The sequence below is a fragment of the Paraburkholderia sp. SIMBA_053 genome (genome assembly GCF_046534895.1).
Classification (GTDB): domain Bacteria; phylum Pseudomonadota; class Gammaproteobacteria; order Burkholderiales; family Burkholderiaceae; genus Paraburkholderia; species Paraburkholderia caledonica.
In genome coordinates this window covers 56,179-146,065 of sequence record NZ_JAWRXU010000015.1, presented here as the reverse complement: position 1 = coordinate 146,065, position 89,887 = coordinate 56,179, and the positions used below count along the sequence as shown (strand labels likewise).

The window sequence follows — 89,887 nt, the reverse complement described above, 5'->3', positions numbered from 1 at the left end:
AGGCAGTTGAACATGTGGGTCAATTTTCGATGCAAATTTCTATCGGAAATGGGTCAGTTTTATGCGCGTATCAACAGCCCTTCCCCGCTTCGTGGGCAAGACTACCGGAACAGCTGACAGCGCTGTCGCCAAAATGGCCGCGGCAATGGCTCCAAGTAACGATGACCTCAGGAATCGGGAAGCACTACGATTTCTGACGCACTCGCAGAGCGCCTGCCGATAGCTAAGCTAAGCCACGCGCAAGCTGGCAAATGGCCAAGCTCCCACCGGCGCTGGATTGCGTCGCCATCCGGGTTCAATCGGTGTCGCCCGCCGTGCGTGATTGCCGCTGCATCTGGTTCGCGGACTCACTGCCGAATGGACCTGCGGTGTGTACAAGTCCGAATCGTACCCGCTTCAACCCGAGTGTCGGTAGTTGCCGTGGCCTACCGAATGCGAAATGAGGACGTTATCGGGCCCGTCATTCATTCAGCCCGCGTTCACCGCTGATTCGCCCAGAAAGGCGGCGCGCTGGCGTGGCGAGGGGGCGTCAAACGTTTCGAGCCTGTCACGACCACGAAGCTCACTTCCGTCAGAATAGAACAGCCGCGTGAAGGTGAGCCGCCCCCCGAAGCCATCGCCCGCTGAATCGCCGTACGCATTTTTTTCGCCCGCAACGGTCCAGATAGCGACCAGACCTTCACGTTCGAGCAGTCTGAGGAAGGCGTCCCGGTCGACCAGTGCAGCGCTCTCGCCCGCCGTCGAGACGGACGGATCCATGAAGCGGGTGACCCCCTGAGCATCCTGATACACGATCGAGCGACCATCGGTGAGATGCAGGCCTAACCCATCCATCAACCACCGTGCCGGCAGACGCAGGTTGATGTGATCGCTGACCGAGCCATCGTAACCGTCTGCCTCGGCGCTGTACTCCGTCGTCGTTGGCCGGATAGCGAGTCTGTTCCCGCGTCGCACAGTTGGGTCGACAGGGCGCCAGTCGAGGATCCAGTCATCCTGCCCATCGTCGAGCGATCGCCACGGAAACTCACCGAGATGAACGCGGTAACCCCCTCCCGCGGCGGCAGGCACGTCGTGCGGGCCTGCCATCTGACCTGTCGACATCAACTCCAGCGCCGTGTCGCGGTCTGCCCTTCGCACGACCACGCTTGCTACACGGCGCCACGCCTCGCAGTGCATGCCCTGCGTCGGCGTGCGCCAGGTCTTAAATCCTGTGAGCACCAGCCAGTGACGATCGTCGTCTTCGGACCTGACAGCGATGTTCTCAACTCCATCAAGGATATCCTCGGACGAGTGCAGCCACGTTATCGCCTCGGCGGGCGTACGGGCAGCAAGTTCGGGGGCGCCGCCGATCCAGAACGGCTTCGCCGGAACGTCCTCCCAGTCATCTGCAGCAACATGATCGACCAGCAGCGAGGGGTCGAGGTTGCGCAACCGAAGCGGGTCGGTGTCGCGATCCGGGAGACGTTCGAGATTGTCGCTCATTCGCGCGACCAGTTCATAAAGCGCCAGCCACTGATACTTCTTGCCGATTCGCTCGAGGGAGTGCTCGTTGCGATCGCCACGGACCTGCCGGTCGAACGCGCCATGCAGTTCCTCGGACCAGCCAAGGTCATGTGCCCGCTTCACGACCCAGCGCCGGGCCCACGCAAGATTAAACCCGGTAGGACCCTGTTGGCGTGCATAGCTCTGATACATGCCTTCGGCTCGCCAGTGCTCGGCCCGCTCCCGCCATTCTTCGAAGATATCCGAGCCGACGGCCGCCCTGAAGACCGCCTTCGCCGCCCTGATCCGGTCGCGAGCCTCGCCCGTCACGACAGTGTTGCGGGGATTCTCGCTGGCGATGGTTGCAACGAGCCGGTCATGCGCCGCAATCATGTCCAAGGTCGCCGTGACCTTGAACTCCTCAAGCCAGGCGTTCCGCAGGTCCAGCGCGTTCGGCAGTAGCGAGGTGCCAACGGGTGCCGGACTCCAGTCCTGCACCGCGTAGTCGAGCACGTAGCGCCCAAAATCACCGTCCTGGCACGAGTTAACGATCTCGTCCGGATACCTTGCGTTGTCACCGTACTGGCGCGTGTAGCCTTCGATGGTTTCGTCGGGGACATGCTCGATCGGCCAGGAGCTGAGAAAGGGTTCCTCGAGATTTTCGCGATCGATTGTGCTGCCCAGCACGCCCCGATGCATGGCATATGCAATCAGTCCGAGGGCATGGTCGCGCAGTAGCGAATTTGCCGGGGGCGTGCGGTTGGCAAAAAGATCACGATAGAGGGTCGTGGCGACAGCCGACAGATCGTAATCCTCCCACACGCCCTGCATGGCCGCCCCGTAGAGCGCGGCAGTCAGACGCTCGGTCAGATATCCGTCGTCAACACCTTTGAACCCGGTCCACAGGCTGACCGCGAGCCGGGGACGACCCGCAAGCAGTGCGACAAGCGCCTTCGTCGCTCTATCGCGAAGGGGACGGAAGCTCGTTGTGAAAAACCAGGTGAGCTGTATGGCCGCCAGCTCGGCGCGCGCAGGCGTAACGCGTGTCTGGTCGGCGTTCCACGCCCAGTCGACGAGAGTCGTTGCACGGTTCGAATCAGCCAGATGGACCGACCAGTGGGCATCCCGCTCTGGCATCGCATGCCGCCGGAGTTCGCTGTCGAGCACACGCACGTTGAACGGATGCTCCGGCTCAGTCGACAGTGCAATGAGCGTGTCGAAACGCAGGCGTTCGTCGCCCATTTCATCCACGAGCTGCCAGGTCCTTTCACGGAAAGCCGTCGGCCGGCGGGCGAGGAGGCTGTGAACGAATGCTCCCTCCAACCATGACCGTGGCGGTACGCCGGCCAGATCCGGAAGCTCCAGCTCCAGCTGCTCGGGCAGCTGGATGGCGAGCGCCTCCAGAAGACCCGGCACGATCCGGGAATGCGGATCAGCCAGCGCCTGGTGCAGCGGCGACCCGGGAGCGCACACGGCACCAGCTCCCGCGGAAGCCATGCTGCGATTCAGGAGGCTGGCGGCAATCGCATGATCACCCATCCGCTCGAACGTGAAACGCACAACCTCCCTGGATTCGACGCGGGAAAATGAGTCCTGCTCCACTGCGAGAAGCCCTTCGTTTTCCAGCTGGAACAGGATGTCACTCGCGATCTCATTGCCATCGTAGATTGAGCGCACGAGCTCGTCAGCGCGCTCGAAACCAACCTCCCCACGCCCTGTCCTGGACATCTCCGTCGTCAATGCCTCGATCGCTTTCGAAACCAGGTTTCGGCGTGGCGCAACCTTCGTTGTCACTTCAATACGTCGTGTGACGGTCGACGTAAAGAGCCGGAACGCTTCGGAGATCCCGCTCAGGCTGTCCGTCATCAATACTTCGCCTTCGGCCTTCAGGGCATCGCAGGCCAGACGGAGGAAAAGCGGGTTGTGCAGTTCATCGAGCTGACGGGGAGCCTCCGGTACGCTGATGCCGCGCCGGCGCAGATAACGCATCACATCGTCGTCGTCGAAGCCCTCATGTTCAATGCGCGGCAGCTTCGATGCATCCAGTGAGTCCGGGATAACGACATCCAGATACGTTGTCCGACACGACAGCACTACCGTTATGAAGGGAAACTGCCTGAGGTCGTTCAACAGACCCGCGAGACGCTCCGGCCAGATCAACTGCCCATTCTTCTCATTGAGTGCGTCGATTACGACAAGCGCGCGAACATCCGCCGCTTCTCCGGCGGCATTGAGTGCACCGAGGAACTGCCTGACCTGGAGACGGCGCGGCAGATCGAGGTCCCGCAGGATCTCCCCCCACGGCTCGGCATCCGGCAGCTTGCCGCCGAGCACCATCATGGCCGGTCGACCGGTCTCGATCTGGTGTGCACAGGCGTCAGCTAGCAGGTGTGACTTGCCGCTTCCGGCGTCACCGGACACGAGAAGCGCCCGCGTGTCGAGATGGTGCCAATGATCCGCGCGGACATTGCGAGCGCAGGCACGCAACGCGTTCATCAGATTGGAAACGGCGATCAGCTCCGGGCTACGCTCACGACCTTGCCGCTGGTCCCGGAGTTCGCCATCCCACACGGTAGCCAGGCCGGCAGCGGCATCGATCCTGCCGCGCAGTTCCAGCAGCGGAAATGGATCCGGCTGCTCATCGGCGAGTGAGTCCAGTTCGGTCGCAACGCCCAGCGCGGCCGTGCATGCGGCGTTGTTCGCGCTGTCCGGCATCTGTTGCAGGCTATGCCTTGTTCGCGCAGCGAGCGGTTTCAGCGCTTCGAAGATTACCGGGTCGCGCACCGTCGCGAGAATCGACTGCCGTACCGGGATGTCAATGTGGGTTTGCGGACTGTAGCGATCCCCCAGGCTATCGGCTGTCCGGTCAAAGGCTTTCCGGAACCAGTCGGCGGTCAACAGCTCCTGGTCGAACCAGAAGGCTATCCGTCCCGCCGATCTCGGATTGCTGTCCGTCAGCCTCTGTTTGATCTCGTGCGCGTCCCAGCGATCGATCGCGAGCGTCCTGCCGGCCGCGGCGGCCTCGCCGATCCGCTGCTCACGCCACTTCGTCCATTTTGCGAATGCCGTCGTCACGTCAGCGCGGCGCGAATCCGCCAGATCGAACGGGAAGCACGCGATGAACCGGTGCATGGCAGGATGCTTTACAAGTGCTTTCGTCAGTGATCCGTCGAGCGAGCTGAGCAGACTGTCAATCTCCCAGTAGAACTTCACCTGCCATCCGGTTTCTGAGCCGTCGGCGTGCGTGGCAAAGCACTCGATGCCGCCGTCTCCTCCCCGTCCCTTCTTGTCGAAGCGGATGCGATCCGTCAGCGGTTCATCGCCCGCCAGCTGGCAGCATAGCTCCTCGAATGCGTCGGCCTGGCTGGTTCGATGAACGCGGATTTCCTTGAAGTCAATATCGGGAAGCGGCATGGGCAAAAATCAGTCAGGAGCAGTGAAGGCGAAAGCAGAGCCGTTTCCCGGATTCGCGCGATGGCGCTCGCAGTGGCAGGGCTTTGCGCCTGCCCTCCGCTGTCTCCAGGAAAAGTCCATATATAAAAAAAGCAGCCTGCTCGGTCGGCGAAGGGCCGCTCCGAAGTGCGGGCCGCAGCGTACACGCACAGAAGCGCGTAGCCCACACCGTTTGCGCGATGGCCCGTTCTTGGCTCGGCTGCTTTATGTCAGCCGGAGATTGTACGCGGCGGATACGCGAATTTCGACAGGCGACGCGACGGACAGTGACTTCATGCTGTCCCCCCCGTGCCGTTGCGACCGAACGCGCCCAGTCAGTATCGTTGACGCTGCGCCCGCTTCCCTGTGCTGAGCGAACGTTCACTGACGCGCAACGCCTGCGTCGGCAAACAGGGACTGCGGCCGTTGCCCGGGCGTACGCCAACTCCGCGTCCACTGCACCACGTGACAGGGCCAGCGTGCGCGAAGTCCTCATGCGGGCTCGCGCTGGCGATTGCGTCCCTTTCCTGGCGCGTCACGCTGCACCGGCGTCTGGGAGTTCAGCCGGTGCGCACGCTTCAGTATCGTCGCAAAGTAGTTCTTCCCTGCTCCGCCCGCGCCGGCGTTTTCGAGGAAGCTGGCGTCGCCGAAAAACACCAGGTGATGCCTGGCGCGCGAACAGGCGACGTTCAGACGCTTGCGGTCCAGCAGGAATTGCAAGGCGCCCTGTGTCCGCACCGTCGAATAGCAAACGAGATCCGCTTCGCCACCCTGGAACGCGTCGACGGTGTCAACCTTGATCGCGAGGCGTTCCAACACGTCAATCTGTTCCGGATGAGTCGTGCAGTAGGCATTCAGCCTGTCCCGAACCAGCTTCTTTTGCGCTGCATACGGGGTAATGACGGCGACCTCAGTGTGTGGTGCCGCGGACTCAGCCACACTCGCCAGGAAGTGCACTATGGCGTCCGCTTCGGCAAGGTTGCAGAGGCTCCTGCTTTTCGCGGGCCGCGTCTGGCGCCCTTTCACATTCACCCAGTTCAGGCTTTGCGACATGAGCGCCGAGCGTTCCCAACCGTCTGCGGCCACGCCATTGAACAGGGTGCGGGTCTTTTTACGCGTGTAAAAGAGCTCCCCCACCAGATCGCCGATCTCAGGCGCCATGCGGTACTGTTCCCTCAGGATCGCCTTGGACCCGGCAGGCAACTGTTCGAAAAGCAGTTCGAAAAAGCTTGTCTCGAGGAATGCCTCGCGCAGAAACGGCAACACGTCACGAGCCGAATCCTCGCGCAACAGCGGTGAGACGCACGGTGGCAACTGGTAGTGATCACCGATCAGGATCGCCTTGCGACAGCGAAGCATCGGAATCAGAAGTTCCGGCACGGTCGCGCGGCCCGCCTCATCGATGATGGCCACATCGAACACGAGATGATCCACGCCGCCCTTTGGGGTGGACAGGCCTACGCACGTCGCGCCCACCAGATTCTTGTCGGCGAGCAATAGCGTGCTGAGTTCTTCGAGCGTCGGCCTGTCGAGGAGATTGTCCGGCGTGTTCATCACGTAGTCGATCACGGTCGACCACTGGCACGCGATGTCGTGCCTGTCGCTGGCAGTCTCCATCACCTTCCTGCGGGCATCCTGCGACAACCGTTCCACGAACTGCGCGTATCGTTCGTCGAACTGGTAACGCGACAGGCTGGCGCTTACCTTGTCGGGGTTGCCAATGCGAATGACCTGCACCGCTGTCTGCGCGAGGTCCGGAAAGCGCTGGATGAAGCGTTCGAGGGCATTGTCCACGGCGGTGTTCTGCTGCGAAACCAGCAACACCCGGCAATTCGGGTTCGCCGCAAAAAGTTGATACAGCATCTCCACGATGGCCGTCGTCTTGCCCGTACCGGGTGGCCCCTGGATCAGTGCAAGGTGCTTTGCCTTTAGCGCCATGCTGACGGTTTCCCGCTGCGACGGCGAGAGCTTTCCTTGCCAGTGGATATCGCGCCCCGTCCAGAACGGGTCATCCACGGGCAGATACGATTGTGGGGAAAGCAGGATATCTTTCAGCGCTGGCTGCACCAGGCGATCATGAATGAAATCGTCGAGCGCACGCTGCTGGCGCTTGAGCGCCGTTGCCGGCAACTGCACGCGAAAACGGTAGCGCCCCTCAGACTCCTGCCATTCGCGCGGGAACTGTCCGCGTATCGCAAGCGCTCCCTCGTCGGTCAGTTCGTATTCGAGCGATGTCCTATGGCGCTCCGGTACCGCCGGAATATAGGAAAGGCGCTCACTGTCCCATCGCTCGATGCGCAGGCAATGCTCCCGGTGAAGCATGCTGTCCCTGTCGACCTGACGCAGGTAATCGAGGGCCGATGCATCACACGTTTCTTCTCGCATCTGTGCTGCACTGACTTGAAGCGAGGAGAGCCGGTCGTCGATCGCACTGGGCGTCGTGTCGAAGGTCACGGCACGTACGCTTTCGGCTTCTCGCTGATAATCCAGCACGCTCTGCCACCGGCGCATGAAGATGGACTGCGCACGTCGCAAGGCGTCTTGCCCGTCATTCGCGGCGATCTGCGTCGCATATTGCCGGAACGCGTCGATGGCAGGTTGCCAGTGCAGCGCGCGGATATCAATCGCGTCGGTGACAAGCGTGAGGGAAAAAGGAAGCTGGTGACCGACCTGCATGTGTTCCGTCTGGATCACCTCTTCGACCTGCACTCCCGCATCGTGCTCGCCGATTTTTGTGACGAGACGCACATGTGACTTCCCAAGCACGTACTGGTTGTTTTCCGGATCGCAAACCAGCAGGTTCCACTGCGCGAGGGGACTGAAAAACTGACTGTCGGATATAGCGTCGAGCAGTTTCTCCGGCACACGGACAAAAAGCGGATGCTGGTAGGACGCGCCCAGTTCGGGCGGCGGCAGTTGAGATGCACCGATCCAGCGCCGCTTCGATTCCGGTAGGAGCGGGTTGCTGTCCAGCGTGATATTGAATGCATCGGGATAGACGAATAGCGTCTGTCCCTGAAGCGGAAGGATATGTTTGTGCGTGAGTTTCGTGACGGGCACCGAGATTTTCACAAACTCGTCGAATGCGGTGCCCGACACCGCCATGCGATTCGCATGTGTGACGGTCATCGCGACCGGCTCGCCCGGAATGATGTGCTCATAATAAAGGGCACCACGCGCAACACATCCGTAGAATGCTCCTTCCTGATGTTTGTGTGCACCGGTGATCATCACGGGAATCTCGTCGCCGAATGGAACAGCGAGCGCGAGTTGCCTGCTCTCATGACGTCCAAAGAGGAGCCGGTGCCCGAACCGGGGCAGCGGCTTTCTGATTTCATCAAGGCTAACGATCACCAGCTTGCCGCGGTAAAGCCACTCATCCGGCAGCAATGGCTCGGTCGGCCGTAGCTTGAGCACGGCTGCCCCATCGGTCACACGTGCGATCTGAGCTTCCGCATGGTCGAGATATGCGGCGTACGCGTCCAGCCTGAGCTTTGCATCCTCGATGCGGCAAAACGCGTATTGCAACGCCAGGCGCCGGAATGGACTCGTAGTGTCCGCGCCAATCTCGGTACGCACCACCTCGTACAGACTGTCCAAGCCTTCGCGGATCGGCGCGATCTTGCCGCGGTTATCACTGAGGGCCTGCAGCAGTTTCTTGCGCCAGTGACCGGCCTTCTCCGTCGTCCACCGTTTGAGGTCCGCCTGCTTCGTCCTGCAGGCCTCTTCATACTCCTGGTAGATGGCTTCCGCTTCTTCCCGCAGCGTCTCGCTGCGCTCGGCCTCCTCCTCGGACATCGAGTTGAAGATCCACTTGGCAACCTTCGCCGCGACGAAGACGGCGACTCCGATGAGCGGCCACATGGGTCAGCGATCGTCCGCGTCAGTATGGCTGGTGAAAACGCGTGAATCCAGTAGCGCGCGACACTGCTCAGCCGTGATTTCCCCTCGTTCGAGCATATCCAGAAGCCGCGACCGCTCGCTCTCGTTCTTCATGGCAAGATCGTGGCGACTGTCGATCCTGCGCAGGTCGCGGATGTGCCCATCCTCGTCCCGCTTCCGTTCGTTCTCCAGTTTCTGTTTTTTCTCCGCGAAGTCAATTCCATGCTTTAGCACGTCGGCCTTGATTTCGAGGCGTTTGGTCTCGGCTTCGATCCGTGCCCGTTCGGTGCGCTGGCTTTCCGCACCGTAGTCCGCGATGCTCTTGAACATGCCCGCGGCCGAATCGACGGCCTGAATGACGTGCGTAGGCTCAACCTTGGACAGAAGACCGCCTGATTTTTTGACCGTGGGCGTGCGCCGGGTGTTGATGGGGGGTTTTACAGACTTGACCATGTCGTCCTCTCAGGGATAGGTACTGCTTATTTGATGTTCTCGTTCAGACAGGCGAGGCTCGATCCGACCAACGTATCGAGGATCGACTGTAGATTGTCCAGTTCCTGCGTGTAGCCACGCAGACGTGCCTCGCAAACCATGCGATGAACGCGGAAAACAAGTTCGACCTTGCGCTTGATCGCTTCAAGGATCTGCGCGCGTTCCCGGGCATGTCTTTCCAGACTTCTCGCAAGCGCCTCCTCACGGTGCTCCTGGTCGAGGCGGATCGTCTCGTGGTCAAGTTCGATCATGCGCAGATAGCCGTTCGCTGTCTCGCGCAACTCTTCATTGGCTATCTCAAGCTGCCTGTTCAGTTCTTGCTGTGTGAGATACCGCATGTAGCTGTGGCAGGCGTCGAACACAGCGATAGCGGCGTCGATCCATACCGCAACCGGGTCCAGACCTCGTAGGCCGCTGACACCGCCTTTCGCAAGGATCATCCCGTAGCGAAGCACGCGTGGGTCGTCGAACACCTCGTCGCCCATCTGCCTGAAGATCTCAACTGTTCTCATTATTCTGCGGTATCCAGACGTTATCCAACGTGGCGAGCGCGGAATAGACGGCCGTCCACGGAAATGCGCGCCTGCGCCACCGCGGCGTGAACACGTGCATGCGATTGAGCATGTCGATTCCCTTCGAGCCGGGTGGTCGTTGCGCCGCAAACAGTGCGCTCACCGCTACGTCCTCGTGCAGCGTTTCGTCGGGGAAGACGAGCGTGTAGCCGGTGCCATCGCCGGCGGGCGGCTGTGCCTGCATGACGGACTCGTCAAGGAAGTCGTAGTAGAGCACGCACTCATCGGGGACGATGGGCGCGAGGGTTGAGGGCAAACCATCGGGAACTGCGTATCGCGTGCGCAACTCCATGACCGCATTGTCCAGTTCCAGTGCGGGCTGGGAGCACTGCGCTTCGGTCCCGGTAGACAGCGTGAGTTCCACGCCGCGCAGCGCGGCGTCCGGTCCGTGCATGCCGTCGACGGCATCGCTGGCCGCACCGCTTGCATGTTCCGTAAAGGCATCGCTGCAGTGTGTCAGTTCCATCTCCCACTCGCGCCACCAACCTTCGTCCGGTTGCTGGGCAAGTTCCGCGAACGACGGAAAGAGAAATGGCAGCCACGCGCACTGAAAATCGTAGTGCTTCATGCGTGCGAGCTGACGCTCGAGATCGACCCGGCGACCCCTTGGCGCACGGCCGTCCTGCTGGCGGCGACCTTCTACAACGAGCTCATCCCGGGGAATCGTTGTGACAGACGGGTGGTTGCCATGCAACAGTGCCGGTGCCTGGTCGTGCTGCGTGTCCATCCAGAGTCGCGCCTTCTGCTCGTGAAGTGTCGCGAGCATATGTGCGTACTGGCTACCGGAACGCGTCAGCCCAGAATCATCGAGAATCCGCAGCCCGCGAAGACGTTCAAGCACGGGTTCGAGTTGCGCGCGACCGAGAGACGTGATGGCCGGCAGATCCGCAGGGTTCGTGTCGCTTCGACTCTGGCAAAGGATAACGAAATGCGAAATTCGCCCGAGTTGTGCGAGCAGTTTGTGCCGGATCTTTAGCTCGTAGCACTGCAATGGGAGCCAGACGCCGAACTGTATGTTGGTTGAAGCACTACCATGCTTCGACCCTGTAGAGTCTTCTGCGGTCATGTTGAGGCGGCGTCGACATTCTGCTGACTGCGGAGCAGCACTGCCGTCGTCCCGGCGAGCGCGCGACCCGATGTGCGTCCAGTCGGCCGTGTGCGAAGTTTCCTGTTATGGGTTGCGGCGAGTCGGCGCCGGGAAGGCGAGCCGGTCGCCTGCCATGACCGCAATCCGTTCTTCAACGAGGGCAGCGGCAACATACGACGCGAGCTGGCGGCCGGGCCGGTTCTCGATCAACCATGCGCCGATCGAACCGGCCGGCGGATTGTCGCGGGACGCACCGACGGCGACAGGTCCAGCCTGAGCACGGAAATGCCCGATCAGCCGTTCAAGCAGTTCGGGAGCGACGAACTCGTGCGTTCCATCGGCTCCTATCCAGAAGTGAAAGCCCGCCGCCAGTGAGCCTTCATACTGGAAGGGAGCGCGGTTACTCAACGTATGAATGGTAAGCGGCATATTGTTGATCTGTCTTGGGCCCGGATCCAATTGCGGGTGAAACTCTTCCTGCATGCAAGCGAATTATCGGCATTATTCAGCGGATCTTGAATTCGACAAACGCCGCCGTGCACGGCGTTCATTCGGCAGACGAGGCGACACCGGGCATGACAGCCCGCCCGGCTAACCTTGGCATTACGACGCGGCGTCGGGAAATCATGTAGCCTCTTCGCCTTTCGACGATCCGTCAACGCCGTCGGCGTCCCCCTCGCCATCAGCGCGGCGTGGGCCAAGCGAAATTCGCCAGCGCCCGACGGAAGCCGCTGCGTCTTCCTCGCTCAGGTTCTGCTCGAGGCAGGATAAAAGGTCCTCCTGTCGCGGCTGCGCAAACACCAGGCGGTACAGCGCGAGGCTGCGTTTGAGCTGCCGGTAGCGGGACTCGTCCCGGCTGAGCGGTAGCGCCATCACCGTTCGCTCGATATATGCGCCGTCATCATCTTCGTAGATCCAGTAGGGAATCAGATCGTTAGTGCCGGGCGCGCGTTCCTGGACGGCGAGATCGAACAGGGTGTTCCAGAGATCGCCGCGTGCGTGCCGCAATGCTGCCGGTCCATGCTTGCGAGCGACGTTCTTGCGAACCGCATAGCCCTTGTAGCGATGCACACGCCCTTCACGCTGCTCCATATCAACGGGATTGGAGGGCAGGTTCCAGTGCACAACGGAATGACACCAGTTGTGGAAATCGAGCCCTTCCTGACCGACAGACGTCGACGCCAGCACGAACGGCCAGAACGGCGAATTGAACGCTGCCTGCACGACCTTCCTGCGCGCAAGCGCGCCGTCTTCCCCCTGCTGGTTACCGAAGCGCAATGCAAAGTGGGTGCGGATTCGCGTTTCAAATGGCTTGATGCCCAGCAGGTCGTTCTTGAACTCCACTTCATCAGGCTGCAACGGTGCGCTCCGCAGGGACATGGCTTCATACATGGCTTCGGCGAGCATCTCACATCCAGCCTCCGCAGTGCGATCAGCGAGCCCGCTCGACTCGAAGAGTATGTGCGCGTATTCGTCAAGCAGTGCCTGCAGATTGCCATCGGCGGCATATTGCAACACGCTCTGCCAGTACGAATCCTCGTCCTCGACAGTCTTGAGCATGGCGACCGCGCGCGACGAGTTGAACTGGCTGCGCAGACCTTCCGCGATGCGCGCCGCCGCGTCCAGCATGTCCTCGGGCGCCATGTCGTGCGGCCATACGCGCAGTAGGGTCCGAAGTGCGCAGGTAGCCGGTGCGCAGAGCGCGACGCTTGCAAGAACAGTCACAAGATCATCGGGCACGCGACCCATGTCTTCGGATTTGCCGTCCCATGCGTCGAGCCACAGTCTGACGTGCGCATCGAATGCACTTTCAGTATCGACCTCTTCATTGCCACGCACCCTGCGCGCCTCAGCCCAGCGAAGCGCGCACCATTCGCGTGCCCCTGGATGAAGGCCTGCCTCAAGGCGGGCGAGCACGAGCCAGTACCAGCGCCTGTCGAACGGGCCTTCCTTGACGCGCCGATCGATGAGCGGCTCGATCGCAGGTCCGATGATGGCCATTGCCCGCTCGCGCAGCTCCGCATAAGCTGGCGTTACGTCCACGTCCACGTCCACGTCCACGGCGGCGCGCAGCGCAAGGGGATCGACCATTCGCGCCAATGCTTGCGAAGGAAATGCGAGAAGGAGCGCGGACATGCCGGACGGTCCACTCCCGCGTCTGATCGAGAAGCGCAACTGCTGCGCAAAACGATCGGGCATGTTTGCGTATGTCACGGTGCGCTTCGAGTTCCGGGTCAGCCGTCGCTCGGCTTCGTAGGACAGCAGCGCGGCGAGCGCGTCGGGCACGACGTTCCAGGCTGAGAACACGAGTTGTTTGCTGACGGGACCGACATCGGCGTACTCGCCTCCCGCCTGCCAGTAGTTCAGCGACGGTGGCATCCAGAGCAACTTCCAGAGGCCGTCCGCATCGATGCGCCCGATCAGTGCTCGAAGCCGCGCATTGCCGGGATCTATCTCACGGTAGCTGTCGAGATCATTCTGACTCAGAAGTGCCAGTCCACGCTGCGCAAACGCTGCATGAATGGGAGAAGACGTGCGTGCAACCTGCTCACGCACCGTCTCCTTGAGTTTGTAGCCATGCATGAAATTGAGCAGATACGGGCTAGATTTCCAGTACTCGATCGTCTCCGGCTCCTTGATGGCCTGCGCAATCGACTCCAGCGAGCGGAAATCAGCCAGATCGCGCGGACGCAGAGACGGTACAAGCAGGCTTTCGCGAACCATCGAGTCCGCGCGCCGTGTGGCCTCGACGCGCTCCGTACGGCACATGACATGCCGCAGCGTGTGCTCGATCCGCTCCTTGACTGGTTCAAGTGCCGCAAAATCCCCGATTCCCCGCGCGCCAAGCAGGCCCGTGCGCATGGCGCTGATGTCGGCTTTCAGCGCATCGACTTTCGCCTGCTCGCCCGGATAGAGAAATTTGAGCGTATGCAGGAAGTCGTCGTAATGATCTTCGCTCTCCTCGTTGCGGGCGTACATCTTGTACGGCGTCGCGGATAGCAGCAGCACGCGCGTGCGCGCTTCGTAGTTGAACAACTGATGCGCGAGCTCAGCGGCGGGATTCTCGGTCTCCGCGGGATCGTCGAACAGATCATTGAAGCGCTGGAATTCATCGAGAACCACCAGCGCGGGCCTGAGCGCGACGAGACACGTCCGCGCGAGCAGCGTACGCAGCTCGCCAGTGAGGGCCGCCCGGCGCTCCCTGTCCTCATCGCTCACCGTTCTGCGTCCGTCATGGTGGATATCTGCGATGTCGCGCAGTTCGCGGTAAAGCGCCCGATCGCTCCTGATCGCCCGCCGGTAGGCCTTTGCGATGCCCTGGTCATACTCAAGCGGTTCTCTTGCCTCGACTTCCCAATCGTCGCCAGCCGTCGCTTTCAGCGCGCGGCACAGGCCACGCTCGGACACACCGGGCAGGTCACGCAGCATCTGATAGATCAGATGGCGCTCCTCCTTGCGCCCGGTGCGACGACCTGCTCCGTTGTTCGACGGCAGCGCAGTGCCGGGCGTGAAGCCGATGACGTTCACCGCATTCCGCTCGAGATTCCGGGTGTACAGAGGCAGCAGCGTTAGCCGGTTGGCCTTCGACATCGCTGACTGACCCGGCAACAGCAGGCGCCTGATGTTCTGTGTCGCGATTTCGGCGTTCGAGCAGACGTAGACAATGTCGATGCGCTCATCCGTCCGAGCGTAGCGATCGATGATCTTCGCGAGCACACCTTTCGCAATCATCGTCTTGCCCAAGCCCACCTCGTCCGCGACAAGAAAGCGCGTGGCTGGCTTAGCGTCGTCGAACATGCGCCTGAATACGTATTCGACGGTGTCCCGCTGGAAATCCTTGAGTCCTCTCAGGACCATGCTGGCAGCAACGTTGCGCGTCATCATGCTTCCCCTTCTGCCAGCGCTGACTCGAAGACCGACCACAGTTCCATCAGGTCAGCCGTGAGGATGGGCTCGCTCCCGCGCTCATTGGAGTCGGGACGTCGCAGGCGTTCCACGAGATCTCGGATCTGCACGAGGCGTTCGGGGTCACGCGCATAGGCACGGGCAAGCATCTCGAAGAGCGGCACATCGTCGAATAGGGGCCGCCGTTCATCGCCAGGCGACACGCCGTCGCCCTGCCCGTTGCCATCATCACCCTCCCAGTCGCCGAGCAGTAGCATGAGATAACGGACCAGTCCGTCACGATTGCGGATCGCCGCGCGAAGGATTTCCAGGTCCCGCTCCTCCGGCCCGCCGAAGAGTGGCAGCTTCAGGGCGAAACTCAACGCGGCCTCGCCCCGCGCGAGCGAGAACCCTGTGAAGGACGTGATCTGCTGGGGAGGGAATTCGCCAAGCGAAACACTTTGTTGCAGTGGATCTTGGGTGACATTCACCGGTCCCGGACGAACCGGGACGGCGCGCGCTTCGTCTGATGACACGAGCCATGCGCGCGCCGCTGCGCCGTTCCAGCTAACGCCGTCTAGGCCGCGAAGAACAACATGCCAGCCCTGCTCCGCTTCTTCGCAATACAGTGCCAGTGGTGCGCGAGCGAGCTCGTCGCGCAGATGTTCCAGTGCGCGTTCGTCTTTCATTGCCTGTTCGTCAACAGGCACAGAGCGGACATAGTGCTCAAGCAACGGTCCGATCCCGTCGCCGCCGATCCAGTCGGACGGTCCACCCACCTTGCTTGTGCGGCCGATCAGTTCGACTACAAACTCGACATTGCGGCCGCCCACGAGCGCGGCGTCCGTCGCGTTGGCTGATCCCACAAACAGATGTGTGTCCCACGCCCGTCTGCCGACATAAACCTTTGCATGCAAGCCACGTTGACGGTGCACGGCATCGTCTTCCGTGTCACCACTTGTCGCATGGTCGCTCAACACGCGCACGTCCGAAAAACGCCCGTGCGAAGCGCACCGGTCGAGCTCCTCAGCACGTGAAACCAGAAAGAGTGACTCTCTGGCACGCGACGAGAGTGCGTCAAGTGCGTCGGCCGAGACAAACGGCGAGATCACGCCGAGCTGGTCCCACTGCATGCCGCTCGCGGGCTCAGGGAACCATTGTGTCGCCTTTGCGCCGATGCCGAGCGGATGAAAGCGCACTTCACTGAACCTGCCAGGCGCCGTCCACTGGGTATGCCGGGCATCGGCGGCGAGCCGGTCGATCTGTTCGCGCCGTCCGACGCTCATCGTTTCTTTTGCCGTGCGGCTCAGCCATTCGATGAAAGCCGCCAGCGGCCGGCTGGTGCCGACGGGCTTTTTGCCCCGTTCGCCCTCCAGCCACAGCGAGAGATCCCAGGAACGGTCGTCGGTGATATTCCGGGTGAGGACGAGCAGGCGCAGGAGCGTAGGTGCTTTTCCGCCCGGCTCGTCCGGCACGAAGCGCAGCAGCCACACCTTCGGGTGGAAGACGCCTTCATGCGGTGCCTGTGTTTCATGGACCATGTCCTCGAGCAGTCCCAGCAGCGCATTCGATTTGCGCGGAACCTGCAGACGTCCGCGCTGGCACACGACTGTCAACCGGTCGCCCATGCGTCTGAGCGCATCCAGTACCGGCAACGGATCATGCCGGTCAGGCGACGTATCCTCGGCATCGCGGCGCGCGAGATGTAGCGGTAAGGTCAACAACGTGATCAGGTCGAGCGAATAGGTCGTCGCGACGCCGCATTCATAGCGATAGCGATCCGGCGGCGTAAGCGCATCGGTGAGCAGGCTGCGTTGTTCTGGGTTGATCATGCGGCACTCCAGCCAGCGTGCCATTCGCGAAGGAAATCACGCGCCACTGGCCATCGATAACTGAGCGGTACGAGCCCCGCCTTGCCGCTCCATTGAGCGCGCGCGGCCATGTTCCCGAAGCGCGAGCGATTGCCCCCGCTCTTGATGCTCGACTCTCGGGCCCGGATGAGCTGGCGGCAATCGGTCGATTCGGCCACCCGCTTGTGTTCGCGCAGGGCGAGGTCGAGCCAGTTGTGAACGAAATCCTGCGTGGGTCGGGTGATAGTGTGACCCTTGCCTACTACGCGAGCCCAGAATGAATTGAGATCCCAGCCGGCGCAAAGGGGTAACTCCTCCGCGGCCCATGCCGCAAGCTCCGGCGCACGTTCATCAATGATGTTCTCGCGCCGCGGCGCGAGCCTGGCAAGCTCCAGGTTGTAGAGAAGCGCCGCGCCGCGGATGAGAACGCTCAGGCGATGCGCGTCGTCGATCAGCGACCGGATCGTCTGGGGAAACCGCTCCCTGTCCGGATGCATCCAGATCTGCTCTGCGTCCGATACTGCCGCGCCTTTGGCGAGCTCATGCGCAAGCCGGGTGAGGAGCGAATCCCGATGCTTCAGCGTCCAGCGGTCGAGCAGGAATGCAGCTTCGTCGCGTGTGAGCTGCAGGCTCGCCGCGACCGGAAAGCATTCAGGGCGCAATGCGACGAGCTTTTCGTCCCATGGACGGCCGGCCTGATCTCCATCGTAGCTTTCGCCGTCGTCGCGCCTGCGCAGAGTGCGCCGTTGCGCGTATCGGCGGTCTGCAAGACCGAAGTACTGCTGCAGCGAAACACGCGAGCGCCGCATCCCCCAGCTCCCCAATGCCGCCCAGTAGACGGAACTCGGAAGGCGTTTGAGGTCTCCGCGCGCTTCCCGGCCGATAATACCAGGCTCGTTCGGGGGCGCATGAGCAATCAGCTGCTCCAGCAGCCGGAGCTCCGCCGCGCGAGCGGCACCGGGAAACGCTGATGATGACGTGTTCCGCGACTCAAGCTGATCGAGTAGCCAGGGCACGAAGAACACATAGCGCAGCCGCGTCTGGATCGTTGATGTGCCGGGAAACAGCTGGTCCGCGATGGAATCGCGAATGCCACCAATGCCCAGTTCGTCCCGCGCATCGGGTTCGTTGAAGAGCGAGAGTATCTGCAGGCTACGCTGTGCCGCGGATGCGTCGTGATCAAGCCATGAAAGTTGGGATGCCATGGATCGTTGTCGTTGTATTTCTTGCTGTCGAGAAGTGCGGGGACCTGACTTTCATACTTCGGGTGCGAGAAGCCGCGGAATCCTGCGCCGCATTGACAAGGATTAGACCGACCACGGGTTCCAATTGAGTGCCGCAATGCGGGGTGTCATGTCCCTTCGTTGCATACCGGTGAGTTCGCCCGCTGACGAAGTTTGCAGAGTTGCCTCCTGGCCGGACAGCGACTGCCCCCGGTGGGAGATCGCTGAAGGCTGCTACGGCCCCTGCGGTCACGTCAATACCGGAAGCAAGCGACTCGGTGGTGGGCGTGGATTTCCAGATGCCCAGGACAGGCCTGCACGTCCGGTAACACAGGCAGATCGACATGGAAACAATCCGGTTCGAAGTCAACCACTTCGTGCGAGCCTATGGTTGCGCCGGTGCGCTCGCTGGCCCAGCACTTACCCAAGGTGCCTGTTCTCCGGATCTAAGCACGATCCCGGCGTAAGGTGAACTGGCATCAAGGTCGAAGCGAAATGCGTTCTTCTTATCGGTCAATCTGGGAATGGCGCCATGCCAGAATAATGTTGCCTTCTTGCCTGCCAGTGTCGGGAGGTAGTCGGGCAGTATTTTCTTTTTGCTTGACACCAGCAGCAGGGGAACTTTCTTCGCTTCGTGGAGGAATCGCTTTCTGCTTTCTATAAGAAAGCTATAGTCCGCCTCCCTGACGGTTGACGCGCCGAAAATGATCCGCTCGCGCGGATTCAGCGAATCGATGTCATCGGAAGCACTGCCAAGAAACGTAAACGCGGTCTCATATGTCAGTTGCTGGTTCCCGATAGTCAATGGCTGTAACGCACGTTCTCCGGGCGTGAATTGTGACCACGCATCTATGACCTCTTCCAGCGTTCCGGGATAGTACGCTGGGAGCGTACGCACCGTCACTGCCAGTTGCAGCAGTTCCGCCTTCGTTGGTTCTCGGGTCTTCTTTCGCAGGGTTGGTCCTGCACCGAGAAGGTTTGGAACAGGTTTGCGAGGTTCATCCGCAGGTCTCGGGCGAGGCTCTCCGGGGTTTATTGACGGCTCGGTAGAGCGCGCCTCGTTGGGGCAGCCAGCGACGTGCCGTTCAGGAGCGTAAAAGTACGTGTTTTTCAGCTTCTTGGGATGCACCTTGACGAGACAAGCTTCGTTTGGGCAATAGCAGGAAAGATCAAACGCTGCCTTTGCCTTGTACGCGTAGTCCGCACTCACCTTCGATTCCACTTGCCAGCATAGAGCTTCCGTCATTAGCTCATCGCGCATACGATCTCCTGACCTGGATGTTTTGCTGTTGGTAGCGCCACAGCACCCCAGAAAAAACCCTTCATGTTCACAATTCCCTGATCGACTGCCCACTCCGTCCATTGGCCCGGTGTCCCGCCTCGGTGAGAAACCGTACGCACCCCGGCTCGCGTCAATCTGGCTATGCCTGGCTGAGCCAAATTGCTGATGGAAACACCTTCAACGCTCCTAAACGATGTTCCCGCGATATTCAGAGAGTGGGCAGATATCGGTCTAGGATAACGTGGGTAAGCTGCTCGCCGCGTAACGACAGTGCGTCAAGATCTTCCTTCGCCATCGCAGCGAAATTGGTCGGATAGTCCTTGACCTTCTCACGCGGCACGAGGTCCGGCGGCGCGTAAGGCAACTGTTCGTCCATCTGCCCCAGGTACACCATACCGAAGCCTTTCAACAGTCCATGGCGTGCATATTGATGCAGGCGGTTATAGGTCGCATCCTGTACCTTGCGATGGACCGTCTCGAAAGACAGTTTGACGCGACTGACCCACCAGAATGGACTGGCTTCACCACCCACCTGCCCTGCTCCCGCATTCAAACTGATGATATGCGTCGCCTTGAAGCTGTTCACACTGATGCCTGCGTTTCTGCCCGGTTCGAGAACGGTCACGCCGAGGTTTTCGAACACGCCGCCGTCAGTGAGCACCACCTTTTGCACCGACTGCCGGTTACCGCGGACAAACGCGAATTTCTGGATCAACGGCGGTAGCAGCAATGGAAACGCCGCCGACGCTGCGACAGCACGGGCAACGGGAATTTCGTTGTTTGCAAGGCGGCCATATCGCCAGCCTCCTGACGCTTGCGAACCGAAGCGAAATGCCGTGCCTGTGCGCAGATCGCAGGCGTTGATAATGACCTCCACGCCCTTCCACCTGACGTCAGCGATCACGGTGTCACCGAAGATCGTGCGTGCCAGTGCGTGTTCGAATGCGGTCGTCAGGCTGCCCCAGATCGGTAGCAGACCGGATAGCCGGGCAAGACTGGTCTCGAGTGGTCTCGTAGGTAATCGCGTGACGGCACGTATGAGGGAAAGCACTGCACCCGTTGCGCCAAGCATGAGGGCGGGTATCGCTGTAAGCAGAATGGTCGCGAAAATCCTGGGTGTCTCGCGGCTGAAGAAAACCGACCTTGCAATCGACCCGTTGAAACCCCTGCGCAGGATGTCAACCATCCGCCGGTCAAAGTCAGCGAACTCCGCGCCCCAGTATGCCAGGCAGGCGCCGATCACGCTTCCGCCTGAGACAGTGGAAACCACTCTGACCTTCTCCAGCAGCCCGCGGTCGTGGAGCGCACGCAGGCATCCGAGATGAAAGGCCATCGCGCGGGATCCACCTCCCGACAGCGCAAGCGTCAGAAATGTCCTGGGGGACTCGCGGGCTGTGTCAGTCATCGCGGTCGAATACGTTGCCTGCTATCAACGGCGCTTTGGCTGACCCGCCGACAATCAGCATCAGAAACTGATGAGCCTGAAAATCGGTACCTTCGAACAGCCGCACCATCGCGCTCCGGTCTGTATGGCTTGGATCGGGTTGCGAGCCTGGATGCGTATGCCACATGCCAATGAACGCCACCGAGCCTCTCGATCTCGAGGTCTGTTCCGCATTCATCTCGGCTACGCCGCGGGTGCCGCAGATAAACCCGGCTGGACTTGCCTGACTATCGGGTGGCGGGCCACTTACGGCAGTGATCCACACAATCTTCAGAAACCGGTCGAGCTCCCCGAACAGGATTCCGCCTGTCTCCGGCGTTGGGCCCCACATCCTTTCCGACTTGCGCATCCATCCGAGCATCGCCGATTTAGCCGCAGGGGCAAGCCGGATCTGATAACCATGACGTGGATCGACAAGCACATCATCGGATGGCCACGAATACTCTGCTTCATGCGGTTCGTCGGCACGGATGCGCGGGGCTTGCGATATCTGCATGCCGAACCCAAGGGCGTGTTCCTCCGTACCGCCGGCAAGCCAGTCGGCTGCCACGTTCAGCATGCGGCCGGTCAGGATCGCGATATCCGCTGCAGAACCAACAAAGGTAGGATCAGAGCAACCTGGTTCTGGCTGAAACAGGCGCGAAGTACGGGCGTCTGTCGGCCAGAATTCGTCGAGCAACGTGCGCGCACCCTGGGCATTTGCAAACTCCAGCTTCATACGTCTGTCGAGGTCGAGTGCGACGCCTGGTCCGTTGCTCCGGGCCAAGGTCATAAGGCCTGTTTGCGCCCGATGGCCTACGGCCATTGAGATGATCGGCGGATGACTACCCGGCCGGTCTCGCAGGCACAGTTCCAGCGCAGTTGCAACGCGGATCGATGCGGTTGCATTGATGACGACATCCGCCTCGAACAGTGTCTGCGCGCTTTCGGGATTCCCAAGGACATGAATGATATTTGTCCGCTGCGGATCAGTAACGATCGCCGGGTTGATGAGGCGGACGTTTGCGCGTGTTGCGTACGCCTTGTTGACGCCCACCTGGTGTCGATTAAAGATCTGCCGCGCGAGCACGCCTGGCTTAACGACGGATTTGTCGTACAGCGTGAGCTTTCCCACACCGGCTCGCGCGAGAAATGTCGCGATCGTACTGCCGAGTGCGCCGCACCCCAGTATGGCGACGTGGCGGCCGCGCCAGTATGCCGCTGGCGTGCCAGCATCCCTTGGCACCACGATCTCCGGGCGGTCTTCGAGTACCGAACACCAGTCAATGGATGCGTTCTCGGCCCAGCCATCGAACAGGCGCTCGTCAACTGGATCGTCGTTGGTTCTGGCGAGCACGGCCTTACGCAACTCGATGGCATCGTCTGCCTTGATGCGCCAGGCCGCAAGATGCTGACGCCGCTCTTCGCCGACAATGCCCCGCATGGCCGCACCTAGGACGAATACCAGCGGCTTGTTTTCCGGATTGTGCAATGCGCCGATTGTCAGCAGCAGCCGGATGACGTCGAGCGGAATCCCCCTCGCCTGAAGTACGGTCCTCAGGGCCGCGAAGGTTTCGGGATACTCAAACGGCATGTCCGACGGCAGAAGGATGGCGGGTGCCATGCTCCCTTGGGACGTTGGCGATCTGTAGTCCAGCCACTCGCCGAGTTCAACACAAAAATCGTTCTCGCGGACAATGCAGGCATATCCGGCCCAGAAAGGTGCAGCCGCAACCGGAGTGTTGACAGTCGGCACCACGACCAGCGCCCGACCGTCATGATAGGCGACGGGCGGATGGAGTGGCAGACCCACGGGGTCAAGCTGGTTTAGGGCTGCTGCGCGTAACCATTCGTGCATACGCTGGACGAAGCCGAGCATTCCATCGGCCGGCTGCCATTCAGTTTCAGGCGACTGGTAAAGGCAGATCGTACGTCCCCACTGGACATGCGGGAAGCCGCCGTAATCGGAATGCGCGAACCAGAGTGCCGGAATATCGAGAGGGAATGTCACCGGCACAAAGATCAGCAACCGTTCTCGCGGCCGGAATGGAATCCCCCCTTCCGCCTTGGTATAGGCGCTGCATGCGACGGAAACCGAGATCCTCAGGTCGGCGCCGGTCGAACCCGGCTCCGTGACGTTGACGATCTCAAGCGCGTCATTGGACTGCTCAGCGATCTGCACCAGCTGCTCGAGTGCCCAGCGTTGTCCTTCAGACCTCATTGCTTGCCAAACCCGACCTTCGCGGCGGGTGGTGCATTCGTTCCACGAACAGCAGCAACGGCCTTGGCAAGATCGTCCTTCGCCTGCTCTGACAGCGTGAAGTCGCCGTCCACCAGCCGGATGCCCGCATCGGTGACGGTGAAGATGATTGGTCGGAGCTTCTTCGGCGTGCTGTACTCATCGGTGCACAGAAAGTTACCCGGCGCATCGACGATTTCCAGGTAGCGATTCTTTGCCTTCGCATGGGGCGGGTTATCGCCCGGCATGTTCCTGCCGGGTATGGTTGGCGAAGACGCCACAATATACGCGCCGTTGCGCTTGCCTGACTTCAGGTCGTCCAGGATATCCTGTTGCACCGCTTCGTCGTTATCGAACATCACTTTCCTGGAGCAATGATGCGGCGCAAGCAGCACATCCCACGACAGCCGACTAGCGTTATTGTGCTTCCGGGTCTCATCGAACACGCGGCGCAGCGTCGGATGCGCGAGATCGCCGAAAAACAAGCCAGCCATCGATCGCGTGGCGTTGCCAATCAGAATCTGTAGCGCAAGGCTCGTTTCGTTTCGCTCCTCGGCCGAGTCGTCCTTGAACGGCGCATGAATAAATGCGTTGAAGCGGCTTGCGACGTTGATACCGTCCAGCAGGGTGACAGGATTGCCCGGTATCGTGAGAAAAGCTCTCGGCAAACCTTGATATTTCTGTTCCTTCAGCAGATCGTCGTAGCCGAACACCCGAACGCGGTTGCCCGGACCAGGATCGCCCTGCGCCGCGATGGTCTCTTCGCGCCGCCGCCCGGCTTCTTTCCTGAAAGCCTGCGCGTCCGCACACAAATCCTTATGGTATTCGCGGAAGATCCGCGGTGTGTGCCACAACTCCCCGATCGTGACGTGCTTCAGCAGGTTCGCAAATCCGCGGCAATGATCTTCATCCGGATGCGTGAGAACAAAGCAGGACAGATAGGGTTTGCCATTGCGCTTGGGCAGCTTGGCGATCAGCTCGTCGACGACAGGAATCCTGCCGTTGTCGATTTCGTCGGCCAGTGCGCAATCATTGAGATCGATCTGCACGACTTCGGTATCGCTGATTACGACGGTGGTGGCGTCACCACAGCCGACCGGCCAGAATATGAACGACGGTCCATCGAGCTCTGCAAACATATGAGTCTCTGTCCTTCAAAGGTGATGTGCACCGTCAGCGAAGGACGGCAACTTTTACCTAAACCTGACGCTCAATGATATTATAAAAAACTACTAAATGTAGAATATAAATTTCTCTGAATACCAGATATTGTGTGGCAACGCAGGGCCTGTTGGGCGAAGGCTGGAGGAAAACGTTTGCGTTGTGCAAAATCGGCAAGAAAGCGGTCAGTTTGACTGAATGGCTGAGACGCCCCGCTGGCGGTCTAGAGGCGACTCGCCGATGTGGGGCGATATAAGATGGCGCAGGTCGTCTTCAGAGGAAGATAAACGCCGTTGTCTGGACCTATGCGATGCGCATGTTTTTTTCTGGATGAAGCTGAGGTCGGTGTCTGCATTGCCCTGATGTGAAGCGGTACTGCGGCGCAGCCAACGTTTCGATGCACGTTGGAGCGTTTCAGCTCCGACCATGTCGCCCGCCTCCAGCTGATCAGCGCCGCGTCGAAACACTTCCGTCATCATCAAGTAGAGCACCGCCGGCGTGAGATGTCCGCGCCCGTCACTATCGACGCTCGTTACCGCAGCGCCGTCTCGTTGCCCCGCAGCATCGGCGCCAACCCATGAAAGAACCGGTGCCGCGCAAACCTGGCCATCAGCGCCGCGTTTCCGGCACGTCCCCTTCCCCGCTACTCTTCTCCACTAGGTGCAGCCACGCGGTCGCCCGGCGCGCGACTCTTGGCGGTAGGTACTGTTGATGCCGAACGACGCGCAATCTGCTCATGCCGGGCAGACCGAAGGGATGCCCGTTTGTTGATCGCAGTCAGCGTCTCGCTTGCCAATTATTTCCCTCCCATCGCCCGGCAATGTCACCGCTCGCGATGTGCCGCGGATCGGGCCGTCGGGTCCAATTCGCTGCGTCTACCTCCCGACTACCGCCCGTCGTCTTCCCGCACGGCGCCGCTCCCTGACCAAGCTCCACGAAGCTTGGAACCTGGCAATATCTGGAGTTCGCCTATTAACGCAGGGGTTAGGGAGCGGAATCGGCCGTGGTTCTGGTGTCAAGAAATTGAAGAAAGCTCGTGAGTTCGTCGTTGAAGCGCTCGGATGCCTCCATCGGCAGCATGTGCGAGGCGCCATCAATCACTACCATCGCGGCTCCAGCGATATCCCGCGCAAGGAGAGTGCTCGCATCCGGTGGTGTATTGCGGTCTTCGTCGCCAACGAGGAGCAAGGTGGGACATCGGATGCTGCTGAGGCGTTCTGATGCATCGAAACTGGCAATTTCTCGCCAGGCAGCTGCGTAGACTTCCGGCTCCATGGCGAGGATCGTTCTGGTGAGCCGTTCGAGAAGATCTGGTCGTCGATTAGCGGTACGCTCTGCGAGCGAGAGCGGCAGCGACGGGATCGCCGCGCTCATACCTTGAGCGCTTACCGCGGAACCGTGACTGCGCATGTACTCCCTGGCTTCCTCCGAAAAGCTGGCAGCCGTCGCTGCCAGCGTCAGGCTTCGAACGTGGTCCGGATAGGAAATGGCTAGCTCTTGCGCAACCATCCCGCCAAAGGAGTGGCCGACGACGTGCACTGGTCGGGAACCAAGTTCGTCAATCACCATCGCCACATCGCGCGCAAGATCAACGATGCTGCCGTTGTGTCGTATACGAGCGGAGCGCCCATGGCCTGGGAGGTCCAGCGCAACGATGTGATGGTGCGCCGTCAGCGCTTCAATTTGACGATCCCAATAGGTGAGGTCGAGTCCTACCGCATGTATAAGGACGACCATGCTGCCCTCAGTCGGGCCGCCCTTCACGATGTTCAGCTTTGAGGAAGCCATGAGTGCTCCTGATGAGGTCACAGACGTACGACCGTGAGACTGAAGGCGCCGGCGTTCACCGAGGCGTGCTCGATCGCGCGATCGATGTCCTCGATCGCAAATTCGGCCGATGCGAACTGTTCGAGTTGTAGAAGACCGCTGCGCACAAGTGCGATGCAGTCAGGGATGACCTCGCGCGAATACATCCATTGGCCGGAGACGGTGATGAGGTTTCGCATGATCCAGGGATAGGGTAATGCGAGTTCCTCACCCCCGAGCATCCCGACGCCGCCCATCAGTACCGCACGGCCATAGGGGCGTACCGCCATGAGCGCCCTACGAGCTACCGAGGCGGGCGCCGAAGGTGGCAGAAAGTCGAGTACAGCGTCGATCCGTTGCGGACTAGCCTGGTGCATAGTCGCGGCGTCCGTCTCCGCGTTGCCAGTGAGATGGACTGGGCATAGGCGCTTTCCGAAACGGCGTACGAGGTCAGAGAGGACTTCGCCATTGCGGCCGGCGGCAAGGACACGCCCCGCGCCCATCGCCAAGGCGATGGCGACGGCAGCGCTGCCAAAGTTGCCGGTTGCGCCGCTTACGAGCAGCGTCTCGCCAGCTTGCAGTTCCATGCGACGCAGTCCGCCATAGGCGATCAAAAGCGTCGCCAGCGCGCACCATCGGCCGGCATCCCGCTCCTCAATATCACCGATCGGAATGGCGTTCTCAGTCGGAACCCGCATCTGGCTAGCGAAAGGGCCATTGCCGAAATAGCTCTGCAATTTAAGGCCTCCTTCGCCGCGAGCACTCCATCCTTGCAAGGTGATGTCGGGCGTCCGGGCATCATCTCGCGAACGAACGGTAGGATCACAGAACACCCAATCGCCGATTGCGAGCCTGGTGGCATCGGGGCCGACCGCTCGCACACGGCCGATCGCGCCGCAACCGGGAATGGTGGGCAGCTTGAGTGAGTAGCGTCGCTGGCCACTGAAAACCTCGTCTGTGTAGGACAGGACAGGCGCGGCCGCGACGTCGACGATGACTTCGCCCGTTCCAAGGACCGGGTCATTGACTTCGCTTATCTGGAGCGGGCTTCCAAATTCCTTAAGTATCACTGCCTTCATATCGCCTCCCTTGGTTGCGTCAGAGCAGAATACGCAGCCTCGACAATCGTCTCCAGAGCCGGCAGTATACTAGTATGAGACTAGGCTACCTTGGAGCAAGGCAGTGACTGCGACTAACATCGCGCTTGGCAATTTTCTGCGGGCACGGCGTGAGAGGCTGGACGCGGGTGTGAGTGGAACGGCAGGACGGCGCCGCCGCACCCCCGGGCTGCGTCGTGAGGAAGTCGCCGAAGCGGCGGGAATCAGCACCGAGTGGTATATCAAGCTCGAACAGGGTCGCACGGTCGGGCCGTCGCCCGCCACGATCGATGCCCTCGCAAGGGCGCTCAGACTGAACGCAGTTGAGCATGCTCACCTACGCCGTCTCGCGGATGCGAAAAGTCAGCCTCCGTTCTTTCGCGAGAAGTTGCCTTCCACCGTAAAAAATTTTGTCGAAAGCCTGCCGCATCCCGCATACATCACAGGTCGTCGTTGGGACATCCTGGCGTGGAACGATGCAGCGGCTCGACTCTTCGCGTTTGGCGAGATGCTTTCGGAGGATAGGAACCTGCTGGTCTACATGCTCACCGACCACCGAGCGCGGCGCGTATTCGGAGAACGCTGGCAAAATGAAGCGCAGCGGATCGTTGCTTTGTTCCGGCCGACATACGACCTTTGGGCATACGACCGCGCCTTCGTTGAATTGCTTGAACGCGTGCAGAAAGGGTGCGATGAATTTGGGCACTGGTGGAAAGCCCACGCTGTTCGATCGGCCTCATCGGGAACCAAGCGACTTCATCATCCGATCGATGGTCCTACCTGTTTCGAATATGCGACTTTCCAGGCCAATGACGACCAGGGACTCAAATTGGCGGTTTATCTTCCAGTCGCTAACAGTTCGTCGTAAAGAACGCACATCGACTGCTGCGCAACGACGCAGCTTGATGCCGCACCAGTCAGATAGGCAACTCGCCCATCTTGACGGCACTTCAGCGCCCGTTCTTTACCCTTTCGGTTCGCAGCACGGGCCGAGTCGCAACTGGCGCGCAGAACGTGGAAAAGGTTCGCGAACATCTTCAAGCATCGTAATCGTTATGTCAGATTACGTTGAGACGAACCAGGCGGACGTTCGGCTAACCATCACGCCCCAGCCGAACACGATCGACAACTAACTCAACGAGAACAAACGGCTGCCGCTCCGCCCCACCCTCCGCTCGCTCGACAATTTCTGCGTCGTAGTCTCCGGTCCATAGGCCAATCACGTCATCCACGAGCCAACTGCCGATGCCCTTGCCAAGACCGGCCGCTTTAGCGGGTGCAATCTGGCTGGCCGAATCGCCGCGCTCCACCAGGTCGAGTATCAGGCGCGCGGGAATCACCGGTATCGTGACTCCTTCGCAGGTCGGGCCGAGAAGTAACAGGAAGCTCGCCAATGTCTGATCCGCGAGGTCCTCAAGCTGGACGGTCTTCAGCGGGTAGTAGTCGGCGGCATGGCCGCGACCTCGGTACAGTCTTTTCGCCTGTATGAGGGATGCCCTGCGTGCGAAGCGAACCCCGTTTTCTCGGGCGTCAATAAGCAGGCAGATGTCGGTTGAGAAGGTTTTCGTACGGATTCCGGGACCACCTTCCTCACGCTTGCCCACAATTCGGTAATCAAGACGCAAACTCAGGTGCTCGTTGGCCCCGGCCTCCGTTGCAAGCAATGCCAGGCGTCCGGAGATAGCGGAAAACGCGGAACGCAACCTCTCGAACAGAAGCATTACGTGAGTTTCTTCGCCGCTGTCAAGCGACTTGCCGATCGCCGACGCTGCCCCCGACGCCGCTTCATCCAGTGTCATCCTGATGAGCCGCTCAGTCCGCACGTCGCCAATCCATGTTTTGGGCGATTCGACCGGCTCCGCCGAGATTGACGCACGCAGTCTCTCGTTCTGTCGAGCTGTCTGGAGCTCCATCGCATCTGGTTCCACCCGCATCATGTCGATTATGGCTCGCGCGCGCCGACGCACAAGTAGATCCGGATGTTCCAGATATCGTCGAAGCGGCTCTTCTCCTTCCGCCTCGTAGAGTTCCAGGACAGCGAACAATACCGCACGGTCGCGCCATTTCTCGCCGTACCAGAGCAACGCTTCAGCCGCCGCATTACGAAGCTCGGTGTCATCTCCGATAACCGACTTCAACTCTCGCCGCCAAGAGGCCCGGGTCTCTGGTGACAGCTCTTCGAGCGTGTACTCCGAATCGTCTGCAAGGATGCCAAACTCCTTCAGCAAGGCTGCGGTACCCGTCACGCGCTTTGAGAAGGAAACAGGCAACCTTGTTGCGATCTTTTCGCCGGCTGTGTCATTCCACAACAGATACTCAAGCTGCCCCCAGACGGTGTTTGTGGCCCACCCATCAATCAGCGCGGAGTATTCACCACGCCAATCAAACGGTCCGCGCTTCGAGGAACTTGACTTCTGAGCCATTGCCGCCGCCCGCACCCTCTGCGCAGCGGTACAGTCCCCTTCCAGCAGGCGCAAACGCGCGATCGCCGTAGCAGGCGAGAGAGCAGATCCCCTCATCGCTTCAACCAACCGGTCAAGCAAGGTAGCATCGCTGCGAAGTCGGTCCCAGCGGAACATGAATTCCCGAAACTTGTCATCCGCAGAATACCCATGCTCAGCGAATAATCTGAGCGACTTTTCGCGCAATGACTCGACGAATGTGTCCCAGTTCTCGTCCGCCCGCAACCGCAACATCGCGCGTATGCTTTCACAAGCGTCGTCGTCATCCACGTATTCTGTCAAGGCGTCCAGATACGCAAGGAAAGGCCCGTCTATCGGCAATGTCTCTGCCCCCTCCACGATCGCTAACGCAGCCGCGCGATCATTTAGCGGTGGGCCGTCTCCGTAAATGTTAAAACCCTTTCTCAGGACAGAAATACGCTCAATTGCGCGAATGGCTTCTTGAGCAGACGGGTAATTTTCGGGAGGCATCTCATTGGAGCTTCGATTCATTGTTGCATCGCTCTCACCTGACCAATCTTTGTTTGGAAACTCCACAATTCCCCCATTTCAGCGACAGCCCCGATATACGGAGGTTAATAGGCAGGTTGCGCACGCATCGCAGTCGGTTTCCTTGCCGCAACGCAGGCGAGCCCGAAGCGCTTTCCCGCTCCGACGGCGCTGAATCCGGTCCGATGCAACAGATTGTGTTTACCAGTGGGCATGCGGATCTCCGCTGAACTCCTCTCTCGCCACTTCTACCACCCGCTGCGGATCGTGCCCAAACACTTCAGCCGGAGCTTCGCCCAAGAGCAACGGATGCGGTGAATAGAGCCAGAAGGCACGTCGCCAGCCATTGCGGTCCTCCTCATTTCGCGGCAAAGCCTTCAACAGATCTGCAAGCGCCGGGTGTAACACGCCGTTGTCGTCGAACTGAAAGTCCGGGTGCCGGTAGGTCCGCTCCGCAGCTACCCAAACGCCAAGTAGCGCTGCGTTCGCGCGCAGGCGGGCCGCATATTGATGAGGGTTGCTCCGCGAGGCGGCACCGACGATTTCCGCCACGCGTTTGCCATCTGGCCAGTTCTTCGCAAGAAGTTCGTTGCGAAGCGCAATGGCCTCCTGATGAGCCTCGTCTCTGGCGAGCCGCGGTGTATGCGCTCGCCCTGTGTCATCAGGGGCGGCCGTGTTCCCGTCACGAATCGCATCCAGCAGCTTCAGGACGTCGCACTGAGGGCCCTCGATCAAGATCCACAATGAACGCACGATATCTGCTTTCCAATGCGATTCGAACTCGTGCCATGTATCCACATTCATGGGCTCGAGGTGATCCAGATGGCTCATGTCGGTCTTGAAGAAAAGCGGGTGTACGCCGCGGGTCTTTCCCGTCCGGGCCCGTCCTTGCACCAGCTGGCTCCGCAACGCCGAGTCAGATCTGGCAACCCAGTTCACCAGCGCCAGGATGAGCATTGCCGTCGAAAAAGTGAGCGAGGGCTGACCAGGCACACGCTGCGCGAAGACGCGCAATCGCGCAGTGCGACACGGTTCCGGGGTCACCACTTCCTGCACGTTCACATGTCCCATGACGACGACCGGGCGGCCCGCCTTCCGGGCGACCTCGACGTATTCGATCGACGACATGCTGACCTCCTTGACGGGGCGGTGCCCACGGCGACGCCCGCGTTGGGGAGTCACAAGATCGCCCAGTGTAGCCAACGATATGCTGGTTATAAAGGTTAGGCTGGTTATGCTGAACGACGCCCCGTCCTCCCGCGCGCCTTGCCCCTCGGCCATGCGATGGCGCGACGGTCTGGCCATGGGATACATCTTCGTCATTCAATCCATTTCAAGGTCTCGCCGCCCTTCTCTTCAAAGTGAAGCGGGCGCTTTGTTCTCCGTTTCACGTCTGCCGAAAGGTTTGCGACCTGGCCATCCCTGATCAGACGCGCAAGCGACGCCTGAAGATCGGACTCGAACCAGTCCGTCTCCTCGAGGATATCCGCGAAACCTGACATATTGATCGTCCGGGGCCCCGCGTTCAGGTACGTTCTCCAGAATCTGACAACGTCCAGCGCGCCGGCATGGCCCGCAGACGGGTCAAAATATCCCTCGGCGCCAAAGAGATCTCCCGTCCCTGACAGCTTCCGTTTCCGCACTTCGCGTTTCTCCGCGCGCACCTGATGCTGGACCTTGTCGACCTGTTCCGAGATGCGCTTGAACTCGATGATTCCCTTCGCATGCGACGTCAGATAGACGAGCTGATACTTGGTACGGTCTTTCTCCGGGTCCATGACGCGTACATGGGCCGCGCGCGGCGGATAGGCACGATTGGAACACGGAACACACGCTTTCAGATTCTGGCGGTAAGCGCGGACGATGCGCTGTTCCCGCTCTGTAGGGGCCAGTCCCGCCAGGTCAAGCTGTTCGCCAATAAGTGCCGCCATCTCGTCCTTCCAGTCAGCCATCGACATCGTGCGGTTCACGAAGTCGTACATGAGATTGATCAGGAACTCCGAGCGCGGGCGCTCAAGCATAGGACGCAGGATCGGCACGCTAACTTCGCTCCAGCCCTTGGGATCAATGAAAAAAAATCCGAATGCGCGCGACCCGAGCCATGTGAGAATCTGCGTTCTCAGCGCCACGAAATCACCTTGCAGGCACGCGGACTCGATTCCGACCGGCGTACTTTTTGCCAGATACGCTTCTAATCGGGCGTAGGCCCGAGGGTTCTCTTCGATATAGAGCGCCCGCATGCGCACTGGCACGTTGAGCTGTTCCAGCTTCTTTCGACAAGTGTCAAGCGTGCGCAGCGAGATTGCGATCGAGGTCGATTCCATTGCCTCACTATCGTCGCCCCAAGGTCCGGCAAAGCAGTCGACGTAGCATAGTTCCATCACCTCCTGCTGGCGAGAGCCCATGCCCATGATAAGCATCAGCTTTTCGAGGTATTCCCGGAGAAGATGATGTTTGACGAGCGCCTGCTCCCTGCCCAGATAGGAAGTCGGAATAAGCGAGTTTTCCATGATGCTTCTTCTGCCTTGCAGATGCTGTTTGCGCCGGGGCGCCTCGTGATCCTGATCAAGCAAAGGTGAACGACTTCTGCGATGGCAACCGGATGATGTGATTGGGCTTCAGGCTCGTTCGCACGCTGCGAATAGCGCCGACGTCGTCGACCACCTGTATCTCTTTTGCGCGCACCAGTTCGAGCACCGATGCTTCGACCATTCTCATGGTCGCGGGCGTTGAGTTAATGTGTGAAAGGAAAAACTCCCCGAAAGGAATGCCATCGGGCTGCGCCGCCAACTTTCTGGGGATCTGTTCAAGCATGGCGTCGGTACTCGCGGCCCGCGCGACATCATCGAACTGGAACGTTGCTTGCGGGCTGCTCTCACGATTAATGACGGCGGCATAGCCAGTGCGCAACATGTCGAGCCCGGGTGGCCCGTAGTGCCCGAAGTGATTGTGGTGCTGCCAGTGAGCCTGCGCCATGACATCGCGGGCTTTCCAGTGCTTGGATAGATGCAACAGCCAGAAATCGCCGTGTCCCCGCTCGGGCCGGATGAAGAACGGCGTAAAGAAATCCGCGCCAGAACTGCCGGTGATCGTTGAATAAAGACTGGACTGGATGTGATGACGCCATCCTGGACCTCGCGTACCGCGGTCGAGGTCGGCAGCGGTGACGGCGCCTGTAAAGCCGGTCCTGCGCTCGAAGGCACTGAGCGTCCCGGGCGACAGGTAGTTGATCAGCGCGTCGACGTTGAACGTCAGGATGACTTCGGCGCTCGGCAGCGTGCGGAAAATCAGCGCCAGGGCACTCCGTGGCACGGCCTTATATCCGTACTGGTCTAGTACGAAAATGGCGCGCCCCGCTTCTTGGCGAGCGCTCGGTCGCCCTCTGGACAATTTGGGGTGCCAGTTTGGCGAAGGTTCCACAATGCAATTGCACCGAGCCGGAGTGAAGAGCATGACCATAGCCCTGCGCTTCGAGTTCCTCCCTCAGATAAGCGATCGCGTTGGCTGACTCATCGATGCAGACCAGTTCAACGTCAAAGTGAATCTCCTTGCGACGTTGCTGAAGATCCATCACCTTGGCTTGTGCCTCGCGCATAGCGTTCAGGATCACAAGAGGTGAGCCAGGCACGCGTTGCCCGGCACCGTTGATGTAACACCCGCCCCCGCAGAATCCGTCGACGATTGTCAACTTGATCCGATCCTGTGCCGGCGAGGAAACGAGCGTCAGGAAATAGTCGACCAGATAAGACCGCAACAGCGAATGTTTGACTTCGCTATGCCGCTTGATTAACGGCGGCGGTCCCCCGGGAACCCAGTCGTAGTGGTTCGAAATCATGTGAGGTCGTCCGCGACCGGCCTCGTATCGCGGCGTATCTTTTTATCAGGCAGACAATTTGCCTCAATTACCTCAGTAAAATCAAGCAGGAAAGTTGGCGACTGGCCTTAAAAACAACGGAGCTCTTACGCCAGACGCTCCGAGACTGCCGTGGGCATTTCATCCCAGGTGCGTCCATCGAGTAGTCTGCCATTGGCCGCCTTCGCCCGTTTCTTGCCATCCGCCCCCCAGCCGCCCCATTGCTTGAAGAAAAACGCCACCTTCTGCTCTTCGCATTGCCTCTGGATTGACAATGCCCATTCGGTTTTCATGGGCCGAGCTTTTGGGCCCGACTCGCCACCGACGATGACCCAGTGAATATCGGAAAGGTCAAGTTCGCCGACGTCCTGCAGAAGGGGTTCGACGGACAGAAACCTGATCGTCGCATCGATCGTGCGGAGATGGTCGATCCGCGGAACGCCGTACTTGCGGTCTTCGACTGATACACCAAGCCATGCATTGGCCGGCACGACGCGCTTCCTGAAGTAGCGGGCCATCCGCGGAGCGCGCTTCGTGAGAATCTGGTAAGTGTGATGCGGGGTGCGCGCTATAACATCAAACACCTGTTCAATATAGGCATCAGGCACCCTGTCATGAAACAGATCCGACATCGAATTCACGAAGTAGGTTGTCGGCCGCTTCCTCTTGAGTGGATCTTCAAGCCGCGTTGGTAGCAGTGTGAGCGAAAAACCATTCTCATAGCCCGGCGTGCCCATTGCCTTCAGACGACGAGCCATGCCTTCCGCATAGCAATGCTTGCATCCCGGAGATATTTTGGTGCATCCAACGGTAGGGTTCCAGGTCTGCTCTGTCCACTCGATGCTGCTGACGGTTGTCATGGTCCTTTCCTTTTCGAACTCGCTCGAATGCCGCTGGCTTTCATCTGGTAGCGACGGATGATGCCTGTCACTATGCCCAGCAGGCTCAGTTCACTTTGAGGAACGATGGTCTTGTAGTGTTTGTTATGAGGCACGAGAACGGGCTGCCCCCGGCGATAGCCCAGTTCCTTTAACGTAAAGCCCCCGTCGACCAGCGCAACCACAAAATCACCAGCTGTCGCGTTGCTGCCTTTACGCACTATTGCGATGTCGCCGTCGAGGATGCCTGCATCGATCATCGAGTCGCCGCGGATTGTAACAAGGAGCGTCTCTGCTGGCCGCTCTATCAGCAACTCCTGAATGTCCTGAAACTCCAACGCATCTGAAACACCGCCGGTTTCGGCAGGACCAGCGGGGAGTCGATCGCTTACCCAGGGGACCTGGAAAAATCCGGGGCCTGGAACCAATCGTCCGCCTGGCCCCGCTTCCAGAAACCCGGCGGCGGTGAGCCGTTCGGCCGCCTTGAACGCCGCGTTCTTCGTCTTGAACCCCAGCATCCTCCCAAGCTCCGCGTAAGACGGCAACGACCGGTACATCCCGAAATACTCGCGGATTTGCTCCAGATAGATGTGGTCTTTATTCGGCCGCCCCATGGCGCTATATTAGTGTACGTTCGTCCACTTTGGAAGTGACTTCTGAGTAGCCGTTCAGTAGCCTGCGTGACGCAATTCGAACGCCAGCGCCTCGTCGCCGACTCATCTCAATCATGTTCGCGCGATCGGTTTCGCATCGCTTCAGGTGCCCGTCGTGCTGGCGCGTACCGCCGTTGCAATGCTGTCGTCGATCCTGCGCGACGTGCGTCGGACCAGTTGCGCACCAAAATTGCGTTCCAGAGAAGCAATCTGCTTGCTGACGGCCGGCTGCCCGATGCCGATTTCGGGCGCCGCGGCAGCGAAAGTTCCCCGTTCGACGATGCGAATAAAGACCTTGAGTGCGTCGAGCCGATCCATCTTCCCCAATCTCCGAAAGCTTCAACGATGGAATAGTTATGTTCCGCCATGCCTGGTTCCGGCGTGTAGCCCGAAACAATATCATCCACCCGCGGCGGCCTCGCCCTTGCCACGCTCGGCGATCGAAACGTGGTTCGTTGAACGACCTGTACGGCAGTCGCTTCTTCCCTTTGACCGATCTCGCGTTGACCGGTCCGTCGTATCTCACCGGAAACACACAAACACACAGGATCCCGTTCCCAGGCGTTCTTTGCTCGCCAATGCGGCCGTTGCTTACCGGGGCTCCATCGCACAAACAAACTGTTGCTTGACGACGCGCGCCGATGCAGTCGCTGCAGTGCAACGGGGAGGGACGGTCTAGTTCGAGATCTACAAGGAACTGCATGACGTGTTTCAGCGAGCAACCCACGACCTCGCAAGCGGCCGGCATGCGCTGGACAGAGCCGCGGGATTCCTGGCCCGCTGCTGGACTGTCGATTAGGCCGCGCCGTGCTCACCCGAAACGGTAGCGATGTCCGTTGCAACGATTCAGGCTTGCCTGATTCCGTTCCCTCTGCGTCGACATACTGTCAACCGTTCCGGCATTTATCGCCACGTACGCTTGCCGTAAATTCGCTGTAGCCAACTCAACTGGAGAACAGCAATGAAAATTACCGTAGTGGGATACGGCAACGTAGGCGCGGCGATGGTCAAGCAACTGGCGGCGGCGGGCCATGAAGTGGAAGTGACAGGCCGCAAGCTTGAAAGCGTGCAGAAGGTTGCCACGCAATTCGGCGCGAAGAGCGCGTCGTTGTCCGCGGCTGCAAAAGATGCGGAAATCGTCGTGCTTGCGGTGCCATACGGCAATGCCGGCGCCGCGCTGGCCGAACTCGGTTCGCTCGAAGGCAAAGTGCTCGTCGATGTGACCAATCCGCTCACCGACGACTATATGGGCCTGACTATCGGCCACACCACGTCCGCCGGGGAAGAAATCTCCAAGCTCAGCCGCGCTACCGTCGTCAAGGCGTTCAACACGCTGTTTGCGCAGGTGCTCGAGGGCGGTGCGGCGTTCCCGTCGCAAGCGGCATCGGTTTTTGTCGCCGGCAACGACAACGACGCGAAGCAGAAAGTCGCAAAGATGGCTGAATCGATGGGCTTCGCGAGCATCGATGCGGGCGGCCTGCACAACGCCCGCTATCTCGAAGCGGTCGCGGGCCTGAACATCTATCTCGGCTATGGCGCGGGTCTCGGCGTGCAGATCGCGCCGACATGGATCAAGCGCTGAGCGACCGGTTCAGCGGCAGGTTCAGCGGCAGGTTCAGCGGCAGGTTCAGCAATAGGTTCACCACCGCAGGCCGCTTCCGTCGACGCGACGGAAGCGGTTTTTTCATGTGCGCCCAGCATGGGCGCACTCCTGCGGGTGCAAGTCCCGCCATAAGCTGATCACGGCGAATGAAGTGAAGCGCAACTGCATGAGGGCGACCGAGTGTGGGGAGGAAGCGTGGAGCGTAAATCGCGAGCCGATGAACAAGAACTGCATAGAAGGCGCTGCCGAGCAGGGCGAGCGGGCATGAAACCGCAAAGCTCTCGTGATCAAGGCGAAGCGGCGTAGATGCGGCGGTTGTGCGATGAAGGAGTGCGTTCTTACCTGGGGACGCCTCGCCTCATGCCTGAAAGGGCGACGGTGTCGAACCGGAGCGAGGTCTCAGCAGAGGTCATCGTAGTCACAGGACAGGCCGGCGAGGCTGAAGCTGGTGGCGAAGGACCGAACGGGAAGGAGTGTTTAACGACATGCCGACGCAACAGGCCAGGCGTCAGATGCCCGCGCGAGCGGGGCGAGCGGTGGCAGCGCGCGGTGAAGCTGCGCGTGAAGCCGGGAGCGACGAAGCCTGTGGCTCGCGGCATGAGACGAGAGACACAGGATCGGCGCTGCTGGAAGCAGCGCTGACGAGAGAGAACCTGCGGCAGGCGCTTAGACGGGTGCGGGCCAACAAGGGTGCGCCGGGTGTCGACGGGCTGGACATTGACCAGACTGCGCGACATCTGGTGACAGCCTGGCCGGCAATACGGGAGCAACTGCTGCGGGGGACGTACCGGCCGATGCCGGTGCGACGGGTGACGATCCCGAAACCGGACGGTGGCGAGCGCGAGCTGGGCATCCCGACGGTGACGGATCGACTGATCCAGCAGGCGGTGCTGCAGGTGCTGCAACCGGTACTGGACCCCATCCTCAGCGAGCACAGCTACGGCTTCCGGCCCGGGCGGCGTGCGCACGATGCGGTTCTAGCCGCGCAGTCGTACGTGCAGTCGGGGCGGCGGATCGTGGTGGACGTCGACCTGGAAAAGTTCTTTGACCGGGTCAATCACGACATTCTCATCGACCGGCTGCAGAAGCGTATCGGAGATCCGGGCGTCATCCGGCTGATCCGGGCGTACCTGAATGCGGGCGTGATGAACGATGGCGTGGTTCAGGGGCGGCATGAGGGGGCGCCCCAGGGCGGTCCGCTCTCACCGTTGCTGGCAAACGTGCTGCTCGATGAGGTGGACAAGGAACTGGAGCGACGGGGTCATTGCTTCGTGCGCTACGCCGACGATGCGAACGTGTACGTTCGCTCACGCCGTGCGGGCGAACGGGTGATGAGACTGTTGCGACGGCAGTACGAGCGGTTACGCCTGAAGATCAACGAAGCCAAAAGCGCGGTGGCGAGCGTGTTTGGTCGCAAGTTCCTGGGCTACAGCCTGTGGGTAGCTGCGGGTGGCGCGATCAAGCGCAAGGTGGCAGTCAAACCATTGGCCACGTTCAGGCAGCGCGTGCGGGAACTGACGCGTCGGGGCGGACGTAGTCTGAAGCAGGTGGTGGAGAAGCTGCGCCCCTACCTGTTGGGCTGGAAAGGCTACTTACGTCTGGCGCAGACGCCGGGCGTGATGCGGGAACTGGACAAATGGGTGCGCCATCGCCTGCGCGCGATCCAGTTGAAGCACTGGAAGCGCGGCACAACCATGTATCGTGAGTTGTGCGCACTCGGCGCGGCTCATGACGTGGCGCGACAGGTGGCGGGGAACAGCCGTCGCTGGTGGCGCAACAGCGGCAAGCTGCTCAACGGCGTGCTGCCCATTGCATGGTTCGACCGACTAGGCCTACCCCGTCTCTCCTGACCTCAACTTCCCGAACCGCCCGGTGCGGACCCGCATGCCGGGTGGTGTGGCAGGGGCGTAGCCTGTTGGCTACCCCCTATGCCGATTCGGCTTCGTCGATCACCACGCCGCCGCCCTTGCGGCATTCTCGCGGCGTCATGTCGAACCTCGCGCGGAAACTACGGCTGAAATGCGCCGCGTCGTTAAAGCCCCAGCGAAAACAGATCTCCGACACCGACAATGCCCGGTGCGCCGGGCTCATCAGTTCCTGCCTGCAGCGTTCGAGGCGGCGCTCGCGGACGTAGCCGGTAAAACTCATGCCCGCGTCCTCGAAAAGTTTCTGTACGTACCGCGACGATACGTGTTGCTGCTCCGTAATCGTGTTCAGCGAGAGATCCGCATTGCCGAGCTGCTGATCGATTGCCTGGCAGATCCGCACGAAATGCTCCGAACGCTTGCGGTCCCCGAGCGTGTACGCCGCAACATGACCCGTCAGACTCGCGGTCAGGAACTCCGACACCGCCACCTCGATCGGATGAATGTGATCCGCGTCGAAGTACTCCAGCTCGTCGCCCACCGCGCGCAGCATCGCCGCGAGTACGCGGGTGAGGCTCGAATCGGCCGGCAGCATGCCGGCGCTCAAGCGGCGCGGATCGACGAGGCCAGGGTGCAGCAGGCTCGTCGGCACGCGCACATAGAGCAGGCGGAAATCCGCGTATAGTTCCAGCGTCGAATCCAGTCCGCACGGCCCGTACAGCATGTCGCCGCGCGCGACGGACACACGCTCGCCGGAGCCGACGAACATCGAGCGCCCTTCCAGCAGCAACGCGAGCCACAGCGCCGGCTGCTGGTTGCGAAAGCTGCCGGAGATCGTCAGCGGCGTCGCGCGCATCCGCGAGAACTCGATGCCGATGGGCGAAACGATGCCGTGGACGTCGCCTTCGAAAGCTTCACTGATCGGCGTGGCGGAGTGCGGAAGGCACGCGGCCGTCATCGCTTCGCGCCAGACCTGCGAGCGCTGTTCCGTCGATATCGCTTGCGTGGAAAAGTGCCAGGACTTCAGCGACATAACCCTGCTCTCCAACAAACATTGACCTGCGTCAATGCATGCAAATGTCGCACCAAGTCGTCATACGCCGCGAATACGTGGTTTGAGCGTCGCTCCTGCCCATTGACTGGCGCAGGCCGACTCGTAGCGGTGCACGCTGCACCGCATTGATCAACACGGCGCGGACGGGATCACGGGCGCGCCGGGGCGACCGTCCACGGCGCGTCGCGCCATTGCTCGGCGAGGTAATCCACGGTGACGCGGGTTTTCGCGGGCAATTGGACGCGGCTCGGATAAACCGCGTAGACGCCGATCGGCGGCGGCGTGAAGCCTTCGAGAACCGGCAGCAGCCGTCCGCGCGCGAGACTCTCCATCACGAGAAAGAGCGGCTGCAGCACGAGACCGACGCCCGCCTCCGCCGCCGCGACGCAGGTCTCGCCGTTATTCGCGCTCATCACCGGACGCGGACGGCCCACGTGTTCGCGCCCGCTGGCGCGCTCACACAACCGCCAGTCGTGGCGTTCGCTGAAATAGCCGTAAGCGATCGATTGATGCGCGGACAGCTCGGCCGGCGTCAGCGGCTCGCCGTGGCGTTCCAGATAGGAAGGCGCCGCGCACATCACGAGCGGCGTATTCGCGAGGCGGCGATGCACCAGCGAAGACTCGGCCGGACGGGCGATGCGGATCGCCAGATCGAAGCCTTCCGCGACGATATCGACAAGCGCATCCGACAGCGCGATCACCGGCCGTACGTCGGGCGCACGCGCCAGCAGCCCGGCCCAAAGCGGCGCGAGATGAGCGATGCCGAAGCTCACCGGCGCGCTGATTCGCAGGTCGCCCGACGCATGCGCGCCCTCGCCTTGCACCGCGCGCTCGGCCGAATCGAGTCGCTCCAGAATCTCCCGGCACGAGCGATAGTAGGCCTCGCCCGCCGCCGTCAGCGCGACCTTGCGCGTCGTGCGATGTAAAAGCCGCGCGCCGAGCCGACCTTCGAGCGCCTGCACGGTGCGCGAAACGAGCGCGCGCGACACCCCGTTCGCGTCCGCGGCGGCCGCGAAGCCGCCCGCGTCGACGACACTGACGAACGACTCGATCTCGCGCAGCCGGTTCACTTCTTGCCGAGCTTCGGGAAGATGCCGCGCGGCAGCCGCACGTGCGCGCCGAGCGTCGCGTCGACCACCTGCGTGATGCCGACGTCGCCCGCGACGCTCATCAGCGAATACGCGTCGTTGCGCGACAGGCCGACATGCTCTTCGAGCAGATGCATCGTGTCGAGCGACGCGTTGCGCAGCGCCTGATCGAGTTGCGGATCGAAGCCGTGCACGATCCAGCTGTCGGCGGTTTCGAGCAGCGGCGTCGGGAACGTGAAATCACGTCGCAGGATGATCTGCATCGTCACATTAAGCGACGACTCGATCGCGGTGCCGCTGATTTCGCCGTCGCCTTGCGAAACATGCGGGTCGCCGATCGAGAACAACGCGCCGTTCACCTGCACCGGGTAGTACATCGTGGCACCCGCGCCGATCCGCCAGTTGTCGATATTGCCGCCGTGGCGGCCCGGCGGAATGGTGCTCACGCGGCCATCCACCGCGGGCGCGACGCCGGCCGTCCCTAGGTGCGGACGCGCCGGAATGCGCACGCCATCGAGCGCCAGCTCGCGATCGCACACCAAGCATTCGGTGATCGTGCCGGGCGTCAGGTACTTGCCTTTGAAATCGTACGCATACAACGCCGACGCGTGGTTCGCGCCTTCGTCGAGTTCATAGATCGTCACGCGTTCCTTCTCACCCATCTCCTTGTACAGGTAGCCCCAGTTCGCCGCGAGGTTCGAGCCGTAGCGGCAGCGTGGCGTCATGTGCAGATAGCGCACTTCGAGCATGTCGCCCGGCTTCGCGCCTTCCACGTGAATTGGTCCGGTCATGATGTGCACGCCGGGATTGCGGTCGTGCTCGGGAATCGCGCGCCAGAGTGTGTGCAAGGCCTGATCCATCATCAGGTCGGGAGCGTCGCCCGCGTGGTGGGTGACGGCTTCGGCATACACGAGATCGCCGCTTTTCACCTGCAGGGCCGGTGCGAGGGACGCGTCGAAATAGCCCCAATGGACATTGCCAGGCGTCGCGCGCAGCGTGTGCAGCGCACCGGGTTCGATGGCGGCGCGCGCGGCGCCTTCAGTTGGAATCAATGGCATGGTGGTGCTCGTTGAGAGTTGCGAGGCGAAGAAAGCAAAGCGATCGAAGCGATCGGGCAAGCGGGAATGCAGACGGCAATGCAAACGGCAACTACAGGTCGAGAACCAGCAACGGCGTTTTCGAGCGCGAACAGCACGGCGTGAAGACCTTGCCAGACGCCTGTTCGTCGGCGTTGAGAATCCAGTCGCGATGGTCGGGAACGCCGTCGAGCACGCGCGTGATGCAAGAACCGCACACGCCCTGCTCACAGGACATCGGCACGCGCACGCCGACCTCGGCGAGCGCCGCGCATACGCTCTGCCCTTGTGCGACGTGCACGCGTTGCCCCGTCGATGCGAGTTCGACTTCGAACGGCTGGTCGGCTTGTGCCGGCGTTGGACTCGCGGCTGGCGAGGGCGCGGCGAAGCGTTCGCAATGCAGATGATCGTCGGGCCAGCCCAGCGCGCGCGCGGTGTCGAGCACCGCGTCGATCATCGCTAGCGGCCCGCATACATAGAGATGCCGCCCCGCCTCGAAGCCGCCGAGCAACGGCGCGAAGTCATGGCATCGGCTGAGATGGCGCGTCACGTCGGCGCGCCACGGCGCCCGCGCGATTTCGTCGACGAAAGCCTGACGCTCGGGCGCGGATGCGAAATCGTGCATCTCGAAGCGCGTGTCCGAGGCGTGCAGCGCCCACGCCATCGCCAGCATCGGCGTGATGCCGATACCGCCGGAAACAAGCAGCGCCGTGTGTTGCGCCGCATGCATCGGAAAGTGATTGCGCGGACCGAACGCGTCGAGCGTGTCGCCCACCTGCACGCGTTCGCACATGAAGCGCGAACCGCCTCGGCCGTTCGTCTCGCATTGCACGGCGATGCGGTAGCGCATCGGAGCGGCCGGATCGCCGCACAGCGAATACTGACGCGCAACGCCGTCGCAGTCGATCTCGATGTGCGCGCCGGCATCGAAGCCCGGCAGCGGCAGATAGTCGGCCGCTTCGAATTCGAACGCGACGATGTCGCGGGCGACCTCCTCACGGCCGACCACGCGCAGCTTCAACGCCGTCGCGGCGTGGACAAGAGAGGGATCGAGCAGATTCACGCGGCCTCCCGGACGCCGACGGCATGGCGGCTGCCGAGAACGAAGCTCAGCATGCTCAGCGAGCCGTATTCGAGAAAGTTGCTCTCGAAGCTGACGTGATCGTCGTCGTGACGCGCGCCGAGCGCATACAGCACCGGCCAGTAGTGATCCGGCGTCGGCACCGAATGGAGCGCGAGCGCGCCCGCGCTTTCGTAATCGATCACCTCGTCGGGCCGGTTTTCGGCGATCGCGTTGGCGATGTGGTCATGAAACGTCTGCGCCCAGGCGTAGCCCGAGTCGGGCTTGCTCCAGTCCATCGCCGGCAGGTTGTGGACGATGTTGCCGCTCGCCGCGATCAGCACGCCCTCGTCGCGCAGCGGCCTGAGCGCGCGCCCCAACTCGTAATGACAGCGCGCGTCGCAGCCGCGATCCATGCTCAGTTGCACGACCGGAATGCGCGCATCGGGGAACGCCTTGAGCAGAACCGACCAGCTACCGTGATCGAGGCCCCAGCGCTCGTCGAGCGTAACGGGCAGTGGCGCGAGCAGCTCGGCCGCGCGGCGCGCGAGCGCCGGATCGCCCGGCGCGGGGTATTGCTGCGCGAACAGCGCCAGTGGAAACGCGCCGAAATCGTGGATGGTGCGCGGCTGGTTCATCGCCGTCACGGCCGTGCCGCGCGTGAGCCAGTGCGCGGAGATCATCAGGATCGCGCGCGGCTTGCCGGCGGCCGCGCCCATCGCCGCCCAGGCGCGGGTCGCGCGATTGTCTTCGAGCGCGTTCATCGGACTGCCGTGGCCGAAGAACATCACAGGCATGCGTGTTTCGTTGGTGGACATGTGCTTTAAGCGTTCGATGCAGTGAAGGAATCGAATTGCGCGACGTGCGGCGCCGCGTCGATCAGACTTTGCGTATAGGGATGCTGCGGATTGGCGAGCACGTCTTCGGTCGGTCCGGCTTCGACCACGACGCCGCGCTGCATGACGATCACGCGCGAGCACAGATAGCGGACCACCGCGAGATCGTGCGAGATCAGCAGCAGCGCGATCTTGTGCGAGTCGCGCAGCGCGAGCAGCAGTTCCATGATCTGCGCCTGCACCGAGACGTCGAGCCCGGAGACGATTTCATCGGCGACCAGCAGACGCGGCACCTCGCACAGCGCCCGCGCGATGTTCACGCGTTGCCGCTGCCCGCCCGACAACTGCGACGGAAAGCGCGCCGCGTATTCCGGCGCGAGTCCGACTTCGTCGAGCAGATCGAGCGCACGGCGCGCGCGGTCCACGAGCATATGCGCGCGGCTTTCCATCGGCTGGGTGACGATGCTCGCGAGCCGCCGGCGTGGATTGAGCGCGGCGCGCGCGTCCTGAAAAATCATCTGGATCGCTTCGATGCGCTTGTGCCACATCGCGCGGCTCGCATCGAGCCGCTGGCCGTCGAGCAGGATCTCGCCTTCGCTGGGCATTTCCAGACCCATCACGAGACGCCCGAGCGTGCTCTTGCCGCTGCCGCTTTCACCGACCACGCCGACGAACTCGCCCGGCGCGATCGTCAGATCGAGCGGCTGCACCGCCTGCACCGCGGACTTCTCATAGCGCTTGCCGACGCCGCGCAATGCGAGGAACGGCGTCGTCGCCATCGCGCTGCGCGTGCTCAGAGGCGCGCGCGGCGAGGCTTCCGGCAGCGTGTCGGCGCGCAGGCAGCGCACTGCGCGGGGACCGCTCGCGAGCAACGGGATCGGCGCAACGCTGCACGCGGGCGTGAGCGCGGCGCAGCGCGCGGCGAAGCGGCAGCCATGCAAGGCGCCCAGTTCCTCGAAGCTCGGCATCTGGCCGTTCAGCGGTTCGACGCGCACGCGTTCGCCCTTCAGCACCGGATTCGCGCGCAACAACGCGCGCGTATAGGGATGCCGCGGTGACGCCACCAGTTCGCGCGCCGGACCGGTTTCGAGCAGATCGCCGGCGTACAGCACGGCGATGTCGTCGCATGCATGCAGCGCGAGGCCGATATCGTGCGTGACGAAAATCACACTGGTGCCGCGCCGCACCTGCATTTCGCGCATCAGTTCGACGACGTGGCGCTGCGTGGTGACGTCGAGCGCGGTGGTCGCTTCGTCGGAGATCACGAGATCGGGATTGCTCGCGAACGCCATCGCGATGCACACGCGCTGACACATGCCGCCCGACAGCTCGAACGGATAACGGCCGAGCAGACTTCGCGGATCGGGCAGCAACACTTCGGCCAACGCGTCGATGCTGCGCTGCTTGCGCTCGTGCGCCGCGATGCCGAGCCGCGCGAGATGCAGCGCGAACTGCCGGCCGATCGAGAGCGTCGGGTCGAGCGCGCTCATCGGCTCCTGCGGAATGTAGGCGATGCGCTTGCCGAGCAGTGCGCGCTGTTGCGCCGCGCTCGCGCCGAGCAGATCGATGCCGGCGAAACGCAACTGGTCCGCGCGCAGTTCGAAACCGCGCGGCAGACTGCGCGCCAGCACCCGGCCGAGCATGCTCTTGCCCGCGCCGGATTCGCCGACGAGGCCGAGCGTGCGGCCGCGCCGCACCGCGAGCGCGATGTCGCGCAACAATGCCACGCCGTCGCGTTCGACGTTGAGCGCGCCGAGCGTGAGCAGCTCGTCGCCGCTTCCGTGCGCGGTGGCCGCGCGCGCCGCCGCCGGCGCCAGAGACTTGAACAGGCCGATCATGCGCGCCGCTCCGAACGTTCGAGAAGACGCACATCCGTCGCGCGCCGCAGGCCCTCTCCGAGGAAGGTCGTCGCGAGCACGGACAGGACCATGCCGGCGATCGGCAGAATCAGCCCCCACGGCGACGTGAACACGTTGGCGAGGCCGTCGGACACCATCGTGCCCCAGCTCGGCTGGCTCGCGTCAGCCGACAGTCCGACGAACGACAGGCTGCACTCCGCGACGATCGCGATGCCTACTTCGAGACTCATCAGCGTGATCAGCGTGGGCAGCAAGGCGGGCAGCACATCGCGAAAGATCGTCGCCAGCGGACCGGCGCCGGCGATGCGCGCGGCCGCCACGTAGTCGCGCCGCCGGATCACGATCACCTCGGCGCGCAACACGCGGCAAAAACGCGTCCAGTCGACGAACACCAGCGCGACGATCACATTGGCGATGCTCGGCGACATCGACACGACCAGCACGAGCGCGAGCACCACCGCCGGAAACGACATCCACACTTCGACCACCCGCAACACCAGCCAGTCGGTCCTGCCGCCGCACCAGCCCGCCAGCACGGCCAGCACGCCGCCGATCAGCGCGGTGCCCAGCGGCGCGATGAAGCCGACCAGCACGGCGATGCGCGCGCCGTAGATCGTCAGACTCAGCACGTCGCGGCCGAGCGCATCGGTGCCGAACCAGTGCTCGTGCGAACCGCCGGCCGCCCACGCGGGCGGCAGCAAGGTCGACAGCAGATCCTGATCGTCGGGCCGATACGGTGCGAGCGCGGGCGCGAACAGTGCGAGCACCACGAGCAGCAGCAGCACGCCCGCGCCGAACAGCACGCGCGGTTCGCGCGCGACGCGCCGCCACGCGGCCCGCGCCGGCGAGGCGGGCGACATGGACGACATAGGCGACGCCGAGCGCGGGCTCACGCCGGAAACAAGCGGTGTATTCATAGGCCCCTCAGACGCGGGTTGAGCAGCACTTCGAGCGCATCGACCGTCGCATTCGAGAACTGGACGACGATCGCGTAAATGAGCGCGAGCGCTTCGATCACCGGCAGATCGCGCGCGCCGATCGCGTTGATCATCAGCGTGCCGATGCCGGGCATGCCGAACACCTTCTCGACCAGCAGCGTGCCGCCGATCAGCAGGCTCACCTGCATCGCGAGAATGTTCAGCGTCGGCAGCGCCGCATTACGCCAGCCGTGCCTGCGCAGGATCTGCGCTTCGCTGAGACCGCGCAAACGCGCGGCGTGCATGTATTCCTCGGCGTAGGTATCGAGCAGGCTCGAACGCAGAATGCGCATCAGCGGCGGCGCGATGCCCATGCCCAGCGCGACGCACGGCAGCACGAGGTGCAGCAGCGCGTTGCCGAACGCTCTGAACTGGCCGTCGAGCAACGTATCGATAAGCAGGAAGCCGGTGTGCGGGACAACGGTGTACGCGTTGTCGATCGGCCCGAGAAACGGCAGCCAGCGCAGCGCAATGCCGAACAGCAGCACCAGCAGGATGCCCCACAGGAAATCGGGCACCGCCATCGCCAGCCCGTTGAGCATTTCGCAGATGCGCTCGGCCAGCGTGTCGCGCCGGCTGAACGCATACACGGCGCTTGTAATTCCCGCGACCACGCCGAGCAGCAGACCGCCCGCCAACAGTTGCAGCGTGGTCGGCAAGGCGGCGACGATCAGCGCGCCGACCGGACGGCCGTTCTGCAGCGAATGGCCGAAGTCGCCGCGCACCAGATGCGCGAGCCAATGCAGATACTGCGCGGCGAGCGGCTGATCGAGCCCGAGCCCGTGCCGCACCTCGGCGATCTGCGCGAGGCTCGCATTCGGCGGCAACAGCATCGCCGCCGGGTCCGAGTGCAGCAGCCGCAGCGCGCCGAAGATCACCACCGACACCGCGATCAGAATCACGATGCGCCGGGCGATGCGCAGCGCGAACTTCAGCAGCCGGTGCGCCGCTCTCGATGCAAGCTCGTGCGTCGGCGCGGCGGCTCCCGCCGGGTTGCTCGCTGACGTGCTGATGGGCATGCTCATCGACGTCTCTCCGTCAGCCCGCGACCACGACGTCGATCGCGGCGAGCTTGCCTTGCGCGCTCGCGGCGGTTTCGCTCATGCGCTGGTAGGCCGCCTGGTAGCGCGGCACGAGCCAGGCGTTGAGTTCCTGCTGCGCGCGCTCCTGCCACGAGTAGCGGCCGCGCACCGCATAGCGTGAATTCAGACCAACCTGCACCATTTCATCGACATGCAGATCCTGGGCGATGATGTCCGACACCGCGCTCATGCTCATCTCGACGCGCTTGGCGAACAGCGGGTCTTTCATCGCGCCGGGCGCGTACAGCACGCCCTGATCGAGGTAGTGCGTGCCCGCCGAATCGGCGCGCAGGATCATGTAGATCACGCTGTCGACCGACACCACCAGCGACAGCGTCGGCGGCAGGTTCGCGAACAGCATCCGGTTGCGCTCTTCGTCGGTGAGCTTCGGGAACACCGGAAACAGCGCCCGTTGCGTCGGATTGAACGCGGCATCGGCGTGCAAGGTGCCATTGGTGCGGTAGTATCCGGCCGTGTTGCCCGGCAGTTCGGCCGGGAAGCTCGCCAGCGCGCTCGGCACGAAGTCGTGCAGCGGGCCGTGATGCAGCCGGTTCGCGTGATAGCCGTCGTTGTTGTTCTCGAACATCACCTTCCAGTTCCACCCGAAATGGAACGGCTGCTCGGGGCGCGGGCCTTCGGCGCTCTTCAGGTCGAAGTTTTCGAGCACCGCGTCGAGCGCGGTCAGACGCGGCGCGAGCGGTTCCGCCGCGTGATCAAAGTTGATGAAGATGAAGCCCTGCCAGCACTCCACCTGCATGGTCGGCAAACAGAAGTCCTTCTTGTCGAAGCCCTCGGTTTCCTCCATCGCGGGCGCGGCGATCAGCTCGCCGTCGAGCGAATACGCCCAATGGTGATACGGGCACAAGAGCGCGCGCGCATTGCCGAAGCCTTCGGCGACCACCATCGCGCGATGCTGGCACACCGACGACATCGCCTTGATCTCGCGCTTTGCGTTGCGCGTGATGACGAGCGGTTCGCCGACGATCGACGTCGTGAAGTAGTCGCCCGGATTGCGGATCCAGTCCTCGCGTCCGACGCATAGCCATTCGTGATTGAACAGCGCTTCCTTTTCGAACTCGAAGAAGTCCGCGTCGGTGTAGCACGCGGGCGGCAAGGTTTCGGCCTGGCTGACGTGCTTCGCGGAGCGATCGAGCGCGGCGAAAAATTGCGCGTCGAATTTCGGATGAAGAGGTTTATTGATCATTGCAGTGTTCCTTTGTCTCACGTAGCGCGGCGTGCTCACGCGCTCCAGTAGTCCGGCAGCATCCAGCCGCTCAGAAACGGCGTGTATTGCACGCCTTTGCGGTACGACGCGGTCGCGATGCCTTGCATCAGCGGCAATGCGTAGCCTTCACCGACGGCCCAGCGATGGAATTCCTTGTAGCCCGCGATGCGCTTCGTCTCGTCCAGCTCGGCGAGCAGCGGATCGAGCCGCGGCGATACATCGGCGCTGCGCCACACCGAGAAGCCCGTCTTCGGATTCAGATACGAGCCCGCGGACAGTTCGGGGTCGCCGCTGCCGTTCTGCCACATCCACAAGGTCGGGCCGGGCAGCGTGCCGGCCACGGCCTGGGCGAAGAACTGCGCCGTTTCGATCGGGCTCAGTTCGGCCTCGATGCCGACCTTCTTCCACATCTGCTGGATCGCGCGCGCCATGTCGTAGTCGCTCGGATAGACGCCGTTGGTCGCGAGGAATTTGACGCGCACGGGCTTGTCCGTCGAATAGCCGCTCTTCGCGAGCAGTGCCTTCGCCTGCGCGGGATCGAATGCGAACTTGAAGTCCGGGTCGAACGCGGGCGTGCCGGGCGCGGCGGGCGTCGACATCGGCGCGGGGACGTTGTTGAAGAACGCGCGCACCAGCGCCTGCTTGTCGATCGCGTGATGCATCGCGAGCCGCACGTTCCTGTCCTGGGTTGGGCCGCCGTTCACCATGTGAATCAGATACGAATCGATGGTCGGCGTGATCTTGCTGTCGTGCGTGCCGCCTTGCGAGAGCCGTACCGCTTCGCGCAGCGGCAGCATGCCGGAGACGTCCGCCTGCGATGCCTGCACCGCCGCCACGCGCGCGGTCGGATCCTTGACGACTTCGAACACCACGTCGCGAATCTTCGGCGCGCCACGCCAGTGCTTGTCGAACGCGCTGAGCGTGATGCGCGAGTCGCGCTCGTACGCGGCGAGCCGATACGGACCCGAGCCGACCGGCTTCGCGATGAAGCCTTGCGCGCCGACCCGCTCGAAGTACTTGCGCGGCAGGATGTAGCTGCCCATGTAGCCGAGGAACGCGGGCGCGGTGATCATCGGCGCCTTGAAGTGCATGACCGCGCGCGTCGGTGACGGCATCTCGATGCCTTCGAGCGCCCACCAGATGCCGCCGACCTGCAGCGATTTGTCGGCCTGGAGCCGGTCGAACAGCGTGAATTTGAAGTCGTCGGAGCTGAGCGTGTCGCCGTTGTGAAACAGCACATCGCTGCGCAGGTCCAGCTCGAGCACCTTGCCCGCCGTGTCCTTCCAGCGCCATGCGGTGACGACGCCGGGGCCGAGCGTGCCCTTCGCGTCGATGTCAAGGGCCGCGTCGAACACGCTGCGATAGATCGAAATCGGATTCGGCGCGACGCGCACCAGCGGGTCCCAGGAAGGCACATCGGTGGGAAAGGCGATCGTCAGCGGCACGGTCGCGGCGTTGGCGTTCAGGCTCGCGCCGAGTGTGCCGAGGGCGCCGAGCATGCCCGTCGCGCGCGTGCTTAGCCCCGCGAGCGTGCCGCCGAGCATCTGAATGAAATTTCTACGAGTAGTCATGGAGTATCCGTTTGCGCGAAGCGCCTCGTTGCGGCCATGCGGTGAAACCGTCACGACATGGCTTCAGATTAAGAGCCCAAAACCGCAGTGTCTTGTCCACGCGCGCACGCATTCCTGACCGGTGGGCGCCGGAAGGCGTCAGAACGTGTGAATCATTGCAATGCGCGACGTGATCTGCGTGCTCGTACTCGACGGCAGCGAATAGAAGCCCGCCCCCTGGTTCGCGTCGACACCGTCCTGCGCATGCAGATACGAGACGTTCACGTAGAAGCTGGTGCGCTTGCTCAGGTAGTACTGCGCGCCGATCGTCGGCTGATGCCAGTGCGTGTGGTCCCAAGTCGTGTACTGGTAGCCGCCGAGCACGGCGATGTCGGGCGCGACGAAATACATCGCGCCGGCTTCGTAGACGTTCATGGTCGCGCTGCCGGTGGCGGCTTCCAGATGCGTCGACGTGAAGTTGGCGGCGAGCGTCAGCTTGCCGCGCGTATAGCTTGCGCCGATGCCGAACTCTGACTGCGTGTCGACGACGAACGGTGTCGTGTAGAACAGATCGTTCACGCTGCCGTCCGGATTGCGCGTCGCGACGGTCTGACCGAGGAAGCTGAACACGCCGAACTGCGCGTACGGATAGATGTCGACGTCGTGAAGGCGCTCGTAGATCGCTGCCGTATTGAAGCCGCCGTTCTTGTAGCTCAGGCCCAGGCTATACGCGCTGTCCTGCCTGAAGTTGCCCGCCACGTTGCCGAAGCTCCACATGCCGCCGAAGCTGAAGCCATCGAAGGTCGGGCTCTGGTACTTGATCGAATTCGGCAGTTGCACCGCGGAGATGCGATCGATATCGCCCATATGGCCCGCGTACACGCTCGCATAGCCGTTGAGGTTGAACGGCGTGATGTAGTCTGCGATGAAGTCGTACTGGTTACCCATCGTCAAGGTGCCGTAGTCGCTCGACAACCCGACGAACGCCTGGCGGCCGAACAGCGCGCCGTTATTGCGCAACGCGCCAGTGCCGAGCGAGAAGCCGTTTTCGAGCTGGAAGATCGCCTTGAGTCTGCCGCCGAGATCTTCGCTTCCCTTCAGGCCAAAACGGTTGCCGAAGTTGGCGCCGTCCTGGAACTCGAACAGACGCCCGCCGCCTTCGTTGCTGATGTACGTGAGGCCGGCATCGATAAGACCATACAGCGTGACCGAGCTTTGCGCATACGCACCACTCATTGCCGTCAGCATCGCAAAGCCCGTCAGATACTTTTTCATTGGTTTGGTCCTGGATAGAGGGGAACGTGTGTCTTCGACCTGAATCGCTGCCGCGCGCCCCGGCGGGCAGCACGATTCGGTACGTTCAACGCTATCCAGACAATTTCGGCAGTTCTTGACCAAATGCGCGCGAGGAATTGATTAATACTCCGTCAAAAATCTTCCCGTCTCGCGTGTCAAAAACATGCGCGCGCCGACAAGCGCTTGCGCGCGCAAAGACAAGAGCCGGCGCGGTCTTCGCGCTTAAGCTCGTGGCGCTGCGCTCACGGCTTTCATCCACGGGAACGAAAAACATGTCGAAAGGTCTTGTCATCATCACGGGAGCGAGTTCGGGCATCGGTGAAGCCACTGCCCGTCTGTTCTCCCAACTCGGCTATCCGCTGCTGCTGCTCGCGCGCCGACTCGGGCGTCTCGAAGCGCTGGCCTTGCCCAACACGCTCTGCCGGCAGCTCGATGTCACCGATCGCGCTGCGCTGCTTGCGGCCGTGCGGGAAGCGGAAACGCAATTCGGCCCCGCCGATGCAATCATCAACAACGCCGGCGTGATGCTGCTCGGCGACATGACGGAGCAGCCGCCCGAGGAGTGGGACCGGATGCTCGATGTCAACGTGAAGGGCGTGCTCAACGGCGTGCATGCGGTGCTCGCGGGCATGGTGGCGCGGCGGCGCGGCACCATCATCAATGTCAGTTCGACGTCGGGCCGCAAGACGTATCCGCAGCATGTGGCCTACGTCGGGACCAAGCACGCGGTACACGCGCTGTCCGAAAACCTGCGCGAGGAAGTGTCGGCGCATAACGTACGCGTGGTGCTGATCGCGCCCGGCGCATGCAACACCGAATTGCAGACAATCACCACCAACGACGCGATCAAGGATGGCTTCCAGGCGTGGAAAGATTCGATAGGCGGCGTGATCCTGGAACCGCGGGAAGTCGCCGAGGCGATCCGCTTCGCGTATGAGATGCCGCAAAACGTCTGCATCCGCGAGATCATGCTCGCGGCGACGAACCAGCCCGTCTGAGCACCGAACCCAGAGTCCGTGTGAAGCCCCGTAGCCTCACGATGCTGCTGGCCGCGCGGCGTCGATGCTCGGCCCGTTCGCCACCGACAGCTATCTGCCGGCATTACCCGCGGTCGCGCGGCAGTTCGCGGTCAGCGCCGAACGGGCCCAGATGACGCTCAGCGCTTATCTGTTCTGTTACGCGATCATGGCGCTGTTCTACGGCATGCTCTTCGATTCGTTCGGGCGCCGCCGTGTGATGCTCGGAGCGGTGTCGATGTTCGCGCTCGCGTCGGTCGGCGCGGCGTGCGCGCCCACCTTCGCAGCGCTGCTCGCCTTCCGCGCGCTTCAGGGACTGTCGGCGGGCTCGGGCATGGTAATTGGCCAGGCGATTATGCGCGACACGATGGCGGGTGCAGCGGTGCAGCGCACGCTGGCCAACATCATGTTGATGTTCGCGCTCGCGCCGGCCGTTGCGCTGGTGCTCGGCGGCCAGTTGAACGCCACTTTCGGCTGGCGCGCGATCTTCGCGCTGCTCGCTGTGTTTCACTGACGCTGCTCGCGGTGTTCCGGCTGTGGCTCGCGGAAAGCCCGCCACTAGCCGAGCGGCACCCGTCCCGCCTGTCCGCTCATGCTCAATTACCGCGACGCGCTGCGCCACCACCGCTTCGTGCTGGGCGTGTTCGCGAACGGCTGCGCGTTCGGCGGGTTCGCGCTTACATCTCGTGCGCGGCCAACTTCGTGATGCACGTGCTGCATCAGCCGGGTACTGGCTTTGGCTGGCTGTTCGTGCCGTTGATCGCGGGCGTGATCGCCGGCTCAGCGCACGGTTCGCCGAACGTCACGGCAATCGTGTGACAGTACGCGCTCTGAGCGTGGCCGCGCTCGCGGCCGTGGCGTACCTCGCCTATAACGCGCTGCAGGCCGCCACGCTGCCCTGGGCGGTCATGCCGCTCGCGCTCTACGCATTCGGTATGGCGCGTGCGATGCCGGCCATGTCGTCCATCGCCCAGGCTCATCTGCCGACCATGCGCGGCATGGTCGCGTCGCTGCAGAGCTTCGTGCAGATGTTCATCTTCGCGCTGGTCGCCGGCTGCGCGGCGCCGTTCGTCTTCGACAATCCGTTGCGGACGGCCGAGGGCCTCGCCGTGGCTGTCGCGAGCGGCATCGCGTGCCTGGGACGCGAGCCTGGCGCCTGGCCGAAGGCGCTGGCGCAGCGCCTCTTCGTCCGAAGCCTGACGATCAAGCGGCCGTACGCCTGCGGGCAAGAAAGCCAGCGCGAATTTGACCATGATACGTTCGTGATCGTCGATCACGCTTCTTAACGCCTCAACCCCGAAACCATCATGACGACTTCCGTTGCGTTGCCCCCCGTCACCAGCGCCGCCGCCTGGCGCGGTGACAAACTTCTCGACAGGCAAGACTGGATCTACCATCTGAACGAAGCGCAGATCGGCGAGCTGGAAATGCTCGGGCGGCGCTTCGTCGAGGACGATCCCGACCTGCGCTTCGTGAAGGCCTCTGACTATCCGCTGAATGCCTGTGCCGCCGCCGTCGACGAATGGTGTAAAGACATCGACGAGGGCCGCGGCTTCGTGCTCGCACGCGGACTGCGCACGCATCTCTATTCCGACGCGTTGTCGGCGGCTATCTACTACATTCTCGGTCTGCACATCGGCGATCCGATTCGCCAGAACGAACTCGGCGATCTGCTCGATCATGTCTACGCGACCTCCGACAAGACGCTCGACGACCCCGACGCGCTGTCCGCCAAGATCCGCGATCTCCTGCCGTTTCACTCGGACAGTTCGGACGTGGTCGCCTTGATGTGCCTGCGTCCCGCGCTCGAAGGCGGCGCGTCGTGCATCGTGTCCGGCGCGGAGATCTACAACGAGATCCTGAAACGCCGCCCGGACCTTGCGCCGCTTTTGTTGGAACCGTTTCATTGGGACTGGCGCCGGCAGGATCACAATGCGCCCGCCAACACGTATGTGTCGCCGATCGTGAGTTTCGTCGACGGCACCTTCAGCATGTATGCCGGCTCGCTATATATCCTGACCGCGCAGGATTACCCTGAAGTGCCGCGCCTGACGTCGGCGCAGAAAGAAGTGCTCGAACTGTTCGAGGCGATCACCTACGAACCGGGCATGTCGCTCGCAATGGATTTCCGTCCGGGCGATATTCAATGGCTGTCGAACTACGCCGCGCTGCATTCGCGTACTCGCTTCACGGATTTTCCCGAGCCGCAGCGCCGTCGCCATCTGCTGCGCCTGTGGCTGCGCCGAAGTTCGCCGCGTTCGCTGATTCCGGGCTTCGGCAAGAATTCAGTCGTTCAGCAGCGTTACGAGTCGCGCGACCAAGCGAGCGGCGATACGGGTGGCAATTTCAGGATCGGCATCGCGGCAGTGCCGCGGATGTGAACGAGCCGCGCGGTCTTTCTTCGCTTCATGATTCAGGAGAAACGGCATTGGATGCATCACGTGAACGGGGCCGTGTGCTCGTGGTCGGCAGCATCAACACGGACCTCGTCGCCTGCACCCGGCGCTTGCCCCAGGCGGGAGAAACGGTGCTGTCCGACAGCCTCGCCACGGTCGCGGGCGGCAAAGGCGCGAATCAGGCGGTCGCCGCCGCGCGTATGGGCGCGAGCGTCACGATGATCGGCTGCGTCGGACGCGATGCTTACGGCGCGCAACGAATCGATGAACTCGCGGCCGAAGGCATCGATTGCGCCGGCATCGAAGTTTCGGATGCGCACCCTACCGGCCTCGCGATGGTCACGGTGTCCGCTGCCGGCGAGAACAGCATCGTGGTGGCATCGGGCAGCAATGGCGCGTTGTCGCCCGCCAGCATCCACGCAAACGAAGCGCGCTTTCGTGTTTGCGATGTGCTCGTCTGTCAGCTGGAAACGCCGCCCGAAACCGTCCATGCGGCGCTTGTCATCGCGCGCCGGCTCGGCAAGCTGACCATGCTGAATCCCGGTCCCGCGACGCACCCTTTGCCCGTGGATTGGCTTGGATTGATCGACTATCTCGTGCCCAACGAGTTCGAGGCATCAATTCTCGCGGGATTCTCGGGACTCGCGCCTGATGCAAGCGTTACCGCCGAGCAGGCGGCTGGCAGACTGCATCGTGCAGGCGCGCGCAACGTCGTGGTGACGCTCGGCGAACGCGGCGTCTATGTCGTCGGTGACGGAACAGCCGGCACGCACCATCCCGCACGAAAAGTCCGCGCAATCGATACGACCGCTGCCGGCGATACCTTCGTCGGAGCGCTGGCCGGGAAGCTGGCGATGCGCGCCGGACTCATGGATACGCTCACGCATGCGCAGGCCGCCGCGAGCATCTGCGTTCAGCGCCGCGGCGCGCAACCTTCGATTCCACGGCTTGAAGAAGTCCGGGCGTGCGTGGCGGCTTGACGACAGGGTGCCGTCTTGCTCAACGGCATCCGCGAAGAACAGCGTTGACGCCATAAAATGCGACGCAGAAAGGACCTGGGTCGAAACCGTCGTGTCGAGCCGAACCTGCGTCGGAGCGACGGGCGCTATCAATCCTCGCGAGTCTGACCGCGCTGCGAAAATTGTCGAGCGCAGAGCGGCGGCAACGAGTTCAGCAAATCGGCGTTGCCGTAAATCATGCCGCTTGCCGCCACTTCCAAGGCGTGGGGCGACTCATCTAGGTAGAACGAAACAGTTGCCTTCTCGACAACCGTACCTGCCACACCGACTAGACTGGAGACGTCGGACAGTGCGTCGGAAGTCGAGGCGGCGTCCATGCGGGCAGGTGTTGCGTCGGGTATTCTGATCGTGCCCAGCCGAATTTTCTTGATTCTAAGAAGCGTGGTGCCAGGGTATCCTCGCAAATCCGCCAGAAATTCCTGCACGTAGATCGGCAGTGCGTCCACTGGCAAACCGAAACCCACAATGCGGGCGAAGAAATCGACGAAACTCTTGAGATTTCGCGTCGGATCGGTGAGTCGTAGCAGGAATAGCCCCGCTCTCTCTCTGTCTGTTCAGGTACGCCCCATTTTCCGCAGCGGCAGCCATGCTAGTGCCACGGAATCCGATAAACAAACCTTCCGCAATCTGACGCAGCGCGAGAGGTTTGCAGGCAGCTTTCTGCCGTGCTAGACCCGAAAACAAAAGCGCCAACATCTACCCAGAGGCACGGTCCTCGCCTGCAGTGTTCAGTTACCCCTCAGGCCGAAGCGGCGTTGTAAGGGGCCCCCGCTTCACGCAACTCCGATGCAAGGGCATCGCCCTGATCCTGAACGGTCCTGGTGTGGCGGACATCGTCCTCGACGTGGAGATAAATTCCGGTTGTCTGGATTGATGCGTGGCGCATGTTTTTCTGAATGAAGCGCAGATCATTACCGGCATCGGCCTGATGTGTTGCCGCGCTATGACGGAGCCAGTGGGTGGATGCCCGTCGCAGCGTTTCAGCGCCGGCTGGATCAGTCGCTTCGAACATGTCCGCCGCGCGCCGGAATACCTCCTTGACGATCAGGTAGATCGCCGCCGGCGTCAGGTGGTGGTGCGGATCGCCCGCCACGCTCATTACGGCAGCCGTTGTCTCATTTCCCGACGGAGTCTGCGCCAGCCCGTGAAAAACCCGGTACCGGGCGAAGTCCGCCATCAGCGCCGTGCTCACCGGCACCTCTCCCTCAGCGCCACCCTTCCCCACCACGTGCAGCCACCAGTTACCCCGCCGCTGATAGAAGTCGGCTGCCCTTGCCTGCGCGGCTTCCGAAACGCGCAGACCGGTGCCGTACAGCAGGCGGATCAGCCAGCGACTGCGCTCATAGTGCTGCTGTTCGCGCGCGGTGACCCGTGACCACTGCTCGACGCTGGCGAGCACGTGATCCCAGAGCGCGTGATCCAGATACCGTTCGACCCGCGGCGTGCGCCTTGCCGCCGCCCCCGTCCGGCGGCGCAGTGCCAGCGGATTGCCGGCGAGATAACCGGCAGTGACTAGATAGGAGAGCAGGCCCGACACGATGCCGAGCGCCTGATGCTGGCTGCGCTCGGACAGCGGGCCGTCGAACAGCCGCCGCGCGCGACCCCGCCGCGGCCGGCCCGGATCTGCCCAGTCGCCCGTCGGTGCCGCAAGGAACTGCTCGTACAGCAGAAAGTCCTCGCGGGTAAGACTCGAGAGCGGCTTGCCCAGCGTCCTGGTGGCCCACAGCAGCAGGCGTACTGCTTCCTTGCGATAGCTGCGCAGCGTGTGCGGCGAACCCGCATATTCGGCGAGCCACAGGCGCACGGCCTCCACGTCCGTGTCGGCCGCGATCTGCAGGTGCCCGCCCCTCGCACGGTTGGTGCCGTCGTGGCCGTCAAGGGCGGCAGGCAACGACAGCGACAGGGCGATATCAGACGATTCCAGGGCGGTGACGGGCAGGCTCATAGTGCGACGCGTTTTCGGATGGAGTTTTCGCAGCGTACACGATAAAAACTTGCGATTATGGGCGTTATCACAAATTTTTGCGATTTATCGTTATAGATATAACGTTATATGACGATATACGTATATAATTTCCTGACGAAACCGCCCTTTTCCACGCCTTTTCACGGTGAAACGCCGCTCATGAGCCGTATCAGTGACACCCGTATCCGCACCCGGGAAGCCGCCGCGCACCTTGTCGCCTCCGGCCGGCCTGCACATGAACTCACGGTCGACCTGATCTACGCGCAAATCCGCCAAGGCAGCCGCACTACCATCAATGACGAACTGAAACTGTGGAAGGACGAACAGACGCGCAATGGCGCGCTCGCCTCAGCGCTGCCGCCGGCGGTCGCCAGTGCGATGCTGTCGGTATGGGCGCTGGCGGTTGCGCACGGCGAAAAGGTCTTTGCGCAGCGTGGCGAGGAACTCGAAGCGGAAACGGCCGCCGCGAATGTGCACGCTGCGACTCTCGAGGCTGCCCAGGCAGAACTTCAGGGCGAGCTTCGTATCGCGCGCGGACAGCTCGACGATCAGCGGGTACAACTTGCCGCACTGCTCGCGGAACTCGCGGAGGTTCAGGGCGGGCGTGATGCTGCGCTCCGGCTGGCCGAAGCTGCTGCAGCCGAAAGGGACGCGGTCCGCACCCAGTCGGAACAGGCGCTGGATGCCATGCGATCAGCCCATCTCCGTGAACTCGAAGCATCGCGGGCCGCGCACAGTGATCGTGAAGCTGCCCTGCGGGCGGAAACTGAGCGGGCGGCGACCCGGCTCGAAGGCGTCCAGAAGCGCGTCATGCTGCAGGCCGAGGAGGCGCGTCATGCGCAGAGGCAGGCCGAGGCGGCACTGTCGAAAACCCGGCAGCGCAACGAGCAGCTGATTGCCGACGTCCACCGTCAGGCGGCCGAGGCTGCCGAATGTCGCCGGTTTGCCGAACGACACGAAGCGCAGCTCGCGAGCGTGATGGACGAGGCTCGCGAGCTGCGTCGGGAGCGCGATGCCCTCGCCCGGCAGGCCGCATTGCTGGAGGGGCAGATTAAGGCGCGTCGCGAATCGAGGCCGGGCCGCGCATCCAGGGCTGGAGGTCGCGAGACCTGACCGGAGCTGAAGCTGTCCGACTCACGCGGGACTGTGCGGCAACCCGCTCACCGATCCCGCATCCGGCTGCGCGGATGTCACGCCGTAACCGATCCTGTGCGGTGCTGTCCACGGAGCGTCAGCAAACGCAAAATGAAGCGCGTCAGTAAGAGACGATGGTCGCAAGTTGGCGTGGCCAAGCTCATCCAGGGTACGTGCCGTTCAGGCAGGATGACGGCGGGTCTGACAGGCAGAAGTCGACCCCGTTGCGGTCACTCGTCAAAAAGCCGGCACAATGACCGCTTCAGATCGTGAAGCGGCCACCCGCAAATAATGTTTTTCAGCCAGACGTCGACAGGCGTTTCGCGCAGGGCAAGCGTTGCCAACGAATAGGTCAGAACTTGTGCCGCATGCCAATGCGCAACGACAATTGCTTGTCGGCAGTGGATGGCGTGAGCCCGTTGATCTGGGCTACCGCGCTTTGTCCGAGCGAATCTGTGCCGCTCGCCTTCTCGTAGACTGCGACCGTGTACACGTCGGTGCGCTTCGACAGGAAGTAATCGACGCCCGCGCTGAAGAGGTTGTAGTTCGCGCCGCCCTTACCGCCCGCGCCGCCATTGCGCGTGTAGTCGTAGGCGACGCCGGACAGCAGCGACGGCGTGAACTGATACTTCGCGTTTACTTCGAAGTTGTTGAATGCCGCCGTGCCTGTGTATCGAAGCGTATTCGGCCCGGACGACGAACCCATATCCTCGAAGCGCGTGTTCGAGTACGCAAAGTTCACGTTCGCCGATCCGAAATTCACGCCCGCGCCGACGCCCACGATTTCCACCATTTTCGCCGACGCATATCCCGCGAAGACCGGGTTGCTCTCCGGGCTCGTCGGGCTGCCGAAGCTGCCGAGATTATTGCTTGTCGCCGGACCCGCATTCGGATTCGCCCCGAAGAACGACGTATTCGGGTTGCGAATGTTCAGATAGCCCGCGCCGATGGAAAACGGCCCGGCTGCGTAAGCCGCACCCGCCCCCCAGATCCAGTTGTTCGAAAACGAGCCCGCCGTGCCGCCCAAGTTCATCATCGCTTCGACCGTCAGGCCACGGTAGTTCGCGCTGCGGTACTTGATCGAGTTGTTGATGCGGCGCGAGTTGAGCGCGTTGTCGAGATCGCTTGGATGTGACGCCATGTAACCGCCCCACTGCGGCGCCGCGAGAAACGGCCCGTACATATCGACGACGGGATCGTATTGGCGCCCGGGCGTGACCGTGCCGAAAGCATTACTCAAGCCGACATAAGCCTGACGTCCGAACTCGGCGCCACCCTGATTCAATGCGCCGTTGTTGCTATAGAAGCCACTTTCGAGCACGAAAAGCGCCTTCAGTCCGCCGCCGAGGTCTTCGGTGCCGCGCAGCCCCCATCGGCTGCCCTGAAGCCCGGCCGAGCCGCCTTCGATCATCGCGATCTGGTGACCCCCGACGAGTTCCGACGCCGTGCGAGCCTTCTGCACGTTGTTCGTATAGTTAAGACCGCTATCGATGATACCGTACAACGTCACGTTGCTTTGCGCGTACGCGATAAAAGGCAACGGCATCAGTACTACTACGGGTACGAGTGACTTCTTGTTCGCGGTGAAAACTCCTCCTATAGTGTTTTTTGCTTCAGTGACCTTGTTTTGCCATGGCGCGGTTTCATCCGAGGCGCGTTCATTGAGGCGGACGAACAACGGCATCGGCACGAAGGAACGAGCCGTCCGAGCCCGTGATATAGCCGATCGCGAAGGGCTCGACGAAACTCCCGAGATTGCTCCCCACAATGAAAGCGGCCGTCGAGCGCGTGAGAAACAGTGTCGGCAATGCCCAGAACGCGACTCGAACGCATATAGACCGGGAAGGCTCAGGCTGATCATAGCGACCGGTACATACGGGTTCGTTGTCAGACCTGCGCCGAGCAGCGTGGCGACATCGGGCGCATGCGGAATAGGCAATGCAGGCGATGCTCGTTGCGGCGATCCGAGCTTCGCGACCACAGCGTCATGACGATCGTTAGAACAAATACGGCACCATCGCGATCAGATCGACCTGCGCATGGCTCGGCGTCTTCGGAAAGCCCTTGATGATCTGCGGCATGCAGCGGCCGACGCCGCCACCTGAACAAGATACTTGCGTTGACGCCATCCTCTCTGGCGAGTTTCGGAACCGAGACGCTCGGCTCACATGCCGCCGAGGCCGGCCGGGCTGCGGTTCTGGCTCCCTCTCCGCATTCCCGACGCTGGCTTGTCTTCTGATCCCAGAATGATTCCCGCTACTGGAAAATGATGGGAATCACCGTTGTGTTCCGATTGCGCGAACCAAAGACGGCCGTGCCCCGACGCTTACCTATCAACGACCGGCGGGGACAACGTGTGTGTGTGCGCCAACTTATGGCGGGCATTGTCTACTGCTCGGTTTGTTCCACACCTGCCATCTCAATCGGCGTGACATCGTCGGCTCGCAGTTTAGCGAAGAACAGCGCCACGGAGCCGCAAACGGCGAGCACGACCAGAGGAAGCAGCGCCAGTTCAAAACTACCGGTCTGCTCGCGAACGACACCGAACAACCAGGTCGTTAGCGCGGTAGCCATGCTGCCCACGCCACTCACAATCGACAGTCCTGCCGACACGTCGCGCGCCGACAGCCGTTGGGTGACGAGGGCCCAGAACGGCCCCTTCGACGAGTAGCTGCCGATCAGCATCAAGGAGAGCAGTACAATCGTCGCAGCCAGCGAATGGACTATGAACGTCGCCAGCATTGCGAACGCCGAGAGCATCAGCGCCAAGACCGTGTGCCACACACGCTCGTCGCTGCGGTCGGAGTTGCGTCCCCACAACACCATGACTACAGTGGCCACACCAAAGGGAACGCTGCTCAGAAGTCCAGTCTGGAAGTTCGTCAGGCCAAACGATTTGATGAGTTGCGGTTGCCATAACGAGAGACACACTCCTACGGACAGCACGCCGGAATAAGTCAGCGACAGCGCCAAAACCTGCCGGTCGAACATCAGATGGAGTATCGACCGCTGTGCGCTGGGCGGGTTTGCGCCCTCCTTGACGCGTAGCGCCTCGCTTAGCGCCCGCTTCTCAGAATTCGAGAGCCAGCTTACCTTGTTGGGGCCGTCCGCCATTAGCCAGAAAAAGCACAGGCCGAGCAAAATGGATGGCGCACCCTCGAGCACGAACATCCACTGCCAGCCGCTGAACCCATAGCCGTGCAATTCCATTAACGAACCCGAGACGGCGGAGCCGACAAAGCTCGACAGCGGGACTGCAAGTAGAAAAATCGATGCGATGCGCGCGCGATAGCTGGCTGGAAACCAGCAGGTGATATAGAACACCACCCCAGGGAAGAATCCTGCTTCCGCCGCGCCGACAAGGAACCGCAGCAAGAAGAACAGCGTCGGCCCCCTCACGCAGGCCATCGCCATCGACAATACGCCCCAGACAATCATGAGGAAGCCGATCCATCGGCGCGTCCCGAATCGCTTTTGGCCGAGGTTGCTAGGCACCGAGAACAGACAATAACTCACAAGGAAGAGGCTGCCGCCAAGACCGTAGGCCGTCTGGCTCAGGTTCAGCTCGCCGCGCATTTCGAGCGCAGCGAAGCCAATGTTGATGCGGTCGAGATACGAGATGAAATAGCACAGCATCAGGAACGGCACCAGCCGCCAGGTGACCTTCCGCAGCGTGACAGCGTTCTCTCCCTCGAAAGCACGGGGGCGTTCCTTCATGACGCCTCCGAGGACTTTTCAAGGTTAATCTTCGTCGTCAACTCGATCGATTCGCCAAACCATGCCGCGATGGCGGCCGAACGCTCGCCGGTGTATGCAGGACTGCCACTATCATCGAGCTGCATGCTCAGATCATGGCCCGGTATCAGAACGGTGCCAGGGGTTGCGCGCCATAGTCTCCAGATACGAGCTATCGTATCCTGACTCGCCGCCCTGTCAGCGGTCGCGTCCACGTCGTGCGACAGCAGTTCGGCGCGGTTCTTTGCGGCGTCGCCCGTGAACAGTACGGGTGGCTCGTTAGCTTCGAGATGGAACAGCAGGCTGCCCGGTGTGTGGCCTGGCGCGGCAATCGCGCGGATGCCCTCAATGAACATGTCATTGGCCGCCACACGGCGGACGCGCGAGGAGGCCCCCAACTCGCGGACATACAGTTCCGGCAACGGATTGAACCCGGGCGGCTGGCGCTCGGCCCACGCAAGCTCGTCGTCGCCGATCCAGATCGTGGCTGTTGGGAAAAGCGTGAAGTTGACGGAGTGATCGTAATGCGCGTGCGTGAGCACGACGTCGGTAATGGCTTCTGGTTCGACCCCGTGCTGGCGCAGTTGCTTGAGTAACTCTCGACGCACGCCGAATGCGCCTACGTCGATGAGAATCGTACGGTCGCAATCACGAAGCAATGCAATCGTGCTCCAACCTAGACCGCCGTGGCATACCGCATTGCCAGGAAAGCCCTGAACCAGGACATCTACCTGATACATATCGTCTCCATTCTTTAATTGTTCGAGCCTGCCGGATCGTATTTCAAGATGATCCGACAAACCGCGCAGCGGGTTAAGCGCAAAAAACCGGCTCATTCGTGTGTCGCACGCACGAATTGACACCGCGCACCGGTGGGTTGACACTGAGCGACTCTTTTCACCAGCCGGTGTGACCATTGAAATGAACTTCGAGATATCCGACTTACGCGCCTTCGTCGCGACAGCGGACCTGGGCAGCTTTCGCGCTGCAGCGGATTCGTTGCATCTCTCGGCGTCGGCGCTATCGCGTCGAATTGAGAAGCTGGAGGAAGCTTTGGGCGTCAGACTCTTCGAGCGAACCACGCGCAAGATGGATCTAACCATCGTCGGTCGAGGCTTTCTGGAACGCGCGTACCGGATCCTCAACGAGATCGATAATTCGATGCTCGAGTTCGACGATCTTGCACGGAACATGACCGGCGAACTTACGATCGCGTGCGTGCCCTCTGCCGTGCGTTATTTTCTTCCGGAAGCGATTGGGGTCTATCACCAACGATACCCGGGAATCCGCCTACGCTTGATTGACGAGCCTTCTTCGACGGTTTTTCTCGCAGTCGCGCGCGGCGAGGCGGATTTTGGTCTCACATATGTGGGCACACAGGAGCCCGACATCGAGTTCACGCCGCTCCTTGATGACCCTTTCGTTCTCGCCTGCCCGCGCAGTCATCCGCTTGCGAAGCGCAGATCCGTCACCTGGGCGGAACTGGGTGATCTCGACTATCTGGCCATCGCACAGGGCAGCGGCAATCGCGCGGTCATCGACGAAGGCTTGGCGGGCGTGGCTGTCCGGCCGAAATGGTTCTGCGAGGTGCGCCATGTGCCGGCACTCGTGAGTCTGATCGAAGCGGGGCTTGGCGTAGGCGTCGTGCCTCGCCTGGCCATGCCGCGAGGCCCGCACAAGGCGCTTACCAGCGTCGCGCTCGTCGATCCGCCGATCCGACGCACGCTGGGCGTACTCCAGCGTCGCGGACGCGGGTTGTCTTCCGCTGGACGCTTCTTCCTTCAACTGCTGAAGGAGATGCGCGCATCGGATGCCCTGTCCGGAAGCGCTGCTAGCTAGATCAAGCGTCCTCGGCAAAGCCTCCTGCTCTACAGCGCCTGCCGCCCAGGCGGCGCCGCATCGATTCCGCTTCCATTCGTGCGCCTGACACACCAATCGAACGAAAATATGCGTTTGTCACCCGGAGCTCTCCTGCCCGATCATGTGCGAAACAACAAGCGCTGCGCCACTGCAGCCGCTTGAATCGCACGGTTTTTGATCGAAGGAGACGACCCGTTCCATGACCCAGTCCACCTCAACCCATGGCACCGTCAGCAAGGCGCAACTGACCGAACTGACGATCGAAGCACTCTGCGCGCTCGGTCTGAATCGCACCGACGCCACCGATACTGCCACTATCCTCGTGCTCGCCGACCTATTCGGCTTGCGCACGCACGGCACGAGCCGAATTGAATCGTACGGCTCTCGCCTACGTATTGGCGGCATCAATCCGACGCCGTCGATCACCGCCCAACAGGTCGGACCGGCGCTTCACCGCCTCGACGGCGACAATGGCATTGGCCCGCTCGTCGGCTATCGAGCACTCGATCTGGCGATGACGGCCGCGCGCGAAAACGGCATCGGCTGCGTATTCGTGCGCGGCAGCAATCATTTCGGCCCGGTGTCGCCGTACTCGTACCTTGCCGCCAGGCAGGGGTTCGCCAGCATCATCGGCAGTAACGCGACAACGACGATCGCCCCTTGGGGCGGAACCGACGCGCGCTTGGGCAACAGCCCTGTCGGCTTCGGCGTACCGAACCCGGACGGCCATCCATTCATTCTGGATATGGCGATTAGCGTCGCCGCGCGGGCAAAGATTCGCAACGCGCTGAAGCGCGGCGAAGCGATCCCCGGCGATTGGGCAACGGATGCACAGGGCAAGCCGACTACCGACCCGAAAGCCGCGCTCGATGGCTTTCTGCTTCCGATCGGCGGACACAAAGGCTACGGGCTCGCGCTCGTCGTCGATCTCTTCGCTGGACTGCTTTCCGGTGCGGCGTATCTGACACACGTGAAGTCGTGGGAAGACGACCCTGAAGAGCCGCAAAATCTTGGCCACTTCTTCATTCTCATTGATACGTCCACGCTCGGTAGCGGTGCGTGGCTCGCCGCTCGTATGGCCGACTATGCGGGAATTTTGCACGGCTCGGCGCCGGCTGATCCCGATGCGCCGGTGATTGTGCCCGGCGAGATCGAACTTGGACGCCTTGAACGCCAGATGGGCGAAGGCATCGACATCGGCGCAGCACAGTTGGCGATGCTGCAAGCTGCCGCGCAGCCGCAGCGTTGAAGCGTCGATTCGTCGGTAAAGTCCGAGACCCTGCGCCGCTACACACGTCCGGCGTGGCAGCGAGCAGGCAGAATTGACGGCCGGGTGGCTCGATCGAGCGCCCGTTCGATCAAATACATAATAAGCTCCAAGGAGCAATAGGTGACAAACATCCGTTGGCGCATCGTCCTGCTGCTGTTCATTGCAGGCTTCATCAATTATCTGGACCGCTCGGCGCTCTCGGTCGCCGCCCCCGCCGTGGCGCAGGACCTGCACATCTCACCGGCCAGCCTCGGGCTGGTGTTCTCAACCTTTTTCATCGGCTATGCAGCATTCAATTTGATCGGCGGCTGGGCGGCTGACCGCTGGGGCGGCAAGCGCGTGTTCTCCGGTGCCATCTTGGCGTGGTCGTTGCTGTGTGGCGCCACCGGCCTCGCCACGGGGTTCAGCTCGCTGCTAGCGATTCGCACGCTCTTCGGCATGGCAGAAGGACCGCTCGCAACGACGATCAACAAGATGGTGAACAACTGGTTCCCTCACAAGGAGTCGGCGACCGCATTCGGCTTCGCGAATTGCGGACTGCCGCTGGGCGGCGCATTGGCGGGTCCCGTGGTTGGCCTGTTGACGGCGGCGTACGGCTGGCGCGTCGCATTCGTGGGGATTGCTTGTTTCGGGCTTATCTGGCTGATGTTCTGGCATTTCCTGGCTACGGACAAACCCCATGAGCATCGGCGCGTCTCGAACGATGAGCGCCGCATGATTGAATCCGACCGCAGCGTTTCCGAAGATCCCGCCGATGTAGAGCGCCTCGGTTTCTACCTGAAGCAGCCCGCCATCATGGCGGCCATGATTTCGTACTTTGGTTACAGCTACATCCTATTCTTCTTCCTCACATGGTTTCCGAGCTTCCTCATGATGGACCGTCATCTGAGTCTCAAAAGTATGAGTCTCGCGACAGTGCTGCCTTGGCTGCTGGGTTTCATCGGTTATGGCTTGAGCGGCCTCCTGTCCGACTGGATCTTTCGTCGTACGGGCAACGCGTTGCGGGCTCGCAAGTGGGTACTGATTGTGTGCCTCGGTGCGGCTGGGATATGCGTCACACTTGCAGGTACTGTCACGACTACGGCTAGCGCGCTGTTGCTGATGGCGATCGCGGTGTTCGCGCTGTATCTGAGTGGGAGTACGTACTGGGCGTTGATTCAGGACACGATTCCCGGACCGAAGCTCGGCAGCGTCGGCGGCTGCGTGCACGCAATAGCCAACTGCGCCGGAATCGTCGGCCCTGCCCTAACTGGGCTTCTTGTCCAGCAAAGCCATACGTTCTTTAGCGCGTTCGTGCTAGCGGGCAGTATCTCGCTCGTGAGTGTCCTCGCTGTAGGGATCCTGCTGCGTCCACGAGCCACGGCGCCGTTCGAATCGGATGAAGCGCGAATCTGTGGTTGATCGCCCTGGAGCGATCGCGCCAACACACTCAACACCAAAATCTATTGCGCACGGAAAAGAATCTTTGATCCCCCCTGATCCCATCATGCAGAAACCCGATTCGTCAATCATTCGAGCCTTCACCCCGACGGGCAAGCTGCGCGCGTCGATTAACCTAGGCAATCCGATTCTCGCGAGCACGGACGCCTCTGGCGCGCCGACCGGTGTTTCGGTTGATCTCGCGCGCGCGTTTGCCGCAACGCTCGACGTTGAACTGGAACTCGTGGTGTTCGATGCAGCCGGCAAATCCGTTCAGGCGGTAAGCGAAGAACGCGCGGACTTCGGCTTCTTCGCCGTGGACCCGCAGCGGGGCGAAACTATAGCCTTCACCGAGCCGTACGTGCTGATCGAAGGCTATTACCTCGTGCGCGACGCTTCGCCAATTCGCCGCAACGAAGATGTCGACCAGCCGCGAAACCGCGTGGTCGTTGGCAAAGGCAGCGCATACGATCTTTTCCTCACGCGCGAACTGAAGCATGCGCAGATCGTGCGCGCACCGACCTCACCCACCGTCGTCCGAACGTTTCTTGAACAGGACCTCGAAGTCGCAGCGGGAGTGAAGCAGCAGTTGGAAGCCGATGCCCGCGAGACATTGGGCCTGCGCCTGCTAGACGAGCGATTCATGGTGATCCGTCAGGCGATGGGCGTGCCGAAAAGCCGCGGTATCGCCGCAGCAGGTGCATTGCGTGCGTTCGTCGAAGAAGTGAAGGCATCGGGGCTCGTCGACCAAGCACTCGCGCAGCACAAGATTGTCGGCGCGTCAGTTGCGCCGCTCGCATAGCCGAGGCACATGCACGCGACGCACTCCCGTCTGAGGTCCAACGACCCTTGCCGGGGACAAGGCCTCGGTCGACGCTTCCTTAGGATGGCCGGTAGCACACGTTGCAATGCCGCTGACAGAGTTGCAAGGTTTCGAACGTATCGACGACAGATATCTTAGTGAAAGCGGCCGTCTGAGTGGACGAACTAGCGCCTCGGCGAACGACTCGTTCTTGCCGACCAGAGCCCGACACCGGAGAGCATCGCGCACACCCTGTGCTCGACGTAAAAGACTAAGCCCACCCACTCCGGTCAGATAACTTTCTCCGAAGCGGTCAGTCAGCTAATTTCAGGTTTTGCAAACTGGAGCGCCAATAAGCGGCCGTTGGCGACCTCACCCAATCGGCCATGTCCAGCCAGTCGCCGCGTGTTGCTTATGGCTGCTGGAGCGTCGGTTCGGCTCTCAACAAAAGCCAGTTGCATGTACACGAACGAAGGCTCATTTTTTTTTGCTGGACTGGTCGTCCTCGCCACTTGATCGTAGCCAATCGACGAAAGCCCTCATATGCACAGGCTTATCGGCATCCAGCGGTACCAACGCAAAGTAAGTCGCTCCCTTCGAAGTCAGATCGGGAAACGGTTTCTGTAGACGCCCTGCAGTGCAATCCGCATCGAGCGTTGGAAATGGTCCGATACCAAAACCGAGGCCGTCGACCACGGCCTGCAAGGTCACAAAAAAGTGATCGAATCTCAAGGTTCGACTGGCCCGAAGCGTCGGTTGACCGACGGCGTGGGTCCATCTCTCCCAATCGCTCGGACGCGATTCCGTGGTGAGCCATGTTTCTGCGGCAAGTTGTTCGACCGACGATATCGCGGTTTGCTCGATCAGCGCCGGGCTCGCGATCACCGTGTTGCGCTCCTCAAATAATGGCCATGCCTGATATTGCCCGTCTGCGGGCACTTCGCGACGAATCGCCAGATCGAAACTGCCGCGCAGTGCGGAATCGGTCGTCAGTGTCGTGGAGACGCGCACATCCACATCCGGGCAGATCGCCGTGAACAAGGGCAGACGAGGAATCAGCCAGCGCATCGCAACCGTCGCCGCCGCGCTGACCCGAATCACTTTACGGTGCCGGCTCTTGCCATAGCGTTCCGCCGCATCCGTGATGTGGTCGAAAGCCGCGCTCACTTCTCGCGCAAAGGCTCGTGCGTGCCCGGATGCGACCATGCTTTGCCCATCGCGCACGAACAGAGGCTGGCCGAGCCAGTCTTCAAGGATGGTGATATGACGGCTCACGGCGCCGTGCGTCAGGTTGAGCTCACGCGCGGCTGCTGAGTAGCTGCCCGCGCGCGCGGCGACTTCGAATACGCGCAGGGCGTTGAGTGGGGGAAGCTTCGAGCGCATGTGTGAGTTTATTTAACGCAATCCGGATAATTTTGTCGATTGTGTGAGTAGATTGATCATCATACGCTGACGTCACTTCATTCAGAAAGGTGTCCCCATGACCCAGCAGATCACCGTCAACTCTCGAACTTATCAATTGCCCTCTGCGCCGACGATCGTGGTGTGTGTCGACGGCTGCGAGCAGGAATACATAAATCAGGCGATCCTGGCCGGCAAAGCGCCGTTTCTGGCGAGCTTGCGTTCGCTCGGCACCGTGCTGGACGGGGACTGCGTCGTGCCGTCGTTCACCAACCCGAACAATCTGTCGATCGTCACGGGCGTGCCGCCGTCGGTACATGGCATTTGCGGCAATTTCTTTTTCGACGGGGAGACGCAGACGGAAGTCCTGATGAACGATACCAAATACCTGCGCGCGCCCACCATTCTTGCGGAGATGGCTCGCGCGGGTCAGCGCGTCGCCGTCGTTACCGCGAAGGACAAACTGCGCAGTCTGCTCGGACACCGGCTGGAAGGGATCTGCTTTTCGGCTGAAAAGGCCGATCAGGTGACCCTCGACGAGCACGGTATCGAGAACATCGTGGCGAGAGTCGGCATGCCTGTGCCCTCCGTGTACAGCGCGGAGCTTTCGGAGTTCGTGTTTGCCGCCGGGCTTTCCATCTTGTGTGAAGAGCGCCCTGATCTGATGTACCTCTCTACAACGGATTACGTCCAGCATAAGCACGCGCCCGGCACGCCAGAAGCCAACGCTTTCTACGCGATGATGGACGATTATCTGGCGCGCTATCACGCCGAGGGTGCCGTGTTGGCCATCACGGCTGACCATGGCATGAATGCGAAGACCGATGCCATCGGCCGGCCAAATATCGTGTTTCTGCAAGATAGGCTCGATGCGCGATACGGCGCGCACGCGACGCGCGTGCTCCTGCCCATCACTGATCCGTATGTCGTGCATCACGGCGCGCTGGGCTCCTACGCTACGGTGTACCTGCGCGATCGAGGCGAACAGAAACAGTGCGACGTGGCGGCGTTTCTCGAGGCTATCGATGGCGTCGACGCGGTATTGACCCGTGCACAGGCTAGCGAGCGATTCGAGTTGCCGCCCGACAGGATCGGTGAACTCGTGGTGCTCGGCGAAAGGCTCGCGGTGCTCGGCAGCGCAGCCGAAAAACATGACCTGTCCGGGCTCACCGTGCCGCTGCGCTCCCACGGCGGCATGTCCGAACAGAAAGTGCCGCTCATCTTCAATCGCAAGCTCGGTGGCAGCGACGGCAGGCGGCGCTTGCGCAATTTCGATGTCATCGATCTCGCGCTCAATCACCTCGTCCGATAACGAAAAACGGTTAGCGCGGCAAAGACCGCGCGCCCCATGGAGACAGTAATGCCCACAGATACGCCTGATGCGTTGCAATACACGTCCATCAAAAGGAGCACGACGTTCGCGCAATATAAGTGGCGTGCGTTGATCGGCGTGACCTTTTGCTACCTGTTCTACTACACCGGCCGACAGACGCTGGGTTTTGCCGTTGCCGGTATTCAGCACGACTACGGTCTATCGAAGTACGAGATTGGCTGGATCAGCGCGACCATGCTCTGGTGCTATGCCGGCGGCCAGTTCATCAACGGCAATCTGGGTGACAAGCTGGGTGGCAAGACGATGATGATCGCCGGGGCTGTCCTCTCACTTGCGGCGAACTGGCTATTTAGTTTCGGTCACACATTCCTGTTTTTTCTGGTGGCGTGGGGGCTCAACGGTTATTTTCAGTCGATGGGTTTCGCGCCTGGCAGCCGCCTGCTATCCAACTGGTGGGATCACAAACATCGCGGTTTTGTCTATGGCGTTTATGTGGGCTTCTCCGGATTCTCTTCGGTGCTCGCTTACGTTTTTCCGGTCATCATTCTGGGTACGATGCAACTCGGCTGGGTCTGGATATTCCGTCTCGCGCCGCTTTCCATGCTGCTGGGCGCACTGGTGTTGTTGCTATTTGTTTCTGAACGACCGGAGGCTCTGCATCTGCCGGCTGCTGAAAAATCGGAAGAGGCAACCTCTCTGGCGGAGTCGGAGGATGAGTTGACGAGCTCGCAGCGATACGCGCTTGTGATGAAGAACTGGAGGCTCTACATCACGGGTCTCGCAATCGGTTTCCAGAACGCCGCCCGGTACGCGTTGGTGGTCTGGGTGCCGGTCCATTTTCTCGGCATGGACTGGAAGACTTCATCGGCGCTGATCGACCCGAAATGGATCACGGTCGCGTTACCGGTAGGCATGGCGCTCGGCTCGCTGTCGAATAGCTGGATATCCGACGTATTGTTTCAAGGGCGCCGCTATATGGCGATCGTCTGGTACATGGTGCTGGCCTGTGCGACGGCAATCTTCATGATGTTCGTGCCGCACGGTAGTATGTTTGCGATCGTGCTTCTGTTTTTGTGCGGCTTTTTTGTCTTCGGCCCGGCGTCGTCTTTCTGGGCCTTGTGTCCTGATATTTTCGGGCGCCGCGCTGCGGGGACAGCAACAGGTGTGCTAAACACCATGTCGTACATGTTCGCTGGCATCGGCGAACCGGTTATCGGCCACATTATCGATGCCACCGGCCATACGTCGATCATCTTTCCGATTGTCGCAGGGCTTTGCGCAGCAAGCGCAGTGCTTTCGATGCTGATCAAGCGCTGAGGAATCGCGTCGCCCGAACCTGGCTGGACTTCTCGATGCTTTTGCGTTGCTGCGAGTCGATTCGTGGACGGCTGTTCTTTCTCGGGAGCGGCCGTTTGGAGCGTGCTGACTCGAACGGCCGAGTTGGGTCGACACCGGAAGCACGTAGACGGCGGCGCATGTGCGTGCCACCGCTACTTCTTGGCGCGAGCCCGTTGGCACAGACCGGGCGTCAGCCGAATTGTGACGAAATCACCGTCGCCACGGTAACGCTTTAATACGGACTGAGATTCGCGCCCCGAGCTTTCGAGCGTCGCAGTTCCTATCCCTACGGGTGCAATGGACGCACAGCCGCTCTCAAGGCTGGCAGGGTGCACTTACGTGCTCTCATGACAGCTCCCGGACATTGCGAAAATCAAAACTGATCAAAATAGCAATTAATGCGCGGGCTGAGATTTTCCTTGGACTCGGCGGCTATCGAAGCCGTTGCAGCAGTATCGAAGATCCCACTCTTAGGGCACGCGGATCGCGTGACTGTCCCCTGAACCGTTGCCAAAGAAGGCCAAACACATGAAGGCGGCATGGCGCTCGCCGCGTCGGTCCAGCGCAGGCACGAATCAGTCAGACAACGGAACGGTCTCGACCTCGTTCGCTTCGAACCAGTTCGGATTGCGCGCCGCAATCGGTCCAAGTGTGACCAGAATTTCTCGCAGATGCGCGCGCATTGCGTCCTCGGCTGCGACCGGATCGTGCGCGCAACGCGGCAAAAAATCTTCGCATGCTGTTTGATTAGATGATCCAGCGGCGAATCATCCGGCAGACTCAGATCGCACGCGATCCATCTGCGCCTTGATGTCCTGAATGGCTTCCCACGCCGCGCCGCAGTCGATGGTGTGCAATCGTGAAATGGAACGCTTCGTCGAGTGCAAGAAAGGCAGCGGTACCGTTGGCTCTGGCGGCGACGCGTTGATCGCGGATATTGTCGGCAAGGAGCTTAAGCTGTTCGTCGGTGATGTGCTCCGCGGCTTTGCGCGCGACAGCGGTTTCGATCGCCTCGCGAATGAAGCGCCCTTCACGCACGCGCCGCGGCGAGATGCGCTTCACGAAGAGGTGCCGCGTCAGAGCCACCGCCCTGCTTACGCGGATCTGGAACAGGAAAGCATGACGGATTAACCTGTGATGCTTATGCATTCAGAAGCCAACGCGGACAGATCCCAACGGGAAACGCTCCATTTGGTTCAGGCGCGTAGTGCCTATCCAATGACATTGGAGACGGCGCCGTTCCAACGCGTCGAAGTCTAACGGGCAAACAGCCTGATGACCCCCGCCTCTACCACCTTCGTGATCTCCTCCATCCGCCATGTGATGTGAGTCTCAACCAGCTCCCGGCAACGGGCGCTGTCACGCGCCTCAATCGCATCGAGAATCTCGAGGTGTTCTGCGAACGCGTCGTGCCCGCGTTCCTGCAGATCCACCCAGCGCACAAAATGAATCCGCGCATTGATGCTATACAAGGAGCGGACCATCTCGTTGTTGCCCGATAGTGCAACCAGGCGAGCGTGAAACTCCTCGTCCTTGGCGACGAGTTCATCCGCCGGCACTTTGCCCTTGATCTTCAGGACGTCCTTCCAGAATTTGCGAAGCGCCTTGATGTCCTTGTCGTCGGCGCGCTCGGCAGCCAGCACAATCGCTGCCGCTTCAATACTGCGGCGCAGTTCATAAAGATCGAACACGTCCTGCCGGTCCAGTTGGCGGACATAAAAACCGCGGTTGGGCACAAAGCTCAACAGGTTTTCCGCGACCAGCCGGTTGAGCGCTTCACGCAAAGGCGTACGGCTCACGTTGAAGCGCTCGGCCAGTTCGAGTTCGTTCACCCGCTCACCAGGGCGGATGGTGTACAACACGGCAATCTGCTTTAACTGCTCGTACAGATCGTTGACAGTCAGCCCTGCGCGCTTCGGTGCACTCGTTTCGCGTACGCGCGGGCGGTCCTCGCGAATCAGGGAAGTGTAGCGGGCCATGTCTCCGTCAACCTCGTATCGTCGTCGCACTCAGGCCGCTATCTTACCGCGCCCGCTGGCTGCACACCGACCCGCCTCCCTTGCCCCGCTTACATGGTGAACAAACGCCCAAACTGAGGTAATGAATCAGCCACGCCTGCGAGGCGCAACGCATGCCAGGCCATCGCGTGATTGCTCGAAGTAACCGGCTTGCCGATCTGCGCCTCGATATCAGCAACCGCCGCGGCGAGGCGCAGACTCGTGCACGACACGAACACGGCCTCTACGTCGTCACGTTTGCCGACCTCCGACACCGCGCGCCGCAGCGACGCTTCGTCAATGCGCGCCACTTCGTTGTCGTTGCCGTGCTCGAATGATCCCATCACGACGACGTCGATGCCGCGCGCGCCAAGATACGCCGCCATCGACTCGTTGATCTCGCGCACATACGGCGTCAGCAGCGCAATCCGTTTTACGCCAAGCGTCTCGAAGCCAACCCGTGCGGCGGTGATCGGCGTCGTGCACGGCACGCCCGGCCGCACTTCGCGGATGCGCTCGAACACCGTCTCCTCGCCGATCACCATCGAAGCCGACGTACAACCAAATGCGACCACGTCGATGCGTTCGCCGGGACGGATCAGCGCGACGCCGGTCCCGATTCGCCCCTCCATTTCGGCGAGCGTTTGCGGCGAGATATCTGCCGAGTTGAACACGCGGCTCTCGTAGAACGCCACGCCGTCGATTGCGAGCAGCTTGCGCCACTCATGCTCGATGGTGTGATCCGTTGCGAGCACAATCAGACCGATTGCAGCGCGCCGTGCGATGCCTTCATCCAGCGAGAAGTCCAACCGCATATAACTGTCGAGCGTATCGATTGAGTTCATGGCAGCGTCAGTCCTGTGAGATCGAGTTCCGGTTCACGTCCCTGCATGAGGTCGGTAAGCAGTCGGGCGGTACCGCACGACATGGTCCAGCCCATATGCCCGTGTCCGGTGTTCAAATAGAAATTTCGATGCGCGGTGCTCCCGATGATCGGCGTGCCTTCGGGCGTCATGGGACGCAGACCGGCCCAGTATGATGGCCGCTCGTAATTCGCACCGTTGGGAAACAGGTCGCGCGCGGCCTGCAACATGTGCCGGAAATCTTCCGGCGTGTGCCGCGTGTCGAATCCCGCGAATTCAGCGGTCGCCGTAAAGCGCAACCGGTTGCCGAAGCGCGCCCAGGCGGTCAGGTTGTTCTCGTCTACCCCGCCGACATCCGGCGGCGTATTGCCCGCTTCGATCGGCAGCGTCACCGAATAGCCCTTTACCGGATACACCGGCAGCCGATAGCCGAGCTGCCGCGCCACGAATGGCGAGAACGAACCGAGTGCAAGCACATAGCGATCCGCGCTCAGACGTCCGCGCGACGTCTCGACGTAATCGACGCGATCGGCACTCGCACTGAGATGCTTGATCGCGGTGTCGAACTGGAAGGTCACACCGAGTTGCACGCAACGTTCGTAAAGCGCTTTGGTGAACAGATGCGCGTCGCCGCTCTCATCGCTCGGGCAATAAATCGCGCCCGCCAGTTTGTCGCCCGACGCAGTCAAGGCTGGTTCGCGTGCGATGGTCGCCTGGCGGTCCAATGTTTCAAGCGGCAAACCGTTCTCGGCGAGAATCGCCATATTGGCGACGCCGCGTTCAAACGAAGCCTGATCGCGGTACACATACAGCAGCCCGCGGCTGATCCGGTCGTAGGCCAGGTTTTCCGCCGTGGTCACAGCCTGCAGTTGCGCCTGCGAATATCGACACAACCGCACCTTGCGCGACGTGTTGAGCCGCGACTTTTCCGCCGTGCAGTTCTGCAGGAACTGCCAGCACCAGGCCCACATGCGCCAGTCTGGGTGCAACTTCAGGCGCAACGCCTGCCCCTCGCTATACAGCGACTTCAACATGATTTTCGGTGCGCGCGGCGACGCCCACGTATATGAGTGTCCGGGCGCGACGAGCCCCGCATTCGCAAAGCTGGTTTCGAGCGCGACGCCGGGCTGACGGTCCACGACCGTCACCTCCTCGCCCGAGCTCGCCAGAAAATACGCCGTCGTCGTGCCGACGATGCCGCCTCCTAGTACGACCGTCTTCATCGATACCTCCCTAGACTGCCGCGATGACCGCGATTTCAACCGTGTATTGCGGGAACGCGAGTTTCGATTCGACACAGGCACGAGCCGGCGCGTCGTCCTTCGGCACCCATGCGTCCCACACCTCGTTCATCTCGGCGAAGGAGCGGTAATCGGCCAGCCAGATATTGGCCGAGAGAATCTTCGTCTTGTCCGAACCCGCCTCTTCGAGCAGACGGTCGATCCTGGAGAGAATCTGCGCCGTCTGGCCTTTGACATCAAGGCTCGTGTCGTCCGCAACCTGACCGGCCATGAAGCCGAGATTGCCGAAGACGACCAGTTGACTCATTCGTGCACCCGCTTGAAAGCGCTTGATCTGCATGTGTGGCTCCGTAGTAAACGTAATGGGCTTCGGGTAATCAGGCGGCGGCGCGACCGCCGAGATAGAGACTGCGCATGTCGTCGCTCGCCAGCAGATCGGACGCGCGTCCTTGCAGCGCGATCTCGCCCATCGCCAGCACGTAGGCGCGATCGGCGATACGCAGTGCTTCGACTGCGTTCTGCTCCACCATCACGACAGCAATGTGTTCACTGTCGCGGGTGCGCACAATGGCGTCGAAGACTTCGCCGACCATCCGCGGCGAGAGTCCTGCGGACGGCTCGTCGAGCAACAGCAGGCGTGGACGCGGCATGAGCGCACGCGCGAGCGACAGCAACTGGCGTTCGCCGCCGGACAGTGCGCCGGCCATCGCCAGATAGCGCTGTTTGAGTACGGGGTAAAGCGCGCAGAGTTGCTCGATCCGGCCATCGCGTTCGCGGGTCGAGAGGAACTGGCCGCCCAGCAGCAGGTTCTCGCGGACGCTCAGTGCACCGAACACGTTGTCGGTTTGCGGCACAAAACCCACGCCATGAGCGCGGACCTTGTGATGCACCGGCACGCGGGTCAGATCCTCACCCGCGATCATCACTCGGCCTTCGCGCGGAATCACAAAACCGGCTATCGACTTCAACAACGTCGACTTGCCGCAGCCGTTGGGGCCGAGAATCGTGACGATCTCGGTTGGGCCGACCGACATCGTGATGCCGCGCAGAATATCGACGTCGCGCGTGTAGCCGGCCGTGATTGATTGAAGTTCGATCACGATGCCTCCGCAAGACGGTGCGCGTTACGCGAGCCGCCGAGATACGCTTCGAGCACGCGCTCGCTTTGCTCCAGCTCCGACGGCGCGCAATTGGCGATCAGGTTGCCGCGGTCCAGCACGACGCAACGCGTGCACAAATCGCGGATGAAATGCATGTCGTGCTCCACAACGATCAGCGTCACGCCCGCCTGCCGAATCCGTTTCAACTGGGTGACCAGGTCGTTGCGCAAGTTGGGATGAACGCCGGCCGTCGGCTCGTCGAGTAGCAACACACGCGGTTCACTCATCATCGCGCAGGCAATACCGAGCAGCTTTTTCTGGCCCCCGGAGAGTGAGGCGGCTGAGAGATTGGCTACTTTGGTCAATAACAAATCGTCGAGTAAGGCCGTGGCCCGCTCCCGCGTGCGGGCTTCGAGCTCGCGCGCCGGTCGCAAGCGCAGCAAGGCGGCGAGCGGGCCATGCTGCGCGATTGAGGCGGCCATGGCCACCTCGAGCACCGTCATGCGGGCCGGCATCGCCGGTAGTTGGAACGTGCGGCGCACACCCAGCCGTGCGATGGCGCTGGCGCCGAGCCGGTCGATGCGTGCACGGTCGAGGAGAATTTCGCCGCCATCGCAAGACGTAAAACCCGTGATCGCATTGAGCAAGGTGCTTTTGCCCGAGCCGTTCGGTCCCAGCAAGCCGACAATCTCGCCCGTCTGCACCTGAAGACTCATGCCGCTCAAGACCTGATTGCCGCCGAACGCTTTCGAGACGTTTCTCACTTCGAGAAGAGGGGGTATGAGCCAGTTCATTGCGCCACTCCGAGACGTTCCGGCAGCAACCCGCGCGGACGCCAGATCATGCATGCCAGCAACAACACGCCGACGATCCCAAGCCGCACCGCACCCGCCATGTCGCTGCCGATCCCCAATGCGTCTTTCAGGAACGGCACCGACGAGTACACCGCCTGCACGACGAAAGCGCCGCAGATTACGCCCAGCCCGTTGCCGAGTCCGCCGATCATCACCATCGTCCAGATCAGAAAGGTCTCGGAGGCCAGCATCGAATCCGGACCGACGAAACTTGTGTACCAAGTCAGTAATGCGCCCGCCAGCGCGGCCGGAACCGCAGCGGCGACCGACGCTCGCGTCTTGAGCGCAATCAGGTCATAGCCGAACGCGGTGGCGAGCGCGGGCTCTTCGCGCATCAGCTTCAACGCACGGCCGAATCGTGCGCCGGCCAGTCGGCGCGACGCGCCGTAACACAGCAGCAGGCACACCGCGACCAGCGCCAGAAACGCCCAGTCGCCCTGCGCACCGGCTGGCGTCGGAAACAGTGCGGCGATGCCGCCGATGCCTTGCGCACCGCCGGTCAGCCAGCCTTCGTTGAGCGCAATGGTGCGGAGAATTTCGGCCAGTGCGAGCGTTGCGATACCCCAATAGTCCGACGACAAATTGCGCCCGAGCCTCGCGATCACCACGGCCAGCACGCACGCCGAAGCGACCGCCGCCAGGAGTCCGACGCCCTGCGGCAATCCGGCGTTCGACACGATACCGGCGGCGTACGCCCCCAGCCCGGCGAACGCGACAAAGCCGAAATTGACGAGGCCCGCGTATCCGGCCTGCAGATTCAGACCTAACGCCATCAAGGCATAGATGCTGGCAATCGTCACGAAATGAACGATGAAACTAGACACGACGCACCTCCCTGTCGAAGAGTCCATACGGGCGCACCAACAGCGCGACAAGCAGCACTGCGAACGAAGCGGCACTGATATACGTCACCGGCAGAAACACCAACTCGCGTCCGAACAGGAAACCGAAATCGATGTTGGTGACGAGCGTTTCGGCCAGTGCGATCAGCAACGCACCAGCCGCCGCACCGAGTGGATTGCCGAGTCCACCGAGAATCGCCGCGGCAAAGACCGGCAGCAACAGACCATTGCCGAGATTCAGATGGACCTCTTCGGTGAGTCCCAGCATCGTGCCGCCGAGCGCGGCGAGCGCGCCGCTCGCAAACGTCACGATGGCCGTGACGCGATTCACATCGATACCGGTTGCGAGCGCGAGGGGCCGGTTCGACGCCAGAGCGCGCATTGAGCGGCCCAGGTTGGTGCGAAACAGCAACGCACTGAAGAGCGCTAGCACTGCGACGCCACAGCCAATCGACGCGAGTTGCGCGCCGGCCAGCGGCACCCCGGCGATCATCAGCGGCGCGCTGACCTCGAATGCATAGTGCAGGGGGCTGGAACCGGCACAGGCCAGCACGACCGCCACGATGATCATCGACACCGCGAGCGAGCCGATCATTGCGTTGGCGCTGCCCCGCTGCAACAAGCGGGCGAAGACGAACTGGTTCAACAGCACCGCGAACGTGCCGAGCACCAGACACGATACGCCTAGCGCCACCGCGAACGGCATGCCGGCGCGCTGACAGCCGAGCGTGATGAACGCGCCGAGCATCGCATATTGCACGTGGGCGATGTTCGGGAAGCGCACGAGGGAATACAGCGTCGATAAGCCCACCGACACCAGCAACAGGTCGGCCGAGCGAAGCAGAACGTCGATCAGGAATTGCAGCATGTTCAGCCCCTTGTACGAGCGTTGATGAAGGTGTCTTGAAGGCGTCTTCAGCGCGCCACGACGGTCTTGTCGTACTTCACCTTCTCGTAGGGTTGCTGTTCACGCTGGCCGTCTGCGTCGAATGCAATAGCGCCCGTGGCACCGCTCCAGGACTTGCCGACATCAGCCATCGCGGCCTTCACTTTTTCCGGATCCAGCGATTGCGCCTTGTTGATCGCCGCGGCCGACAGCATCGTCGCGTCATACGCATAGCTGCCAAACGACGATTTCACAGACTGCTTATAGGCCTTTTCATAAGCGTCCTCGTAGAACTTGCCGTTATTGCCGACCGACGCAACCTCGATACCCAATTGTCCCTGCGCGACCTGTGCAGGCGTGTCGCTCGTACACATCGTCAGATAAATGCCATACCACGGCTTCTTGCTCAGGCCGAGTTCGTAGGCCTCGCGATTGATCGTCGCCGCTTCCTGGCCGTAGGCGCTATAGACGAAACCGTCGGGTGCGGCGCGGCTCATCTGCTGCAGTTCCCGGCGATACGTCGACTGCCCTTCCGTGTAAAGAACCTCCGACACAATCGTTCCACCGAGGGTGGCAAAGCGCTTCCTGAACTCGGTCGCGATGCCCTGCCCGTATGAATTGTTCGGCACGATCAACGCAATCTTGCGCATCTTCAGGTCGTACATGTCCTGCGCAGCGAAACGTGCCGACAGGTCGTCGAGGCCGATCACGCTAAACGAGCCTGCCCCCACCTTGCGCACGGCAGGACTCGACGAACCGATGTTCACGTGCACACCGCCCTGCTTCACGACGTACTGGCCCATCGGAATCGTGATGCCCGACGAGAACTCGCCAAGCACAACCGGCACCTTGTCGACGCTCACAAGCTTGCGTGCTGCGTCGAGCGCGGTATTCGCCGTTCCGCCGGAATCTTCGATGCGCACGTCAAGCTTCTGCCCCATCACGCCGCCCTGCGCGTTGATCCTCTCGACCGCCAGTTCGATTCCGCGGCGCTGATCTTCGCCAATCGATGCACTCGAACCGGTCAACGGCAACACCGCGCCGATGCTGACTTCTGCCTGCGCGTGAACTGCACCTGCGAGTATTACCAATGCGACTGCGGACCGCCATTGATTCAGCTTCATCATCGACCTCGATCGAAGGGGTTCAGGGAAATGGAACGCTTCTCTGCGCACATAAGTGTGCACACTAGTGCGTAAAAAAATAAGTTGCAACGCAATAGTCAAGCTGATCGATTGATGCAAATTTCTATAAATATCAATTGCTTATATCAAATAGCAAAGACTTGTGACGACGTTGCACCGCAAAAATATTATTTATTTCTCGCTCGCCGACGCCGCGGCGATCGACTACTTTATGGTTCACCGAACCCGGCGATCATCGAACCAGCCGCGTAGAGCAACACCCATGGATCCAACCCAGACCATTCTCAGCAACCGCCCGCCAGAGTCCGCTGCAGCGCCGTTGGCTAGCGCCGCGCAGACGGCCGCCGGCATACCGATAAGCGAACGCGGCGGCGCAATGACGCTCGTCGCGGTAGCCGCCGGCTTCGTCATGGCGATGCTCGACGTCACGATCGTCAACGTCGCGCTGAAACCGATGCAGATCAGCCTGTCGATGTCGTTCACCGCGCTGGTGTGGGTCGTCGACGCTTACACGCTGAGCTTCGCCGCGTTACTGCTGCTCGGCGGCGCTTTCGCCAACCGGATCGGCGCCAAGGCCGTCTATCAAAGTGGTCTCGCCACATTCGTGGTCGCTTCGCTGCTCTGCGGCTTCGCGATCACGCCCGCCATGCTCCTCTGCGCGCGTCTGCTGCAAGGCGCCGGTGCGGCGCTCTTCATGCCGAGTTCGTTGAGCCTGCTGACCGAAGCTTTTCCTGCGGGGGCGCGTCGCCGCAAAATGATCGGCATCTGGGGCGCGCTCGTCTCCACAGCGATGGCACTCGGTCCGCTGTGCGGCGGCGTACTGATCGCGCAGTTCGGCTGGCGCTGTATTTTCTGGGTCAACCTGCCGATTGGCATCGCGGGCCTGTGGCTCACCGGCCGCTACGTCGCTCCTTCGCCACGCTTGCTGGCACCGCTGAACTTGCCGGGACATTGCTGCGGCGCAATCGCGCTCGCGTCTTTGAGCTATGCGCTAATCGAGGCGCCGGGCTCAGGTTGGGGAGCACCGGCGATTTTCGGTAGCGGCATAGCCGCCGTCGTGGCGGCTCTCGCGTTCGTCTTGCTCGAACGGAACGGGCAGCACAGGATCTTTCCACACGCGTTGATCGAAAGCCCCGCCTTCATGGGTGGCACGACGATTGGCCTGCTGATCAACTTTGCGGTGATCGGTGCGCTGTTTTTGTTGAGCCTGTATTTGCAGCATCAACGCGGTCTGCCGCCCCTGGAGGTAGGATTGCAACTGTCGCCGCTCATGCTGCTGTTTGCGATGGGCAATCTCCTGTCTGCGCGGGTGAGCCACATATTCGGCGCGCGACATGGATTGCTCGGTGGCGTAGTGCTTGCAGCACTCGCGTCACTGGCGCTTTTGCTAATTGGGACGATGCCGTACTGGATGATCCTGTGCTGCGTCGGTCTGGCGAACCTCGGCGCGGGTGAGGCGATTCCTGCCATGAATCTCGCAGTGATGCAGAGTGCAGGATCGTCCCATTCGAACATCGCGGCAGCCACGCTCAATGCAAGCCGGCAGATCGGATCGCTGCTGGGTGTGGCCGCTGTGTCGATCGTGTTGCAGGCGGCAGGCTCGCTTGTGATGGGCTATGCCGTCAGCTTCGGCGTAATTGCTGCAGCGTTTTTCGGCGCGGCGGCGGTGGCCGTATCAGCGTTTCGTGATTGAGGAGAGAGCCCTCTCGCACCGAAGCAGCGGTCTCCGATGCGCAATCTTACGAATTCAGCCGGCTATGGTTGCGCTGGATCCACTGACGCTCATACACGGCAGCCGTCGTCAGGCCCCACTGTATGTACCTCTGTCGTTTGGGCCTATTTTTTACAGAAGACGGAGCGTCTGTTCACCAGTTTCTGCATATAGCGCAGGACGGTTTTGCCAGACTGCAAGCGCGGTACGTCACTCGCAGAGGATGCCTTTATGGTCGTACCACTGCGCGCCGGCGCTTATGATTGAACATCTCAGGATCCACCGACATGTCACCGGTCGCGATGCCTTCGGCAAGCCTGAACGCAGGGCGCAGCTGCTCAAGATCGTCTTCCCCAAGATTGCACTCGTCGTGAAACAACGCACGCCAGGACGTGTGAACCGTACTCGCCATGTCGCGAAGCGTTTCCCACGCCTGAGCGTGATCATAAGCAAAAACCGGCGCGTCCAAAACCAGATTCTCCGGGGAGGCAACACGGCTGTGCCTGCTTACCATCATCGCCTGGACTAGCGGTGTTTGAGGAATGGCAACGATATCGTACGCTGGCGAGAGCACCCACCTGCCATTCCGATAGAGCAACCCATGATTTCGCGGGTGATCGTCATAGTTACCCACTAGGGCATTGAACGCCATTCTGCGCCACAGTTCCTGTTGCTGATCGTCAGCCCCTTGATGTCGATGATCAGCGGACCATCGCCGTAACTCATGAGCAAGCTTGGGATAAGAACGGTCGGGACTTTCTCGCGTAGTATCACTATCCAGGCGCAACACCGTCGCGGCGCTTGCGAAGAACGTGCGCGCGACGCAGCCGTTGATGACCTCCCGATCAAAACGCTTGACCAATACCACTTCATGCGCGCCAACGCGCTCAAACTTCACCTCTGCAACGTCGATTTTGCAGCGCTGCGCGAGCCTCATCGCAACGTACTCTCGTGCCGGTAAAAGGCGTGCGCCGTTGCGGGGCTGCAATTTCGCGATCCACCACTCAGTCTTACCATCGATCTGGCGCGAGACCGTTAGCTTCGGCTTTTCGCCGCCGAGGCTGGTGCCATCGTCGTCACCCGTCAACTGCCGCACAAGACCGGTGATTGACTCACCGATATCCGTCTTGGCCAGTCGGCTTCTGAGTTCTTCCTCGGACGGCGGGACGAAGGAGATCTTCTTTTCGAGCTCGTCGGGGCGGCACACTTCGATCGCACCCACGCCATCTCCGGTGGCAAGATCCATTCGCTCTATCTCGTTGAGCGTCCTGTTACCGTGCTTCGCGTTCAACAGGTCAAGACCAAAGCCCTCCGGCGCCGCGTCCCGCAATATCCCGAATACGCCATTCATCGCGCTGGTAGTAGCCGGTTTTTTCGACCTCGTAAACGGCAGGTTTATGGGGTCAATCGGAATAGCCTCACCCTTTCGCTCGAGATAATCGGCCAAGTAGGCGAACTTTCCGAACCCGGGCTCCCAGGAAAAGGTCCCGCACTCAACAGGCGACACTGAGCCGGGGAGCCACACCCAAACCGGACGTACCTGCTCAGCCATGGCCACGTCTCCCGCCGCGCTTGAAGCGGTTGATTGCCGCCCGTTTTATGTCCGGGACTTCCTCAGGGCGCAGAGCGTCGCGAAGTCCCCCCAGGAGATCCAATACCCATAGGGCAGTGAGCACCTGACCAAATCCAACGGAAGGTCTCCCTTTCTCAATGTTGACTACTGTATTGACACTTGTCCCCATTTTTGAAGCAAGGTCAGACTGGGTCCATTCCCTCGCCCGACGAGCAAGGGCCACAGTCTCGCCGAGGGAGCTGACGACCTCCTCAGCCTCGAAAGGAAGGAGGTCAGCGTGAAGGGTTCTTTTCACAATAAACTCAAAGAAATGCGGGTTAAATTTGAGTTTATACAAATTTGGCGAATTTCCAAAGGACTTCCGAACCTTACTGGGCGCGTCCGTTCCGGTTGCTTACTTTATGGGCTCGGCCACCCTCCTCCCTGCGCCCGCCCTTTTCAAACGCTGCTGCCGGCGTCCTCGGATACCCACGAATTCGACGAGGATGCGCACAGGTAGCCCGGAGGCAGGCAGCGTGCGGGTCATAATTGGGGACGCACCACTGCGGCGATGGTGAAAGGAATGTCCAGTGGTCGACGCGCGTTGCAGGGTCGCGGAGCCGTGACCGCGCCGGTGGCACTGACGCCGCCCTCGCGGGCGGCGGCATGGAGCCGCCGCGCAACTTCCCTGAAACCGTCGAGCAATCGACGAGGAGTGGCGTCGGACACAACTGGGTCAGTAAGCCACACTCGCCGAGGCACCATCAACTCCCGATCCTCCATGGACATGCGTATGATGGATGAGCATGTCACACCCGTGCGGTCGCCCGGCACGCAATCGAGCCAGTCATCGCGGTTTCGCTCCTTGCTGACACGCAGGCGGGCGGCCTTTTTATCGGTGATCTTCCGGATCATTGTCAGCGCCACACGATCCCGCGGGGGCGCTTCCCGGACGTTTTCCGCTTCACGCTCAACCGCCCCCGGCATTCCTAGGCTGGCAAAAGACCTGCTTTTCGATAGCTGTTGATTAGGGCGTCATAGAGTGCAAGATCGGCACGGCTCCTGGCAATAAGCTGAGCGCCGGCAATCGAGGCAAAGATGGCCCGCGCCCGGGGCTTGCTCTCGCGGGCTCCGACCAAACCCGCCGCGGAAAGTACCTTGCTCAGCCAAGCCACATTCACGTCGGCGAACGTCCGGACTTCGTTCATCACGACTTCCGGAAGGTCGTCAGTTTCAGCAGCCATGAAACTGCAAAGACATATACGGTTGCCGCTCTCCAGCGCTTTTCGGAAAGTATCGGGATAGTGGCGCAGACAGTGCAATGGATCCCCAGACTTTTCCAGCATGTCATCCAGCGCTGCCGAAGAATCCTGCCAGTATCGCCTCGCGACAGCCGCGCCGAGATCCGCCTTGCTCCCGAAATGATGGTAGATGCTCGCGGCCTTGATACCTACCGCTTCGGCGAGGTCGCGATAGTTCAGCCCGTTATAGCCGTGCGTCTGGGCGAGGCTCGTAGCAGCGGTAAGGATTTTCTCTTTCGAGTTCGGGCTCGCCTCGTTCTTCACGACCTTCGCCTCCATACAGGAAAGTGGCATATTGACCTAAGGCATTATAGCTTAAGCGACCAGGCTAGCGAACGTTAGGTATATGCATACGTCACGCGTTCTCCATCGCCTGCATGCTTGACCAGATCCGGTGCATCTAATCGCTCAATGCGCTCAAGGGATCACTATCGCAAATCATTCCCGAGTGTTCAAGCATCTGAACGAGTGTGTTGGCACCGTCGCAGACTAACTTCAAAACGGGTCCTTCGCCGGGACAGATTGCGAAGGACACTGGCGTGTCTCTGCGTACGGGCTACTGCAAAAAAACGTGGAAATATCTGAGCTAAGCCGCGTCAACGGGATCAGCCGACGGATACCCTTTCTCGAACGCTGCTGCTGAGAGTTCAGTGACTACGTTCCACTTCATGTCGGGCCTACCGTGCGCTCGGGATCGACGCTGCTGGGGTTGTTTCCTCGTCCGACGAAGTAACCATCGAACAGACTGAAATCGAGGCCGTCTGACAGGCTCCCGCGCGTTGGCCTGTACTTCGGGGCCTCGCATACCGCTGGCACAGGCATACGGTGCCCGTAAACAAAAACCGGCCACACGGCCGGTTTCGATTTGGTACAGCAGGCGACAGGTCGAGGCGGCGCGCTGACGCTTTTCGCTCCCCATTGCACATGTTGATCGAGTGGCCTGTCACTGTGCGCGGGTTACTCACCCTTCTTCGAATTTCACCCTTCTTCGAAATCCCTATGATGACGTTCCCATTACGGTTACACCGTTTCCTCTCGGGCATCGCTTTGGTCGCAGCATGTACCGTTGCCACAGCAACTGAAGCGCCGGTACCGAAGAGCTGGATCGATCCTGATACCGGCCACCGCGTTATTCGGCTGACCGATGAGCCCGGCTCGGCCAGCCTTTACTTCAACATCAACGCATTCACGCCAGACGGCAAACAGATGGTCTACACGACCGCCGATCACGGCATAGGCGTGCTCGATCTAACGACATTCACGTCGCGGTCGCTAGTGAAAGGTCCGGTAGGAGGCGGTCCGGGCGCGGTCGTCGTAGGACGCAGGACGCCCACGGTCTACTATTTCAAGGGCTCGCCAGACGATCCGAAATACGCGTCGCTATGGTCGGCCGATATCAATACGGGCAAACAGCACAAGATAGCTGACCTGCCACGTCGCGCGGGAGTGTTCTCGATTAACGCCGACGAAACGCTGGGCGTAGGCAGCTACATAGTTGGCGACGGCGAGGATTTCAACGGTCGTCAGGCCGGTGACGCGACGCCGCTGGGCTGGGTTGCAGAACCGCTCAACAAGGAACAGAAAATGGCTCGGCGTCTGGCCCAGCGGTTGCCGATGATTGTGTTCACTGTCGATCTGAAAACCGGCAGCACAAAGGCCATTCTCGCAAGCACCGACTGGATCGACCACTTGCAGTTCTCACCCACTGACCCAACGCTCCTGATGTATGCGCATCAAGGCGCATGGCAACAGGTCGATAAACTCTGGACGATTCGTACCGACGGGTCTGGCAACAAGCACATCGATCCGCGAATCATGGCAATGCAAGGCAGCGGACATCAGTGGTGGGACGCCAACGGAAATATCTGGTACGACCTGCACTTTCCCGAAAACGTGGATGCGTTCGTGGCCAGCTACAACGTTGAAAACGGCAAACGGGTCTGGTATCACTACGACCAGCAGGAGTCGTCAATTCATTTCACGCGTTCGGCAGACGGCACGCTGTTCGCGGGTGACGGTAGCAACGCGCCCGGCGCGCAATGGATTTATCTCTTTCATCCTGAGCTTGTTAAAGACGATCACAGCCTCGGGGAAAATCTGATCCAACCGGGGCGCTTCAAGGCCGAACGTGTGGTCAACATGTCGAAACACAATTACCGGCTAGAACCGAACGTTCACTTCACCCCTGACGGCAAATATCTGATCTTCCGTTCGAACATGCTCGGACCCGTCTATGTATTCGCGGTGGAAGTCACCCGCGCAACCGCCGCTTCCGGGGCCCACTAAGGGTTTGCGTTCCGGAGCCCGATAAGGCTCGGACCTTGAAGCATCTGCATCAAGGCCCGAGCCGGTCACGAACGCTTTACAACCTTAGAACTTATACGTGAGCGTGCCGCCAATGGTGCGCGGCTCGCCGATCCAGCCGATTACCGAGCCGTAGTCGCTTTCGACCAGACGCCGGTAGTAGGTCTTGTCGAACAGGTTATTTACCCAGACCGATGCGGTCCACTCGCCACGGCTGAACTTGCCGCCCGTTCCGGCCGAAAGCGCCACCAGACCGTATCCGGGGATGCGCGTGAACGCCGAATCATCAACGGTGCCAAACGCCCACGTGCGATACGAATAGCGGGCGCTCACAAACGATGTCAAGCCATTGGGCGAATGCCACGTATAGCGCGCCGTCGCATTGAAAGTGAATTTCGGCGCGTTGAAGACCTGATGGCCGGACAGATCACAAATCGCCGACGAGCCAGCCGGTCCAAGCGTGACTTCTGGCGGGCAAATTGCCGGGCGATAGTTCAGATAACGCGCATCGTTATAGACAGCCGATGCTTGCAGCAGCAAATGATCGTCAGGTGTGTATTGCAACGAAAATTCCGCGCCGCGCGAGCGAAAGGTACCCGCGTTCGTCAGATATGTCGATTGCGTCGTCGGGTCGTAGCCCTGCGTCTGAAAATCGCTGACGTAGGTGAGAAATACGTCGGCCTTCGCATTCAACGTGCCGTCGAGCAGCGTGCCCTTGATACCCAATTCTGCGCTTTTCGTACGCTCAGGCTGGATCACGAGCGAATCGATGCCCTCTTTTGCAGCCGCACCCGACGAAACGTTGAGGCCACCTGCCTTCTCGCCGTATGACAGTGCAAGATAACTGGAAACGTCACGCGTAAGCAGGTATTTGAAATTCAGCGTTGCCGATGGCAGCGTGTTTTCCTGAACCAGGTAGCCGGAATTAAACGGCTGCTTGTTGTAGCGGACGAACTGACCGCCCGTCTTGTTGTAGGTCAGACGCAGACCCGCAGTGATATCAAGGCGCGGCGTCGCGTGAAATGTGCCTTGCCCGAAACCCGACCACATTTCGTCGTGGAGTGTACCGTCACGAATAACGGTGAGGCCGTTATAGATACTGGAATCGTAGTAAAGGTTGGGCAAGTTGCTATGGGCGTAACGCGTGAATGCCTGCGTCGACTGGTTCTCACCCATATAGGTCGCACCAACCGCGAAATCGAAATACTTACCGTGCGGAGAATCGAGGCGGAAATCCTGCAACCATGACCGGTCAAGAAATTGCGTGCCGCTGTTCGCATAGATCGGGACGCTCAGGCTGTCGGCTGTGGAAGGCACATAGCTGAAATAACGGTACGAACTTATCGAACGCAGGTTATAGCCGTTGTCAAAGCGGTAATTCACTTCGGCGGAGGTGCCGCCCTGCACAAGATGGAAGCTGTTTTCGTCGTCCAGCGCGACAAGGTGATCGTTGCCACCATAAACCACGTTGTTACCTACCCGCCGCGAATGGGTAAGAAAACTGTTGACGCCGTTCACCGAGTTTGACGCATACGTAACTGGCGTGGGCGTCCCGTTCTCGTTGTCGTAGTCGGCGCTCAGGC

General features: G+C 61.4%; 73 protein-coding genes and 1 pseudogene (1 of these 74 cut by a window edge). 18 read left to right on the top strand and 56 right to left on the bottom strand.

Annotation, left to right across the window (positions count from 1 at the left end; translation table 11 throughout):
- Positions 1-197, top strand: a 197-nt coding sequence (locus SB753_RS29950) for a hypothetical protein (RefSeq protein ID WP_410803449.1), incomplete at its 5' end; no start/stop codon positions are given.
- A gap of 271 nt (positions 198-468) precedes the next feature.
- On the opposite strand, the gene SB753_RS29945 is transcribed toward SB753_RS29950, so the two are convergent.
- From SB753_RS29945 to SB753_RS29875, 15 genes are all read right to left on the bottom strand, one after another.
- A complete protein-coding gene (locus tag SB753_RS29945) occupies positions 469-4,896 on the bottom strand; it encodes an AAA family ATPase (RefSeq protein ID WP_410803447.1) in 4,428 nt (1,475 codons plus the stop codon).
- A gap of 510 nt (positions 4,897-5,406) precedes the next feature.
- On the bottom strand, positions 5,407-8,778 hold the full coding sequence (locus SB753_RS29940) for a DEAD/DEAH box helicase (protein WP_410803446.1): 3,372 nt from the start codon (positions 8,776-8,778) through the stop codon (positions 5,407-5,409).
- A gap of 3 nt (positions 8,779-8,781) precedes the next feature.
- Entirely contained in the window at positions 8,782-9,249 is a 468-nt protein-coding gene (locus SB753_RS29935) for a hypothetical protein (protein WP_410803444.1), read from the bottom strand.
- 26 nt (positions 9,250-9,275) lie between these two features.
- The gene (locus tag SB753_RS29930; protein ID WP_410803442.1) at positions 9,276-9,800 is read right to left on the bottom strand and encodes a hypothetical protein; all 525 of its coding nucleotides are present in this window, start codon (positions 9,798-9,800) and stop codon (positions 9,276-9,278) included.
- Positions 9,787-10,626 carry a hypothetical protein gene (locus tag SB753_RS29925; protein ID WP_410803440.1) on the bottom strand — a complete coding sequence of 280 codons (840 nt, stop codon included), beginning with the start codon at positions 10,624-10,626 and terminating at the stop codon, positions 9,787-9,789. The genes SB753_RS29930 and SB753_RS29925 overlap by 14 nt, the downstream gene beginning before the upstream one ends.
- 405 nt (positions 10,627-11,031) lie before the next feature.
- Positions 11,032-11,430 carry a hypothetical protein gene (locus tag SB753_RS29920; RefSeq protein WP_410803438.1) on the bottom strand — a complete coding sequence of 133 codons (399 nt, stop codon included), beginning with the start codon at positions 11,428-11,430 and terminating at the stop codon, positions 11,032-11,034.
- A 141-nt stretch (positions 11,431-11,571) separates the two neighbouring features.
- Positions 11,572-14,832 carry a helicase-related protein gene (locus tag SB753_RS29915; protein WP_410803436.1) on the bottom strand — a complete coding sequence of 1,087 codons (3,261 nt, stop codon included), beginning with the start codon at positions 14,830-14,832 and terminating at the stop codon, positions 11,572-11,574.
- Complete coding sequence (locus tag SB753_RS29910) at positions 14,829-16,688, bottom strand: phospholipase D family protein (protein WP_410803434.1); 1,860 nt, start codon at positions 16,686-16,688, stop codon at positions 14,829-14,831. Before SB753_RS29910 ends, SB753_RS29915 begins: the two co-directional genes overlap by 4 nt.
- Complete coding sequence (locus SB753_RS29905; protein ID WP_410803432.1) at positions 16,661-17,887, bottom strand: DUF6361 family protein; 1,227 nt, start codon at positions 17,885-17,887, stop codon at positions 16,661-16,663. Before SB753_RS29905 ends, SB753_RS29910 begins: the two co-directional genes overlap by 28 nt.
- Before the next feature lie 403 nt (positions 17,888-18,290).
- The gene (locus SB753_RS29900) at positions 18,291-19,166 is read right to left on the bottom strand and encodes a hypothetical protein (protein ID WP_410803431.1); all 876 of its coding nucleotides are present in this window, start codon (positions 19,164-19,166) and stop codon (positions 18,291-18,293) included.
- A 229-nt stretch (positions 19,167-19,395) separates the two neighbouring features.
- Positions 19,396-20,592, bottom strand: coding sequence for a patatin-like phospholipase family protein (locus SB753_RS29895; protein ID WP_410803429.1), 1,197 nt, complete (start codon positions 20,590-20,592; stop codon positions 19,396-19,398).
- Positions 20,585-22,792 (bottom strand): ThiF family adenylyltransferase, encoded by a 2,208-nt coding sequence (locus tag SB753_RS29890; RefSeq protein WP_410803428.1) that lies wholly within the window; start codon positions 22,790-22,792, stop codon positions 20,585-20,587. Before SB753_RS29890 ends, SB753_RS29895 begins: the two co-directional genes overlap by 8 nt.
- 35 nt (positions 22,793-22,827) lie before the next feature.
- Positions 22,828-23,988 carry a hypothetical protein gene (locus tag SB753_RS29885; protein WP_410803426.1) on the bottom strand — a complete coding sequence of 387 codons (1,161 nt, stop codon included), beginning with the start codon at positions 23,986-23,988 and terminating at the stop codon, positions 22,828-22,830.
- Between the two features lie 1,006 nt (positions 23,989-24,994).
- The gene (locus SB753_RS29880; RefSeq protein ID WP_410803424.1) at positions 24,995-25,798 is read right to left on the bottom strand and encodes an alpha/beta fold hydrolase; all 804 of its coding nucleotides are present in this window, start codon (positions 25,796-25,798) and stop codon (positions 24,995-24,997) included.
- 17 nt (positions 25,799-25,815) lie between these two features.
- Positions 25,816-26,895 carry an alcohol dehydrogenase catalytic domain-containing protein gene (locus tag SB753_RS29875; RefSeq protein WP_410803422.1) on the bottom strand — a complete coding sequence of 360 codons (1,080 nt, stop codon included), beginning with the start codon at positions 26,893-26,895 and terminating at the stop codon, positions 25,816-25,818.
- A 103-nt stretch (positions 26,896-26,998) separates the two neighbouring features.
- Here SB753_RS29875 and SB753_RS29870 point away from each other — a divergent pair, with 103 nt between their 5' ends.
- Positions 26,999-27,781 carry a helix-turn-helix transcriptional regulator gene (locus SB753_RS29870; protein WP_410803420.1) on the top strand — a complete coding sequence of 261 codons (783 nt, stop codon included), beginning with the start codon at positions 26,999-27,001 and terminating at the stop codon, positions 27,779-27,781.
- Positions 27,782-28,007: 226 nt separating this feature from the next.
- On the opposite strand, the gene SB753_RS29865 is transcribed toward SB753_RS29870, so the two are convergent.
- The 8 genes from SB753_RS29865 to SB753_RS29830 form a co-directional block, all read right to left on the bottom strand.
- On the bottom strand, positions 28,008-29,867 hold the full coding sequence (locus tag SB753_RS29865) for a hypothetical protein (RefSeq protein ID WP_410803418.1): 1,860 nt from the start codon (positions 29,865-29,867) through the stop codon (positions 28,008-28,010).
- Between the two features lie 198 nt (positions 29,868-30,065).
- Positions 30,066-30,992, bottom strand: coding sequence for a hypothetical protein (locus SB753_RS29860; protein WP_410803416.1), 927 nt, complete (start codon positions 30,990-30,992; stop codon positions 30,066-30,068).
- A 191-nt stretch (positions 30,993-31,183) separates the two neighbouring features.
- Positions 31,184-32,374, bottom strand: a complete 1,191-nt coding sequence (gene tcmP / locus SB753_RS29855; protein ID WP_410803414.1) for a three-Cys-motif partner protein TcmP — start codon at positions 32,372-32,374, stop codon at positions 31,184-31,186.
- Between the two features lie 55 nt (positions 32,375-32,429).
- Positions 32,430-33,254 carry a three-Cys-motif partner protein TcmP gene (tcmP, locus tag SB753_RS29850; RefSeq protein ID WP_410803412.1) on the bottom strand — a complete coding sequence of 275 codons (825 nt, stop codon included), beginning with the start codon at positions 33,252-33,254 and terminating at the stop codon, positions 32,430-32,432.
- Positions 33,181-33,699: a three-Cys-motif partner protein TcmP gene (tcmP, locus tag SB753_RS29845; protein WP_410803410.1), complete on the bottom strand. Its 519-nt coding sequence runs from the start codon at positions 33,697-33,699 to the stop codon at positions 33,181-33,183. Before tcmP (SB753_RS29845) ends, tcmP (SB753_RS29850) begins: the two co-directional genes overlap by 74 nt.
- 125 nt (positions 33,700-33,824) lie before the next feature.
- Positions 33,825-34,577, bottom strand: coding sequence for a DUF5131 family protein (locus SB753_RS29840; RefSeq protein WP_410803408.1), 753 nt, complete (start codon positions 34,575-34,577; stop codon positions 33,825-33,827).
- The gene (locus SB753_RS29835; protein ID WP_410803406.1) at positions 34,574-35,209 is read right to left on the bottom strand and encodes a LexA family protein; all 636 of its coding nucleotides are present in this window, start codon (positions 35,207-35,209) and stop codon (positions 34,574-34,576) included. The genes SB753_RS29840 and SB753_RS29835 overlap by 4 nt, the downstream gene beginning before the upstream one ends.
- A 141-nt stretch (positions 35,210-35,350) precedes the next feature.
- Positions 35,351-35,566, bottom strand: coding sequence for a LysR family transcriptional regulator (locus tag SB753_RS29830; protein ID WP_410803404.1), 216 nt, complete (start codon positions 35,564-35,566; stop codon positions 35,351-35,353).
- Positions 35,567-36,209: 643 nt separating this feature from the next.
- Between SB753_RS29830 and SB753_RS29825 the strand changes: the two genes are divergently transcribed.
- Both SB753_RS29825 and ltrA read left to right on the top strand, forming a co-directional pair.
- On the top strand, positions 36,210-36,830 hold the full coding sequence (locus SB753_RS29825; protein WP_410803402.1) for an NADPH-dependent F420 reductase: 621 nt from the start codon (positions 36,210-36,212) through the stop codon (positions 36,828-36,830).
- 506 nt (positions 36,831-37,336) lie between these two features.
- On the top strand, positions 37,337-38,701 hold the full coding sequence (gene ltrA, locus SB753_RS29820) for a group II intron reverse transcriptase/maturase (protein ID WP_410803400.1): 1,365 nt from the start codon (positions 37,337-37,339) through the stop codon (positions 38,699-38,701).
- 76 nt (positions 38,702-38,777) lie between these two features.
- Here the strand turns inward: ltrA and SB753_RS29815 are convergent, their stop codons facing one another.
- The 11 genes from SB753_RS29815 to SB753_RS29765 form a co-directional block, all read right to left on the bottom strand.
- Entirely contained in the window at positions 38,778-39,749 is a 972-nt protein-coding gene (locus tag SB753_RS29815) for a helix-turn-helix domain-containing protein (protein ID WP_410803398.1), read from the bottom strand.
- Between the two features lie 170 nt (positions 39,750-39,919).
- A complete protein-coding gene (locus SB753_RS29810) occupies positions 39,920-40,840 on the bottom strand; it encodes a LysR family transcriptional regulator (protein ID WP_410803397.1) in 921 nt (306 codons plus the stop codon).
- Positions 40,837-41,916, bottom strand: coding sequence for an acetamidase/formamidase family protein (locus SB753_RS29805; RefSeq protein WP_410803395.1), 1,080 nt, complete (start codon positions 41,914-41,916; stop codon positions 40,837-40,839). Before SB753_RS29805 ends, SB753_RS29810 begins: the two co-directional genes overlap by 4 nt.
- Before the next feature lie 91 nt (positions 41,917-42,007).
- Complete coding sequence (locus SB753_RS29800; protein WP_410803393.1) at positions 42,008-42,997, bottom strand: PDR/VanB family oxidoreductase; 990 nt, start codon at positions 42,995-42,997, stop codon at positions 42,008-42,010.
- Positions 42,994-43,791, bottom strand: coding sequence for a 4,5-DOPA dioxygenase extradiol (gene ygiD, locus SB753_RS29795; protein ID WP_410803466.1), 798 nt, complete (start codon positions 43,789-43,791; stop codon positions 42,994-42,996). The genes SB753_RS29800 and ygiD overlap by 4 nt, the downstream gene beginning before the upstream one ends.
- A 26-nt stretch (positions 43,792-43,817) precedes the next feature.
- Complete coding sequence (locus tag SB753_RS29790; protein WP_410803392.1) at positions 43,818-45,668, bottom strand: dipeptide ABC transporter ATP-binding protein; 1,851 nt, start codon at positions 45,666-45,668, stop codon at positions 43,818-43,820.
- A complete protein-coding gene (locus SB753_RS29785; protein ID WP_410803390.1) occupies positions 45,665-46,606 on the bottom strand; it encodes an ABC transporter permease in 942 nt (313 codons plus the stop codon). The genes SB753_RS29790 and SB753_RS29785 overlap by 4 nt, the downstream gene beginning before the upstream one ends.
- The gene (locus SB753_RS29780) at positions 46,603-47,691 is read right to left on the bottom strand and encodes an ABC transporter permease (protein ID WP_410803388.1); all 1,089 of its coding nucleotides are present in this window, start codon (positions 47,689-47,691) and stop codon (positions 46,603-46,605) included. The genes SB753_RS29785 and SB753_RS29780 overlap by 4 nt, the downstream gene beginning before the upstream one ends.
- A 13-nt stretch (positions 47,692-47,704) precedes the next feature.
- Positions 47,705-48,952: an aromatic ring-hydroxylating oxygenase subunit alpha gene (locus tag SB753_RS29775; RefSeq protein ID WP_410803386.1), complete on the bottom strand. Its 1,248-nt coding sequence runs from the start codon at positions 48,950-48,952 to the stop codon at positions 47,705-47,707.
- 35 nt (positions 48,953-48,987) lie between these two features.
- Entirely contained in the window at positions 48,988-50,544 is a 1,557-nt protein-coding gene (locus tag SB753_RS29770) for an ABC transporter substrate-binding protein (protein ID WP_410803384.1), read from the bottom strand.
- Between the two features lie 138 nt (positions 50,545-50,682).
- A complete protein-coding gene (locus SB753_RS29765; protein WP_410803382.1) occupies positions 50,683-51,798 on the bottom strand; it encodes a porin in 1,116 nt (371 codons plus the stop codon).
- A gap of 293 nt (positions 51,799-52,091) precedes the next feature.
- Here SB753_RS29765 and SB753_RS29760 point away from each other — a divergent pair, with 293 nt between their 5' ends.
- The 5 genes from SB753_RS29760 (at position 52,092) to rbsK (ending at position 56,211) form a co-directional block, all read left to right on the top strand.
- The gene (locus tag SB753_RS29760) at positions 52,092-52,817 is read left to right on the top strand and encodes an SDR family oxidoreductase (RefSeq protein WP_410803380.1); all 726 of its coding nucleotides are present in this window, start codon (positions 52,092-52,094) and stop codon (positions 52,815-52,817) included.
- A 64-nt stretch (positions 52,818-52,881) separates the two neighbouring features.
- Positions 52,882-53,349, top strand: a complete 468-nt coding sequence (locus SB753_RS29755) for an MFS transporter (RefSeq protein ID WP_410803378.1) — start codon at positions 52,882-52,884, stop codon at positions 53,347-53,349.
- Between the two features lie 322 nt (positions 53,350-53,671).
- Positions 53,672-54,121 carry a hypothetical protein gene (locus SB753_RS29750; RefSeq protein ID WP_410803377.1) on the top strand — a complete coding sequence of 150 codons (450 nt, stop codon included), beginning with the start codon at positions 53,672-53,674 and terminating at the stop codon, positions 54,119-54,121.
- Between the two features lie 21 nt (positions 54,122-54,142).
- Entirely contained in the window at positions 54,143-55,216 is a 1,074-nt protein-coding gene (locus SB753_RS29745; protein WP_410803375.1) for a TauD/TfdA family dioxygenase, read from the top strand.
- A 47-nt stretch (positions 55,217-55,263) separates the two neighbouring features.
- Positions 55,264-56,211: a ribokinase gene (gene rbsK, locus SB753_RS29740; RefSeq protein ID WP_410803373.1), complete on the top strand. Its 948-nt coding sequence runs from the start codon at positions 55,264-55,266 to the stop codon at positions 56,209-56,211.
- 128 nt (positions 56,212-56,339) lie between these two features.
- On the opposite strand, the gene SB753_RS29735 is transcribed toward rbsK, so the two are convergent.
- Together SB753_RS29735 and SB753_RS29730 are read right to left on the bottom strand one after the other, a co-directional pair.
- Positions 56,340-56,696: a hypothetical protein gene (locus SB753_RS29735; RefSeq protein ID WP_410803371.1), complete on the bottom strand. Its 357-nt coding sequence runs from the start codon at positions 56,694-56,696 to the stop codon at positions 56,340-56,342.
- Between the two features lie 293 nt (positions 56,697-56,989).
- Positions 56,990-58,195 carry a tyrosine-type recombinase/integrase gene (locus SB753_RS29730; RefSeq protein WP_410803369.1) on the bottom strand — a complete coding sequence of 402 codons (1,206 nt, stop codon included), beginning with the start codon at positions 58,193-58,195 and terminating at the stop codon, positions 56,990-56,992.
- A 180-nt stretch (positions 58,196-58,375) separates the two neighbouring features.
- On the opposite strand from SB753_RS29730, the gene SB753_RS29725 reads away from it, so the two are divergent.
- Positions 58,376-59,329, top strand: a complete 954-nt coding sequence (locus tag SB753_RS29725) for an integrase (RefSeq protein WP_410803367.1) — start codon at positions 58,376-58,378, stop codon at positions 59,327-59,329.
- A 373-nt stretch (positions 59,330-59,702) separates the two neighbouring features.
- On the opposite strand, the gene SB753_RS29720 is transcribed toward SB753_RS29725, so the two are convergent.
- The 4 genes from SB753_RS29720 to SB753_RS29705 form a co-directional block, all read right to left on the bottom strand.
- Complete coding sequence (locus SB753_RS29720) at positions 59,703-60,896, bottom strand: porin (protein ID WP_410803365.1); 1,194 nt, start codon at positions 60,894-60,896, stop codon at positions 59,703-59,705.
- A 451-nt stretch (positions 60,897-61,347) separates the two neighbouring features.
- The gene (locus SB753_RS29715) at positions 61,348-61,479 is read right to left on the bottom strand and encodes a hypothetical protein (protein ID WP_410803363.1); all 132 of its coding nucleotides are present in this window, start codon (positions 61,477-61,479) and stop codon (positions 61,348-61,350) included.
- A 259-nt stretch (positions 61,480-61,738) separates the two neighbouring features.
- Positions 61,739-63,067: an MFS transporter gene (locus SB753_RS29710; protein ID WP_410803361.1), complete on the bottom strand. Its 1,329-nt coding sequence runs from the start codon at positions 63,065-63,067 to the stop codon at positions 61,739-61,741.
- Positions 63,064-64,002, bottom strand: coding sequence for an MBL fold metallo-hydrolase (locus SB753_RS29705; RefSeq protein ID WP_410803359.1), 939 nt, complete (start codon positions 64,000-64,002; stop codon positions 63,064-63,066). The genes SB753_RS29710 and SB753_RS29705 overlap by 4 nt, the downstream gene beginning before the upstream one ends.
- A gap of 4 nt (positions 64,003-64,006) precedes the next feature.
- Between SB753_RS29705 and SB753_RS29700 the strand changes: the two genes are divergently transcribed.
- The 4 genes from SB753_RS29700 to SB753_RS29685 all read left to right on the top strand — a co-directional run bounded on the left by SB753_RS29700 (position 64,007) and on the right by SB753_RS29685 (position 68,436).
- A complete protein-coding gene (locus SB753_RS29700) occupies positions 64,007-64,924 on the top strand; it encodes a LysR family transcriptional regulator (protein WP_410803464.1) in 918 nt (305 codons plus the stop codon).
- A 220-nt stretch (positions 64,925-65,144) separates the two neighbouring features.
- A complete protein-coding gene (locus SB753_RS29695) occupies positions 65,145-66,194 on the top strand; it encodes an Ldh family oxidoreductase (RefSeq protein ID WP_410803358.1) in 1,050 nt (349 codons plus the stop codon).
- Positions 66,195-66,335: 141 nt separating this feature from the next.
- A complete protein-coding gene (locus tag SB753_RS29690; protein ID WP_410803356.1) occupies positions 66,336-67,616 on the top strand; it encodes an MFS transporter in 1,281 nt (426 codons plus the stop codon).
- An 85-nt stretch (positions 67,617-67,701) separates the two neighbouring features.
- Complete coding sequence (locus SB753_RS29685; RefSeq protein WP_410803354.1) at positions 67,702-68,436, top strand: ABC transporter substrate-binding protein; 735 nt, start codon at positions 67,702-67,704, stop codon at positions 68,434-68,436.
- Positions 68,437-68,913: 477 nt separating this feature from the next.
- Here SB753_RS29685 and SB753_RS29680 read toward each other — a convergent pair whose 3' ends face one another.
- Positions 68,914-69,819 carry a LysR substrate-binding domain-containing protein gene (locus SB753_RS29680; RefSeq protein ID WP_410803353.1) on the bottom strand — a complete coding sequence of 302 codons (906 nt, stop codon included), beginning with the start codon at positions 69,817-69,819 and terminating at the stop codon, positions 68,914-68,916.
- A 97-nt stretch (positions 69,820-69,916) separates the two neighbouring features.
- Between SB753_RS29680 and phnA the strand changes: the two genes are divergently transcribed.
- Together phnA and SB753_RS29670 are read left to right on the top strand one after the other, a co-directional pair.
- Complete coding sequence (gene phnA / locus SB753_RS29675; protein ID WP_410803351.1) at positions 69,917-71,149, top strand: phosphonoacetate hydrolase; 1,233 nt, start codon at positions 69,917-69,919, stop codon at positions 71,147-71,149.
- A 48-nt stretch (positions 71,150-71,197) separates the two neighbouring features.
- On the top strand, positions 71,198-72,487 hold the full coding sequence (locus SB753_RS29670; protein ID WP_225031838.1) for an MFS transporter: 1,290 nt from the start codon (positions 71,198-71,200) through the stop codon (positions 72,485-72,487).
- Between the two features lie 596 nt (positions 72,488-73,083).
- Here SB753_RS29670 and SB753_RS29665 read toward each other — a convergent pair.
- The 10 genes and pseudogenes from SB753_RS29665 to SB753_RS29620 form a co-directional block, all read right to left on the bottom strand.
- Positions 73,084-73,582: pseudogene (locus SB753_RS29665) on the bottom strand (GntR family transcriptional regulator); the annotation flags it as partial.
- Positions 73,583-73,764: 182 nt separating this feature from the next.
- Positions 73,765-74,487, bottom strand: a complete 723-nt coding sequence (locus SB753_RS29660; RefSeq protein ID WP_410803349.1) for a GntR family transcriptional regulator — start codon at positions 74,485-74,487, stop codon at positions 73,765-73,767.
- Between the two features lie 89 nt (positions 74,488-74,576).
- Entirely contained in the window at positions 74,577-75,350 is a 774-nt protein-coding gene (locus SB753_RS29655) for an Asp/Glu racemase (protein ID WP_410803347.1), read from the bottom strand.
- Positions 75,347-76,591: a D-amino acid dehydrogenase gene (locus tag SB753_RS29650; RefSeq protein ID WP_410803345.1), complete on the bottom strand. Its 1,245-nt coding sequence runs from the start codon at positions 76,589-76,591 to the stop codon at positions 75,347-75,349. Before SB753_RS29650 ends, SB753_RS29655 begins: the two co-directional genes overlap by 4 nt.
- Positions 76,592-76,601: 10 nt before the next feature.
- Positions 76,602-76,949 (bottom strand): RidA family protein, encoded by a 348-nt coding sequence (locus tag SB753_RS29645; RefSeq protein ID WP_410803343.1) that lies wholly within the window; start codon positions 76,947-76,949, stop codon positions 76,602-76,604.
- Between the two features lie 37 nt (positions 76,950-76,986).
- Complete coding sequence (locus SB753_RS29640) at positions 76,987-77,709, bottom strand: ABC transporter ATP-binding protein (RefSeq protein ID WP_410803341.1); 723 nt, start codon at positions 77,707-77,709, stop codon at positions 76,987-76,989.
- Positions 77,706-78,491 (bottom strand): ABC transporter ATP-binding protein, encoded by a 786-nt coding sequence (locus SB753_RS29635; protein ID WP_410803462.1) that lies wholly within the window; start codon positions 78,489-78,491, stop codon positions 77,706-77,708. The genes SB753_RS29640 and SB753_RS29635 overlap by 4 nt, the downstream gene beginning before the upstream one ends.
- A gap of 8 nt (positions 78,492-78,499) precedes the next feature.
- Positions 78,500-79,387, bottom strand: a complete 888-nt coding sequence (locus tag SB753_RS29630) for a branched-chain amino acid ABC transporter permease (RefSeq protein WP_410803339.1) — start codon at positions 79,385-79,387, stop codon at positions 78,500-78,502.
- The gene (locus tag SB753_RS29625; protein ID WP_410803337.1) at positions 79,380-80,273 is read right to left on the bottom strand and encodes a branched-chain amino acid ABC transporter permease; all 894 of its coding nucleotides are present in this window, start codon (positions 80,271-80,273) and stop codon (positions 79,380-79,382) included. Before SB753_RS29625 ends, SB753_RS29630 begins: the two co-directional genes overlap by 8 nt.
- 47 nt (positions 80,274-80,320) lie before the next feature.
- The gene (locus tag SB753_RS29620) at positions 80,321-81,415 is read right to left on the bottom strand and encodes an ABC transporter substrate-binding protein (RefSeq protein ID WP_410803460.1); all 1,095 of its coding nucleotides are present in this window, start codon (positions 81,413-81,415) and stop codon (positions 80,321-80,323) included.
- 283 nt (positions 81,416-81,698) lie between these two features.
- Between SB753_RS29620 and SB753_RS29615 the strand changes: the two genes are divergently transcribed.
- On the top strand, positions 81,699-83,129 hold the full coding sequence (locus tag SB753_RS29615; RefSeq protein ID WP_410803335.1) for an MFS transporter: 1,431 nt from the start codon (positions 81,699-81,701) through the stop codon (positions 83,127-83,129).
- Between the two features lie 247 nt (positions 83,130-83,376).
- Here SB753_RS29615 and SB753_RS29610 read toward each other — a convergent pair whose 3' ends face one another.
- The 4 genes from SB753_RS29610 to SB753_RS29595 all read right to left on the bottom strand — a co-directional run bounded on the left by SB753_RS29610 (position 83,377) and on the right by SB753_RS29595 (position 86,264).
- On the bottom strand, positions 83,377-84,699 hold the full coding sequence (locus SB753_RS29610; protein ID WP_410803334.1) for a type II toxin-antitoxin system HipA family toxin: 1,323 nt from the start codon (positions 84,697-84,699) through the stop codon (positions 83,377-83,379).
- Entirely contained in the window at positions 84,692-84,943 is a 252-nt protein-coding gene (locus SB753_RS29605; protein WP_410803458.1) for a helix-turn-helix domain-containing protein, read from the bottom strand. Before SB753_RS29605 ends, SB753_RS29610 begins: the two co-directional genes overlap by 8 nt.
- A 299-nt stretch (positions 84,944-85,242) precedes the next feature.
- Entirely contained in the window at positions 85,243-85,614 is a 372-nt protein-coding gene (locus SB753_RS29600; protein WP_410803332.1) for a hypothetical protein, read from the bottom strand.
- 74 nt (positions 85,615-85,688) lie between these two features.
- On the bottom strand, positions 85,689-86,264 hold the full coding sequence (locus tag SB753_RS29595; protein ID WP_410803330.1) for a TetR/AcrR family transcriptional regulator: 576 nt from the start codon (positions 86,262-86,264) through the stop codon (positions 85,689-85,691).
- A 660-nt stretch (positions 86,265-86,924) separates the two neighbouring features.
- Here SB753_RS29595 and SB753_RS29590 point away from each other — a divergent pair.
- Positions 86,925-88,286 (top strand): oligogalacturonate lyase family protein, encoded by a 1,362-nt coding sequence (locus SB753_RS29590; protein WP_410803328.1) that lies wholly within the window; start codon positions 86,925-86,927, stop codon positions 88,284-88,286.
- An 84-nt stretch (positions 88,287-88,370) separates the two neighbouring features.
- Here SB753_RS29590 and SB753_RS29585 read toward each other — a convergent pair whose 3' ends face one another.
- A protein-coding gene (locus SB753_RS29585; protein ID WP_410803326.1) for a TonB-dependent receptor domain-containing protein crosses the window boundary here: on the bottom strand, positions 88,371-89,887 show its 3' portion. Its footprint extends 1,078 nt past the window's final position; 1,517 of the gene's 2,595 nt are visible here — the last part of the coding sequence; the start codon falls outside the window, past its right edge; it ends in the stop codon at positions 88,371-88,373.

What these genes read in the sequence shown, in the direction of transcription:
- SB753_RS29945 (WP_410803447.1), bottom strand. Translation starts at nt 4,896, where the DNA reads ATGCCGCTTCCCGATATTGACTTCAAGGAAATCCGCGTTCATCGAACC.
- SB753_RS29940 (WP_410803446.1), bottom strand. Translation starts at nt 8,778, where the DNA reads ATGTGGCCGCTCATCGGAGTCGCCGTCTTCGTCGCGGCGAAGGTTGCC.
- SB753_RS29935 (WP_410803444.1), bottom strand. Translation starts at nt 9,249, where the DNA reads ATGGTCAAGTCTGTAAAACCCCCCATCAACACCCGGCGCACGCCCACG.
- SB753_RS29930 (WP_410803442.1), bottom strand. Translation starts at nt 9,800, where the DNA reads ATGAGAACAGTTGAGATCTTCAGGCAGATGGGCGACGAGGTGTTCGAC.
- SB753_RS29925 (WP_410803440.1), bottom strand. Translation starts at nt 10,626, where the DNA reads ATGCTCGCGACACTTCACGAGCAGAAGGCGCGACTCTGGATGGACACG.
- SB753_RS29920 (WP_410803438.1), bottom strand. Translation starts at nt 11,430, where the DNA reads ATGCAGGAAGAGTTTCACCCGCAATTGGATCCGGGCCCAAGACAGATC.
- SB753_RS29915 (WP_410803436.1), bottom strand. Translation starts at nt 14,832, where the DNA reads ATGATGACGCGCAACGTTGCTGCCAGCATGGTCCTGAGAGGACTCAAG.
- SB753_RS29910 (WP_410803434.1), bottom strand. Translation starts at nt 16,688, where the DNA reads ATGGCACGCTGGCTGGAGTGCCGCATGATCAACCCAGAACAACGCAGC.
- SB753_RS29905 (WP_410803432.1), bottom strand. Translation starts at nt 17,887, where the DNA reads ATGGCATCCCAACTTTCATGGCTTGATCACGACGCATCCGCGGCACAG.
- SB753_RS29900 (WP_410803431.1), bottom strand. Translation starts at nt 19,166, where the DNA reads ATGCGCGATGAGCTAATGACGGAAGCTCTATGCTGGCAAGTGGAATCG.
- SB753_RS29895 (WP_410803429.1), bottom strand. Translation starts at nt 20,592, where the DNA reads ATGACTGACACAGCCCGCGAGTCCCCCAGGACATTTCTGACGCTTGCG.
- SB753_RS29885 (WP_410803426.1), bottom strand. Translation starts at nt 23,988, where the DNA reads ATGTTTGCAGAGCTCGATGGACCGTCGTTCATATTCTGGCCGGTCGGC.
- SB753_RS29880 (WP_410803424.1), bottom strand. Translation starts at nt 25,798, where the DNA reads ATGGCTTCCTCAAAGCTGAACATCGTGAAGGGCGGCCCGACTGAGGGC.
- SB753_RS29875 (WP_410803422.1), bottom strand. Translation starts at nt 26,895, where the DNA reads ATGAAGGCAGTGATACTTAAGGAATTTGGAAGCCCGCTCCAGATAAGC.
- SB753_RS29865 (WP_410803418.1), bottom strand. Translation starts at nt 29,867, where the DNA reads ATGAATCGAAGCTCCAATGAGATGCCTCCCGAAAATTACCCGTCTGCT.
- SB753_RS29860 (WP_410803416.1), bottom strand. Translation starts at nt 30,992, where the DNA reads ATGTCGTCGATCGAATACGTCGAGGTCGCCCGGAAGGCGGGCCGCCCG.
- tcmP (WP_410803414.1), bottom strand. Translation starts at nt 32,374, where the DNA reads ATGGAAAACTCGCTTATTCCGACTTCCTATCTGGGCAGGGAGCAGGCG.
- tcmP (WP_410803410.1), bottom strand. Translation starts at nt 33,699, where the DNA reads ATGATTTCGAACCACTACGACTGGGTTCCCGGGGGACCGCCGCCGTTA.
- SB753_RS29840 (WP_410803408.1), bottom strand. Translation starts at nt 34,577, where the DNA reads ATGACAACCGTCAGCAGCATCGAGTGGACAGAGCAGACCTGGAACCCT.
- SB753_RS29835 (WP_410803406.1), bottom strand. Translation starts at nt 35,209, where the DNA reads ATGGGGCGGCCGAATAAAGACCACATCTATCTGGAGCAAATCCGCGAG.
- SB753_RS29830 (WP_410803404.1), bottom strand. Translation starts at nt 35,566, where the DNA reads ATGGATCGGCTCGACGCACTCAAGGTCTTTATTCGCATCGTCGAACGG.
- SB753_RS29825 (WP_410803402.1), top strand. Translation starts at nt 36,210, where the DNA reads ATGAAAATTACCGTAGTGGGATACGGCAACGTAGGCGCGGCGATGGTC.
- ltrA (WP_410803400.1), top strand. Translation starts at nt 37,337, where the DNA reads ATGCCGACGCAACAGGCCAGGCGTCAGATGCCCGCGCGAGCGGGGCGA.
- SB753_RS29815 (WP_410803398.1), bottom strand. Translation starts at nt 39,749, where the DNA reads ATGTCGCTGAAGTCCTGGCACTTTTCCACGCAAGCGATATCGACGGAA.
- SB753_RS29805 (WP_410803395.1), bottom strand. Translation starts at nt 41,916, where the DNA reads ATGCCATTGATTCCAACTGAAGGCGCCGCGCGCGCCGCCATCGAACCC.
- ygiD (WP_410803466.1), bottom strand. Translation starts at nt 43,791, where the DNA reads ATGCCTGTGATGTTCTTCGGCCACGGCAGTCCGATGAACGCGCTCGAA.
- SB753_RS29790 (WP_410803392.1), bottom strand. Translation starts at nt 45,668, where the DNA reads ATGATCGGCCTGTTCAAGTCTCTGGCGCCGGCGGCGGCGCGCGCGGCC.
- SB753_RS29785 (WP_410803390.1), bottom strand. Translation starts at nt 46,606, where the DNA reads ATGAATACACCGCTTGTTTCCGGCGTGAGCCCGCGCTCGGCGTCGCCT.
- SB753_RS29780 (WP_410803388.1), bottom strand. Translation starts at nt 47,691, where the DNA reads ATGAGCATGCCCATCAGCACGTCAGCGAGCAACCCGGCGGGAGCCGCC.
- SB753_RS29775 (WP_410803386.1), bottom strand. Translation starts at nt 48,952, where the DNA reads ATGATCAATAAACCTCTTCATCCGAAATTCGACGCGCAATTTTTCGCC.
- SB753_RS29770 (WP_410803384.1), bottom strand. Translation starts at nt 50,544, where the DNA reads ATGACTACTCGTAGAAATTTCATTCAGATGCTCGGCGGCACGCTCGCG.
- SB753_RS29765 (WP_410803382.1), bottom strand. Translation starts at nt 51,798, where the DNA reads ATGAAAAAGTATCTGACGGGCTTTGCGATGCTGACGGCAATGAGTGGT.
- SB753_RS29760 (WP_410803380.1), top strand. Translation starts at nt 52,092, where the DNA reads ATGTCGAAAGGTCTTGTCATCATCACGGGAGCGAGTTCGGGCATCGGT.
- SB753_RS29755 (WP_410803378.1), top strand. Translation starts at nt 52,882, where the DNA reads ATGCTCGGCCCGTTCGCCACCGACAGCTATCTGCCGGCATTACCCGCG.
- SB753_RS29745 (WP_410803375.1), top strand. Translation starts at nt 54,143, where the DNA reads ATGACGACTTCCGTTGCGTTGCCCCCCGTCACCAGCGCCGCCGCCTGG.
- SB753_RS29730 (WP_410803369.1), bottom strand. Translation starts at nt 58,195, where the DNA reads ATGAGCCTGCCCGTCACCGCCCTGGAATCGTCTGATATCGCCCTGTCG.
- SB753_RS29725 (WP_410803367.1), top strand. Translation starts at nt 58,376, where the DNA reads ATGAGCCGTATCAGTGACACCCGTATCCGCACCCGGGAAGCCGCCGCG.
- SB753_RS29720 (WP_410803365.1), bottom strand. Translation starts at nt 60,896, where the DNA reads ATGCCGTTGCCTTTTATCGCGTACGCGCAAAGCAACGTGACGTTGTAC.
- SB753_RS29715 (WP_410803363.1), bottom strand. Translation starts at nt 61,479, where the DNA reads ATGGCGTCAACGCAAGTATCTTGTTCAGGTGGCGGCGTCGGCCGCTGC.
- SB753_RS29710 (WP_410803361.1), bottom strand. Translation starts at nt 63,067, where the DNA reads ATGAAGGAACGCCCCCGTGCTTTCGAGGGAGAGAACGCTGTCACGCTG.
- SB753_RS29705 (WP_410803359.1), bottom strand. Translation starts at nt 64,002, where the DNA reads ATGGTCACACCGGCTGGTGAAAAGAGTCGCTCAGTGTCAACCCACCGG.
- SB753_RS29700 (WP_410803464.1), top strand. Translation starts at nt 64,007, where the DNA reads ATGAACTTCGAGATATCCGACTTACGCGCCTTCGTCGCGACAGCGGAC.
- SB753_RS29695 (WP_410803358.1), top strand. Translation starts at nt 65,145, where the DNA reads ATGACCCAGTCCACCTCAACCCATGGCACCGTCAGCAAGGCGCAACTG.
- SB753_RS29685 (WP_410803354.1), top strand. Translation starts at nt 67,702, where the DNA reads ATGCAGAAACCCGATTCGTCAATCATTCGAGCCTTCACCCCGACGGGC.
- SB753_RS29680 (WP_410803353.1), bottom strand. Translation starts at nt 69,819, where the DNA reads ATGCGCTCGAAGCTTCCCCCACTCAACGCCCTGCGCGTATTCGAAGTC.
- phnA (WP_410803351.1), top strand. Translation starts at nt 69,917, where the DNA reads ATGACCCAGCAGATCACCGTCAACTCTCGAACTTATCAATTGCCCTCT.
- SB753_RS29670 (WP_225031838.1), top strand. Translation starts at nt 71,198, where the DNA reads ATGCCCACAGATACGCCTGATGCGTTGCAATACACGTCCATCAAAAGG.
- SB753_RS29660 (WP_410803349.1), bottom strand. Translation starts at nt 74,487, where the DNA reads ATGGCCCGCTACACTTCCCTGATTCGCGAGGACCGCCCGCGCGTACGC.
- SB753_RS29655 (WP_410803347.1), bottom strand. Translation starts at nt 75,350, where the DNA reads ATGAACTCAATCGATACGCTCGACAGTTATATGCGGTTGGACTTCTCG.
- SB753_RS29650 (WP_410803345.1), bottom strand. Translation starts at nt 76,591, where the DNA reads ATGAAGACGGTCGTACTAGGAGGCGGCATCGTCGGCACGACGACGGCG.
- SB753_RS29645 (WP_410803343.1), bottom strand. Translation starts at nt 76,949, where the DNA reads ATGCAGATCAAGCGCTTTCAAGCGGGTGCACGAATGAGTCAACTGGTC.
- SB753_RS29625 (WP_410803337.1), bottom strand. Translation starts at nt 80,273, where the DNA reads ATGCTGCAATTCCTGATCGACGTTCTGCTTCGCTCGGCCGACCTGTTG.
- SB753_RS29620 (WP_410803460.1), bottom strand. Translation starts at nt 81,415, where the DNA reads ATGAAGCTGAATCAATGGCGGTCCGCAGTCGCATTGGTAATACTCGCA.
- SB753_RS29615 (WP_410803335.1), top strand. Translation starts at nt 81,699, where the DNA reads ATGGATCCAACCCAGACCATTCTCAGCAACCGCCCGCCAGAGTCCGCT.
- SB753_RS29610 (WP_410803334.1), bottom strand. Translation starts at nt 84,699, where the DNA reads ATGGCTGAGCAGGTACGTCCGGTTTGGGTGTGGCTCCCCGGCTCAGTG.
- SB753_RS29600 (WP_410803332.1), bottom strand. Translation starts at nt 85,614, where the DNA reads ATGATCCGGAAGATCACCGATAAAAAGGCCGCCCGCCTGCGTGTCAGC.
- SB753_RS29590 (WP_410803328.1), top strand. Translation starts at nt 86,925, where the DNA reads ATGTTGATCGAGTGGCCTGTCACTGTGCGCGGGTTACTCACCCTTCTT.